This window comes from Kitasatospora sp. NEAU-CNBT7 (genome assembly GCF_057220535.1).
Map to the genome: position 1 here is coordinate 32514 of NZ_JBXQQB010000016.1, position 113967 is coordinate 146480.

The 113967-nt window shown below is 75.0% G+C and carries 94 protein-coding genes and 1 pseudogene (1 of these 95 cut by a window edge); 49 read left to right on the plus strand and 46 right to left on the minus strand.

The window, feature by feature from the left end; all coding sequences use genetic code 11:
• Positions 1-291: 291 nt before the first annotated feature.
• The 5 genes from AC2TEW_RS21195 (at position 292) to AC2TEW_RS21215 (ending at position 4750) form a co-directional block, all read left to right on the plus strand.
• Positions 292-1881 (plus strand): MFS transporter, encoded by a 1590-nt coding sequence (locus tag AC2TEW_RS21195; protein ID WP_484624896.1) that lies wholly within the window; start codon positions 292-294, stop codon positions 1879-1881.
• Between the two features lie 150 nt (positions 1882-2031).
• Entirely contained in the window at positions 2032-2301 is a 270-nt protein-coding gene (locus tag AC2TEW_RS21200) for a GlsB/YeaQ/YmgE family stress response membrane protein (protein ID WP_484624897.1), read from the plus strand.
• Between the two features lie 195 nt (positions 2302-2496).
• Entirely contained in the window at positions 2497-3780 is a 1284-nt protein-coding gene (locus tag AC2TEW_RS21205; protein WP_484624898.1) for an APC family permease, read from the plus strand.
• 101 nt (positions 3781-3881) lie between these two features.
• Positions 3882-4316, plus strand: a complete 435-nt coding sequence (locus AC2TEW_RS21210) for a MarR family winged helix-turn-helix transcriptional regulator (protein WP_484624899.1) — start codon at positions 3882-3884, stop codon at positions 4314-4316.
• Positions 4313-4750 (plus strand): hypothetical protein, encoded by a 438-nt coding sequence (locus AC2TEW_RS21215; protein WP_484624900.1) that lies wholly within the window; start codon positions 4313-4315, stop codon positions 4748-4750. The genes AC2TEW_RS21210 and AC2TEW_RS21215 overlap by 4 nt, the downstream gene beginning before the upstream one ends.
• A 187-nt stretch (positions 4751-4937) precedes the next feature.
• Here AC2TEW_RS21215 and AC2TEW_RS21220 read toward each other — a convergent pair whose 3' ends face one another.
• Positions 4938-5567 carry a DUF309 domain-containing protein gene (locus tag AC2TEW_RS21220; RefSeq protein WP_484624901.1) on the minus strand — a complete coding sequence of 210 codons (630 nt, stop codon included), beginning with the start codon at positions 5565-5567 and terminating at the stop codon, positions 4938-4940.
• Positions 5560-5925 (minus strand): gamma-glutamylcyclotransferase family protein, encoded by a 366-nt coding sequence (locus AC2TEW_RS21225; protein ID WP_484624902.1) that lies wholly within the window; start codon positions 5923-5925, stop codon positions 5560-5562. Before AC2TEW_RS21225 ends, AC2TEW_RS21220 begins: the two co-directional genes overlap by 8 nt.
• A gap of 250 nt (positions 5926-6175) precedes the next feature.
• Here AC2TEW_RS21225 and AC2TEW_RS21230 point away from each other — a divergent pair, with 250 nt between their 5' ends.
• Positions 6176-6403 carry a DUF6924 domain-containing protein gene (locus AC2TEW_RS21230; RefSeq protein ID WP_484624903.1) on the plus strand — a complete coding sequence of 76 codons (228 nt, stop codon included), beginning with the start codon at positions 6176-6178 and terminating at the stop codon, positions 6401-6403.
• 224 nt (positions 6404-6627) lie between these two features.
• A protein-coding gene (locus tag AC2TEW_RS21235; protein WP_484624904.1) for an IS5 family transposase occupies positions 6628-7418 on the plus strand; the annotation gives its coding sequence in 2 pieces (ribosomal slippage) (positions 6628-6943 and positions 6943-7418; 792 coding nt in all).
• Between the two features lie 267 nt (positions 7419-7685).
• Here the strand turns inward: AC2TEW_RS21235 and AC2TEW_RS21240 are convergent.
• Both AC2TEW_RS21240 and AC2TEW_RS21245 read right to left on the minus strand, forming a co-directional pair.
• Positions 7686-8456 (minus strand): hypothetical protein, encoded by a 771-nt coding sequence (locus AC2TEW_RS21240; RefSeq protein WP_484624905.1) that lies wholly within the window; start codon positions 8454-8456, stop codon positions 7686-7688.
• A gap of 566 nt (positions 8457-9022) precedes the next feature.
• Entirely contained in the window at positions 9023-11350 is a 2328-nt protein-coding gene (locus AC2TEW_RS21245; RefSeq protein WP_484624906.1) for an FUSC family protein, read from the minus strand.
• Positions 11351-11581: 231 nt separating this feature from the next.
• Here AC2TEW_RS21245 and AC2TEW_RS21250 point away from each other — a divergent pair, with 231 nt between their 5' ends.
• Positions 11582-12439, plus strand: coding sequence for an MBL fold metallo-hydrolase (locus AC2TEW_RS21250; RefSeq protein ID WP_484624907.1), 858 nt, complete (start codon positions 11582-11584; stop codon positions 12437-12439).
• A 352-nt stretch (positions 12440-12791) separates the two neighbouring features.
• The gene (locus AC2TEW_RS21255; protein ID WP_484624908.1) at positions 12792-13712 is read left to right on the plus strand and encodes a LysR substrate-binding domain-containing protein; all 921 of its coding nucleotides are present in this window, start codon (positions 12792-12794) and stop codon (positions 13710-13712) included.
• Positions 13713-13828: 116 nt separating this feature from the next.
• Here AC2TEW_RS21255 and AC2TEW_RS21260 read toward each other — a convergent pair whose 3' ends face one another.
• On the minus strand, positions 13829-15364 hold the full coding sequence (locus tag AC2TEW_RS21260) for an aminotransferase class I/II-fold pyridoxal phosphate-dependent enzyme (RefSeq protein WP_484624909.1): 1536 nt from the start codon (positions 15362-15364) through the stop codon (positions 13829-13831).
• A gap of 225 nt (positions 15365-15589) precedes the next feature.
• Here AC2TEW_RS21260 and AC2TEW_RS21265 point away from each other — a divergent pair, with 225 nt between their 5' ends.
• Positions 15590-15784 carry a LapA family protein gene (locus tag AC2TEW_RS21265; RefSeq protein WP_484624910.1) on the plus strand — a complete coding sequence of 65 codons (195 nt, stop codon included), beginning with the start codon at positions 15590-15592 and terminating at the stop codon, positions 15782-15784.
• A gap of 144 nt (positions 15785-15928) precedes the next feature.
• Positions 15929-16867 carry a hypothetical protein gene (locus tag AC2TEW_RS21270; RefSeq protein ID WP_484624911.1) on the plus strand — a complete coding sequence of 313 codons (939 nt, stop codon included), beginning with the start codon at positions 15929-15931 and terminating at the stop codon, positions 16865-16867.
• On the opposite strand, the gene AC2TEW_RS21275 is transcribed toward AC2TEW_RS21270, so the two are convergent.
• Complete coding sequence (locus tag AC2TEW_RS21275; protein ID WP_484624912.1) at positions 16851-17462, minus strand: response regulator transcription factor; 612 nt, start codon at positions 17460-17462, stop codon at positions 16851-16853. The genes AC2TEW_RS21270 and AC2TEW_RS21275 overlap by 17 nt on opposite strands.
• Positions 17463-17888: 426 nt before the next feature.
• Between AC2TEW_RS21275 and AC2TEW_RS21280 the strand changes: the two genes are divergently transcribed.
• From AC2TEW_RS21280 to AC2TEW_RS21310, 7 genes are all read left to right on the plus strand, one after another.
• Complete coding sequence (locus AC2TEW_RS21280) at positions 17889-18950, plus strand: 3-oxoacyl-ACP synthase III family protein (RefSeq protein ID WP_484624913.1); 1062 nt, start codon at positions 17889-17891, stop codon at positions 18948-18950.
• A 3-nt stretch (positions 18951-18953) separates the two neighbouring features.
• The gene (locus AC2TEW_RS21285; RefSeq protein WP_484624914.1) at positions 18954-19892 is read left to right on the plus strand and encodes a hypothetical protein; all 939 of its coding nucleotides are present in this window, start codon (positions 18954-18956) and stop codon (positions 19890-19892) included.
• Positions 19889-21925 (plus strand): fatty acid CoA ligase family protein, encoded by a 2037-nt coding sequence (locus tag AC2TEW_RS21290; protein WP_484624915.1) that lies wholly within the window; start codon positions 19889-19891, stop codon positions 21923-21925. Before AC2TEW_RS21285 ends, AC2TEW_RS21290 begins: the two co-directional genes overlap by 4 nt.
• A complete protein-coding gene (locus AC2TEW_RS21295; RefSeq protein ID WP_484624916.1) occupies positions 21922-22965 on the plus strand; it encodes an NAD-dependent epimerase/dehydratase family protein in 1044 nt (347 codons plus the stop codon). Before AC2TEW_RS21290 ends, AC2TEW_RS21295 begins: the two co-directional genes overlap by 4 nt.
• An 83-nt stretch (positions 22966-23048) precedes the next feature.
• On the plus strand, positions 23049-26870 hold the full coding sequence (locus tag AC2TEW_RS21300; protein ID WP_484624917.1) for an amino acid adenylation domain-containing protein: 3822 nt from the start codon (positions 23049-23051) through the stop codon (positions 26868-26870).
• A complete protein-coding gene (locus tag AC2TEW_RS21305; protein WP_484624918.1) occupies positions 26867-27655 on the plus strand; it encodes a formyltransferase family protein in 789 nt (262 codons plus the stop codon). Before AC2TEW_RS21300 ends, AC2TEW_RS21305 begins: the two co-directional genes overlap by 4 nt.
• A gap of 22 nt (positions 27656-27677) precedes the next feature.
• A complete protein-coding gene (locus AC2TEW_RS21310; protein ID WP_484624919.1) occupies positions 27678-28511 on the plus strand; it encodes an alpha/beta fold hydrolase in 834 nt (277 codons plus the stop codon).
• A gap of 385 nt (positions 28512-28896) precedes the next feature.
• Here the strand turns inward: AC2TEW_RS21310 and AC2TEW_RS21315 are convergent, their stop codons facing one another.
• Together AC2TEW_RS21315 and AC2TEW_RS21320 are read right to left on the minus strand one after the other, a co-directional pair.
• Entirely contained in the window at positions 28897-30336 is a 1440-nt protein-coding gene (locus AC2TEW_RS21315) for an MFS transporter (RefSeq protein WP_484624920.1), read from the minus strand.
• The gene (locus AC2TEW_RS21320; RefSeq protein WP_484624921.1) at positions 30333-31019 is read right to left on the minus strand and encodes a TetR/AcrR family transcriptional regulator; all 687 of its coding nucleotides are present in this window, start codon (positions 31017-31019) and stop codon (positions 30333-30335) included. Before AC2TEW_RS21320 ends, AC2TEW_RS21315 begins: the two co-directional genes overlap by 4 nt.
• 69 nt (positions 31020-31088) lie before the next feature.
• Here AC2TEW_RS21320 and AC2TEW_RS21325 point away from each other — a divergent pair, with 69 nt between their 5' ends.
• Positions 31089-31493, plus strand: a complete 405-nt coding sequence (locus AC2TEW_RS21325) for a PPOX class F420-dependent oxidoreductase (RefSeq protein ID WP_484624922.1) — start codon at positions 31089-31091, stop codon at positions 31491-31493.
• 107 nt (positions 31494-31600) lie between these two features.
• Positions 31601-32359: a Mut7-C RNAse domain-containing protein gene (locus AC2TEW_RS21330; protein ID WP_484624923.1), complete on the plus strand. Its 759-nt coding sequence runs from the start codon at positions 31601-31603 to the stop codon at positions 32357-32359.
• Between the two features lie 140 nt (positions 32360-32499).
• Here the strand turns inward: AC2TEW_RS21330 and AC2TEW_RS21335 are convergent, their stop codons facing one another.
• Positions 32500-33507, minus strand: a complete 1008-nt coding sequence (locus AC2TEW_RS21335) for an NADP-dependent oxidoreductase (protein WP_484624924.1) — start codon at positions 33505-33507, stop codon at positions 32500-32502.
• Between the two features lie 512 nt (positions 33508-34019).
• Between AC2TEW_RS21335 and AC2TEW_RS21340 the strand changes: the two genes are divergently transcribed.
• The 8 genes from AC2TEW_RS21340 to AC2TEW_RS21375 all read left to right on the plus strand — a co-directional run bounded on the left by AC2TEW_RS21340 (position 34020) and on the right by AC2TEW_RS21375 (position 45825).
• Positions 34020-35327, plus strand: coding sequence for a diacylglycerol/lipid kinase family protein (locus tag AC2TEW_RS21340; protein WP_484624925.1), 1308 nt, complete (start codon positions 34020-34022; stop codon positions 35325-35327).
• 153 nt (positions 35328-35480) lie between these two features.
• Positions 35481-35822 carry a hypothetical protein gene (locus AC2TEW_RS21345; protein WP_484624926.1) on the plus strand — a complete coding sequence of 114 codons (342 nt, stop codon included), beginning with the start codon at positions 35481-35483 and terminating at the stop codon, positions 35820-35822.
• A gap of 128 nt (positions 35823-35950) precedes the next feature.
• Positions 35951-37573 (plus strand): phytoene desaturase family protein, encoded by a 1623-nt coding sequence (locus tag AC2TEW_RS21350; protein ID WP_484624927.1) that lies wholly within the window; start codon positions 35951-35953, stop codon positions 37571-37573.
• A 120-nt stretch (positions 37574-37693) separates the two neighbouring features.
• Positions 37694-38884: an FAD-dependent oxidoreductase gene (locus AC2TEW_RS21355; protein ID WP_484624928.1), complete on the plus strand. Its 1191-nt coding sequence runs from the start codon at positions 37694-37696 to the stop codon at positions 38882-38884.
• A 539-nt stretch (positions 38885-39423) separates the two neighbouring features.
• Complete coding sequence (gene fusA / locus AC2TEW_RS21360) at positions 39424-41556, plus strand: elongation factor G (RefSeq protein WP_484624929.1); 2133 nt, start codon at positions 39424-39426, stop codon at positions 41554-41556.
• A gap of 263 nt (positions 41557-41819) precedes the next feature.
• Positions 41820-42491: an enoyl-CoA hydratase-related protein gene (locus AC2TEW_RS21365; protein WP_484624930.1), complete on the plus strand. Its 672-nt coding sequence runs from the start codon at positions 41820-41822 to the stop codon at positions 42489-42491.
• A gap of 308 nt (positions 42492-42799) precedes the next feature.
• The gene (locus AC2TEW_RS21370) at positions 42800-44416 is read left to right on the plus strand and encodes an ATP-binding SpoIIE family protein phosphatase (RefSeq protein ID WP_484624931.1); all 1617 of its coding nucleotides are present in this window, start codon (positions 42800-42802) and stop codon (positions 44414-44416) included.
• Between the two features lie 176 nt (positions 44417-44592).
• Positions 44593-45825: a cation:proton antiporter domain-containing protein gene (locus tag AC2TEW_RS21375; RefSeq protein WP_484624932.1), complete on the plus strand. Its 1233-nt coding sequence runs from the start codon at positions 44593-44595 to the stop codon at positions 45823-45825.
• Between the two features lie 7 nt (positions 45826-45832).
• On the opposite strand, the gene AC2TEW_RS21380 is transcribed toward AC2TEW_RS21375, so the two are convergent.
• Both AC2TEW_RS21380 and AC2TEW_RS21385 read right to left on the minus strand, forming a co-directional pair.
• Positions 45833-46513, minus strand: coding sequence for a response regulator (locus AC2TEW_RS21380; protein ID WP_484624933.1), 681 nt, complete (start codon positions 46511-46513; stop codon positions 45833-45835).
• Positions 46510-47736 (minus strand): sensor histidine kinase, encoded by a 1227-nt coding sequence (locus tag AC2TEW_RS21385; protein ID WP_484624934.1) that lies wholly within the window; start codon positions 47734-47736, stop codon positions 46510-46512. The genes AC2TEW_RS21380 and AC2TEW_RS21385 overlap by 4 nt, the downstream gene beginning before the upstream one ends.
• Before the next feature lie 269 nt (positions 47737-48005).
• Here AC2TEW_RS21385 and AC2TEW_RS21390 point away from each other — a divergent pair, with 269 nt between their 5' ends.
• The 3 genes and pseudogenes from AC2TEW_RS21390 to AC2TEW_RS21400 form a co-directional block, all read left to right on the plus strand.
• On the plus strand, positions 48006-48761 hold the full coding sequence (locus AC2TEW_RS21390; protein ID WP_484624935.1) for a DUF2306 domain-containing protein: 756 nt from the start codon (positions 48006-48008) through the stop codon (positions 48759-48761).
• A 198-nt stretch (positions 48762-48959) separates the two neighbouring features.
• A complete protein-coding gene (locus tag AC2TEW_RS21395; protein WP_484624936.1) occupies positions 48960-49331 on the plus strand; it encodes a hypothetical protein in 372 nt (123 codons plus the stop codon).
• Positions 49331-49672 (plus strand): annotated as a pseudogene (locus AC2TEW_RS21400) (ArsR/SmtB family transcription factor); the annotation flags it as partial. The gene AC2TEW_RS21395 and the pseudogene AC2TEW_RS21400, both read left to right, overlap by 1 nt.
• 248 nt (positions 49673-49920) lie before the next feature.
• Here AC2TEW_RS21400 and AC2TEW_RS21405 read toward each other — a convergent pair.
• Both AC2TEW_RS21405 and AC2TEW_RS21410 read right to left on the minus strand, forming a co-directional pair.
• Positions 49921-50250: a putative quinol monooxygenase gene (locus AC2TEW_RS21405; protein ID WP_484624937.1), complete on the minus strand. Its 330-nt coding sequence runs from the start codon at positions 50248-50250 to the stop codon at positions 49921-49923.
• A 67-nt stretch (positions 50251-50317) separates the two neighbouring features.
• On the minus strand, positions 50318-52141 hold the full coding sequence (locus tag AC2TEW_RS21410; RefSeq protein ID WP_484624938.1) for a glycoside hydrolase family 15 protein: 1824 nt from the start codon (positions 52139-52141) through the stop codon (positions 50318-50320).
• A 307-nt stretch (positions 52142-52448) separates the two neighbouring features.
• Between AC2TEW_RS21410 and AC2TEW_RS21415 the strand changes: the two genes are divergently transcribed.
• The gene (locus tag AC2TEW_RS21415) at positions 52449-52646 is read left to right on the plus strand and encodes a hypothetical protein (RefSeq protein WP_484624939.1); all 198 of its coding nucleotides are present in this window, start codon (positions 52449-52451) and stop codon (positions 52644-52646) included.
• A 40-nt stretch (positions 52647-52686) separates the two neighbouring features.
• On the opposite strand, the gene AC2TEW_RS21420 is transcribed toward AC2TEW_RS21415, so the two are convergent.
• The gene (locus tag AC2TEW_RS21420) at positions 52687-53106 is read right to left on the minus strand and encodes a MarR family winged helix-turn-helix transcriptional regulator (RefSeq protein WP_484624940.1); all 420 of its coding nucleotides are present in this window, start codon (positions 53104-53106) and stop codon (positions 52687-52689) included.
• 62 nt (positions 53107-53168) lie between these two features.
• Here AC2TEW_RS21420 and AC2TEW_RS21425 point away from each other — a divergent pair, with 62 nt between their 5' ends.
• The 3 genes from AC2TEW_RS21425 to AC2TEW_RS21435 all read left to right on the plus strand — a co-directional run bounded on the left by AC2TEW_RS21425 (position 53169) and on the right by AC2TEW_RS21435 (position 55978).
• Positions 53169-53969 carry an alpha/beta fold hydrolase gene (locus AC2TEW_RS21425; RefSeq protein WP_484624941.1) on the plus strand — a complete coding sequence of 267 codons (801 nt, stop codon included), beginning with the start codon at positions 53169-53171 and terminating at the stop codon, positions 53967-53969.
• Positions 53970-54173: 204 nt separating this feature from the next.
• Positions 54174-55433 carry an SLC13 family permease gene (locus AC2TEW_RS21430; RefSeq protein WP_484625019.1) on the plus strand — a complete coding sequence of 420 codons (1260 nt, stop codon included), beginning with the start codon at positions 54174-54176 and terminating at the stop codon, positions 55431-55433.
• Between the two features lie 2 nt (positions 55434-55435).
• A complete protein-coding gene (locus tag AC2TEW_RS21435) occupies positions 55436-55978 on the plus strand; it encodes a universal stress protein (protein WP_484624942.1) in 543 nt (180 codons plus the stop codon).
• A 46-nt stretch (positions 55979-56024) separates the two neighbouring features.
• On the opposite strand, the gene AC2TEW_RS21440 is transcribed toward AC2TEW_RS21435, so the two are convergent.
• Both AC2TEW_RS21440 and AC2TEW_RS21445 read right to left on the minus strand, forming a co-directional pair.
• A complete protein-coding gene (locus AC2TEW_RS21440; protein ID WP_484624943.1) occupies positions 56025-56741 on the minus strand; it encodes a hypothetical protein in 717 nt (238 codons plus the stop codon).
• A gap of 197 nt (positions 56742-56938) precedes the next feature.
• Positions 56939-58363 carry an NsdA family TPR-like regulatory protein gene (locus tag AC2TEW_RS21445; protein WP_484624944.1) on the minus strand — a complete coding sequence of 475 codons (1425 nt, stop codon included), beginning with the start codon at positions 58361-58363 and terminating at the stop codon, positions 56939-56941.
• A 343-nt stretch (positions 58364-58706) separates the two neighbouring features.
• On the opposite strand from AC2TEW_RS21445, the gene AC2TEW_RS21450 reads away from it, so the two are divergent.
• On the plus strand, positions 58707-61907 hold the full coding sequence (locus tag AC2TEW_RS21450) for a M28 family peptidase (RefSeq protein ID WP_484624945.1): 3201 nt from the start codon (positions 58707-58709) through the stop codon (positions 61905-61907).
• Between the two features lie 101 nt (positions 61908-62008).
• On the opposite strand, the gene AC2TEW_RS21455 is transcribed toward AC2TEW_RS21450, so the two are convergent.
• Positions 62009-63469, minus strand: a complete 1461-nt coding sequence (locus tag AC2TEW_RS21455; protein ID WP_484624946.1) for an NAD(P)/FAD-dependent oxidoreductase — start codon at positions 63467-63469, stop codon at positions 62009-62011.
• 142 nt (positions 63470-63611) lie between these two features.
• On the opposite strand from AC2TEW_RS21455, the gene AC2TEW_RS21460 reads away from it, so the two are divergent.
• Positions 63612-64856 carry an MFS transporter gene (locus tag AC2TEW_RS21460; protein WP_484624947.1) on the plus strand — a complete coding sequence of 415 codons (1245 nt, stop codon included), beginning with the start codon at positions 63612-63614 and terminating at the stop codon, positions 64854-64856.
• A gap of 132 nt (positions 64857-64988) precedes the next feature.
• On the opposite strand, the gene AC2TEW_RS21465 is transcribed toward AC2TEW_RS21460, so the two are convergent.
• Positions 64989-66818 carry a glycoside hydrolase family 15 protein gene (locus AC2TEW_RS21465; protein WP_484624948.1) on the minus strand — a complete coding sequence of 610 codons (1830 nt, stop codon included), beginning with the start codon at positions 66816-66818 and terminating at the stop codon, positions 64989-64991.
• Between the two features lie 186 nt (positions 66819-67004).
• Between AC2TEW_RS21465 and AC2TEW_RS21470 the strand changes: the two genes are divergently transcribed.
• A complete protein-coding gene (locus tag AC2TEW_RS21470; RefSeq protein WP_484624949.1) occupies positions 67005-68810 on the plus strand; it encodes a ricin-type beta-trefoil lectin domain protein in 1806 nt (601 codons plus the stop codon).
• A gap of 78 nt (positions 68811-68888) precedes the next feature.
• On the opposite strand, the gene AC2TEW_RS21475 is transcribed toward AC2TEW_RS21470, so the two are convergent.
• The 4 genes from AC2TEW_RS21475 to AC2TEW_RS21490 all read right to left on the minus strand — a co-directional run bounded on the left by AC2TEW_RS21475 (position 68889) and on the right by AC2TEW_RS21490 (position 74338).
• On the minus strand, positions 68889-71339 hold the full coding sequence (locus AC2TEW_RS21475) for an RICIN domain-containing protein (protein ID WP_484624950.1): 2451 nt from the start codon (positions 71337-71339) through the stop codon (positions 68889-68891).
• Between the two features lie 266 nt (positions 71340-71605).
• A complete protein-coding gene (locus AC2TEW_RS21480) occupies positions 71606-72745 on the minus strand; it encodes an FAD-dependent oxidoreductase (RefSeq protein ID WP_484624951.1) in 1140 nt (379 codons plus the stop codon).
• A 63-nt stretch (positions 72746-72808) separates the two neighbouring features.
• Positions 72809-73513, minus strand: coding sequence for a TetR/AcrR family transcriptional regulator (locus tag AC2TEW_RS21485; RefSeq protein WP_484624952.1), 705 nt, complete (start codon positions 73511-73513; stop codon positions 72809-72811).
• A 126-nt stretch (positions 73514-73639) separates the two neighbouring features.
• Entirely contained in the window at positions 73640-74338 is a 699-nt protein-coding gene (locus AC2TEW_RS21490) for a ribonuclease H family protein (protein ID WP_484624953.1), read from the minus strand.
• 109 nt (positions 74339-74447) lie between these two features.
• On the opposite strand from AC2TEW_RS21490, the gene AC2TEW_RS21495 reads away from it, so the two are divergent.
• Positions 74448-75506 (plus strand): protein kinase family protein, encoded by a 1059-nt coding sequence (locus AC2TEW_RS21495; RefSeq protein WP_484624954.1) that lies wholly within the window; start codon positions 74448-74450, stop codon positions 75504-75506.
• Positions 75507-75665: 159 nt separating this feature from the next.
• Here the strand turns inward: AC2TEW_RS21495 and map are convergent, their stop codons facing one another.
• Positions 75666-76433, minus strand: coding sequence for a type I methionyl aminopeptidase (gene map, locus AC2TEW_RS21500; RefSeq protein WP_484624955.1), 768 nt, complete (start codon positions 76431-76433; stop codon positions 75666-75668).
• 62 nt (positions 76434-76495) lie between these two features.
• Between map and AC2TEW_RS21505 the strand changes: the two genes are divergently transcribed.
• Positions 76496-76780, plus strand: a complete 285-nt coding sequence (locus AC2TEW_RS21505; RefSeq protein ID WP_484624956.1) for a helix-turn-helix domain-containing protein — start codon at positions 76496-76498, stop codon at positions 76778-76780.
• A 33-nt stretch (positions 76781-76813) separates the two neighbouring features.
• Here AC2TEW_RS21505 and AC2TEW_RS21510 read toward each other — a convergent pair whose 3' ends face one another.
• The 4 genes from AC2TEW_RS21510 to AC2TEW_RS21525 form a co-directional block, all read right to left on the minus strand.
• Positions 76814-78109, minus strand: a complete 1296-nt coding sequence (locus AC2TEW_RS21510) for a type III PLP-dependent enzyme domain-containing protein (RefSeq protein ID WP_484624957.1) — start codon at positions 78107-78109, stop codon at positions 76814-76816.
• A gap of 187 nt (positions 78110-78296) precedes the next feature.
• Entirely contained in the window at positions 78297-79742 is a 1446-nt protein-coding gene (locus tag AC2TEW_RS21515) for a glyceraldehyde-3-phosphate dehydrogenase (RefSeq protein ID WP_484624958.1), read from the minus strand.
• Between the two features lie 194 nt (positions 79743-79936).
• Positions 79937-81136: an agmatine deiminase family protein gene (locus AC2TEW_RS21520; RefSeq protein WP_484624959.1), complete on the minus strand. Its 1200-nt coding sequence runs from the start codon at positions 81134-81136 to the stop codon at positions 79937-79939.
• Positions 81137-81383: 247 nt separating this feature from the next.
• On the minus strand, positions 81384-82637 hold the full coding sequence (locus AC2TEW_RS21525; RefSeq protein ID WP_484624960.1) for an agmatine deiminase family protein: 1254 nt from the start codon (positions 82635-82637) through the stop codon (positions 81384-81386).
• Positions 82638-82987: 350 nt separating this feature from the next.
• On the opposite strand from AC2TEW_RS21525, the gene AC2TEW_RS21530 reads away from it, so the two are divergent.
• Entirely contained in the window at positions 82988-83632 is a 645-nt protein-coding gene (locus AC2TEW_RS21530; RefSeq protein ID WP_484624961.1) for a TetR/AcrR family transcriptional regulator, read from the plus strand.
• Between the two features lie 19 nt (positions 83633-83651).
• On the opposite strand, the gene AC2TEW_RS21535 is transcribed toward AC2TEW_RS21530, so the two are convergent.
• The 8 genes from AC2TEW_RS21535 to AC2TEW_RS21570 all read right to left on the minus strand — a co-directional run bounded on the left by AC2TEW_RS21535 (position 83652) and on the right by AC2TEW_RS21570 (position 92654).
• The gene (locus AC2TEW_RS21535) at positions 83652-84830 is read right to left on the minus strand and encodes an agmatine deiminase family protein (RefSeq protein ID WP_484624962.1); all 1179 of its coding nucleotides are present in this window, start codon (positions 84828-84830) and stop codon (positions 83652-83654) included.
• A gap of 114 nt (positions 84831-84944) precedes the next feature.
• Positions 84945-85742, minus strand: a complete 798-nt coding sequence (locus AC2TEW_RS21540) for an ABC transporter ATP-binding protein (RefSeq protein WP_484624963.1) — start codon at positions 85740-85742, stop codon at positions 84945-84947.
• A 49-nt stretch (positions 85743-85791) separates the two neighbouring features.
• Positions 85792-86772, minus strand: coding sequence for an ABC transporter ATP-binding protein (locus AC2TEW_RS21545; protein ID WP_484624964.1), 981 nt, complete (start codon positions 86770-86772; stop codon positions 85792-85794).
• Entirely contained in the window at positions 86769-87623 is an 855-nt protein-coding gene (locus AC2TEW_RS21550; RefSeq protein ID WP_484624965.1) for an ABC transporter permease, read from the minus strand. The genes AC2TEW_RS21545 and AC2TEW_RS21550 overlap by 4 nt, the downstream gene beginning before the upstream one ends.
• The gene (locus tag AC2TEW_RS21555) at positions 87620-88579 is read right to left on the minus strand and encodes an ABC transporter permease (protein WP_484624966.1); all 960 of its coding nucleotides are present in this window, start codon (positions 88577-88579) and stop codon (positions 87620-87622) included. Before AC2TEW_RS21555 ends, AC2TEW_RS21550 begins: the two co-directional genes overlap by 4 nt.
• Entirely contained in the window at positions 88576-90267 is a 1692-nt protein-coding gene (locus AC2TEW_RS21560; RefSeq protein WP_484624967.1) for an ABC transporter substrate-binding protein, read from the minus strand. Before AC2TEW_RS21560 ends, AC2TEW_RS21555 begins: the two co-directional genes overlap by 4 nt.
• A 114-nt stretch (positions 90268-90381) precedes the next feature.
• Positions 90382-91392, minus strand: a complete 1011-nt coding sequence (locus AC2TEW_RS21565; RefSeq protein WP_484624968.1) for an agmatine deiminase family protein — start codon at positions 91390-91392, stop codon at positions 90382-90384.
• A 98-nt stretch (positions 91393-91490) separates the two neighbouring features.
• Positions 91491-92654, minus strand: coding sequence for an agmatine deiminase family protein (locus tag AC2TEW_RS21570; protein ID WP_484624969.1), 1164 nt, complete (start codon positions 92652-92654; stop codon positions 91491-91493).
• A gap of 260 nt (positions 92655-92914) precedes the next feature.
• Between AC2TEW_RS21570 and AC2TEW_RS21575 the strand changes: the two genes are divergently transcribed.
• The 3 genes from AC2TEW_RS21575 (at position 92915) to tatA (ending at position 94521) form a co-directional block, all read left to right on the plus strand.
• The gene (locus AC2TEW_RS21575) at positions 92915-93487 is read left to right on the plus strand and encodes a TetR/AcrR family transcriptional regulator (protein WP_359892180.1); all 573 of its coding nucleotides are present in this window, start codon (positions 92915-92917) and stop codon (positions 93485-93487) included.
• Between the two features lie 320 nt (positions 93488-93807).
• On the plus strand, positions 93808-94215 hold the full coding sequence (locus AC2TEW_RS21580) for an ATP-binding protein (RefSeq protein ID WP_484624970.1): 408 nt from the start codon (positions 93808-93810) through the stop codon (positions 94213-94215).
• A 60-nt stretch (positions 94216-94275) separates the two neighbouring features.
• Complete coding sequence (tatA, locus tag AC2TEW_RS21585) at positions 94276-94521, plus strand: Sec-independent protein translocase subunit TatA (protein ID WP_484624971.1); 246 nt, start codon at positions 94276-94278, stop codon at positions 94519-94521.
• Between the two features lie 134 nt (positions 94522-94655).
• Here the strand turns inward: tatA and AC2TEW_RS21590 are convergent, their stop codons facing one another.
• The 3 genes from AC2TEW_RS21590 to AC2TEW_RS21600 all read right to left on the minus strand — a co-directional run bounded on the left by AC2TEW_RS21590 (position 94656) and on the right by AC2TEW_RS21600 (position 97945).
• Entirely contained in the window at positions 94656-95819 is a 1164-nt protein-coding gene (locus AC2TEW_RS21590) for an agmatine deiminase family protein (RefSeq protein ID WP_484624972.1), read from the minus strand.
• A gap of 201 nt (positions 95820-96020) precedes the next feature.
• The gene (locus AC2TEW_RS21595; RefSeq protein WP_484624973.1) at positions 96021-97181 is read right to left on the minus strand and encodes an agmatine deiminase family protein; all 1161 of its coding nucleotides are present in this window, start codon (positions 97179-97181) and stop codon (positions 96021-96023) included.
• 209 nt (positions 97182-97390) lie between these two features.
• The gene (locus AC2TEW_RS21600) at positions 97391-97945 is read right to left on the minus strand and encodes a TetR/AcrR family transcriptional regulator (protein ID WP_484625020.1); all 555 of its coding nucleotides are present in this window, start codon (positions 97943-97945) and stop codon (positions 97391-97393) included.
• 211 nt (positions 97946-98156) lie between these two features.
• Here AC2TEW_RS21600 and AC2TEW_RS21605 point away from each other — a divergent pair, with 211 nt between their 5' ends.
• Positions 98157-99923, plus strand: a complete 1767-nt coding sequence (locus AC2TEW_RS21605) for a serine/threonine-protein kinase (protein WP_484624974.1) — start codon at positions 98157-98159, stop codon at positions 99921-99923.
• Here AC2TEW_RS21605 and AC2TEW_RS21610 read toward each other — a convergent pair.
• Both AC2TEW_RS21610 and AC2TEW_RS21615 read right to left on the minus strand, forming a co-directional pair.
• Positions 99905-100591: a DUF4240 domain-containing protein gene (locus AC2TEW_RS21610; protein WP_484624975.1), complete on the minus strand. Its 687-nt coding sequence runs from the start codon at positions 100589-100591 to the stop codon at positions 99905-99907. The genes AC2TEW_RS21605 and AC2TEW_RS21610 overlap by 19 nt on opposite strands.
• Positions 100592-100713: 122 nt before the next feature.
• The gene (locus tag AC2TEW_RS21615; RefSeq protein WP_484624976.1) at positions 100714-102153 is read right to left on the minus strand and encodes a cytochrome P450; all 1440 of its coding nucleotides are present in this window, start codon (positions 102151-102153) and stop codon (positions 100714-100716) included.
• Between the two features lie 505 nt (positions 102154-102658).
• On the opposite strand from AC2TEW_RS21615, the gene AC2TEW_RS21620 reads away from it, so the two are divergent.
• Positions 102659-104308 (plus strand): MFS transporter, encoded by a 1650-nt coding sequence (locus AC2TEW_RS21620; RefSeq protein ID WP_484624977.1) that lies wholly within the window; start codon positions 102659-102661, stop codon positions 104306-104308.
• A gap of 156 nt (positions 104309-104464) precedes the next feature.
• Here AC2TEW_RS21620 and AC2TEW_RS21625 read toward each other — a convergent pair whose 3' ends face one another.
• Positions 104465-105094 carry a three-helix bundle dimerization domain-containing protein gene (locus tag AC2TEW_RS21625; RefSeq protein ID WP_484624978.1) on the minus strand — a complete coding sequence of 210 codons (630 nt, stop codon included), beginning with the start codon at positions 105092-105094 and terminating at the stop codon, positions 104465-104467.
• A 422-nt stretch (positions 105095-105516) separates the two neighbouring features.
• Between AC2TEW_RS21625 and AC2TEW_RS21630 the strand changes: the two genes are divergently transcribed.
• The 3 genes from AC2TEW_RS21630 (at position 105517) to AC2TEW_RS21640 (ending at position 109536) form a co-directional block, all read left to right on the plus strand.
• The gene (locus AC2TEW_RS21630) at positions 105517-107580 is read left to right on the plus strand and encodes a phosphocholine-specific phospholipase C (protein WP_484624979.1); all 2064 of its coding nucleotides are present in this window, start codon (positions 105517-105519) and stop codon (positions 107578-107580) included.
• A gap of 123 nt (positions 107581-107703) precedes the next feature.
• Positions 107704-107952: an amphi-Trp domain-containing protein gene (locus tag AC2TEW_RS21635; RefSeq protein WP_484624980.1), complete on the plus strand. Its 249-nt coding sequence runs from the start codon at positions 107704-107706 to the stop codon at positions 107950-107952.
• 162 nt (positions 107953-108114) lie between these two features.
• Positions 108115-109536: a DUF2252 domain-containing protein gene (locus tag AC2TEW_RS21640; protein WP_484624981.1), complete on the plus strand. Its 1422-nt coding sequence runs from the start codon at positions 108115-108117 to the stop codon at positions 109534-109536.
• A gap of 49 nt (positions 109537-109585) precedes the next feature.
• Here the strand turns inward: AC2TEW_RS21640 and AC2TEW_RS21645 are convergent, their stop codons facing one another.
• From AC2TEW_RS21645 to AC2TEW_RS21665, 5 genes are all read right to left on the minus strand, one after another.
• Complete coding sequence (locus AC2TEW_RS21645) at positions 109586-110470, minus strand: YhjD/YihY/BrkB family envelope integrity protein (protein WP_484624982.1); 885 nt, start codon at positions 110468-110470, stop codon at positions 109586-109588.
• Between the two features lie 217 nt (positions 110471-110687).
• Entirely contained in the window at positions 110688-111908 is a 1221-nt protein-coding gene (locus AC2TEW_RS21650; protein ID WP_484624983.1) for an ATP-binding protein, read from the minus strand.
• Positions 111905-112573 carry a response regulator gene (locus tag AC2TEW_RS21655; RefSeq protein ID WP_484625021.1) on the minus strand — a complete coding sequence of 223 codons (669 nt, stop codon included), beginning with the start codon at positions 112571-112573 and terminating at the stop codon, positions 111905-111907. The genes AC2TEW_RS21650 and AC2TEW_RS21655 overlap by 4 nt, the downstream gene beginning before the upstream one ends.
• A 122-nt stretch (positions 112574-112695) precedes the next feature.
• A complete protein-coding gene (locus AC2TEW_RS21660) occupies positions 112696-113493 on the minus strand; it encodes a hypothetical protein (RefSeq protein WP_484624984.1) in 798 nt (265 codons plus the stop codon).
• Between the two features lie 150 nt (positions 113494-113643).
• A protein-coding gene (locus AC2TEW_RS21665; RefSeq protein ID WP_484624985.1) for a class F sortase crosses the window boundary here: on the minus strand, positions 113644-113967 show its 3' portion. Its footprint extends 261 nt past the window's final position; the window shows 324 of its 585 coding nt (coding positions 262-585); its start codon lies beyond the right edge, outside the window; its stop codon occupies positions 113644-113646.

The window sequence follows — 113967 nt, forward strand, 5'->3', positions numbered from 1 at the left end:
CCCCCTCGTGGGGGGGGTGGCTGGGGGTGGGGGGTCCGCTTTTCCCCTGTTGCCCCCCCCACGACCAGAGAACCACCGCCTCCCGGTGCCCGGTACCTGACACCTGTCAGGGTCGTGCCGGGTCTCCCTGACGCTCCGTCGGCCGCCGGCCGGCCCCGGGGCGCGGCCGCGGAGTCCGCCGGGGTGACCGCCATCCGCATGACATCGACGCGCCGGTCGGGTACGCCGCCGCCGGGGCGGGCAGGCTCGGACCGGGCCGCGGCGCACGGTCGGCGGACGGACGGAAGGCGGATGCGAGACGTGAGTTCCCGGAGCGGGGTGTCCGGCAGGGCCGGGACGAGTCAGCCGCTGGCGCTGGCGGGGATGCTGTTCGCGGTGTCGATGACGTTCATCGACCAGACGATCGTGTCCATCGCGGCGCCCAGCATCATCCGGGAACTCGGCCTGTCCTCCTCGGGGATGCAGTGGGTGGTCAACTCCTACCTGCTCTCGCTGGCGGCGTTCTTCGCACTCGGCGGCCGGGTCGCCGATGTCCTCGGCCACCGGCGGATGATGCTGGTGGGCACGGTGGTGTTCGTGGTGTCGTCGGCGCTGTGCGGTGCCGTCCCCGAGGGCGGCGCCGCGCTGGCCTGGCTGGTGGTCTTCCGGGCGGTGCAGGGGCTCGGCGCGGCACTGATGTTCCCGGCCGCGCTGGCGGTGGTGGTCGAGGTGTTCCCGGTCGAACGCCGGGGCCGGGCGCTGGCCCTGTTCTTCGGCGTCTCGGGCGGGCTGACCGCGCTCGGCCCGATCCTCGGCGGCATTCTGACCAGCTGGACCTGGCGGGCGATCTTCTGGGTCAACGTGCCGGTGGCGGTGGTCGCGGTCGTGCTGACCCTGCTCGCCCGGATCCGCAACACGCCGCGGCCAGAACCGATCGACTGGCGGGGCGCCGCGCTGGTCGCGGTCGGCATGGGCCTGAGCGTGCTGGGCCTCCAGCAGGCGCAGACCTGGGGCTGGGACTCCGCGCTGACCTGGCTGTGCATCATCGGCGGCCTGGCCGTGCTGGCCCTGCTGGTGGTCGTCGAACTGCGCACCGACCATCCGTTGATCAGCATGCAGATCTTCCGGGACCGGGCGTTCTCGGTCGACAACGCCGTGCTCTTCTTCGCCATGATGGCGTTCGTCCCGGTGTTCTTCTTCGCCTCGGTCTACGCGCAGGTCTCGCTCGGCTACTCCCCCAACGAGGCCGGGCTCTACCTGCTGCTGTTCTTCGCCGGGTTCGGGCCCGCCTCGCAGATCGGCGGCCGGATGCTCGACCGGCGCGGCGCCCGGCCGCCGATGCTGCTGGGCACCCTGGTCGGGGCGGTCGGCTTCGCCCTCTGGGCGGTGAAGATCACCGACCTGTCGCTGGGCGCCCAGTGGCCGTACATCGTGCTGGCCGGCGCCGGGATCGGCCTGCTGCTCACCCCCGCCTCCACCGACGCCGTGAACCGGGCCATCGGCCGCTCGTACGGCGAGGTCACCGGTATCACCCAGACCGTCCGCAACTACTCCGCCAGCGTCAGCCTGGCGGTGCTCGGCACCGTCCTGCTGCACACCCTCACCGACCGGGTCCAGGAGACCCTGGAGGCCCAGGGCCTGGCCGCCGGACCCGCCCGGTCGGCCGCCGACCGGATCGCCCAGAGCATCACCGGCCACGGCGGCGGGGCCGGCGCCCCCGCGGGGGTGGACAGCTCGGTGCTGCGGCAGATCCAGGTCGACTTCGCCGAGGCCAACCGCCCGGTGCTGATCGGGATGGCCGCCGCCCTGGTGGTCGCCTACCTCTGCGCCAGGCTCCACCCTGGCACCCGGGTGACCGCCGCCTCCGAGGTGCCCGAATCGGTCCCGCACCCGGCGCCGTAGCCACGGTGCCGACCTGGCCCGGCCCTGATCGCCCCGCTCCCCCTGGTGGCCCGGGCCGGGTCCGGACGTGCCGAATCCCGCCGCCCGCGCGATGCTGATCATGACACTCCGCTGAGCAGCGGCGGCGCGGACGACTGACCGGAGGCCATCGTGTTCCAACTGCTGTGGATTCTGCTGATCGGCTTCGTCCTCGGCCTGCTGGCCAAGCTGCTCCTGCGCGGCCCCCAGTCCATCCCGTGGTGGCTGACCATGCTCCTGGGCGCGGCCGGCGCCCTGCTCGGGAACGCCGTCTCCGGCTGGATCGGGGTCCGGCACACCGGCGGCATCGACTGGATCCGGCACCTGCTGCAGATCGGCTTCGCCGTACTGCTGGTGGGCCTGGTGGCACCGGCCTGGGGACGCCGGAGCGCCGGCCGCTGACCTGGCGGGCGACCCGGCCGCCGATCCGCACGCCGATCCGGCCGCCGGCTCTGCCGCCCGCCCGGGAAGGCCGGACGGCCCGCCGCGCACCCCGCGCGGCGGGCCTCGGCGTACCCCCCGGCACCCGGGCCGCACCGAAGGGACACCTCGCTCCGCTACCCTGCGGCGCGGACCACCGCCGGGGAGGGAACAGCGATGACGACACAGCCGGGTACCGGCACGACCGGGCTGACCAGGCGGCTGGGCCTCGCCGACGCGGTGGTGATCGGTCTCGGGTCGATGATCGGGGCGGGCGTGTTCGCGGCGCTGGGTCCCGCCGCCGGTGCGGCCGGCGCCGGGCTGCTGCCGGCGCTGGCGGTCGCGGCGGTGGTCGCGTACTGCAACGCCACCTCCTCCGCCCGGCTGGCCGCGCGCTACCCGGCCTCCGGCGGGACGTACGTCTACGGCCGTGAGCGGCTGGGCCCGTTCTGGGGGCACCTGGCCGGCTGGGCCTTCGTGGTCGGCAAGACCGCCTCCTGCGCGGCGATGGCCCTGACCGTCGGCTCGTACCTGTGGCCCGGACAGGCGCACGCCGTGGCGGTGGCCGCGGTGGTGGCGCTGACCGCGGTGAACTACGCGGGCGTGCAGAAGTCCGCCCGGCTGACCCGGGTGATCGTGGCGGTGGTGCTCGCCGTGCTGGCCGCGGTGGTCACCGCCTGCCTGGTTGGCGGTACCGCCGACGCCGCCAACCTCGGCCTCGGCCACCTCGACGGCTCCGGGGACCCCGGCGGCGCGGGCGGTGTGCTGCGCGCCGCCGGGCTGCTGTTCTTCGCGTTCGCCGGGTACGCCCGGATCGCCACCCTCGGCGAGGAGGTCCGCGACCCGGCCCGCACCATCCCGCGGGCGATCCCGCTCGCCCTGGGCATCACGCTGCTGGTGTACACGGCCGTGGCGGTCGCCGTCCTGGCCGTGCTCGGGCCGCAGCGGCTGGCGGGCGCCGCGGCGCCGCTGGCCGACGCGGTCCGGGCGGCGGGCGCGGCCGGTCTCGTCCCGGTGGTGCGGGCCGGTGCCGTGATCGCGGCGACGGGCTCGCTGCTGGCGCTGATCCTCGGGGTCTCCCGGACCACCCTGGCGATGGCCCGCGACGGGCACCTGCCACGAACGCTGGCCGCCGTCCACCCGCGCCACGGCGTCCCGTACCGGGCCGAACTCGCGGTCGGCGCGGTGGTCGCCCTCCTCGCGGGCACGGCCGACCTGCGCGGCGCGATCGGCTTCTCCTCGTTCGGCGTGCTCGCGTACTACGCCGTCGCCAACGCCGTCGCCTGGACCCTCTCCCCCGCCGAACGCCGGCCACCCGCGGCGGTCCCGGTGATCGGGATGCTGGGCTGCCTGACGCTCGCCTTCACGCTGCCGACCGCTTCGGTGCTGGCCGGCGCGGCAGTGCTGGCGGCGGGGGCGGCGGTGTACGGGCTGCGCGCGGCCGCGGCGGACCGCAGCTGACGGCTGCCGGTCCGGGGCCGCGGGCGGGTGGGGCCGGGGGCCGCACCCGCAGGCGGGCTCCGACTTGCTCCAGGTACTACGAAATCGTATGGTCCATTTTCATGAAGTACGAATCCGTACCACCGGAGTGGTCGCCCCTGCTCGCACTGCAACGGGCCACCCACGCCACCCTGCACGTGCTCGCCGCGGAACTCGTCGACCTGGACCTGACCCCCTCCGAGATCAACGCGCTGGCAAATCTCGCCGACGGCCGGGGCCGGACGGTCTCCGAACTCGGCGCGGCCGCGGGCACCCGCCCCACCACGCTGACCAGCGTGCTGGACCGTCTGGAACGCCGCGGCCACATCACCCGCGGCACCCGCCCGGGGGACCGCCGCGCGGTACTCATCGAACTCACGCCCTCCGGCCGCATGGCCGCCGCCACGATCCGCCAGACCGTCACCGACCTCGAGCAGCGCGCGCTCCGCGGTCTGCCGACCGAGGCGATCGCCGGCCTGCGCGTCGCGCTGCAAGCCCTCACCGAGGTGTCCGGATGACCGGCCGGTCCGCCGACTTCGACGCGCTGATGGCCGAAGCGACCGCGGCCTCGGGGAAGTTCGGCCACCGCGAGCACGTACATCTGACCTGGCTGGCCGTGCGACGGTTCGGCGTGCCCGCAGCGGTCGGTCTGGTCAGCGACGGCATCCGGCGCACCGCCCGCTACGCGGGTGCGCCCCAGAAGTACCACGCGACCGTCAGCCGGGCCTGGGTCGAACTGGTGGGCCACCACGCGGCCGGTCGCACCGACGACGACTTCACCGCGTTCGCCGACCACCACCCCGCCCTGCTCGACAAGCGCCTGCTGAGCCGGTTCTACCGTCCGGCGACGCTGGCCGGCGCACCGGCCAGGACCGGCTGGGTCGAGCCCGACCTCGCCCCGTTCCCCTGGGACGAGACCGAGCGGCGGCAGTCCGGGGAGGAACCTCGGTGAGGTGCGCGCCGCAGCCGGGCCAGGCGGCCGCCGGCTCCCCGCGGTAGCGGCCCGTCCGGGCGGGACCGATCGGCCCGACGCTGCCCGGATCCGCGGCGCGGGGCTCCAGGGCGCCCGGGACGGCCGCGCCGCCGCAGTCACCCTCGCCGCCTCCGTCCTGCTCCGGATCGTGCTCCGGATCCGTGCGCTAGTGACCGGAGGGCACCAGGGGTGGGACCGGCGGCAGGGTGAGAACGTCGGCGGCGGCGGACCGGTGCCGGGCCCACCCGGCGAGGGTGGCCAGGTCGGTGCCGTACGGCGGGTCGGCCGCGAAGGGGGCCAAGCCCTCGGCCGCGCGGGACAGCAGGGCGCGGGCTCCGGCTTCGTTGCCGCGGGCGGCGTGGGTCAGGCCGACCGCGAACTGCGCGAGGGCCCGCCACAGCGGCCGCTCCGGTTCCGGGGCGGACTTCCAGCGGTCCTCCAGCACCTCGTGGGCGTGGAACGGCCGGCCGGCGTCGATCAGCCGCTGCGCCTCGGCCAGGGTCCGTTCGGCCGAACGGATGACGCCCTCCGGCTGCCGCATCACGCCCTGCTCCCCGTACGGCAGCGGGCGCCCGAGCCCGTCGCGGGGCCGGCCGTTGCGGGCCCGGCCGGCGGCGTCGCGGTCACGGCCGGGCCGGGCGCCCGGGGCGCGGGAGGCGGGCCCGGCGGCCGTCGCGGGGGCGGCGCCGCAGCCGGTGCAGACGGCGTCCGGGCTCGCCCGCAGGCGGCCGCACCGATCACAGACCCGGTTCAGCAGACAGGCCGGGTCGCCACCCTCGGGGGACGTCTCACTCATGACCCGATTGTCGCGCGTCCAGGTAGGCCCAGGCCCGGGTGCCCGAGCACAGCGCCACCTCCGCCCGGACGTAGTCGTCCACCTCGTAGTCGTCGGCGGCCGCGAGTTCCGCGTCGGTGATGGCGAAGACACTGCCGTCGACGGCGTCCGCCGGGTCCGGCGAGACCACCACGAGGGGGTGCAGGTCGCTGCCGCTGGCGGCGATCACCTCGGGGTCGGTGATCCGGACGTGGTCCAGGCGGTGGCCCGGCAGGGCGTCGGGGCGGCCGTCGAGCAGGCGGCCGAAGCGGGCGAGCTGGACCTCGCCCTGCTGCAGCGTGCCGTAGGAGAACAGCAGGTGGGTCGCCTCTTCGGCCATGCGTGCCAGCTCCTTCGCGAACGGCTCACCGGGACGGCGCAGTTGCCGGTCAGCCTACGCGGGCGCGGAGTCCGGCCGGGCAGCGGGCCTGGTGCAGATGTCCGGGCAGGGGAAAGATTGCCCGCATTCCTCTGACCGAAGCCGACGATCTGACGTCGCTCGCCCTGCGGACGGACACCGCTGCCGACATGGAGTTCGACGGGTCAGACATTCAAGCCCTCATCGCGGCGAACGCCTCCGGTTGGTGGCCATGACCGACTCCACAAACTTGTTCGTCGCAGACACGGCCATCATGGCGGGGACGGAGCAACTCCTCCTGGCCGTCGACACGTACGAGCAACATGACTGGACGTTAGGGGTCCCGCCTCGCTGGCATTCGGTTGTCTCCGCCAATCTGACGATCGCCAACAGGCCCTTCTCCTACTTCGCCGCCTCACTGGATGCATCGGGTGCCTTCCGGAGCTTCGCGGCCGGGTGACCCGCTGCCACCTCGACGACTGATCGCTCGCAGGCTCCGCCGGCACGGACGGGGAGCTTCTTCCGCCGCGGCGGCACGCGAGAAGGGCACGCCGCTGGCGCCATCCCTCTCCTCTGCGTTCATCCACTCACTTAGAGCTCGTAACACGATCTCGTGGATGTGAGCTGGTGGGCCGTGTCCGGTGTGACGATTCGTCCGTTGGTGGTGGCGTGAGTGCACCGTGGATGGTCGATGACGAGTTGTGGGCGCTGATCGAGCCGGTGCTCCCGCCATGGCCGGAGTGCTCCCCGGGGCCTCGGCCGGTGGACGACCGGCTGTGCCTCCAGGGAGTGCTGTTCGTCCTGTTCACCGGCATCACCTGGCAGCAGCTCCCGCCGGAGCTGGGGTTCGGCTCCGGGCAGGCGTGCCGGCGGCGGCTGTGCCGGTGGACCGAGGCCGGAGTCTTCGACCAGGTCCACCGGATACTGCCGGCGGAGCTGAATGCGGCCCGGCGGATCGACTGGACACGCGCGTGCGTGGACGCCTCCCATGTGCGCGCGAAAAGGGGGGCGCCGGGGTTGGCCCGTCGCCGGTCGATCGCGGCAAGTCGGGCAGCAAGCACCACCTGATCTGCGATGGCAACGGAACACCGCTGAAGGTCATCACCACCGGCGGGAACGTCCCCGACATCACCCAGGCTCTCGCGCTGGTCGACGCGGTCCCGCCCGTGGCCGGCCTGCCGGGGCGCCCCCGCAAGCGGCCCAGGTCCATGCTCGGCGACAAGGGCTACGACAGCGGGCACGTCAGGCGGGAGCTGGTCAGGCTCCGGATCGTGCCCGTCATCTCCCGGCGCGGCGAACCAGACATCCGTGGCCTCGGGAAGCTCCGCTACGTGGTGGAGCAGACCTTCGCCCTGCTCCACCAGTTCAAGCGCCTCGCCGTCCGCTGGGAACGCCGCCTTGAACTGCATGACTCGCTCATCTCGCTCGCGTGTGCGCTGATCTGCTGGAGAAGGCTCAACAAGCCAGCGGCGTGATCGTGTTACGAGCTCTTACATAAATTAGTTGACGTCGGCAACGGCTACGCAATCCGTCTTCGCCAGCTCTGCCCAGGCCGACGGGCAGACCAGCCTGCCCGTCGCCGTGGTCGCTCTCGACTGCCACTACGACAGTAGGTTGGGGCCTAGGGAAAACTGGCGGCAATTGAATACAAGAGCACGCCAGCAACAATCCTGCTCCCGCAGAACGAACGGACCGGCCGGCGCACCCATGGTCAGCGGCAGCAGCTCGGCCAGGTTGCTCGATCAGTTCTTGCGGCGCCGACGCTGCCCATACGGTCCACGCCGGTCGTGGGGCCGCCACTCGTCATCGTCGTCCCGCCCCTGCGGCGTATCAGGAGGCAACGGAACACTTCCGCCCCCGCGCAGCTTCGCTTCCATGGCCACAGCGGGATCGGGAACCGGGTCTTCGTAGCGCTCGCGGTCCAGTTCGGGAAGTGCCTGGGCCCTCCAAGCGCTCTGCGCCGGAATTGCGGACGGCACGCTCCTCCGCGCGCGGTCGGGGCGCGGGGCGGCTGGCCGCAGCTCAATGCCGTTGCGGCGCAGCTCTTCGGCGAACATCGCCGCCTGCTCGGCATCCATGCGGGCGGCGTGTCTCTTCATGAGCATGTACGAGTAGGTGCCGGGATGGATCGCCTGGACAGGTCTCTGGTTCGGCTTCCTGGCTGGCTTTCGAATGTACTGGACACGGGCCTTGTGCTCGGCCTGCTGCTTTTCCCTCGCGGCCCTGGCCTTCTTCTTCTCAGCAGCCTTCCTGGCCGCCTTCTCCTGTCTGGCCTGCTCGTCAGCGAGGGCCCTTGCGACCGCCCTGGCGGCCTTGGCAGCTTCTTCCCGCTTCCTTGCAGCCTTCGCCTGAAGTGCGGCGACGGTGTCCGCGCTGGCCTGTGAGGTCTGCTTCCTGCGCCGTTCCTCGTCCTTGGCACGCCGACGACGCTCGCCTTCCTTGCGTTTCTGCGCCTCGACCCACTGCTTGGCGGCCGACTCCTTCGCCGTCATGGGTGTCGCCTCGTTGGTCATGGTCCCCTCTCCGGCCTGTAGAAAGCGCCAAGGTGACTGTGTGTCAATTTTTGTGGGGCCGACAGTCTGGATCCAGACCCAATAGGAGATGTCAGCGCCAGCGTCATTAACCTCACTACCAAAACTCGCAGCGCCGGACGCCAGAAACGACCGATTGGACCACGCGGCTGCTGCACCCCCCTTCGCACCGGGCACCTTGATCAACGACCTCGGCAGGCCCACCACCTGCGGTCAGGCGACGGCGTCCCGCCGACACATCCTGGAGATGCCCGCATCCGTCGTCGCAGATGTCCTTGGCCACCACCGGCAAGCTCGCCACTCGCGCCAGCGGCCGCCTGAAGGCCGGCACACTGCAAACAGTCACCCACGGTCACCATCTGCTGAATACCGCAGCGAGGTTACGACACTCGCGTGGGCGGGTTCACCAGGAGTCGGACCATGGCAGCTCACTCGGGCGGCCGCTGGGCAGACACCGGGGTGCGACGGTGGGCGCGACGAGGCGGTCGCTAGGTTACGGACGCAACCATGCGCAGGCAGGAGTCGGGGTCGTGGGCGAAGGCGGGCGGTCAGCCCGGGGCCGGGTGGTCGGGGTCGTGGGCGAAGGCGGGGGTGATGCGGGAGAGGTCGGCGGCCAGGCCGTGGAGCCAGGCGTCGGTGTCGAACAGGACGGGGAGGGCGGCGGGCGGGGTCGAGCGGCCGGAGGTGTGCCCGGGGGGTCGCGGGGGGCCGGGGTCCGGTGGGGGTGGGGGTGCGGTGGCGCGGGTGGGGCCGACGCCGAGTTGTTCGCCGGCCGTCCGGAAGCGGTGGGCCAGCCCGTCCGCCCGGCGGGTGAGCCAGGCGCGGGCCTCCGGTCCCGGGGCCGCGCCCTCGGGCAGCTCGGCCGGGCCGAGCAGCCGTCGGGCGCCGCGCAGCGCATGGTGCCCGGCGATCAGGGCGGCCTGCCAGTCCATGCCGGAGGCGGTGGCGGGCTGCGGTTCGCTCCGGTACTGGACGTAGGTCGACTCCGCCATGATCAGGACGTGCTGCAGGCCCTTGTCGACCGGCCCGGGGTCGCGGTGTCCGGCGGCGACCGCCGCGGTGGTCGTGGCGACCGTGCGGCCGATCGCGTGCAACAGCAGCCCGACGTCCCGGCGCAGCTCGTCCCGGGCGCCGCGCGGCCAGGCGAGCAGCCCGATGCCCAGTCCGATCAGGCTGCCGACCAGGACGTCGAGCACCCGGGCCTCGGCCAGCCGCCAGCCGGCCGGGGCCAGTTGGGCGAACACCAGGGAGACCACCACGGTGAACATGCCCTGCGCCCAGCCGAGCCCGAGCACCGGGCCGAAGCTGAAGGTGGCGAGCATGACGAGCGGCAGCGCGGCGGCGTACACCTCGGTGCGGTGCCCGACCGTGACCAGGAGCGCGGCGGCGACCGCGGCGCCGAGCAGGGTTCCGGTGAGCGCGCGCCGGACGCCGTTGCGGGTCTCGACGGCGGTGGTCCGGGTCAGGGTGAGGGCGGCGAGCAGCGCCCAGAAGCCGTGCGGGAGGCCGACCAGGCCGGCCACCGCGCGGGCGGCGGCGAGGCCGACGCTGAGCCGGACGGCGTTCTGGAAGTAGACCGAGCGCGGGCTGAGGTGGGCGGACAGCCGCCGCCACCAGAGCCGCACGACCGGCTGGTGGGAGTACCAGAACGGTCCGTCCGGCGCCCCGGTCGGCGCGTGCCGGCCCAGGACCGCGACGTCGACGGCGCGCAGCAGGAACAGCGCCGCGTCGGCGGCCTCCAGCAGGTCCGCCTGCCGGCTCATGGCCGCCGCGAGGCCGGCACCGGACGTGGGCAGGCCGCCGATCCGGGCCGCCCGGCCGGCCCGGAAGTGCTTCATGGCCCGTTCGAGGTCCTGGGGCCGGGCGGGAGGGCCGCCGCGCAGCGCGGCGGCGGCCCGGTCGGTCGCGGCGCCCACCGCGGCGAGCAGTTCGACACCGGCGTCGGCGGTGGTGTCGGCTCCGGCGGCGGCATCGGTCGCGGTACCGGCGTCGGAGTCGGCGTCGGCGGTGCCGTCGGGGCGGACCGGGTCGCGGGGCGGGGTCAGTGGGGTCAGCGGGGTCAGCGGGGGCATTTCGAGGAGGCGGGCGAGCAGGACCCGGGCCGCGCACCCGGCGTCCGCGAGGGCACGGGCCCGGACGCCCGGTGAGGCGGGGCGTTCGGCCTCCGGGGTGCGGGACGGGCGCAGGGCCTGGCCGGCCGAGGCGGCCGCCGCGCGGGTGTCGGCGGAGAGGGCGCAGGGCGCGGCGGTGAGTTCGCCGGTGCAGCGCCGGGCCAGGTCGGCGGCGTCGGCGATCAGCGCGGGGTAGGTGGGGCCGGCCGGGTCGGGCAGCAGCAGGGTCTCGGCGGCGATCAGCAGCAGCAGGCCGAGGGTGGCGCCGCCGAGGCGGTCGCCGAGGGTGTGCGGCTCGTACGGCGGGAAGCACGGGAGGATGTAGAGCAGTTGGAGGCCGGGGGCGGCGCCGGCCGGGCGGGGGCCGGCGGCCGCCGCGAACGCCAGGACGAAGCCGATCACCAGCATGCCGAGGACCGCGGCCCAGGTGCGGACCGCGAGCAGCGTGCCGAGGCTGATCAGCAGCCAACTGGCGGGCAGGATCCGCCAGATGACCGAGGCGCGTTGCCGGCCGGTGCCCGGGATCCGGGACAGGCCGGCCAGCGCGACCGCGGCGAACAGCGCGTACGTGGCCGCCACCGGCAGGTCCAGCCCGTACAGGCACCCGTAGAACCCGGCGCAGGCGGCGGCGGTCACCCGTACGGCCCGCCGGGCCGCGGCCGGGAGCGGCGCGGTGCCGTGCCGCAGCTCCGCGGCGGCGGCCCGTAGGCGGCGGCGTGCGGGTGTCCGGCCGGGCGGTGCGGGGCGCTCGGGGGCGGTGTCCATCTGCCCAGGGTCGGGGAGCGGCGGGCCGGCGGCCGTGAGGGGCGGGCGTACGGCGGCGAGTTCGCCCGTTCGGGCGCGGGGCGGGCCGGACCGGGCGGGAGGGGTGCCGGGCGGGGGCTGCGCGGTGCGGGGGCTGCGCGGTGCGGCCCGGTACTGGACGGGACGGGTGGTGAGCCGGGACAGTGGGCCCCTGCTCGACGGTGGGCGTCGAAGCACCTGACGGAGGCGGCATTGACCATCCATCACCTCGACTGCGCCGGGATGTGCCCGGCGGGCGGCCGGGCGCTGCTCGGCAGCGGCGGCGCACTGACCGCCCGGATCGTCGGCCACTGCCTGCTGGTCGAGACCGGGGACGGGCTGCTGCTGGTCGACACCGGCTTCGGCACCGGCGACGTCGCGGACCCGGCCCGGCTGGGCCTCGCCTTCCGGGCGGCGATGCGGCCGCGCCTCTCGCCCGCCCGGACCGCCGTGCACCAGGTGCGCGCCCTCGGGTACGACCCGCAGGACGTCCGGCACATCGTGGTCACCCACCTCGACCTCGACCACGCGGGCGGACTGGGCGACTTCCCGCAGGCCGAGGTCCATGTGCTGGCCGAGGAACTGCGGGCGGCCCGGGTCAGGGCCACCCGGGGCGAGCGGGACCGCTACCGCCCAGCCCAGTGGGCGCACGGCCCGCGCTGGGTGGAGCACCGCGCGGACGGCGAGGCCTGGTACGGCTTCGCCGCGGCCCGGCCGCTGGCGGCGGCGGTCCCCGAGGTGGTGCTGGTCCCGCTGCCCGGGCACAGCCGGGGCCACTGCGGCGTGGCGGTCCGCCGCCCCGGCGGGGGGTGGCTGCTGCACTGCGGCGACGCCTACTTCTCGCACCGCGAGGTCTCCCCCACCGCCCCCGGCTGCCCACCGGGCCTGGCCGCCTTCCAGCGCCTGGTGGCGACCGACCACCGGGCCCGGCTCGCCAACCGGGACCGGCTGCGCGAACTCGCGCGCGGCCACGGTACGGAGATCGACCTGTTCGCGGCGCACGACCCGTACGACTTCGACCGCCTGCGCGGCGCCCACGACACGACGGCCGGCGCCCGGCAGCCACGCTGAGGCCGGCCCCGCCGGCGCCCGGGCCGCGCGACAGCGGAACGGCGGCGGCGCACCGGTCCGACCGCCGGCCTTCGCCGCGCGCGGCGCCCGCGGCACACCGTCCGGCGATCCATACCGCCGCCCGGCCCGCCCCTGACGGCGCGGCGCAGGCACGACGACGTCGACCTGCACCCGGGGGCGCCACCCCGTCGGGCGTCCGCGGGGGCGCGGCCGTGCGGCCGCGGCGGTGCGGCGTGTCCGCGGGCCGGGCGGGCGGTGCGCTGCCCTAAGCTGCCGGAATCCTGCCCGCCCGGGGCGACGGCCGGGCGCCCGGCCGGTCCTCCGGCGTCAGCACCCCACAGCAAGGCCCGCCGTGCTCGAACTGCGCCACTTCCACGTCCTGCGGGCCATCGCCCGGGAGGGGTCGCTCGCCGCGGCCGCCAGGTCGCTGCGGCACAGCCAGCCCACCGTGACGCACCACCTCGCCACCCTCGAGGCGCATTTCCGCACCCGCCTGGTCGACCGCGGCCCGCGCGGCGCCACCCTGACCGAGGCCGGCGAGGCGCTGCTGCCGCACGCCGAGGCCGTCCTCGCCCGGGTGGGACAGGCCGAACAGGAGCTGCGCGGTCTCGTCGACCTGGGTTCGGTCACCCTGCGGGTCGGCACCTTCCCGACCGCCGGTGCGCTGCTGCTGCCGCCCGCCGTACGGCAGGTCCACGGCCACGGCGTGCGGATCTCGCTCACCGAGGGCGAACTCCCGGCGCTGCTCTCCGCGCTCCGCAACCGCGAACTCCACCTGTCGCTGGTGTTCTCCCAACCCGGCGACCGGCTCGGCCTGGACGAGGACTTCGCCGTCCACCGGCTGCTGGACGATCCGCTGTTGCTGATCCTCCCCGCCGGCCATCCGCAGGCCGCCGCCGAGCGCGTACCGCTGACCGCCCTGCGCGACGAGGGCTGGATCGTCGGCACCACCGACGCCGACCCGTGCGACCGGCTGCTCAGCCGGGCCTGCGCCCGCGAGGGGTTCGAGCCGCTGCACGCGCTGCGCACCGACGACTACGGGGTGATGCAGGGGTTCGTCGCGGCCGGTCTCGGGGTGGCGCTGGTCCCGCGGCTCGGGCTCGGCCGGCCGCGGGAGGACATCGTGGTCCGCGAGTTGGACGGTCTGGCGCTCACCCGCCAGATCGGCGTCGCGATACCGCGGTCCGGGGTGCTGGAGGCCGCCCGGACGCTGCTCGCCGCCCTTCAGGCGCAAGCTGCCGTCCTGGACGGCGGGGCCGCACCGGACCGCTGAGCCCGGAACGCCGGACCCGGAACGCCGAACCCGGAACGCCGGGCCGGGGTCCGCCGTCCGGCACGGCCCGGGGGGGGGGGTCAGCGGCCCGGGAGTGGTTAGCGGCCCAGGCGCGGTCAACTGCGCGGAGCGGGGTCCTCGGCGACGACCCGCACCGTGGTGACGCCGGGGTCGGCGGCGCCGCGGACGTGGCCGCCGGGGGTGGTGGCGGTGTGCCGGAGGAAGTCGACCAGTTCGCGGGTGATCACCTCGCCGGGCAGTACGTTCGGGATGCCCGGCGGGTACGCGGCCAGGGTGTCGGCACTGACCCGGCCGACCGCCCGGTGGGCGGCCACCGTGACGCTCGGCGCGAGGAACGCCTCCCTGGCCGTCAGCCGGACCGGCCCGGGCGCGGGCAGCCGGATCCCGGACGCCGCCCCCGCGCCGGGCGAAGGCGCCGAGGGGCCGGCCGGCGGCGCCGCGGGTACGGGCGGCAGCCCCGGCAGTGCGTGCAGGGCGGCCAGGAAGCGGTCCGGGTCGGGGGCGGAGCCGGCTCCCAGGACCGCGACGATCGCCGAGTCGGTGGCGACCTCGACCATGATCCGGTGCTCGCTCAGCAGCAGGCTGCGGGCGTGGTGGCCGGATATCCCGCCGCTGCGGGTGTCGATCGGCACCCGCAGCGGGTCGGCGGCCACGATGTCGGGGAAGGCGCCGAATCCGTCGCTCACCACGGCGAACCGGCCGCCCGCCCGGACGCCGGCCCGGATCCGGTCGGCCGCGTCGACGGACTCGCCGATGGCCGGCCCGCCGGTCGCCAGGGCCCGCCGGGCGAGGTCGAGCGAGGCCAGCAGCAGGGCGCTCGCGCTGGTGGACTGGGTGAGGTGGAAGATCCGTTCCAGCTGCGGCTCCAGCCGGTCGGCGAACGGCCCCTCGCCGAGGTGCAGCATCGCGGACTGGGTCAGGCTGCCGCCCAGCTTGTGGGTGCTGGAGACGACCAGGTCGGCGCCGTGTGCGAGGGCGCCGGCGGGCAGCGCCGGGTGGAAGCCGAAGTGTGATCCCCAGGCCTCGTCGACGATCAGCGGGACGCCGGCCCGGTGTGCGGTCGCGGCCAGTGCCTCGACATCGGCGACGGCGCCGAAGTAGCTGGGGGTCACCACGTACGCGGCGGCGGCGTCCGGGTGGGCGGCGAGCGCCTCGGCGAGGTCGGCGGCGGTGACGCCGTGCGCGATGCCCAGCGCCGGGTCGACCGAGGGGTGGACGAAGGCGGCCCGTAGCCCGGAGAGCACCAGTCCGTCGACCACGCTGGAGTGGACGCTGCGCTGCACCACCAGGGTGTCGCCGAGCGAGCGGGCCGCCAGGACGGCGATCCGGTTGCCCTGCGAGGCGCCGTTGGTGAGGAACCAGCTGCGGCGTGCTCCCCACGCCTCGGCCGCCAGGCTGCGGGCCCGGTCCAGCGGGCTGTCCGGGCCCAGGTCGATGCCGGCGACCAGTGGCGGTACGTCCAGGCGTAGCGGCGCCTCGCCGAACAGGGCGGCGAGGCCGGTGGCGCGGCCGGCGTCGGCGCCGTGGCCGGGGACGTTGAGGCGCTGCCAGTCGGCGCCGGTGACGGCGAGCAGGGCGTCCGCGTAGGGGGCGGTGTGCTGGGAGGGGCTGGTGGTGCCGGAGTGAGTCACGAGGTCGAGGCTGGCAGCCGCCGGGGTGCGCCGGAACCTGGGAGTTCTCTGCAGAGGTCCAGGTTTTCTCTATAGCTCGGGGGGACGGGCGGCGATGGTGCCCGCCGATTCCCGGTCCCGGGCCGTGGCCGGGACCGATGGGACGAATCGGCTCATACTGGGAGCATGGCGCGGAAAACCTCTGAGTCGCACCCCCCGTCGACGCTGTCGGTCAAGGGTCGGGAAATGCGGCTCCGCACGATCGGTATCGGCGTTCTCACGGTGCTCGCCGTCTGGTTCATCGCGGTCAACACCGAGTCGGTGTCGATCCGGCTGTGGGTGCCGACCGTCACCCTCCCGCTCTGGGTGGTCCTGACCGTCACCCTGCTGACCGGGCTGGTGATCGGCTGGTTCCTGGCCCGCCGGCGGGCGAGACGCTGAACCGGGGCGGCCGGCTCCCACGCACCGCGGACCCGTCCACCCACGGACCGGTCCACCCACGGACCCGCTCACCGCAGACCCGTCGTCCACCGCCGGACGGCCGGCGGCCGCGTGCCGCCGTCGCGTCCGGGTAGAGGCACAGGCATGGGACTTCTCCGCAGGCGCTCCGGACCGCCCGATCCTGACCCGGCCGGCTCCTCCGAGGCCGGCTCCTCCCCGGCCGCTTCCTCCCCCGCCGGCCCGTCCGGCCCGCCACCCGCGGATGCCGTGGGCCCGCAGGCCGCGGCGGGCGAACTCGCCGCCCTCTCCACGGAGCTGGAGGAGGAGTCGGCCACCGCCCGCAAGCGCGGCGTACGGCGCACCGCCGACCTGGTGGCGAGCACGGCCCGGGCCCTGGGGCGCGGCGGGACGTCCGCCGCCAAGGGCGCGGGGTACGGCAGCCGGGCGCTGGCGGACCGGTTGCTGGTGCAGGCGCCGCGGATCCCGGTCCGCGACCTGGCGACGATGCGGGCGCAGCACCCCGGGGCGGACGGGCCGGAGGCGCTGGCCGACCTGCTGGTGACCGGTGCGCTGCGGGCCTCGGGTGCGGTGGGGGCGAGCATCGGGGCGGCCGCGATGCTGCCGGTGCCGCCCGCGATGCCGGTGGAGATCGCGGCGGAGACGCTGGTGGTGGCGGCGGTCGAGATCAAGCTGATCGCCGAACTGCACCAGGTGTACGGGGTCCCGGCCACCGGGACGGCCTCGCAGCGGACGGTCGCCTATGTGACCGCCTGGGCCGACCGGCGCGGGATCGACTCCTCCGCCCTGTCGCACCCGTCGGGGGCGGTGGCGCTGGCGGGCCTGGCGGTCGGTGCGGAGGTCCGCCAGAAGGTGCGCAAGCGGCTGACCCGCAGCACGCTGCGCAAGCTGCCGTCGATGATCCCGATGCTGGTGGGTGCGGGGATCGGGGCGATGCTGAACCGGCGGGACACCGGCAGGCTGGCCACCCGGGTGCGGGCGGACCTGCGGGCCCGGACGACGGCGGATCCGGGTTACTGGGCGGCGGCCGCGCCGGGGCGGGGTACGGTCAGCGGCCCGGGATGATGTCGTTGGCGATGGCGAACCGGGTGAGGTCGGCCCGGCGCCGGGAGCCGATCTTGTCGCGCAGCCGGTCGAGGTGCGAGTGCACGGTGTGTTCGCTGATGCCGAGGCGTTCGGCGATGCCGTGGTCGGTCTCGCCGTTGGCGAGCAGTTCGAGGATCTGCCGTTCACGTTCCGTCACCCGGCACACGGCCTGTGACCAGGGGCGGACCGCGAGCACGGCCGAGACGTATTCGCAGCCGGCGGCCACCAGCCGTACGGCGGCGAGGAGTTCGGGTTCGCCGGCCTGCCGGCTGAGGCAGCCGCGGGCGCCGGCCTGCATCGACGGCCCGATGGCGCCCTGTTCGTCGGAGCAGAGCACCAGGACGGCCGCGCCGCGTTCGGCGAGCCGGTGGACGACGGCCGCCAGGTAGGAGGGCCGGAGCTGGAGGTCCAGCAGCACCACGTCGCCGGGTTTCAGGTGGTCCTCGGCCTCCTCGGCGCCGCGTGCGTCGACGGCGAGTTCCAGGTCCGCGGCGGAGTCGATCACCCCGGTCAGGCCGCACCGGTAGAGCGGGCAGTCGCCGACGACGGCGACCCGGATCGGTTCAGCACTCATGGGTGGGACCTCGGGACGGGCGGGCCGCGCCGTACCGGTCCGCCACGGGGGCCGGCCGCCCTCGCACCTCCCAGTCTTCACCCGGCGCCCGGCCGCGGCACCCGGAGCGCCCGGCCCTCCGCCGGGCGCCCGCGCCGCCCGCGCCGCTGCGGGAGGTGCCGGCGGGTGCGGGCGTGCCCGGGCATGTGCTTCTGTCATATCTGAGTGACAGTCATCACTGAATCACTTCCGGTTACCCGTCGGCAACATACCGTCAGGTAACGTTCCGTTGTGACCAGATGACCGGCCGCAGGGCCCGTCCGCCGTCGGCGTCGCCTTTCGACCCGACCCCGGGGCCCGCCCGGGCTGCGGACGCCTGCCCGGCGCCGCCGACGGGTCCGGTCCGAGCGGGGTTCCGCCGACCGTCGAGCAGATGAAAGAGGAAAGATGACCTCCGACGCACGGGGCAGTCGCTTCGAGGCCCTTGGCGCGCACATGCCATCCACGGTCCGGTCCACCGGGGAGCTGCTCGCCTCCGTGACCGCGATGCCGGACGTGGACCTGGAACGGATCACCGGCGTCGCCGAGCGCCGGGTCTACGACCCGCGGCCCGAGGCCGGTGAGGACTCGTTCGGGCTCGCCCTGAAGGCCGCCCGCGACGCACTCGCCCACTCCCGCTACGACCCCGCCGACCTGGACGTGGTGGTCTCGGCCTCCATCACCCGGTTCAAGGACGGCGACGACTTCTACTTCGAACCCTCCTTCGCCGGGATGCTGGCCAAGGAGCTCGGGGCGCGCCGCGCGGTCCACTTCGACGTCTCCAACGCCTGCGCCGGGATGATGACCGGCGTCCACCTGCTCGACCGGATGATCCGGTCCGGCGCCGTCCGTACCGGCCTGGTGGTCAGCGGCGAGCAGGCCACCAAGGTGGCCGAGACGGCCGCCCGGGAGATCGCCGACTCCTACGACCCGCAGTTCGCCTCCCTGTCGGTCGGCGACTCGGCGGCGGCCGTGGTGCTGGACCGCGCGGTCGACGACGCGGACCGGATCCACTCCATCGACCTGATGACCTGCGCCGAGTACGCGCACCTGTGCCTCGGCATGCCCAGCGACCGCACCGAGGGCATCGCGCTCTACACGGACAACCGGCAGATGCACAAGCAGGACCGGCTGCGCATGTGGCCCGCCTTCCACCGGGACCAACTCGCCAAGCTCGGACGGACGTTCGCGGACGAGGAGTTCGACTACATCATCCAGCACCAGGTCGGCACCCGGTTCGTGGAGTACGCCAACCGCACCGGCGAGGCCGAGTTCGGCACCCCGATGCCGCAATCCCTGTCGGTGGTCGAGGAGTTCGGCAACACCGCGACGACCTCCCACTTCCTGGCACTGCAGCGGCACCTGAAGGCCGGCACCGCCCGCCGCGGCGCCCGCTACCTGCTGGTCCCGGCCGCCTCCGGGCTGGTCACCGGCGCCCTGTCCGCGACCATCACCCATCTGGGGGTCTGAACGATGGCCATCGTCATCACCGCCGCCGCGGTCGTCGCCCCGCCGCGCGCCTCGGCCGCCCGCGCCGTCCAGCTCGCCGGCGAGGCCTCCCGGGCCTGCCTGGCCGAAGCCAGGCTGTCGCCGGACGCCGTCGGGGTCCTGATCAACGTCGGCGTGTACCGCGAGCACAACACCTTCGAACCCGCCGTCGGCGCCCTGGTCCAGAAGGAGGCCGGGATCAACCTCGACTACCTGGCTCACCCGGTGCCGGGCGCCGCGTTCTCCTTCGACCTGATGAACGGCGCCTGCGGGGTGCTCAACGCCGTCCAGGTCGCCGAGTCCATGCTGGTCGCCGGGGGCGCCGAGCGGGTCCTGGTGACCGCCGCCGACGTCCACCCCGGCGGGCGCGGCGCACCGGACGCCGAACACCCCGACGACGACTACCCGTACGCCGACCTCGGCGCGGCCCTGCTGCTGGAGCGCTCGGCCACCGCCGACGGCTTCGGCCCGGTCCGCACGGCCGGGTCCGACGAGCCCTCGGCGACCGCCGGATACCTGCCGACCGCCGGGATGCGCGCCGACGGCCGCAACCGGATCACCGTCCGGCGCGACCCCGGCTTCGCCACCCAGCTCCTCGACCTGGCCGCCGACACCGCCCTGGCCCACGTCCGCGACGAGGGGCTCGACCTGCGGCGCACCCTGGTGATCGGGTCCCGGCCGACCGGCGACTTCGGGCTGCGGCTGGCCGGGCGGCTCGGCCTGCCCGAGGACCGGGTGCTCACCCCCGACCCGCCGGGCGGCGGGACCGGGCTCCCGCACACCGCCGCGCCGATCCTCGGCTACCTGCGGGCCGTCACCGCGGGCCTGCCCGAGGACGTGGACCAGCTGCTGTTCGTCGCCGTCGGCGCCGGCCCGAGCGCCGCCTGCGTCTCCTACCGTCCCCAGGACCGGTGGACCCGATGACCACCGTGCACCCGAACGCCGCCGCGGACACCGCGCCGGGGCCGCAGCTGCTCACCGGCGCCCACGGACTCGCCGGGCAACTGGCGCACAACGCCCGCACGTTCCCCGGGAAGACCGCGATCGTCCACCCGGACGGCCGGAACGCCGACGGATCGGTCCGCTACCGCGAACTGACCTACGGGCAGCTGCAGGAACAGGTCGACGCGCTGGCCGACGGCTTCGCCGGGATCGGGATCGGCCACGGCACCCGGACCGTGCTGATGGCCGCCCCCGGACCGGACCTCTTCGTGCTGCTGTTCGCGCTGCTGCGGCGCGGCGCGGTACCGGTCGTGGTCGACCCGGGCATGGGGGTGCGGCGGATGCTGCACTGCTACCGCGCGGTCGGCGCCGAGGCGTTCGTCGGACCGCCCCTCGCCCACGCGGTACGGGTGCTGGGCCGGCGCGCGTTCGCCGGGGTCCGGGTGACGGTCACCCTCGGCCGCCGCTGGGGCTGGGGCGGGCACACCCTCGCGGCACTGCGCACCGGCGGCCCCGGCGGCCCGCCGGCCGAGCCGGCCGAGCCAGCCGAGGTCGGCGGCGAGGACCTGATGATGATCGGGTTCACCACCGGCTCCACCGGTCCCGCGAAGGGCGTGGAGTACACCCACCGGATGGGAGCCGCGATGGCGGCCGCCGTCCGGGCCGCGCACGACCGCGACCGCGACGAGGTGTCGCTGGTCACCCTGCCGCTCTACGGCGTGTTCGACCTGCTGTTCGGCTCCACGCTGGTGCTGGCGCCGCTCGCCCCCGCGAAGGTCGGCCGGGCCGACCCCGGGCCGCTGGTGGCGGCGATGGTCCGGTACCGCGTCTCGACCATGTTCGCCTCGCCCGCGCTGCTGCGCCGCCTCGCCGACCACCTGGCCGCGCACGGCACCGAACTGCCGGACCTGCGCTGCGTGGTGTCCGGCGGCGCACCCGTCCCCGCCGAGGTGGTGGGTACCCTCCGGCGCGTCCTGGACCCCGGGGCCGCGGTCCACGTCAGCTACGGCGCCACCGAGGCACTGCCGATCACCTCGATCGAGTCCGCGGAGATCCTGGCCCGGACCGCCGCCATGGGCCCGCTCGGCGCCGGCACCTGCGTCGGCCGCCCGGGGCCGGGCACCCGGGTCCGGATCATCGAGATCTCGGACGGCCCGCAGCCGTCCTGGTACGAGGGCCTGGAGGTGGCGGAGGGCACCGTCGGCGAGATCGTGGTGAGCGGCGGTCAGGTCAGCGCCCGCTACCACGCCGCACCCGCGGCCGACGCCGAGCACAAGATCCACGAGGAGGCCGACGGCACCCGCTGGCACCGCACCGGCGACCTCGGCCGGCTCGACGCGCAGGGCCGGCTGTGGTTCGCCGGGCGCCGTACCCAGCGGGTCCGGACGGCCGGCGGCGACCTGTACACCGTGGCCTGCGAGGGCGTGTTCAACGCCCATCCGCTGGTCCGGCGCACAGCCCTGGTCGGGGTCGGGGCCGCCGGCGCCCAGCGTCCGGTGGTGTGCGTGGAGACCGATCCCGGACTGACCGGCCGTCAGTGGCAGGAACTGACAGCACAGTTGCGGGATCTCGGGGCAGCCCGGCCGCAGACCGCGGGACTGGACCTCTTCCTGCGGCACCCCGGGTTCCCGGTCGATGTCCGGCACAACGCCAAGATCGGACGGGAGCAGCTCGCCCGCTGGGCCGCCGGACGCCTCGACGGATCCGGCGGGTGGCGCGGCCGGGCGCTGCGCGCGGTGCCGCTGGCCGGCTGGGCCTACCTGGCGGCCGGGCTGCTGCACCCCGTCGACCAGCCCGTCCTGGCCGCGCTGTGGTGGATCGACGCCTTCCTGAGCGTCGTGGTGCACGCCGGGCAGATCCCCGCGGCGCTCCCCCGCGGCCGGGCGGCCGGGTACGGCCCGGCCGCGACCGCGGCGCTCACCATGCTGTACGGCGCCACCTGGTGGCGGAGGCTGCCCGCTGCCGCCCGCCCGGTGACGCCCCTGGCGCCGGCCGACGCGCGGGAGGCCCGGTGAAGGTCCTGGTCACCGGCGCGTCCGGCTTCCTCGGCGGGCACCTGGTGGACGGCGCGCTGCGCGCCGGGCACGAGGTCCGCGCGCTGGTGCGGCCCACCAGCGACCTGAGCAGGCTGCGGACCGTCCCCGGCCTGGAACTGGCCCACGGCGACCTCGGGGACCCGGAGTCGCTGCGCCGGGCCGTCGAGGGCGTGGAGGTGGTGCACCACAGCGCCGCCCGGGTCGCCGACTTCGGCACCCGGGCGCAGTTCACGGAAGAGAACGTCACGGGAACCGAGCGGCTGCTGGGCGCCGCCCGGGAGGCGGGCGCCCGCCGGTTCGTCTTCATCAGCAGCCCCAGCGCGCTGATGGGGCCGGACGACGGCGACCGCCTCGGCATCGACGAGAGCGCCGGGTACCCGCAACGCTGGCTCAACCTGTACTCGGAGACCAAGGCCGCCGCCGAACGGCTGGTCCTCGCCGCCGACCGGCCAGGGTTCACCACCGTCGCGCTGCGCCCGCGCGGCATCTGGGGTCCGCGGGACCGTACCGGGTTCCTGCCGAAGCTGCTCGCCGGGATGCTGGCCGGACGGCTGCCCGACCTGTCCGGCGGACGCCGGGTCCTGGTCTCGCTGTGCCACAGCGACAACGCGGTGCTGGCCGCGCTGCTGGCCGCCGGGGCCCCGGCCGAACGCGTCGGCGGCCGGGCGTACTTCGTCGCCGACCGGGAGCAGACCGACCTGTGGGCCTTCCTCGCCAGGGTGGCCGCGCTGTTCGGCGGCACCCCGCCGACCCGGCGGATCCCGGCGCCGCTCCGCGACGCGCTGGTGTCCGCGGTCGAACTGCTCTGGCGGGTACCGGCGTTGGCCGCCCGCCGGGAGCCGCCGGTGAGCCGCTACTCGGTCGCCCTGCTCACCCGGTCGACCACCTACTCCACGGCGTCCGCCAAACGGGACCTCGGGTACCGGGCGGTGACCGACCAGGAGACCGGCCTGCGACGGCTGCAGGAGTGGGTCGAATCGATCGGCGGGGCCGAGGAGTTCGTTCGCGCCGTCCGCTGACCGGCCGCGCGGGCCACCCGGGCCCTCGCCGGCCGCCGACATCCCGACCGCTCCGCCGAGCGACACGTCCAGAAAGCACCGCGATGACTCTGCACGACACCACGGCCGTCGACCGGGCGGCCGGGTCGGCCTTCCGCCGGCCGGTCTCCCCCACCGAGTGGCTGTACCTCGGCGCCCACCGCCTCGGCAGCGCGATGGCGCTCCAGCTGGTGGTCGAGGGCACCGGCACCCTGGACCCCGCCCGGCTCGCCGCCGCCGTGGCGGCCGCCGCCGAGTCCTGCCCGGGCTCCCGGCTGGTGCGCCGAGGCCGCGAGTGGATCGACTCCGGACGCCCACCGCAGCTGCGGGTCGCACCACCGGGCAGCGTGCCCGACCCCGAGCTGCGACAGGGCTCGGCACTGCTCGAGGAACCGCTGGACCTCGTCCGCGGCCCCGGGTGCGAGGTGCTGCTGCTGCCCGGCGCGGCGGGCACCACCACCCTCGTGCTGCGGGCCTTCCACGGCGTGATGGACGGGCACGGCGCGCAGCTCTGGGCAGCAGAGGTGTTCCGGGCGCTGCGCGGCGAAGCCCCACGGCCGGCCCGCTCCCCGCTCACCGACGCCGCCCTGCTGGCCCGGACCGGGGCCACCGGCCGCCGCCCCGCGCTCATGCTCGACCGGCCCTCACCGCTGGCACCACCCGCCGGTACCGGCGGTACTGCCGGTACTGCCGGTACCGCCGGGAAGGCCGCGGGTGGCGGCCGCGGCGGACCGGCCCGGACGCTGTGGCGCCGCCGTACCCTGCCGGACCGGTACACCGCGCTCACCGCCAGGCTGGCACAGGCGGTGGCGGACGCGACCGGAGCGCCGCACGCCCGGCTGATGGTCCCCGCCGACCTGCGGCGCCACCACGACGGGCCGCCGGCCACCGGCAATCTGACGCTGCCGCTCTTCCTCGACCTCGGCGCGGGCGAGCCGTGGCAGGACGCCCAGTCGGAGCTGCTGCGGGCCCTGGCCGGGCACCGGGAACTCGCCGACGGCTTCGAATCGGCGCTGGCCGGGCTGCCGCTGCCGGTCGTGGCCGCGCTGCTGCGTACCGGCCAGGCCGTCGCCCGGCGCCGGGACCGGCACCTGGCCTCGGCGGTCGTCTCGCACCTGGGCCGGATCGACCCGGCCGACTGGTCGGGCGGCGGTTTCACCGCGCGCACGGTGTACGCGCTGCCGGTGCACGCGCCGCTGGTGCCGGTGTCGTGCGTGGCGGTGGAACTGCCCGACCGCACCGAGCTGACCGTCGGCTTCCAGGGCGGCCCACGGCTGGCCGAACAGGCGGACGGGCTGATGGACCGGCTGGTGGCAGCCCTCACGGGAACCGGGACCACCGCCCCCGCCGGCAACGGGCCCGGCGCCGGAACCGGCCACGCGCCCACCCTCGGCGCTCAGGACAGCGACCGCCCCGCCGCGGGCCCGGTCCCCGCCGTGGACGTCCCCCGGCCCGACGGCGGTACCGCCGCCCCGGCGGGCGACCCGGCCACCCCCGGGGGCGAGACGGAAGGCGAACCCGATGCCCGCGCCGACGGCCCGGCCGACGCGGCGGAGCGGGTGACCGGGCACACGGCCGACCACGAGGACGGACGTGCGGCCGCGGCCGCGGCCGGGGGCGAAACGCTGCGCGGCGGAGCCCGTACGACAGCCGGCGACCCGGCCGACGCGGCCGAGCGGGTAACCGGGCACACGGCCGACCACGAGGACGGACACACGGCCGCGGCCGGGCGCGAAACGCTGGACGGCGGAGCCCGCACGGCAGCCGGCGACCCGGCCGACGCGACCGAGCGGGTGACCGGGCACGGGTCCGCCGACGAGGCCTTCCGGGCACCCGGCACCGCCGGGCACGGTACCGCCACCGGACTCGGCGTTCGCCGGGCCGGGACCGGAACGGTCGTCCGGGCCGGGACGCCATCCGCTGCCTGCGCCGGGGCACCGGCGGATTCCGGCCTGGTGGACGGGCGCGAGCCCGCCACCGTGGTGGAGCTGCTCCGCCGACAGGCGGCCCGGACCCCGGATGCCGTCGCGCTGGACGGGCCGGCCGGGGCCGTCGGCTACGCCGCACTCGACCGGCGTTCGGACGCCGTCGCGGCGGAGCTGGTACGGCGGGGCGTGGGCCGCGAGGCGGTGGTGGGGCTGTTGGTGGGGCGTACACCGGCCGGGGTGGCCGGGCTGTGGGGTGTGCTCAAGGCCGGGGCCGCCTACCTGCCGCTCGATCCGCAGCAGCCGGACGCCCGGATCGCCCAGCTGCTGCGGGAGTCGGGTGCGGCCGCCTGTGTGACGGAGCGCCGGCTGCTCGGCCGGGTGCCGCGGGGCATCGCCCCGGACCTGGTGCTGACGCTCGACGACGCGCCCGACGCGCCCGACGCGCCCGGTGCGGCCGACGCGCCCGGTGCGGCCGACGCGGCCGCTGCGGCGGGGGGCCAGGATCCGCTCGCCGCCGTCCGGCTGCCCGGGCCCGAGCCGGACGGGCTCGCCTATGTCATCCACACCTCCGGTTCGACCGGCCGGCCCAAGGGCGTCCAGATCGAGCACCGCAGCCTGCTGGCCTTCGTCCGGTGGGCGGGCGCGCTGTGCGGGGTGGACGGGCGGACCAGGTTCGCCCTCCTGTCCTCGCTCTCCTTCGACATCTCCTGCTTTCCGCTGTTCGTACCGCTGTTGGCGGGTGGCACGGCGGTGCTGGTACCGGGCGAGCCGACCGGTCCGGCGCTGCGGGAGGCGCTGGAGCTGCACCGGGCGGACACCTTCGCGGTGACGCCGACCCACCTGGACCTGTTCGACCGCTACGGCCTCGACCTGTCGGGGCTGCGGACGCTGCTGGTCGGCGGCGAGCGGTTCACCCGGGCGGCGGCCGTGCGGGCGGCCCGGCGGACGGGGCCCGCGACGCGGATCATCAACGGGTACGGTCCGACCGAGGCCGCCGTGGGCTGTCTGGCGCACGTGCTGGACGGCACCGAGAGCGGGCCGGTGATCCCGATCGGGCGTCCGGCGCCGTCCGTCCGGGCCGAACTGGCCGGTCCCGACGGTGAACCGGTCACCGCGCCCGAGGCCGGGACGGTCGGCGAGATCCTGCTCTCCGGCGTCCAGTTGGCGCGCGGCTACCTGGGCCGGCCCGACCTGACGGCGGCGGGTTTCCCGGTCGGCGCGGACGGCGTCCGCCGCTACCGCACCGGTGACCTCGGCCGGCTGCTCCCGGACGGCTCGTTGGAGTTCGCCGGGCGGTGCGACGAGCAGGTGAAGATCGCCGGCCACCGGGTCGAGCCGGCCGAGGTGCAGGCCGCCCTGACCGGCCATCCGGCGGTGCTCGCCGCTGCGGTGACGGTCCGGGAGCGCCCGGGCGGAGGCAGTCCGGCGCTCTGCGCGTACGTACTGGCCGCCGACGGCCTCGGGGGCGCCCCCGGCCTCGGGGCGGAGCTGCGCGGCCACCTCGCCGAGCGGCTGCCCGCCCACCTGGTCCCCGCGGTCGTGGTCCCGGTGGCCGACTTCCCCCGGACGGTGAGCGGCAAGACGGACCTGGCGGCGCTGCCCGACCCCTGGGTGGCCTCCGGCGCCGCCCCGGCGGCCGGGCCGGTGCCGGGCCCGGCGCCGGAGCCCGACGATGTCGAGCAGCGGGTGGCCGCGCTCTGGGCGGACGTGCTCGGCGTCGACCGTGCCCTGATCGACCGCCGGTCCGGCTTCCAGCAGCTCGGCGGGGACTCGTTGGCGGTGCTGGAGATGCTCTCGGCGGTCGGCGACGAACTGCTGCGGCCCGGCGAGGCGGACCGCCTGCTGGACGGGATCGGCGACTCGCTGGGCGAGTTGACCCTGGGCCAGGTGGTCGCGGCCGTCCATCGGACCCGCTCGGTCCCGGCCCGCTCGCTCCCGGCCGGGGAGGCGGTGGCGTGATCTTCGTCGGGCGCGGCGCCCTGCTCCGCCGGGCCGTCACCCATGCCCTGGCCACCGGCCACCGGGTCGACCTGGTGGTCTCCGAGGACCCCGGCGACCGCCCGCACGACCGGGCCGCCGACGGCCGCGCGGTGCCGTTCACGGCCACCTCGGACGTCAACGCCGTGGCGGACCGGCTGCTCGGCCACGCCACCGACGGCGTGGTCTGGTCGGTCAACAACCGGCTGATCTTCCGGGAGCCGCTGCTCGGCCGGGGCCTGCGGATCCACAACATCCACAACGGCCTGCTGCCGCAGCACCGCGGCCTGCCGTCCGCCGCCGTCGCGTACGCGCTGCTGAACGGCGACCGCGAGTACGGCGCGACGCTGCACGAGGTCGACGCGGGCGTGGACACCGGCCCGGTGCTCGCCGAACTCCCCTTCCCGCTCGCCTCCGACGCCCGCTTCCACCGGGTGCTGCTGCGCGGGATCCAGGCCTGCCACCAGCTCTTCGAGCGGTCGCTGGACGCGGTGGCGGCCGGGCGTCCCCTCGCTCCGCCCGCCGCCCGGGAGCACCGTCCGGCGGGCTACTACGGCCTGCGGGCGCTGCGCGAACTGCCCTCGCACGCCGGGCATCCGGCCTTCCGGCGGGCCACGGACGTGGGGGTGGCGGCGCCGTTCGTACCGGAGTTGGTGGAGGTGCTGCGGGCGGCGGCGACCAGCGCGGAACCGGGTGGCGGGGGTGGTCCCCGGACGGTCGGGCGGACTATTGACGGAAGTTCTCACAATGGGGTGACCGGTGGGTAACATCGGTCCTATCCTCGTCGCCATGGACCTTGTACACGAGCGCCGGGGCGACGGCCCGCCACTGCTTCTGCTGCACGGCATCGGGCACCGCTGGCAGGGCTGGAAGCCCGTACTGGACCTGCTCGCCCGCGAGCGCGAGGTGATCGCCGTCGACCTGCCGGGCTTCGGCGCCTCGCCGCCGCTGCCCGCCGGGATGCCGTACACCATCGCCAGCGCGGTGACGGTGCTCGGCGACTTCCTCCGGTCCATCGGCGTCGAACGGCCGCACGTGGCGGGCAACTCGCTCGGCGGCCTGTTCGCCCTGCACGCCGCCCGGCAGGGTCTGGTGTCCTCGGCGACCGCGCTGTCACCGGCCGGGTTCTACCGCGGGGCCGGATACCGCTACGCGTCCGGCGTGCTCAACCTGCACCGCTTCGCCGCCCGCACCCCCGAGGCGGTCCGGGCCCGGCTCGCCGAATCCGCGCAGGGGCGCAAGCTGATGTTCGGCATGATCTACGGCCGTCCCGAGCGGCTGGACCCGCACGAACTGCTGCTCGACACCCGGGCGTTGCTCGACGCCCCGGGCTTCCGGCAGACCCTGCTGGCCGGCCGGGCCGAACAGGCCACCCGCTTCCCCGCCGACCTCCCCCCGGACGTCCCGGTCACCATTGCCTGGGGCACCCGCGACCGGCTGCTGCCGAACGTCCAGGGCCGCCGCGCCCGCCGGCTCCTGCCGGGCGCCCGCTTCATCCCGCTGGTCGACTGCGGCCACGTGCCGATGGGCGACAACCCGGAGTTGGTCGCCCGGATCCTGCTGGAGGGCAGCAACTCCCCGGTGCTCGGCCGCGGTTCCGCGGAGCGGGAAGCGAGGACCTGACCGCCCCGGGGCAGGGGAACCCGCCCCGGGGCGGGTCGGGCCTTCGGGTGAGCGGCCGCAGGGCGGACCGGATCGGCGCCGACGGTTCGCGGGCCGTGGTGGTGCCGCGCGCGCCCTGCCCGGCCCGGGCTCCGCCACCGTGCCGGTCACCGCCACCGCCACCATGCTCGGCGGGCTACGGGCAGACGGCCCGTGACCATCGGCCCGGCAGGGTCCGGCACCCCGGACGGCCGGGGCGCGGCGGCGGCGCCCCCGACGACGTCCGGAGCCCGCCCGGCGTCCCGACCGAGAGCGGCGCCGAGCTGGGCCCGCGCCGGGTGGCCGTCGCTGACGACGGCGGCCCGGCGCGGGCCGGTGCACCCTGCCCCCCGTTCCCGGCGGGCCGTCAGCGGGCGGCCGGTGCCCAGTCCGTGCGGTCGGCGGAGGGGCCGTCGGCGTGGCGGCCGGGAGGCCCGGCCGTGGCCGGGGCGGACGGGCGGCGGGGCAGCAGCAGGGCAGGCAGCAGGCCGGTGGCGGCCAGCGCGGCGAGGGCCAGGAAGGTGGGGGCCGTGGCCGCCGGGGTGGCGGTACTCACGGGTGTGGTGGTGACGGCGGCGGCGATGCCGAGGGTCGGGCCGATGTTCATGGCCGTCTGCTTCAGTCCGCCGACCACCCCGGCGTAGCCGGGTGGCGCGTCGCCGACCACCGTGCCGGTGGCGGTGACCATCACGGTGGCGAAGCCCGCACCGAGCAGGGCGCAGGCGACGCCGACCACGGTCCACGGGCCGTCAGCACCGAGCCGGGCCAGGCCCGCCACGCCGAGCACCACCAGGACGGATCCGGTGGCGGCCGTGCCGCGCGGGCCGAACCGGCGCAGCGCGGCGCCCGCCACGGGCGCACCGAGCACCATCAGGACGGTCAGCGGCAGCATCCGCAGCGCACTGGCGAGCGGGTCGAGGCCGCGGACCTGCTGCAGGACGAAGGTGGCCGTGAACAGCGCGCCGAACAGGCCCGCGCCGGTGACCAGCAGGAGCGCCATCGAGGCCGTGACCGGCACGGACCGGGCGACCGCGGGCGGCACCACCGGCTGTGCGGTGCGGCGTTCGTGGCGGGCCAGCAGGGTGGCGGCGGCGAGGGTGGCACCCGCGCCGAGCAGGGTCTGCGGTGCGCCCCAGCCGTGGACGGGGACCCCGACCAGGGTGTGGACCAGCAGCGCGAGGGTTGCGGCGAGCAGGGCGGAGCCGGTGAGGCCGGGCCGCTGCCGGGGTCCGGTGGCGGCCGCCGGCCCGGGGGCCCGGACGACGAGGGTGAGCGCGGCGACGGCCAGGGTGACCGGGACGTTGAGCACGAACACCGCTCGCCAGCCGAGGTGGGCGACCAGGACGCCCCCGATCAGCGGCCCGGCCGCCGCGGCCACGCCGATCGCGCTGGTCCGGACGGCGACCGCCCGGCCGATCCGGTCGGCGGGGTGGGTGAGGCGCAGCAGGGCGAGGGTGGCGGGCTGGAGGAGCGCACCGAACACGCCCTGGACGGTGCGCAGGGCGATCACCCAGCCGATCGAGGGTGCGAGCGCGATCCCGGCCGAGGCCGCGCCGAAGCCCAGCAGGCCCGCGGTGAGCAGCCGGGCGTGGCCGTGGTGGTCGCCGAGGCGTCCGGCGACCACCAGCAGGGCGGCGACCGCCAGCAGGTAGCCGGTGCTGGTCCACTGGACCTGGGCGACGCTCGCGCCGAGGTCGCTGCGCAGGCTGGGCTGGGCCATCGTCAGGACGGTGCCGTCGAGTGCGACGATCATCGCTGCGGCGGTGCTGACCAGCAGGGCGAGCTGCGGCCGTACGGTGCCGCTCATGCGTCCGCCGGGCCGAGGTGGGCGTCGAGGGCGGCGTCGAGCAGCCGGTCGAGCAGGGTGGACGGGTCGTCCGGCGCGGGGGCGCGGCCGGGCGGCGGAGTGGTGTCGAGGACCAGTTGCAGGCTGCCCCAGGTCCAGAGTTGGGCGATGCCGTGCAGGTTGGTCCACAGGGCGGCGGCGGCCAGGGCCGGGTCGGGCGCGCCGGCGCGGGCGGGCTCCCGTGCGGTGGCGGCCAGGTGCTCGGCGACGAGGCCGGTGAGCAGGGCGAACAGCGGGCGGGTGGACTCCCGCAGCGGCCGGTGGCCGTCGGCCGGGCCGGTGCCCGGCACGTCACCTTCGCGAAGCCCGCTGTCGAGCAGGTCATGACGGAACATCAGCTCGAACATGCCGCGGTTGGCGAGCGCGTACCCGACGTAGGCCCGTCCGGCCGCACGCAGGCGGGCACGCGGGGTGGCCGGGCCGTCGAGGGCGGTCGTGAACCGGGCGCCGAGTTCGGTGAAGCCCCGGCGGGCGATGGCGGACAGCAGTGCGTGGTGGGTGGGGAAGTACCGGCGCGGGGCGCCGTGCGACACCCCGGCCCGGCGGGCGATCTCGCGCAGGCCGAGCGAGCCGGCGCCCTCGGTCGTCACCAGGTCGACGCCGACGTCGATCAGCCGCTCGCGCAGGGAGCTCTCGGGTTCCATGGCGGTTGTTTCTAGCAGAGCCGCGTAGACACTGTCTACGCACCGTGGCCAGGGCCTAGACTTCGCGCCATGGACGCCACCCCGAACGACCGCCTGGAACGCCTGGTCCGCCTCGCCACCGGCAGCTACCTGCTCGTCACCACCTTCCGCAAGGACGGCACACCGGTGCCCACCCCGGTCTGGGTGGTACGGGACGGCGACGCGCTCGGGATCTGGACGGTCACCGGCTCCTGGAAGGTCAAGCGGATCCGCAACCGGGCCGACGTACTGGTCGGCCCGTGCGACGCCCGCGGCAACCCGACCGGCGAGCAGTACCCGGCGACCGCGGAGATCTGCACCCCGCAGCGCACGGCCGCCTACCGCACCCTGCTGCGCCAGAAGTACGGCCTGCTCGGCGTGGTGACCCTGCTGGGCAGCCGGCTGCGGCGCGGCGAGGACGGCACCACCGGCATCCGGATCACCCTGACGGACTGACCGACGGGCCGACGGGCCGACGGGCCGACGGGCCGACGGAGCGTCGCTCGGCCCCGGCGCCGGGAATGCGCTGGCGGCGCCGTTCGGCGCGCTGGCATGCTGAGCCCGTGGAGAAACCGGAGATCTGGCTCGAATTCGCCCCTGAGCTGCACGTGTTCGTCGCACCCCGGCACCGGGCGGGACGCGCCGCGGTGCGCACCGACGGCGCGTCGACGCTCGGCCACCTGGTGGAGTCCCTCGGGGTACCGCTCACCGAGGTGGGCCGGTTCGTCCTGGACGCGGGCCCGGCGCAGCGCCGCGAGGTGCCCGCCGGGCACCTCCCCGGGCCCGGCGAGGAGATCTCCGTCCACCCGGTGACCAGGCCTCAGCCGCTGCCGGGCCCGGCGCGCTTCCTGCTCGACGTCCATCTCGGCACGCTGGCGCGCCGGCTGCGGCTGCTCGGGGTGGACGCCGCGTACGAGAGTGTCGACATCGGCGACCCGGCGCTCGCCGCCCGCTCCGCCGCCGAGCAACGGGTGATGCTCTCGCGCGACCGGGGGCTGCTGCGCCGCCGCGAGCTGTGGGCCGGGGCCCACGTCCACAGCCACCGCCCGGCCGAGCAACTGCGGGACGTGCTGTCGCGGTTCGCGCCGCCACTGGCGCCGTGGACCAGGTGCACGGCCTGCAACGGGCTGCTGCGCAGCGCCTCGAAGGAGGCGGTGCACGAGCACCTGGAGGACGGCACGGAGCGGTCCTTCGACGTCTTCGCGCAGTGCGGCGAGTGCGCGAAGGTGTACTGGCGGGGTGCTCACCACGCCAGCCTGAACGCGATCGTCGAGGAGGCGGTGGCCGAGTTCGGCCAGGCCGGCGACCGCACCCCGCACTGAGCGACTGACAACTGACGGGTGACGGCCGGCGGGTAACGGCTGACGACCGGCGGGTAACGGCTGACGACCGGCGGGTAACGGCTGACGACCGGCGGCCGGGTCCGGCACGGATCACCGCGGCGGACCCGGCCGGGCGCGGGTCAGGAGAGTTCCAGCACCAGCTTTCCGGTGTTCTCCCCGCGGAACAGCATCTGCAGGGTGGCCGGGAAGTCGTCCAGGGTGCCTGTCACCAGGTGCTCCTTCACCTTGATCCGGCCGTCACCGATCCAGCCGGCCAGCTCCCGGGCGGCCTCCCCGTAGCGCTTCGCGTAGTCGAACACCACGAAGCCCTCCATCCTGGCCCGCCGCACCAGCAGCGACAGGTAGTTGGACGGGCCCTGCACGGCCGTCTCGTTGTTGTACTGGCTGATCGCGCCGCAGATCACCACCCGGGCGTGCATCGCCAGGCGGGTCAGCGCGGCGTCCAGGATCTCGCCGCCGACGTTGTCGAAGTACACGTCGATGCCGTCGGGCGCGTGGGTGCGCAGCGCCTTGCGGACGTCCTCGGCGCGGTAGTCGACGGCCGCGTCGAAGCCGAGCTCCTCGGTCAGCAGGGCGCACTTGTCGGGGCCGCCCGCGATGCCGATCACCCGGCAGCCCTTGGCCTTGGCGATCTGACCGGCGACGCTGCCGACGGCGCCGGCCGCGCCGGACACCACGACCGTCTCGCCCTCCTTGAGCGCGCCGACGTCCAGCAGCCCGAAGTAGGCCGTCAGGCCGGGCATTCCGAGCGCACCGAGGTAGGTCGGGAGCGGGGCGAGCGCCGGGTCGACCTTCAGCGTGCCCTTGCCGTCGGAGACCACGTACTCCTGGACGCCGAAGGTGCCGACCACGAAGTCGCCGGGCCGGTAGCCGGGGTGGTCGGACTCGGTCACCTCGATCACCGAACCGGCCCGCATCACCTCGCCGATGCCGACCGGCGGCAGGTAGGAGGGGCGGTCGTCGAGCCAGCCGCGCATCGCCGGGTCCAGCGAGATGAAGCGGGTCCGCCCGGCGAACATGCCCGGACCGGGGGCGGCGGCCGGCTCGGTGACGTGCTCCCAGTCCTCGGGCACGACCGCGCCCACCGGGCGGCGGGCGAGGCGGATCTGGCGGTTGGTTCCCGGCATGACGGCTCCTGGGGCTGACATCCGGCCGGCCGGTTCGGCCGGCGTCCGGCGACGTTCGATTCGCTGCATTCTAAGCAAGCGCTTAGTCATCTGGCCAGGGGCCCGCGCGGCGGCCGGTCCGTTGTCCCGCCCGACACGGCCCCGCCTGCTCGCCCCCGCGCCGCCCGTTCGCGGATGCTGGAGACCGTTCGCGGATGCGGAGACCGGTCGCGACAGCCCTGGGAGACGCCCGTGCCCGACGGACTCGCCCCGCGGGCCGACGCGCACCGGCCACGTCGGCCGCCCCGGCGCGCCGCCCGGCCCGCCGCAGGTGCCCCGCCGGGGCCGGGACCGGCCGGACCCTGCCCGGTGGTAGCGAACCGGCTGGTCGGGGTACCCGAGGCCCGAGACGTCCTCCTGAGGGCGGTCGGCCGGCCGCCGGTGGGCCGGAACCCGCCCGGGGCGGGCGGGCGTCGCGCTACCGTCCTCGGGCATGATCGATACGGAGGGCGGGGACAGTGAGGGAGCCGAGGATGAGCGGGCCGAAGGAAGCGGCGGGCCGGGCCCGGGTGCTGGCGCGGACCGCGCTGGGCTGCGGGCTGCTGGCGGTCCTCCTGCTGCTGGCGCTGGTGGTCGTGCGCGGGCCGGGCCTGGTCCTCGCGGCAGCCGCCGGGCTGACCGCGGCGGCGGCCGGCGCCTGGTGGACGCTGGCGCACCGGGGACTGGTCCGGGTGCTGGGCGCGGTGCTGGTGCTGCTGGCGCTCGGGGCGCTGATGGCGTTCTTCGTCGGTACCGGCCTGTGGGCGCCCGCCGTGGCCGCGCTGGCGCTCTGGGTGGCCGCGCTCACCTGCGCGGACCGCGCGCTGCGGCTCACCCGGCCGGTGGCCGACCTGCTCGCGCACGTCAGCCCGGCGCCCCGCCGGGCCGTACTGATCATGAATCCGCGCTCGGGCGGCGGCAAGGTCGAGCGCTTCGGCCTGGTGGCCCGCGCGGAGTCGCTGGGCGCCCGGGTCGTCCTGCTCGACACCTCGGTGCCCCAGGACGTCGCCGCCATCGCCCGGCAGGCGGTCGCCGACGGCGCCGACCTGCTCGGGGTCGCGGGCGGCGACGGCACCCAGGCCCTGGTCGCGGAGGTCGCCGCCGAACACGACCTGCCGTTCCTGGTGGTCTCCGCCGGGACCCGCAACCACTTCGCGATGGACCTCGGCCTCGACCGCACCGACCCCACCCGGTGCCTGGACGCCCTGCTCCAGGGCGTGGAACTGCGCGTGGACCTCGGCACGGTGGCCGGGCGGGCGTTCGTCAACACGGTCTCCTTCGGCGCGTACGCCGAGATCGTGCAGAGCCCCGCCTACCGCGACGCCAAGGCCGGCACCGCCCTGGAAGCACTGCCCGAGCTGCTCGCCGGCCAGGCCGGCGCCCGGCTCACCGCCGACGCGGACGGCGTGCAGCTGACCCACCCCCAGGCGCTGCTGGTCAGCAACAACCCGTACGACACCCGGGACCGGCTCGGCGGCGGACGGCGGCCCCGGCTGGACACCGGGCGGCTCGGCGTGCTCGGCCTGCGGGTCGAGGGCGCGGCGCAGGCCGCCGCGGTGGCGCTCGGCGCCCAGTCGGCCGGGGTCACCGAGCTGACCGCGACCGAGGTGGTGGTCACCGCCGACACCCCGGAGATCCCGGTCGCGGTCGACGGCGAGTCGCTGATGCTGCCGGTGCCGGTGCGCTGCACGCTCCGCCCCGGGGCGCTCCGGGTCCGGGTGCCCAGGGACCGGCCCGGGAACCCGCGGACCGGCCTGCTGCGCAACTGGCACCGGCTGCGCGCCCTCGCCCTGCACCACTGAGCCCTGCACCACGGACCCCCGCACGCCGCCGACCCCTGCACCACCGGCCCTGTACCCGCCCGGACGGCTGGGCGGGTGGCCGGCCGCCCGGGCAGCCGCAGCGATCACCCGTACGCGCAGCATCCGGGAGGCGTCCGGGTCGTTGCTCTGGTCATGAGCCATAGGAACCCGCTCCGCGCCCTGCACGCCGCACCCGCCTCACCCCCGACCCCGGCGCCGGGCTCGTCGCCGGACCTGGCGCAGCAGTCCTGGGTCACCAGCGCCGCCGAGCAGGCGTCCGACGCGCTCACCGCGCTGCGGACGGTGGAGGTCCCGGTCGGCGCGCTGCGGGCCGCGCTGCTGATCCTGGCCGACCTGGTGGTCAGGCCCGGCGAGAGCGAGGAGATGCGGACCGCGGCGGGCGAGGTCTGCGCGGTGTTCGCCGCGCTCACCGACCTGCCGGTGGCACCGGCGGCCACCCGGGTGCCGCACGGGCCGCTGATGACGGTGCACTGAGCGCACCGGGCCCGCCGCTGCCCGTCCACCGAGCGTGCCGGGGCGTGGAGGGCGCCGGGGCCGTCGAAAGTGCCGGGCGGGCAGCGCGCACCCTGGTCAACCCGGGGCGGTCCTGATAGGACGGCTGGATGCAGCCCGATTCCCCGGCCGGAGTCCCGGCCCGCTCCTCGTACGACGTCGTGGTGGTCGGCGGCGGCCACAACGGTCTGGTCGCCGCCGCCTACCTGGCCCGCGCCGGGCGCAGCGTGCTGCTGCTGGAGCGGCTCGGCAGAACCGGCGGCGCCGCGGTGTCGACCGAGGCGTTCGAGGGTGTCCCGGCCCGGCTGTCGCAGTACTCGTACCTGGTGAGCCTGCTGCCGCCGAAGATCGTCGCGGAGCTCGGTCTGAGCTTCGCGGTGCGCCGGCGGCGGATCTCCTCGTACACCCCGACCGTCCGCGACGGGCGGCCGACCGGGCTGCTGGTGGATGTCGCGGACCGGGCCAGGACCGCCCGCGCCTTCCGCGAACTGACCGGATCCGACCGGGAGTTCGAGGCGTGGCAGGAGTTCTACGGGATGACCGGCCGGGTCGCGCAGCGGGTCTTCCCGACGCTCACCGAGCCGCTGCCGACCCGCGCGGAGCTGCGTCGGCAGGTGGCCGAACCCGAGGCCTGGGAGGCCCTGTTCGAGCGTCCGATCGGTGAGAGCGTCGAACGGCACTTCGCCGACGACCTGGTGCGCGGGGTGGTGCTGACCGACGCGCTGGTCGGTACGTTCACCCACGCCCATGACCCCTCGCTGCGGCAGAACCGCTGTTTCCTGTACCACGTGATCGGCGGCGGCACCGGCGACTGGGACGTGCCCGTCGGCGGCATGGGCGCCTTCACCACCGCGCTGGCCGGGGCGGCGCGCGCGGCCGGCGCCGAACTGCGCACCGGGTGCGAGGTGACGGCGGTGGCGACGGACGGCGCCACCGCCGAGGTGACGTTCCATACCGGCGACGGGGAGCACACCGTGGGCGCCCGCCAGGTGCTGTGCGGCGCCGCCCCCGCGGTCCTGGACCGCCTGCTGGGCGAGCCCGCGGCGGACCCCGCACCCGAGGGCGCACAGCTGAAGGTCAACATGCTGCTGCGGCGCCTGCCCCGGCTGCGCGACACCGCGGTGGACCCGCGCGAGGCCTTCGCCGGGACCTTCCACATCGCCGAGTCCTACCGCGAGTTGGAGGCCGCCTACCGGCAGGCCGCCGCGGGCGCACTGCCGGCCGCCGCGCCGTCGGAGATCTACTGCCACTCGCTCACCGACCCGTCGATCCTCGGTCCGGAGCTGGCCGGGCAGGGCTACCACACGCTCACCCTGTTCGGTCTGCAGCTTCCGGCCCGGCTGTTCGCGGGCGACCGTCCCGGGCCGGGGGACGCCGACGCGCTCCGGGAGGCGGCGCTGCGGGCGGTACTCGGACCGCTGGAGGCCCACCTCGCCGAACCGCTCGCCGACTGCCTGGCCGTGGACGGGCAGGGGCAGCCGTGCATCGAGGCGAAGACGCCGCCCGACCTGGAGCGCGAACTCGGCCTGCCGGGCGGCAACATCTTCCACCGGGAGCTGCAGTTCCCGTTCGGCGACCCCGCCGATGCCCTCGACCCCGGTTCCCCCGCCGCCCGCTGGGGTGTCGCCACCCGCCACCGCAACGTGCTGCTCTGCGGGGCCGGCGCCGTCCGGGGCGGCGGGGTCAGCGGCATCCCGGGCCACAACGCGGCGATGGCCGCGCTCGGGCAGTAGGCGCCGGCGGCACGGCGCGGCACGGCCGGGCCCGGTTCGCCGGTGCCGCCGGGCAGTTGGCGTTAGGGTCGGAGCCGGACGTACTGGGACGCGGACGAACCGGACGGCGAGGGGGCCGAGTTGACGAAGATCGTGGTCATCGGTGGGGGGATCGCCGGTGCGGCGGCCGCGTTGGGCCTGCACCGGGCCGGCTTCGAGGTGGAGGTGTACGAGGCGCACCCCGACACCGGGGCGGACATCGGCGCCTTCCTCACCCTGGCGAGCAACGGCATGCGCGCGCTCGCCCAGCTCGACGCGGCCGCCGCGGTGGCCGAACTCGGCTTCCCGCTCACAACGATGGACGTCCTCGACGGTTCCGGCGAGGAGCTCGCCGCGATGCCGCTCGGCGAGAGCGGGCACCCGCTGACCCGCTACCGGTGCCTGCGCCGCGCGGACCTCGCCGCGACGCTGCGCCGGGAGGTGCTGCGCCGGGGCGTGCCGATCCGGCACTCGGCCCGGCTGGTGACCGTCACCGAGGACCGGGACGGCGTCACCGCGGCCTTCGCCGACGGGAGTTCGGCCCGCGCCGACCTGCTGGTCGGGGCGGACGGGCTGCACTCGGCGGTCCGCGGCCAGCTGGACGCCGCCGCGCCGCGGCCCGACTACGCGGGCCAGCAGGTCTTCTACGGCTACACCACCGCCTACACCGGCGAGGCCGTCCCGCCCTCGCAGGCCCGGTCGGAGCGGATCACCATGATCCGCGGAAGCGGCGCCGCGTTCGGCTACGCGCTGTCGCCCGCCGGGGAGACCTTCTGGTTCGCCCGGGTCCCCGGACCGCCCGCGGACGCCGAGGAGTTGGCGGGTACCGGCGCCGACGGGTGGCGCGAGCGGCTGCTGCCGCTGCTGCGGCCGGACCGTACGGCGGCGGCGGAGATCGTCGCGGCGACGGCCGACCGGCTGATGGTCACCAACGCGCTGCACCTGGGTCCCGGCACCCGCTGGCGCGGCGAGCGGACGGTACTGATCGGGGACGCCGCGCATGCCGCCTCCCCCGCCACCGGGCAGGGCGCGTCGATGGCGTTGGAGGACGCCGTGGTGCTGGCCAAGGCCCTGCGCGAGGGCGGCCCCGGCACCGCGGCGCTGGCGCGCTACGAACGGCTGCGCCGCCCCAGGACGGAGCTGAACGCCGCGGTCAGCGCCAGGCTGACCGCGGGCGGCCCCGGCCCCCGCACCCCGGTGGTGGCCGCCGACCGGCCGACCGGCACCACGGCGGTGGACGAGGAACTGCTCCGGCTGCTCGACTGGGACACCCCGCTGCCGACCGACGGCTGACGCACCGCCTGCCCCTGACGCACTGTCGGCGACGGGCCCACCCCTGGCAGCAGACCCGCCACCGACCCGCCGCCGGCCACCGACCCACCGCCGACCGCCTCGCCCCGCCCGGATGCCGGGCGGCCCCTGTCGCCGGGTGGCGGGAAAACCGGGTGCTCCGCGGCGCCCGGTCTCCCTACACTCGGCGACGAACCACCCGCTGCGGGGAACGACCCGGCGGGTTCCGTGCCGAGTCGAGGGGAGAGTGGCCATGCGTCCGCGCGTCGCCGTCCTTCTCCCCCGCTCCCGGTACGAGGTGATCCTGGTGTCCTCGTCCGCCCGGTGCCCGCTGCGCGGCGGGTACCGGCTGTCCGTGACGAAGGCCTGAGACCCCGTCGGTCCTGAGCCGCGAGGCGTCCGCCGTGCCACTGCGCGGCCCGCTGCCGCGCGCGGTCCACCGGGCACCGTACGCCCTGCACCGTGCACGCGCCCGTCGCTGCCACCGTTCGTCCGGGAAATCGCGCCGCCCCCAACAGGATCACCCTGAAAGGCCACCGGCCATGCGCACCGCGGTCCCCAGCACGACCGTCCCCGCCACCGTCGGCACCCTCCCCACCCACGTCCGCAACCTGGGCATCCTCGCCCACGTGGACGCCGGCAAGACCACCGTCACCGAGCGGATCCTGTACCTGACCGGCAACACCCACAAGCAGGGCGAGGTCCACCAGGGCACCACCGTCACCGACTTCGACCCGCAGGAGCGCGACCGCGGCATCACCATCTTCGCGGCGGCGGTCAGCTGCGCCTGGGACGGCCACCGGATCACTCTGATCGACACGCCCGGCCACGTCGACTTCGCCGACGAGGTGGAGCGCTCGCTGCGGGTGCTGGACGGGGCGGTCGCGGTGTTCGACGCCGTCGCGGGCGTGGAGCCGCAGAGCGAGTCGGTGTGGCGGCAGGCCGACCGGCACGGGGTCCCGCGGATCGCCTTCGTCAACAAGCTCGACCGGGCCGGAGCCGACCTGGACACCGCGGTCGCGTCGATCCGGGCGCGGCTGCACCCGCGCCCGCTGGTGGTCCAGCTGCCGATCGGCCGCGAGGGCGGCTTCACCGGCGTCGTCGACCTGGTCCGGATGCGGGCACTGCACTGGCCGGACGGGCCGGACGGACCGGACGCGGCGGGCCGGCCGGGCCGGTACCGGGCCGGTGAGGTGCCGCCGGATCTGCGGGCCGAGGCCGGGCGGCGGCGCCGGCTGCTGGAGGAGTCGGTGGCGGAGCTCCACCCGGCGGCGCTGGAGGAGTTCTGCGCGGCCTCCGCGCTGTCCGACGCCACCCTGGCCGCGGCGCTGCGCGAGCTGACCCGCACCGGCGAGGGCGTCGTGGTGCTGTGCGGTTCGGCGTACCGCAACCGCGGGATCGAGCCGCTGCTGGACGCCGTGGTGGCCTACCTGCCGGCGCCGCCGGACGTACCGGCGGTGCGCGGCACCCTCGACGGCCGGCCGGACGGTCCGGTGCAGGAGCGGGCCGCCGACCCGGCGGAACCGTTCGCGGGGCTGGTGTTCAAGGTGAACGCCGCCGGCACCGGGCGGCTGACCCATCTGCGGGTGTACTCGGGCACGATCGGGAAGGGGGACGCGGTGCTGGACGCGGGCGCGGGGCGCGGCGAGCGGATCGGCCGGATCCTGCGGGTGCAGGCGGACCGGCACGAGGAGCTGGAGCGGGCGGTGGCCGGGGACATCGTGGCGGTGATCGGGCTGAAGGCGGCCCGCGCCGGGGCGACCCTGTGCGCGCCGTCGGCGCCGCTGGTGCTGGAGCCGCCCACGGCGGCCGAGCCGGTGGTCTCGGTCGCGGTGGAGGCCCGCCGGGGTACCGACACCGGCCGGCTGGCGTCGGCGCTGGCCCGGCTGGTGGAGGAGGACCCGTCGCTGGCGGTGCGCACCGACGCCGAGTCCGGGCAGACCGTGCTGTCCGGGATGGGCGAGCTGCACCTGGAGGTCGCGGTGGAGAAGATCCGTCTGGCCCACGGGCTGGAGGTGACCGTCGGGCGGCCGCAGGTTGCCTACCGGGAGACGGTGTCCGGCGGGGTGTCGGGTCTGGTCCACCGGCACGTCAAGCAGGACGGCGGCGCGGGGCAGTTCGCGCACATCGTGCTCGACGTGGAGCCGTTTGCGGCGGCCGGCGGCGAGGGCGGTGCGGCGCAGTTCGAGTTCCGGTCGGCGGTGGTCGGCGGCCGGGTGCCGCGGGAGTGGGTGCAGGCCGTGGAGGCGGGCTGCCGGGACGCGCTGGCCGAGGGCCCGCTCGGTGGTCATCCCGTCACCGGGCTGCGGGTGACGCTGACCGACGGCGCCACCCACGTCAAGGACTCCTCGGAGCAGGCGTTCCGGACCGCGGGGCGCCAGGGTCTGCGGGCGGCGCTGCGGGCCTGTGCGATGACGCTGCGGGAGCCGGTGGCGGAGGTCACCGCGACGGTGCCGCCGGAGGCCGTGGGCGGGGTGCTCGGTGATCTGGCGGCCCGCCGCGGCCGGGTCACCGGGTCGGCCGCCCGGGGCGGTTCGGCACAGGTCACCGCGGTCGTGCCGCTGGCCGAGCTGTTCGGCTACGCGACCCGGCTGCGCAGCCGCACCCAGGGCCGCGGCAGCTTCACCACCCGGGCCGCCGGTTACGCCCCGGCGCCGGACGGTCAGACCCGCTGAGGCCGGGCGCCGGGCCCGTCCGGTCCGGTCCGGGACGCCGTCCGCGGGACTCCGTTCCCGGGAACGGCGTCCCGGGAGTCCGTTACCGGGCGGGGCCCGGCGCCGCCGGTCGGGGTGGGCGCTGCGCGGGTCCGTACCCGCGGGTGGCAGACAGGTCGGCCGCCCGCGGGTACGATGCGAGCCACCATAGTTACTCGCCGGTAACGTGCCTGTCCGCGCCGCTTCCGGCGGTCTCCTGCGCCCGACCCCGTGAAGGAGCAACGATGCCCACCCTCGACCGCCAGGACAGCGTCTTCGTCCTCGACATCGGCGACACCGAGAACCGCTTCCACCCCGACTGGATCGCCGCCGTCAACGCGCTGCTGGACGAGGTGGAACAGGCCGAGGGCCCGCGCGCGCTGGTCACCGCGGCGAGCGGCAAGTTCTTCTCCAACGGCCTCGACCTGGACTGGCTGTTCGCCCACACCGACCGGGCCGCCGAGTACGTCACCTCGGTCCAGGAGCTGCTCGCGCGGCTGCTCACCCTGCCGATGGTCACCGTGGCGGCGCTGCAGGGGCACACCTTCGCCGCGGGCGCGATGCTCTCGCTGGCCCACGACTTCCGGGTGATGCGCGGCGACCGCGGCTTCTGGTGCCTCCCGGAGGCCGAGATCAACATCCCGTTCACGGCCGGCATGTCCGCACTGATCCAGGCCCGGCTCGCCCCGCAGACCGCCCACGAGGCGATGACCACGGCCCGCCGCTTCGGCGGTCACGACGCCCTCGCCGCCGCGGTGGTCGACCGCACCGCGGACGAGGACGCGGTGCGCTCCACGGCCGTCGCCCTGGCCGCCGGACACGCCGCCAAGGCGGGTCCGACGCTCGGCACCATCAAGGCCCGGATGTACGCCGGCGCCCTGGAGGCGCTGCGCGAGAAGGACATCCCGCTCGGCTGACCCCGCCCGCCGGCCCGCGCCCGAACCGCTCCGGCCGCTTCGGCTGCGCGGGCCACGCGGGCGCGCGGGCGCGCGGGCGCGCGGGCGCGCGGGCCGGCACTCCGGCGGACGGCCGCGTCGCCGATCCGCGATCCGCGATCCGGCAGCCGGGAGTCCACTTCTCGCCGCGCGGGTGACATGGCGGCACGGCCAACGGATCGGTTCCGGCCAAATCCGGCCGATTGCCGACATCGGCCGACCTGTCCCGGCCCCACGCGCTCGAATATCCCCTTCGATCGTCTCGAACGGCGACCCGACCAGGGGTGGACATGGCTGTAATCGACGGACACGCACGGCCCGGGGCTCCGGCCGCGCCGCTCGGAGCCCACTGCCCGCGCTGCGGCGCGGCCGACGGCCCGGAGCTGCGCCCGGGCGGCGCCGAGGAGCGCTTCCGGGGGCTGCTGGAGGCCGCGCCGGACGCCATGGTGATCGTGGACGACGGCGGCATCATCCGGCTGGTCAACGCCCAGACCGAGGCGCTGTTCGGTTACGCCCGTACGGAGTTGCTCGGCCGGCCGGTCGAGGTGCTGGTGCCCGGGCGGTTCCGTACCGGCCACGCGGCGCACCGGGCGGGCTACACCGCCAACCGCCAGGTCCGGCCGATGGGGGCCGGGCTGGAGCTGCACGGCGTGCGCCGCGACGGCACCGAGTTCCCGGTCGAGATCAGCCTCAGCCCGCTGGAGACCGCCGACGGCCTGCTGATCTCCGCGGCCGTCCGGGACGTCAGCGAACGCAAGGCCGCCGAGGCCGAGTTGACCGCCCTGTACGAACAGCAGCGGCACGCCGCCCTCACCCTGCAGCGCAGCCTGATGGGGACGCCGCCGGCCGTGCCGGGGCTGGCGACGGCCAGCCGCTACCTGCCCGCCACCCAGGGGCTCGGCGTCGGCGGGGACTGGTTCGACCTGGTGCCGCTGGGGGCTGGCCGGGTCGGCGTACTGGTGGGGGACGTGATGGGCCGCGGCCTGGAGGCGGCGGCGATCATGGGTCAGATCCGGTCGGCGGCGCACGCCCTGGCCAAGACCGGCATGCAGCCGCGCGAGCTGATGCGGGCGCTGGAGGCGGTGGTGGCCGACCTGGCCGGTCCCGACCAGTTGGTCACCTGCTGCTACCTGGTCATCGCACCGGACGTCGGCGAGGTCACCATCTGCTCGGCCGGACACCTGCCCGCCCTGCTCGCCGTACCCGGCCAGGGCGTCCAGGCGCTGTCGGCGCCGGTGAGCGTCCCGCTCGGGGTCGGCGACGTGCTGCACCGGCAGACCTCGATCGCGGTCCCGCCCGGCGCGACCCTGGTGCTCTACACCGACGGGCTGATCGAGACCCCGGTCAGCGACATCGAGGAACGGCTGGCCTTCCTGGTCGGGACGCTGGACGACGCCTTCGCCCGGGCCTCCGGCCTCGAGGAGGCCGCCGACCTGGTACTGGCGGCGCTGCTGCCCGACACCGGCGGGAACGACGACGTCACCCTGCTGCTCGCCCAGCTGCCCGCCGCCCCGCTGGACAGCGATGCGAGCGACTACCCGGCGACCGCGGCCACGGTGCCCGAGGGCCGGGCGTTCCTCACCAAGGCGCTGCTCTCCTGGGGACTCGCCGACCTGGTCGACAACGCCCAGCTGCTGGTCTCCGAGCTGCTCACCAACGCCGTCCGGCACAGCAGGGGGCCGGTCCGGCTGCAGATCCGCCGGACCACCCGGGAGGTCACCGTCGAGGTGGTCGACGACTGCCCGACCCTGCCGCAGCCCCGGATGGCGGCCGACGACGAGGAGTCGGGCCGCGGGCTGCTGCTGGTCGACTCGCTCGCCGACGACTGGGGTGTCCGGCCCACCGACGAGGGGAAGACCACCTGGTTCACGTTCGGCCTGCGGCCCGCCGGCGGCGCCGGGGCGTGAGGCGCCCGCGATACGGCCGACGACGGGGGGCGGCGGGGGTGCGGGCGGGCGGGGCACGGGCGGGCGGCGCTGCCGGACACGGGCCGCGCCTGCACGCCGCCGGGGTCCGGCGCCGCCTACCATCGTGAGCACTCGGACACCGTCCGGTCACGCACCGGGGGAAGACAGGTGCGCGCGTGATCGCGCTGGTCATCAGCATGGGGACGCTGTTCGCCTGGGCCCTGGTGGCCGGCCGGCTGGCCCGGTGGAGCATCACCGCACCGGTCGCCATGACCGCCGCGGGCGTGGTGCTGACGGTGGGTCCGCACCCGCTGGTGCAGATCGGGCTGACCACCTCGGACGCCGAACGCGCCGTGGAGATCATCCTCGCGGTGCTGCTGTTCACGGACGCCACCCACGTGCCGCCCGGGGTGGTGCACGCACAACGCCGGCTGCTGGTCCGGCTGCTGCTGCTGGCGCTGCCGCTGACCTTCGCCGCCGGGGTGCTGACGGGCGGTCTGCTGTTCCCCGCGGGCCACTGGTGGCTGGTGGCGCTGTTCGCCGCGGTGACCGTGCCGATCGACCTCGCGCCGGCCGCCGAACTGATCGGCGACGCCCGGCTGCCGTCCTGGCTGCGCGGGGTGCTGACGGTCGAGAGCGGGCTCAACGACGGCCTGCTCGCACCGGTCTTCCTGCTCTGCCTCGCCGGGACCGAGGCGCACGGGCAGGGCCTGGCACCCGACGCCTCCTCGCTCGGGGACGCGGTCGCCGCGCTGCTGTGGGCGGTGGTCGCCGGGGCCGTGGTCGGAAAACCGGGCGGGGTGCTGCTGCGGCGCGCCTGGCTGGCGGGGTGGACCAGGCCCGCCGCCGTCCGGCTCGGGATCCTCGCGCTGCCGCTGATGGCGTACGCCCTGGCGATCGTGCTGGACGGCAACGGGTTCGTGGCGGCGTTCGTGGCCGGGCTGCTGTTCACCCCGGAGTCCCGGGCACTGCCCGCGCCCACCCTCCACCTGCTCGAGGACGCCGGGACACTGCTCTCACTGGCACTGTGGTTCGTCTTCGGCAAGCTCGTCACACAGGCGTTCGCGGGCGACTTCGACCCCCGGGTGGTCGCCTACGCGGCGCTGTCGCTGACGGTGGTGCGGATCGTCCCGGTGCTGATCTGCCTGGTGGGCAGCGGCCTGGACCGGGCCGACCGGCTGCTGCTGGCCTGGCTGGGGCCGCGCGGCCTGGCGTCCATCGTCTTCGGCCTGCTCGCCTTCATCTCGCTCGCCCCGGCCGACCCGCACGCGGCCGACCTGATCGGCCAGGTGATGACGATGACCGTCCTGATGAGCCTGGTCCTGCACGGACTGACGTACGGTCCGCTGGCCGAGCGCTACGCGCGGGCCCGCCGGCGGGCGGCCGGAGCCGGCGCCGGCGCGGACTGAACCTCCGTCAGGTGTGCTGCGGTGGGGGCGCCATCAGGCCGCCGCGGTAGGCGAGGGCGACCGCCTGGGAGCGGTCGCGGACGTCGAGCTTGGCGAGGATCCGTTTGACGTGCGTCTTGACGGTGGACTCGGCCAGCAGCAGCAACGCCGCGATGTCCGCGTTGGACCGGCCCTCGGCCGCGAGCCGGAGCACCTCGCGCTCGCGCTCGGTGAGCCGGGCCAGCCGCCCGTCGGGCGGGGCGGCGGGCCGCGGCGGCCGGCGGGCGACCAGGTGGCCCAGCAGGTCGCGGGTGACGGCCGGGTCCAGCACCGCGTCCCCGCCGGCCACCGCCCGCACCGCGTCGATCAGGCGCTCCGGCGAGGCCCGCTTGAGCAGGAACCCGGCGGCCCCGGCGCGCAGCGCCCCCCACACGTACTCGTCGTGGTGGAAGGTGGTCAGCACCAGGACCCGGGTGGGCAGCTGGGCGGCGACGATCCGCCGGGTCGCCTCGACCCCGTCGACGCCGGGCATCCGGACGTCCATCAGGACCACGTCGGGGGCCAGTTCGCGGCAGAGCGCGACGGCCTCCAGGCCGTCGGCGGCCTGCCCGGCCACCTCGATCCCGCTGCCGTCGGCCGTGGAGAGCACCAGGGCGAGACCGGCGCGCAACAGCGCGTCGTCGTCGGCGAGCACCACCCGGATCGTCATGGCAGCGGGAGCACCACGTGCAGTCGGAAGCCGCCCCGCTCGCCCGGGCCGTGCTCCACCCGGCCGGCCAGCGGCGCGACGCGTTCGGCGATGCCGAGCAGCCCCCGGCCGGGCGTGTACCCGGCGGCGGCGCCCCGCCCGTCGTCGCTGACCAGGACGGACAGCCCGGGTCCCTCGCGGCCGACCGTGACCTCGGCGGCGGTGGCCCTGGCGTGCTTGACGGTGTTGGTCAGGGCCTCCTGGACGATCCGGTATGCGCAGCGGTCGACGGCGTGCGGTACGTGCAGCGCAGCCGGGTCGAGGCTGGTGGTGACCCGGATCCCGGCCTGTTCCATCCGGGCGAGCAGCCGGGGCAGATCGGCGAGCCCGGGCTCGCCCGGCCCGGTGGGGACCTCCCCGGCGCCGGGGGCGTGGCGGCCGGGGGCGGGGGCCTGGCGATCGGGGACGGGGTGGCCGGGGGCGGCCGACCGGGTGTGGCGCAACAGGCCCAGCACACGGTCGAGTTCACCGAGCGCCTCGCGGCCGGTGTCCTCCAGTCCGTGCAGCAGCTCACGGGTGTGGTCCGGATCGCGGTCGAGCAGCCGCCGGGCGGCGCCGGCCTGGACCAGCATCAGGTTGAGGGTGTGGCCCAGCAGGTCGTGGACCTCGCGGGCGACCCGGGCGCGCTCCTCGGCGAGGGCGCACTCGCGGGCGGCCAGGCGCTCGCCCTCCCGCTCCTCCTGCCGACGGGCGGTGCCGTAGCCGAGAGCCCAGGCCGCCAGCCACAACCCGAGCACGCCGACCGGGATGACCGGGTAGGTGTGGGCGAGGCCGGAGAAGTAGGCGGCCATGCCGACCACCACGATCGGCGGCCCGCACAGGGCCCGCCCCCGGGTCGCGTACAGGCCGAGGGCGTGCAGCCCGACCAGGTTGGCGTACGGGGACACCACCCCGGGCTGGACGAACAGCGCCTCCGCCGCCAGGGCGGCCGTGCCCACGAGGTATCCGGACAGCGGTGCTCGACGGCGGACGGCCAGCGCCGCCGCGACCACCAGTCCGAGCGCGACCGCGGCCGGCATCCGGTCACCGATCTCGGCCGCCGTGCGGGCGCGTTCGAGCAACATCGCGGCGAGGAAGCCGAGCGCGAGCAGCCCGTCGAGCAGCAGCGCGCGCCGCGACAGCCGGGCGGGACGGGAGGTGGACCTGGACGGCCGGCGGCTCAGGAGCGAACGGGCGTGCGGCACCGGACGGCCTCCCTCCGACGGTCGCCGCGCCCCGGGCGGCGGCGGCTCCCTGGAGGGTAGCGAGCGGGCCCGGGTGCGCGCATCGCCCCTCGGGGGTACGCCCGGCGTACCCCTGCTGGGGTAGCCGCAGGATGTCCTCCCGGTGGGGTGGCCCCGGCGACCCCCCGGAGGGGACGCGTGGCCGGCGGTCCGCTTCCTACCGTGCTCGCCATGGAACTCCACATGCTCACCACCACCCCCTGCGGGCCCGCCGTCAGGACCGCTCGCCGATGACCACGACCACCACGACGACACCCACGACGCCCACGACACCGGCGACGACGCTGTGGCGCCGGGTCGGCTGGGGCACGGTCACCGTCCTGGCGACCGGCATCGCGCTGCTCTCCGCCCGCTACCTCACCCTGGACCCCGACACCTTCCTCCAGGAACAACGCGCCACCTACCTGGCCCATCTGACGCCGCTGGTCCTGCACGTGGCCGGCGGCATCGTCGCCCTGGTGCTCGGCCCGTGGCAGTTCCTGCCGCGGCTGCGGGCCCGCCGACCGGCCGTCCACCGATGGGTGGGCCGGCTGTACCTGACCGCGGTGGCGGCGACCAGTGCCGGCGGCCTGCTGCTGGCACCGCACGGGTTGTTCGCCCCCGCCGCGCCGCTGGGCTTCACGGTCCTGGCCGTCCTGCTGCTGGCGACCTCGACGGCGGCCCTGGTGACGATCCGCCGGGGTGCGGTGGAGCGGCACCGCCGCTGGATGGTCAGGTCCTACGCCCTGATCTTCACGGGCGTCACCTTCCGGCTGTGGCTGATCGTGATGGGCACGGTGGGAGTGCCGTTCGAGCAGGCCTACGTGAGTGGCGCCTGGGGTGCCCTCCTGCTCGATCTGGCGGTGGCGGAGCGGATCCTCGCCGGTGCGGGCCACCCGGACAGCGCCGCGGGCCGCACCGGCCGGCCCGGCCGTCCCGGCGCGCAACCCAGTCCGACGGGTACATGTCACGCGGGGTCACACCACCCGGGGCCGAGCACCCACTGACCGTCAACCCCCGACCGCGGAAGCCCTGGTGGGCCGGGGTGTCGGGCCGCCACGACACCCCGCGCCACCCATCACCCACCGTGACCAGGACGTCGCGGACGATGACGAAGGGCGTAATCTACCGCACCCGGACGGTGCAGTTGCAGAATTCTTCAATTCCTGAGTCGCAGCTACCCGGAGGTGCCTAACGTCGCATTCATGGCAACCACTGATGTCGCATTGAAGGAAGCAATGATGATCGAGGGCGCGCTCGGCGTCGCCCTGGTCGACTACGGCAGCGGGATGGCCCTGGGCACCCTCGGCGGCGGGCCGGAGCTGGACCTCTCGGTCGCCGCCGCGGGCAACACCGACCTGGTCCGGGCGAAGATGCGGACGATGGAGATGCTGGGTCTGACCGGCGCCATCGAGGACATCCTGGTCACCCTCACCAGCCAGTACCACGTCATCCGCCCGCTGACCTCGCGCAGCGGAAAGGGACTGTTCCTGTACCTCGCGCTGGACCGCAAGCGCGCCAACCTGGCGATGGCCAGGCGCCGGCTGGAGCAGGTGGAGAACGAGCTGGAGCTCTGATGCACCTTCCGCTCTACCAGGTGAAGGCCGAGTTCTTCCGGATGCTCGGCCACCCCGTACGGATCCGGGTGCTGGAGCTGCTCCAGGGCGGTCCGTTGCCGGTGCGCGACCTGCTGGCCGACATCGGCATCGAGCCCTCCAGCCTGTCCCAGCAACTCGCGGTGCTCAAACGCTCGGGCATCGTGGTCTCCACCCGCGAGTCGGGCAACGTGCTCTACGCGCTGGCCGGCGCCGACGTCTCCGACCTGCTCAGATCGGCGCGCCGGATCCTGACCGTGCTGCTGACCGACCGGGAGGCCGTCCTCGAGCAGCTCCGCCGCGCGGACGACCCCGCCGACGACCTCCCGCTGCCGCTCCCCCGGAACATCCCGGATCCCCCGGCGGACCCGGACGCCGAGTCGGACCCGGACGCCGACGCGGACCAGGACACGGGCGCCGACGCCGACGCCGTTGCCGACCTGCACGACGCGGCGCCCTTCCCGCGCTGAGCCGCGCCGGGGCTGCCCTGGGGAGCAGCCGCCCCGCGACGACGGCGGCGGGCGCACCCCGGCCCGGGTGCGCCCGCCGTCCCGTTCCGGACCGGGGCCGGTCAGCCCTCGGTGGGGGTGAGTTCGGCCATCTCGGACCAGCCGTCCACCGGCGCGTCCACGTAGATGATCTGCGGCTTGGTGGCGATCCGGGCCGGGAGTTCGGCCATCGCGGCCTTGAAGTGCTCGGAGTTCACGTGCTCCGCGCCGGCCTCGGCCGACTCGAAGGCCTCCAGCAGGACGTACTGGTCCGGGTTGTCGACGCTGCGGGACCACTCGAAGAAGATGTTGCCGGGCTCCGCCCGGGTGGCCAGGGTGAAGTCCTCGACCAGCGACACCCATCGGTCGCTGAACTCGGGCCTGGCGGTGAACTTGACGTTGATCAGGATCATGTTTGCTCCTCGGAGGACGACGACCGTGCCCAGCCTGCCCGAACCGCGCCGGTCCCCCAAACCGGGCTCACTCCCGGCTGCGCTTGCGGTTGATGGCCTCGTCCAGGGTGGAGGCCGCCATGATCAGCGACAGGTGGGTGAACGCCTGTGGGAAGTTGCCGAGTTGCTCGCCGCTGGGGCCGATCTCCTCGGCGAACAGGCCGACGTGGTTGGCGTAGGTGTGCATCTTCTCGAAGGTGTAGCGGGCGGGCCGGATGCGTCCGGCCCGCGCCAGCGCATCGACGTAGAGGTAGGTGCAGAGGCTGAAGGTGCCCTCCGAGCCGCGCAGCCCGTCGGGGGACGCGGCCGGGTCGTACCGGTACACGAGGCTGTCCGAGACCAGTCGGCGTTCCACCGCGTCCAGCGTCGACAGCCAGCTCGGGCTCCTCGCGGGCAGGAAGCGGACGCGGGGGATCAGCAGCAGTGAGGCGTCCAGCACGTCACCGCCGTAGTGCTGCACCAGTGCCTGTTCGCTCCGGCTCCAGCCCTGCTCCATCACTTGGTCGAGGATGCTGTCGCGGGCCTGGCGCCAGCGCGGGATGTCCCCGGGCCGGCTGAGCTCGGTGGCCAGCCGCATGCCCCGGTCGAACGCGACCCAGCACATCACCCGGCTGAAGGTGAAGTCCTTGCGGCCGCCGCGCGTCTCCCACACGCCCTCGTCCGGCCGGTCCCAGTTGTCGGCCAGCCAGTCCAGCGTCCGGGCCAGGCCCTTCCAACCGTGGTAGCCCAGTTCCACCCCGACGTCCATGCCCTCGGCCATCGCATAGAGGGCCTCGCCGTAGATGTCGAGCTGCAGTTGGCCGGCGGCGGCGTTGCCGGCCCGTACCGGCCGCGAGCCCCGGTAGCCCTCCCAGTGGTCGAGGATCTCCTCCGGGAGGTGCGGGTCGCCGTCGACCCGGTACATGATCTGCAGCCGCTCGCCGGGCAGGTCGGCCCGGTCGTGCATGCGGTCCCCGAGCCACCGGGTGAAGGCCGACGCCTCCTCCGCGAACCCCAGGTCGAGCAGTGCCCGGACCGACAGCGCGCCGTCCCGCACCCAGGAGTAGCGGTAGTCCCAGTTGCGTTCGCCGCCGACCTGTTCCGGCAGGCCCATGGTGGCGGCGGCGACCGGCGCGCCGGTGGGGTGGTAGGTGAGGAGCTTGATGGTGATGGCGGAGCGGTTGACCATCTCTCCCCAGCGGCCGCGGTAGTGCGACGTGTGCAGCCACTTCTGCCAGAAGTCGACCTCCTCCCACAGCTTCGCCGTCACCTCGTCGACCGTCCGGGCAGGCGGCGCCTCGCCGCCGGCGGCGCAGGTGGTGAACACCGCGACGGCGGACTCCCCGACTCCCAGGGTGACGGTGCCCCGTACGTCGCGTCCGTCCCGCTCCAGCGGGAAGCTGGCCTGCAGGTGGCCGGTGGTGCCGGGGCCGTGGAAGGCGGCCCGCCCGGGCTCGAGGACGACGTCGTGCTCGGCCCGGCCGTAGTCGAACCGGGGCCGGCACTCCAGGGCGAACCGGACCGTGCCGCGCACCGCCCGGACCACCCGCATCAGGCTGTGCCGGTCGGTCGCGGCGTGGCCGGTGTTGGCGGGCATCCAGTCGATCACCTCGCCGACGCCCTCCGGCGACATGAACCTGGTGACCAGCACCGCGGTGTCCGGGTAGTACAGCTGTCGGCACGTCACGTCGGAGTGGACCGGGGCCAGCCGGAAGTATCCGCCGCGGTCGTGGTCGAGCAGTGAGCCGAAGACGCTCGGCGAGTCGAACCTCGGCGCGCAGAACCAGTTGACGACGCCCTGGGACGACACCAGGGCGGCGGTCTGCAGGTCGCCCACCAGCCCGTGGTCGGCGATCGGGGGATAGCGGTCCATCGGCGTCCAATCGCAGTGCGTCCCCCGCGTCCCACTATCCGTCACGTGGTGGGACGGCCCGGGATCAACTCGCCGGGGCCGCCGCCACCGACGCCCGCCGTGGCGAAACGGGAGAGCGCCGCTCACGGCCACCGTCCGGGCCGGTCCGCCCGGCTCGCCGCTCTCTCCGGCCTGCGGGTGGGCGGGCCAGGGTGAGCGGGCCGGGGAGGGCGGGCTACCCACCGGCGGTTGAGTACGGGCACTCAGGCGGGGTCCGGCCGGCGTTCCCGATCATGGTGGCAGCAGTCGATCGAAGGGGACGGGACGCATGAGTCAGATGTGGGCGGAGCAGTGGGAGCGGCCGCGGCCGCGGAGCGTGGCCAAGGGCCGGCGGCCCCGGATGTCCCTCGGGGCGAGGTTCGGGGTCGCCGCGCTGGCCGTGGTGGGGATCGCCCTGGTGCTCCTCGCCGCCTGGGCGGGTGTGCTGGGCGTCAGCCTGTTGCACCTGGCGAACGACCCACAGTGAGGTCCGGGACGGCCCCGGCGTCCGCGGCGGCCCGGCGCACTCAGGTGTCGTCGTCGGCGACCAGGCGCCGGAGCAGTCCGAGCAGGGTGGCGCGGTCGTCGGCGGAGAGGGCGGCGAAGCAGTCGGCGAGCACCTCGTCGGCGACCCGGTGGCCGGCCTCCAGGGTCCGTTCGCCCTCGGCGGTGAGGTGGTGCTCGATCCGGCGGCCGTGGCCGGGCCGGCGGTCGACCAGGCCCTGGGCGACCAGGCGGCCGGCCAGCGTGCCGAAGGCCTGTTCGCTCTGGAAGGTCGCGGCGGCGAGGTGCCGGGCGGACGCGCCGGGCATCCGGCCGATCGCGCGCAGGGCGTCCCATTGGGCCAGCGTGGTGCCCACGGCCGCCAGGCCGGTCTCCATCGCCCGGTGCTGACGGTACTGGGCCTGCTTGACCGCTCTTCCGAGGACTTGCAGCTCTCCTTGCACGGACCGAAGTCTATGCCATGACCAAACTAGCTTAACTAAGCATCTTTAGTTATGGTGGAGTCATGTTCACCGACCACACCGTCGCCCTGTCCGACGACCTCTCCGTCACCCTCTCCGAAGCCGGCACCGGCCGGCCCGTCCTCGTCCTGCACGGCGGCGGCGGCCGCGCCACCGTCGCGCCGCTGGTCGCGCACCTGGCCGGGACGGCCCGCACCCTCACCCCGGTCCACCCCGGCTGGGACGGCACCCACCGCCCGGACCGGCTGGCGGATGTCGGCGCCCTCGCCGAGGCCTACCTGCACCTGCTGCGGGTGCGCGGCCTCACCGACGTCCTCCTCGTCGGCTCCTCGCTCGGGGGCTGGGTCGCCGCCGAGATGGCCGTCCGGGACACCGGCGGCGCCGTCGGCGGCCTGGTGCTGATCGACGCCGTGGGCGTCCGGGTCGAGGGCGAGCCGATCCGCGACTTCTTCGCCCTCGACGCCCGCGGCATCGCCGAGTACGCCTGGCACGACCCGGACCGCGGGTACCTCGACCCGGCGACCCTCCCGGCCGACCGGCTCGCCGCCCGCCAGGCCGACCTGCGCACCCTGCGGGTCCTCGCGGGCGACACCGGCATGCAGGACCCCGGGCTGCTCGCCCGACTGGCGCGGGTCGGCCGGCCCGCCCTGCTGATCTGGGGCGCGAGCGACCGCATCGTCACCCCGGCCTACGGCGCCGCGTACGCCGCGGCCTTCGCCGACGGGCACCTGGTGGTGATCCCCGAGGCGGGCCACCTGCCGCAGCTCGAGCAGCCCGCGGCCACCTTCGCCGCGCTCGACGCCTTCCTCGCGCGCACCGGCCACGGGACCGCTCCCGCCGCCTGACCGGCGACCGGGAACGGCGTGTGGCGGCCGGGGTGCAGCGACCGGCGGCGGGAACGGCGGCCGGAGACGGCGTCAGGGCCTGCGGGCGGGCCGAGCCGGACGGCGGTGTCGGCCGGGGGTCCCGCACTGCGGCAGGATACCGGGGGCGGTGACTCCGGTTCGGGCGCCGCCGTCGTCGTGTGAACTGCCCGGAAGGAGCCTGTCCTGAGCGCGGGGTCTGCGGAAGCGTTGTCGGCCGTCCTGCTGGTCGTCGTCCTGGTGTGCGCGGTGGCCCGGCCGTGGGGCCTGCCGGAGGCGGTGGCGGCGGTCCCGGCCGCCGGGATCCTGCTGGCCACCGGCGCGATCGGGCCCGATGCCGCCCGCGCGGAGGCCGAGCGGCTGGGCCCGGTGATCGGCTTCCTGGCGGCCGTCCTGGTACTGGCCCAACTCTGCGCCGACGAGGGGCTGTTCACCTGGTGCGGGGCCTGGATGGCGCGGCGCTCGCGCGGGCGCCCGCGGCGGCTGCTGGCCCAGGTGTTCGCCGTGGCGTCCGTGATCACGGCCGTGCTGAGCCTGGACGCGACGGTGGTGCTGCTGACCCCGGTGGTGTTCGCCACCGCGGCCCGGCTCGGGGCCCGGCCCAAACCGCACGTCTACGCCTGCACCCACCTCTCCAACACCGCCTCCCTGCTGCTGCCGGTCTCCAACCTGACCAACCTGCTGGCATTCGCGGCCGCCGGGGTCGGCTTCGTGCACTTCGCCGGGCTGATGGTGCTGCCCTGGCTGGCCGCGATCGGCGTCGAGTACGTGGTGCTGCGCCGCTTCTTCGCCGCCGACCTGGACGCCGGCGCGGGTCCCGCGCAGACCGGGCCGGTGCCGCCGCTGCCGCGGTTCGCGCTGGTCACCGTCGCGGCGACGCTGGGCGGGTTCGTGCTCACCTCCGCGCTGGGCGTGGACCCGGCCTGGGCGGCGGCGGCCGGCGCGCTCGCCCTCGCCGTCCGGGCGCTGCTGCGGCGCACCGCGACCCCGGTGGCGGTGGTCCGCTCGGCCGCGCTGCCGTTCCTGGCGTTCGTCCTGGCACTGGGCGTGGTGGTGCGCGCGGTGGTCGACAACGGCCTCGGCTCCGCGCTCGCCCGCCTGGTGCCCGGCGGCAGCGGGCTGCCGGCACTGCTCGGGGTGGCCGCGCTCGCCGCGGTGCTGGCCAACGTGATCAACAACCTGCCGGCCGTCCTGGTCATGCTGCCGCTGGCGGCGCCGGGCGGGACCGGCCCGGTGCTGGCCGTCCTGCTGGGCGTCAACATCGGCCCCAACCTGACCTACGCCGGCTCCCTGGCCACCCTGCTGTGGCGGCGCATCGTGCGCGAGCACGACAGCGATGTCGGACTGGGCGAGTTCACCCGGCTCGGGCTGCTCACGGTGCCCGCCGCGCTGGTGCTGTCCGTGGTAGCACTGTGGGTGTCGCTCACTGTGCTCCCGGGAGGCTGACCGTGCGAGTCCTGGTCTGGATCACCGAAGGAACCTGGCCCGCCACGGTGGACGCCGCCCGCGCCCACACCCCGGACCGCGCCGCGGCCACGCTGCTGCACGTCACCGGCACCGAGGTTTCCGCCACCGCGCACGGAGCCTTCGCCGGCCTGCTCGGCCGGGCCCACCCGAGCGGCCGCCGGGCCGCCGAGAGCCGGACCACCGAGGGGCCGGACGCCCACGGCTGGGGCAGCGACCCGGCTGCGGCCGTCGACCGGGTGGCCGCCGCCACCGCGCAGGAACTCCTCGCCGCGGCGGCCGAGCGGCTGGCCCGGCCGTGCACGGCCGTGGAGCGGACCGGGCGCGTCGAACGCGAAGTGGTGGCCGCCGCCGACGGCTTCGACCTGCTGGTGCTCGCCCGCGACGGCGACCGCTCCCGGCTCGGCCCGCACAGCCTCGGCCCGGCCACCCGCTTCGTCGTCGACCACGCCCCGTGCCCGGTCCTGCTGGTCTGGCCGGGCCCGCCACCCCCCACCGCGACCATCCCGCCACCTCCCGGCGGCTGAGCACCCGTCTGCCACCGCGCCGCATCCGGCGCCGACGCCGCGGCGGTCAGGTCGCGGGGGGAAGGTGGCGCCCTGCCGCGAGTCCGGCCGCGGTTCGGAGCCGCCCGAAATACGACGCGCAGTACGCCGAGTTGATCCGGGGCACGGTCGTGTCGAGCTCGGCGATGCAAGCCCAGAGAGCGGCGACGCCCTCGCTGTCGAGCCCGCCGTTCAGCTCCCGCTGGACGAGCCCGGCGACATCGGCGTCGAGGAGGACCAGATCCACACCCCCGATGTCCACCCCGCGGAAGCTGTCGGGGTACGGGGCGCGCCGGTGGTCCTCCCACAGCCGGGCGAGCCGGTCGGCGGACGATGCGTCCGGGTCGACGACGTCCGCAACCGGCGGGCGAAGGAGGAGGGAGACGGCGTCGAAGACGGCCCCCACCATGGCGATGGCGCGTTCCGGGCCGACGGCGGCACTGGACACGGTGCCCTGGGCGAGCCCGTCGCGCAGCAGTCGGCCGCGGTCGAGTTCGGCGGCGGTTCCGGCCGGGAGGAGTCCTTCTCGGGCGGCGCGCTCGAGGAGGTCCCGGAGGTCTCCGTCGGCGGCCCGGCGTCCGGCCAGGACGTGCTCCAGGGCGACCAGGGAGTGCGTGACCGCGACGGTGGCGAACTCGTACCGGTAGAAGGAGTACCGGATGAGTTCACGGGCCGTCTCCAGCGCGCTCATGACGTACATCGACGCCTCGCCGGGCACGATCAGGCCGGCCACCAGGGCGTCCATGTCCGCAGGGTCGAGAACGACATGGCCGGCTCGCGGATCGGGTTCCGGGGGCGGGGGCGGGCCGGGCGGCAGTGGCGGGGTGTTCACCGGTGCAGTCTTGTCATCCGGAGGCGGCGGTGCCAGCGGATTTGCTCGGGGGGGTCGGCGGCCCGTTGCCGCGCCGCGCGACGGGCCCCTCGCAGCCGGGGCCGCCGCGTTCAGCCCGGTGGGGTGTGGCGGGCGAGGGCGGCGGTGAGGCGGGCGGCGGCGGCCAGTTGCGGGCTGGGCCGGCGTTGTGCGGCCAGGCGGGTGGCCAGGCCCCGGAGTTCGTGGCGGACCAGTGCCGGTACCTCGCCGTCGACGCCCTCCAGTGCGGGTCCGAGCAGCGCGAGGGCGCTGTCCGGGTCGTGCGCGCACAGCTGGCAGTCGGCGATCCGCAGGGTGAACAGCAGGCGGGTGGCGGGGAGTTGCTGCGGGCCGAGCAGTCGTAGCGCGGTGCGGGCGGCGTCCGCCGCACGCAGTGCGAGCCGGCGGTCGCCGAGGGTGGCGGCGGCGTCCCGCAGTGCGGCGGCGGCCGCGGACTCCACCCGGAGCTGCATCGACGCCTCCGACAGCCACGGCACGTCCGCCTCCTCGCCCGCGCCGAGATGGTCGAGGTGCAGCCGGGCCCGGCCGATGTGCCGTACGGTCTCGCGGAGGTCGCCGCCGAGCGCGTGCGCCCGGGCCTGGTAGACCTGTGCGATGGCGCCGGCCCAGTGGCGGTCGGGGGCGGCCCGGCCGATCTCCCGGGCGTAGCCGAGCGCGGAGGCGGCGTCGCCCTCCAGCCGGGCGAGGGTGCTCATGTCGCCGAGGGCGGCGACCTGGGTGACCGGGTCGGCGGCCAGTTCGGACCAGGCCAGCGCCCGGTCGAAGCAGGCCATCGCGGTGGCGCTGCGGCCGTGCTGGAGGCGGAGGCCGCCGGCCGCGTGGGCGTACTCCGCGGCCAGCCGGGCGAGCGGGCGGCCGGTGCGGCCCGGGGTGAGGGCCAGGTGCCGGGCGAGGGCGCGCAGGGTGTGCTCGACGGCGGCGGCGGTGCCGGGGTGGCGGTGCTCCTCGCCGGTGCGCAGGTGGACGGCGAGCAGTCCGGCGAGGGCGTGCAGGGTGTCCTCGGCCACCGCCTGCGGGCTGCCGGGTTCGGCGGCGCAGAACGCGGCGTGCAGGGCGGCGGTCTCCGCGGCCGGGGGGACGTCGCAGCCGGCGGCGCCGTGCAGCGGGCAGAGCAGGCCGTGGGCGGGCAGCCGGGCGGGCAGGCCGTCGGGGGGTGGCGGCTGCGGTGGTCGGCCGGGGGTGGGGACGGCGGCGGGCAGGGGTGCGCGGACCGAGCCGGGTGGTGGTGGCGGACCGCCGAGGTCCCAGTCCTCGGCGGCGCGGCAGGCGGCGAGCAGGTCCCCGCCGGCCGCGAGCAGGCCGTCGAGCCGGTGCGCGAGGTGGAGGGTGGCCCGGCGGGTGCCGTTCTCCAGCCGGCTGATGGCGGTGTGGTCGTAGCCGACCTCGGCGCCGAGGCGGGCCTGGGTGAGCCCGGCCCGTCGGCGCCACTGGCGCAGCCGGGCGCCGAAGGCCCGCCAGGGATCGGCGCAGCGGCCGTCGGTGCGGTGCGGGTTCACGGGCGGCCCTCCCCCGGGTGCCGGCGCCCGGCGGACGCTCGGTCGGACGCTTCGGCGGACACCGGCCACCGCCACCGAGGGGTCGGACGCCGGCCGCCGTCCGAGACGGTACTCGACGGCGGCCCCGCCGTACATGAGGTGGTCTCAACCACTGTGGCGGGGCGGGCTGTTGACGTCGACTTTGACAGAACTTGCCGAAGCTTTGTCGGACAGGACCAGACCATTGACCGTGGCATGACGTCATGTGAGGGTTCCGGCACCCGAATGCGGAGACCCCCGGACCGGCCACTCCTGCCCGGCGATCCCGTCCGCGTTCGAGGACCCCCACCTCCGAGGAGCCTCGATGCCACATCCATCCAGCAAGGGACGCCTGTTGACGGCCGGGACCGTCCTGGCCGTCCTGCTCGGCCTGACCGGCGCGACCGCCGGTACGGCGGGCGCCGCCCCGGCCGGACCCGCCCCCACCCCGCCGCCGGGCGCGCTGGCCGCCGCCGTGTCGGCGGCCGACCAGGCGGCCGCGGCCGGCCTGGACGCACTCGCCAAGGGCCCGGACGAGACCTACGAGCGGCACGCGGTGACCCCGTGGGTCGACGGCATGTACTCGGTGGCCTACGAACGCACCTACCGCGGCCTGCCGGTGGTCGGGGGCGACGCCGTGGTCATCGCCGACGGGCAGGGCCGGATCCGCGGCCTGCAGTCCGCGGCCACCGGACCGGTCGGCGTCCCGACCACCGCCCGGGTGACCGCCGCCCGGGCCGAGGCGGCGGCCCGCGCCCGGCTGGCGACCGTCACCGGCGTGGACCCGCAGCGCCTGGTGGTCCGGGTCAAGGACGACACCTCCCGGCTGGCCTGGGAGACCGTACTGACCGGCCGGACCGCCACCGCCCCCAGCCACCTGCACGTCTTCGTCGACGCCAACTCCGGTGAGGTGATCGACAGCTACGACGACGTCGAGGCCGGCACCGCCAACAGCAAATGGAACGGCCCCGCCCCGGTGACCATCAGCACCACCGGCTCCGGCGGCTCGTACTCGCTGCGCGACCCCGCCCGGCCCGGCCTGAGCTGCGCCGACTACAGCACCGGCCAGGTGTTCTCCAAGTCCTCGGACTCCTGGGGCACCGGCAACCCGACGGCCAAGGAGACCGGCTGCGCCGACGTGATGTTCGCGGCGCAGAAGGAGTGGGACATGCTCCGCGACTGGCTGGGCCGCAACGGCCACAACGGCACCGGCGGCAGCTGGCCGGTCAAGGTCGGCCTGAGCGACGTCAACGCCTACTGGGACGGCAGTTCCGTCTCCATCGGCCACAACAACGCCAACGAGTGGATCGCCGCGATCGACGTGGTCGGCCACGAGTTCGGCCACGGCATCGACCAGTACACCCCGGGCGGCGCCAACAACGAGAACGGCCTCGGCGAGGGCACCGGCGACATCTTCGGCGCGCTCACCGAGGCGTACGCCAACGAGCCGGCCCCGTACGACAGCCCGGACTACACGGTCGGCGAGATGATCAACCTGGTCGGCAGCGGGCCGATCCGCAACATGTACAACCCCTCACTGGTCGGCAACAACCCCAACTGCTACTCCTCCTCGATCCCGAGCACCGAGGTGCACGCCGCGGCGGGCCCGCTGAACCACTGGTTCTACCTGCTCGCCGAGGGCTCGAACCCGGGCGGCGGCAAGCCCGCCAGCCCGACCTGCAACAGTTCCACGGTCACCGGTGTGGGCATCAAGGACGCCGGACGGATCTTCTACGGCGGGATGCTGCTCAAGACCAGCGGCATGACCTACAAGAAGTACCGGGTCACCACCCTGACCGCCGCCAAGAGCCTGGACACCAGCTGCACCTTCTTCAACCGCACGAAGGCGGCCTGGGACGCGGTCAGCATGCCCGCCCAGAGCGGTGAGCCCACCTGCACGCCCTCCGGCAGCAACGACTACTCGCTGGCGCTCTCCCCGGCCGCCGGATCCGTCCAGCCCGGCGCCGCCACCAGCGCCACGGTGACCACCGCGGTCACCTCCGGCACCGCCCAGACCGTCGGCCTGGCCGTGACCGGCACCCCGGCCGGCGTCACCGCCTCGGTCAGCCCGTCCTCCGTCCAGGCCGGATCCACCGCGGCGCTGAACGTCTCCGCCTCCGCCACCGCCGCACCCGGCAGCTACGTCCTGACCGTCACCGGCACCGGCCCCGCCACCCACACCGCGCAGTACACCCTGACGGTCGGCGGCGGCAACCCCGGCGGCGGCGCGCCCGACATCAGCGTCGCCAACGTCCAGGCCCACCTGACCCAGCTGAACACCATCGCCACCCAGAACGGCGGCAACCGGCGGGCCGGCAGCGCCGGGCACACCCAGTCCGTCGCCTACCTCAAGTCCAAGCTCCAGGCCGCCGGGTACACCGTCAGCGAGCAGGCCTGCACCTCCTGCACCTACGCCTCCAACAACCTGATCGCCGACTGGCCGGGCGGCCCCGCCGACCAGGTCACCATGTTCGGCGCCCACCTGGACAGCGTCGCCGCCGGGCCCGGCATCAACGACAACGGCTCCGGCTCGGCCGTCCTGCTGGAGAACGCGCTCACCCTGGCCCAGCAGAACCCGACCCTGACCCGGCACGTCCGGTTCGCCTGGTGGACCGGTGAGGAACAGGGCCTCCAGGGCTCCAACTCCTACGTCGGACAGCTCACTTCGGCGCAGCGCAGCGCCGTCAAGGCGTACTACAACTTCGACATGGTCGGCTCGCCCAACGCCGGGTACTTCATCAACAACCTCAACTCGGCGGCCTCGGCGCCGATGAAGGCGTACTGGGACTCGCTGAACCTGCAGCCGGAGGAGAACGTCGAGGGCCAGGGCCGGTCCGACGACTACTCGTTCCAGCAGGCCGGCATCCCGACCTCCGGCTACGCGGCGGGCGCCAGTGCGGTCAAGTCCTCGGCCCAGGCGGCGAAGTGGGGCGGCACGGCCAACCGGGCGTACGACTCCTGCTACCACCAGTCCTGCGACACCACGGCCAACATCGGCACCACCGCGCTGGACCGCAGCGCCGACGGCGTCGCGTACACGCTGTGGAAGACCTCGGTCGGCGGGACCGCGCCCGCCGACGACTTCTCGCTCGCGGTGAACCCGGCGACCGGGACCGCCGCGCCGGGCGCCTCGGTCTCCGCGACGGTGTCCACCGCCGTCACCTCGGGCGCCGCGCAGGGCGTCGCGCTGAGCGCCTCCGGTCAGCCGGCCGGCGTCACGGTGTCGTTCGACCCGGCCTCGGTGCAGTCCGGTTCGTCCTCGGCGATGACCGTCGCGGTGGGCGCCTCGACCGCGCCCGGGACCTACACCATCACCGTGACCGGCGCCGGCAGCGCCACCCACAGCACCACCTTCTCGCTGGTGGTCGGCGGCGGTGGCGGCGGGACCAGTTGGGCGGCGGGCACCGTGTACCAGGCCGGGGACATCGTCACCTACAACGGGGTGCGCTACCGCTGCTGGCAGGGCCACCAGGCCCAGGTCGGCTGGGAGCCGCCGAACGTGCCGGCCCTGTGGCAGGTGATCTGACGGCCGCCTGAGCAGCCGAGCACCCGAGTACCGCGGTCCGGTCGCGGCACGGCCAGGGAAGGGCCGCGACCGGGCCGCCCGGCGGCGGCGGTCTCCTGGGGTCAGGAGGCCGCCGTCGTCCTCGGCCGGTCGCCGGCGGCGGGGTCTGCCGCCGGCGCCGGCGCTGCGGTCCGCGCCCGCGCCACCTCCCCGGCCGGGCGCGGCCGCAGCAGGCCGCGCACCGCACCGCCGCGTACCGTGCCGCCCCGCGCCACGCCCGCCAGCACATCCCGGGCGAACAGCCGCTGCGGCGGCTCCTGCAGGTGGGCGACGGCGAGGAAGGCCCGCCCGACCACCGGGTCCACCGCCGCGGCCCGGTGCAGCCGCGCGACGTACCGGTTGAGCGCCCGCACCCGCGGGGTGCGGCGGCCCGCGACGGCCGGGAACCGTAGGTCGCCGCCGACCGACAGGTCCCACGGGACGTCGGTGATCCGCGCGGCGCGGCGGAAGAACCGCCCGGCGAGGCCCTCGCCCGCGTCCTCGGCCAGGCAGTCGCGCAGCGCCGCCGCCTCGCCGGCCGCGACCGTCATGCCCTGCCCGTACGAGGGGTTGAACTGGCAGAGCGCGTCGCCGGTCACCAGGTAGCCCTCCGGGAAGCGGGTCAGCCGCTCGTAGTGGCGGCGGACCGCGACCGGGATGCGCAGCGCCCGCGGCGGGCCCAGCGGCTCCAGCCGCTCCAGCAGCCGGTGCAGATCGGGCACCGGCAGCCGCGCGGCGAACCGGTGGTAGCCGTCCGGGTCGACCGGCGGGCGGTCGGCGCCCATGCCGAACAGGGTGACCAGCCAGCGGTCGCCCTCGGCGCTCAGCGCCACCCCGCCGCGCGGCGCGGACGCCGAGGCGCCGACCACGTACGCGTCGGCCGGCGCGTCGTCCGGGCGGCGCCGGTACTCGCGGGAGACGTACACCAGCCCGGGGTCCACCCGCTCCTGCGGCGCGCTGCCGTAGCCCAGCGCGCGCAGCCAGGTGACCCCGCGGTTGCCGCGCCCGGTGGCGTCCACGAACAGGTCCGAATCCAGCAGCCGCGGCTCGGAGTTGACCCGCAGGACCCGGACGCCGGTGATCCGCCCGCCGGTGTGGTCCGCGACGGGTTCCAGGACCTCGCAGCGGTCGTGGAGCTCCACGCCGGGCAGCGCGGCGACCCGGGAGCGCAGGTACCGTTCGAGGCCCGGGCGGCTGACCAGCAGACAGGGCAGCTCCCCCGCGGCGGGCTTGAGCAGGTGGCCGTCGTTGAACCAGCGCACGTCGGCCTGGGCGTCGCGGACCAGGGCGCCCTCGGCCACCAGGTCCTGCGTGAGCCCGGGGAACAGCTCCTCCAGCAGCTCGAACCCCTTCGCCAGCAGCCCGTGCGCGTGGTGGCCCTGCGGCACCCCGCGCCGCGGCCCGGCGCCCGTCGGCAGCGCGTCCCGTTCGACCACCGTGACCCGCGCGTACGGGCCGGCCAGCACCCTGGCGGCCAGCAGCCCGGCGATACCCGCGCCGGCGATCACCGCGTGACCCGTTCCTGCGGTTCTGTCGTTCCCCATGGTGCCTCTCCTCGTCCCGGGACGAGTGTGCACCGGGCGGCTTGACGTTCGATTGTCGTCGGCTTGTCGGCTCCGGTCGGCCCGTCGGGGTGCCGCGTACGGTTTGCCCTCGACCAGGTCGAGGGCCCTACGGTCGGCCGTCATGTCCTCCCCCTCCGCCTCCCGCACCCTGGCGTCGCCGACGGCCCGCTCCCGTCCGCCGCTGCCCCGCGGCTACCTGTACTGGCTGGCCGGCGCCCAGGTCTCCGTCCTCGGCGACGCCGTCCTGTCGTTCGCGCTCGGCTGGGCCGCCGCCGCGCACGGCGGGCGGACGGCGGCGCTGGTGCTGACCGCCGTGACCGTGCCCCGGACCCTGCTGCTCCTGCCGGGCGGCGCCGTCGCCGACCGGTTCGGCGCCCGCCGGGTGCTGATCGCCGGTGACGCGGTGCTGCTGGCGGCCACCCTGGCACTCGCCGCGACCCTGGACCGGCCGGCCGCCGCCCCCTGGCTCCTGGTCCTGATCGCCGCCGTGACCGGGACGGTCGACGCGTTCCACCTGCCCGCCGCCGGATCGATGCCGCGCCGCCTGGTCGGCGGCGACCAGCTCCCCCGGGCACTGGCGGTACGGCAGGCGGCCGGCCAGGCCGCCGCGCTGCTCGGCGCACCGCTGGGCGCGGTCCTGGTCACCGCCTCCGGGCTGCGCGGCGCGGCGCTCGCCGACGCGGCGACCTTCGCGCTGGTGCTGGCCGTGCTGGTGCGGATCCGCCCGGCCCCGGCGGCCGTCTCCACCGCACCCGGCGCAGGTCCGCGCGGCGGGACCGCCGGCACGGTACGGCACGCCCTGGCGGACCCGGTGCTCAGGCCCGCGCTGCTGCTCACGGCGGCCGCGGCCGGCGGCCTGCTGCCGGTGGTGTCGCTGCTCGGCCCGCTGCTGGCCCGTCAGCAGGGCTGGGGTCCGGCCGTCGCGGGCGCGATCGCCGGCGGGCAGAGCCTCGGGGTGGTCGCGGTGGCCCTGCTGGTGGCCCGCCGGGGGCCGCTGCGGCGGATCGGCGTGGGCGCCGCCCTCGGCCTGGTCGCGGCGGCGCCCGGCATCGCGCTGCTCGCGGTGGCCCCGGTCGCGCCGGTGGCGGTGGGCGGCGCGGTGGCGGTCGGCGCGGGGTCCGGGATGTTCGCGTGCCACCTGGGCCCGCTGGTCCTGAACGGCGCCCCGGAGACCCATCTGTCCAGGATCCAGGCCCTGTTGACGCTCGTGCAGAGCCTCGCCCTGGTGCTGGCGAACGCCCTTCTCGGCCCGCTCGCGGACGGCGCGGGGGCCGCCACCGCGACCGCCGTGTGCGCGGCGGCCGTCCTGGCCGCGGGAGCGTCCGGGCTGGCCTCGGCCTCGCTGCGGGGCACCCGGAGCGGCTGAGGGGCGGCGCCGGTCACCGGCCCGGTCCGCCGCGGCTCCGGGACCGGCGGCTACGGCGGTGCCGGGTGTCCTCGTTCCACCAGCGGGCGCGGGTGGCCTCGGTGACCGTCGCGGCCGTCACCACCGCGGCGGTCACCACTGCGGGCGCCCCGCGTGGCCGGCCTCCGCCTCTGCGATCAGCCAGGCCGCGTTGACCAGGCCGATGTGGCTGAAGGCCTGCGGGAAGTTGCCCAGGACCTCGCCGGTGTCCGGGTCGATCTCCTCGGCGAGCAGGCCGACGTCGTTGACCGCGCCGGCCGCCCGTTCGAAGTAGCTCCGGGCGGCCTCGGTCTCGCCCGCCAGGGCCAGGGCCTGCGCCAGCCAGAAGGTGCACAGCAGGAAGGTGCCCTCGTCGCCGGGGAGGCCGTCGTCGGTGGTGAGGTAGCGGAAGACCAGGCCGGCCGGGCTGGTGAGCCGTTCGCGGACGGCGTCGATGGTGGCCCGCATCCGGGGCGATCCCGCGGGGGTGAAGCCGACCACGGGCATCACCAGCACCGAGGCGTCGAGCTGGTCCGAGCCGAAGGCCTGGGTGTAGGCGCCCACCCGTTCGTTCCAGCCCTGCTGCTCGATGGCGGCCCGGATCTCCGCCCGGGCGGTGGCCCAGGCCGGGATCCGGTCGGTGGCCTCCAGGTCGGGTGCCAGGTCGATCGCCCGGTCCAGCGCCACCCAGCACATCAGCTTGGAGTAGACGAAGTGCTGCGGCCCGCTGCGGACCTCCCAGATGCCCTGGTCGGGTTCGGCCCACCGGTCGGCGGCGGCGTCGGCCAGGCCCGCGAGGAACTGCTTGGTGGGCCGGTCCAGGCCGCCGAGCTGGTCGCGGAGCCGGTGCGCGGCGCCCAGCAGTTCGCCGTAGACGTCGAGTTGGCGCTGCTGCCAGGCGGCGTTGCCGACCCGTACCGGGCGGCTGCCGCGCCAGCCGGAGAGGTGGTCCAGTTCGCGTTCGGTCAGCTCGCGTTCGCCGCGGATGCCGAACATGATCTGCAGGTCCTGGCCGTGCCCGGGGGCGTTGGCGGCGGCCTGCGCCATCCAGCCGAAGAACGCCTGCGCCTCGTCCGGGCAGGCCGCCACCCAGAGCGCGTCCAGGGTGAAGGAGGCGTCGCGCACCCAGGTGAAGCGGTAGTCCCAGTTGCGGACGCCGCCGACCGCCTCGGGCAGCGAGGTGGTCGGGGCCGCGACGATCGCCCCGGTCGGCTGGAAGGTGAGGGCCTGCAGCACCCGCCCGCTGTGGTGGACCAGGTCCCGCCAGGGGCCCTGGTAGGCCTGGTGCAGGTCGGACCAGGAGCGCCAGGCGGTGACGGTGTCGTCGAGGTGCGCCTCGATCCCGTTCTGCGGCCACAGGTGTGGTTCGCCGCCGGCATGGGCGTGCTGGAGGGCGAAGGCCGCCCGTTCGCCGCCGCGCAGCAGCAGCCGGGTGCGGGCGCCGTCGGCGAGCTCGAACGGTACCGGCGAGGAGAGCCCGAGCGTGTCCGGGCCGCCGTGGCAGCGCAGCCCGCCGTCGACCGGGATCAGCAGCGGCCGGATCCGGCCGTACTCGGGTCTCGGGGCGAACTCCACGGCCACCTCGACCGTGCCTTCGGTGCACTCCGCGACCCTGAGCAGCAGGTGCGGGGCGTCCTTGCCGAGGTCGTGCCCGCGCCGGTCGAGGCCGAGGGCGAGCGCGTCGGTGAGTACCAGGGTGCCGGTGGGCGTGCGGAACTCGGTGCGCAGCACCATCGTGCGGTCCAGGTACCGCCGGGTGGTGGTGGCGTCGCCGGCCGGGCGGATCGACCAGTGGCCGGCCTGCGGGTCGAGCAGGCGCCCGAGCACCGACCGGTCGTCGAAGGACGGCAGGCACAGCCAGTCGACCGAGCCGCCGGAGCTGACCAGCGCGGCGGTCCGGCAGTCGGACAGCAGCGCGTAGTCCGAGATCGGTGAGTCGCTCACACCGGGCACCTCCGACCGGACCGCGGGCCCCTCTCGATTGTGCGCCGCCCGCCCCGGCTCCGCAGGGCCTATTCGGTGGCGACCCCTTGACTGCGGGCACGGCGACTGCGAGCGTTTGCTCGAAATTGCTCGAAGCAACCCCCCAATGAGCAGTTCGAGTCATCTCCTCCCACATCGGAGCACCCCATGAGATGGAACCAGCGGCTGGCCGGACTCGGGTCCGCGGCCGTCATCGCCGCCGCCGCGCTGGCGGCCACGGCACCCACCGCGGCCGTCGCGGACACCGTCGCCGCGAACACCGACACCCCGATCGGCGACCGGCCGATGATGGGCTTCAACAACTGGGCGCGCTTCACCTGCGCCGCCCAGGCCCGCCTCGACGGCACCCGCGACGGCTACTCCTTCCAGCAGTTCATGCAGGACCAGGCCAAGGCGATGAAGGACACCGGCCTGGTCGCGGCGGGCTACACCAACCTCACGGTCGACGACTGCTGGATGCAGCGCACCGGCGCCGGGTACCTGCACGGCGCGGCCGGCTGGGGCGGCAGCAGCCAGCCCGGCTTCGACTGGGAGCTGACCGACTACGCCGCATACGTCCACGCCCAGGGCATGCAGGTCGGCCTCTACAGCACCTCCGGCGTCAACACCTGCCAGGGCGTGCCGGGCGGGGTGATGGGCCACGAGCAGGCCGACGCCACCTCGCTCGCGTACTGGGGTGCGGACTCGCTCAAGCTGGACAACTGCGGTACCGACTGGACCAACCGCCGGTCGGAGTTCACCACCACGGCGGCCGCCCTGAAGGCGGCGACCGCCTCGAACCCGCGCAAGATCCTGTTCAACGAGTCCGCGCCGGCCGGAGCCGGCCCCGCCTCCGCCACCAAGTACCAGGCGATGGACTGGGTCCGCACCCTGGGCCAGATGTGGCGGGTCAGCCCCGACATCAGCGTCTGGCACAACACCACCCCGGTCGCCTCCGCCTGGGACTCCCCGCACGGCGCCGACTGGTACGAGGGCGGGGTGCTGCAGAACTTCGCCGACACCGTCGCGCTGGCCCGCTACAACGGCTCCGGCAACCACAACGACGCCGACATGCTGCTGATCGGCGACAACAACCAGCTCACCCCGGCCGAGCAGCGCAGCCAGTTCGCCCTGTGGTCGGCGATGGGCTCACCCCTGATGGTGAGCACCGACGTCCGGAAGATGGCCGCCGACCCGGCCGGCTACGCGTCCCAGCTGAGCATCCTCAAGAACGCCGACATCATCGCCGTCGACCAGGACACCACCGCCGGCGGCTACCTCGCCTCCCGCCAGGGCGCCGCCAACTCCTCCGGCGTCGACGTGGTCGTCAAGCCGCTCGCCGACGGCTCGCGCGCGGTCGTCGTCCTCAACAAGAACGCCTCGGCGACCAGTTACACCCTGGACCTGGCCCGGGTGGGCTTCGGCAACCTCGGCTGCACCCGCACGGCCAAGGACCTGTGGAGCCACACCACCACCGCGGTGACCGGATCGATCACCGCCACCGTCGGCGCCCACGACAACGCGATGTACACCATCGCCCCCGGCAGTTGCGGCGGCGCCGTGCCGGTCGGCCAGATCCAGGCCGCCCAGTCCGGGTTCCAGGCCTTCGCGTACTGCCTGGACGCCTACGGGGGCGCCACCGCCGGTGCGACCGTCGGCCTCTACACCTGCACCGGCAACGGCAACCAGCAGTGGCAGCGCCGCTCCGACGGCCTGATCTCCTCGCTCGCCGCACCGGGCCTGTGCGTCTCCGGTGAGACCACCGGCCTCAGGCTGCGCACCTGCAGCGGCACCGACCCCAGGCAGATCTGGACCTACACCCGGGCCGGGCAGCTCAAGGCGGACGGCAGGTGCGCCGACATCGCGGGCGGGTCGCTCACCGACATGAACGCCGCGGTCGCCACCTACGCCTGCGGCAGCTACCAGCCCAACCAGACCTGGAGCGCGCCCTTCGCCGTCCCGCCGGCGCCGTAGTACCCACCCCCGGGAGCGCGACGCCCGGTACCGCGGCCCGGGGGGCCGGGGTACCGGGCGTCGTGCCTGAGCGGACCGTCAGCCGACCGTCCAGCGCTGCAGCGCGGAGCCGGTGTCGGCCTGCTGGGTCACCACGGCGCCGTCGGTGGCGGACGCGGTGGTGAGCAGCAGGCCGCTGCGCTGCGAGGTGATCTTGTAGCCGCCGGTGGTGGCGGTGACCAGCCAGCGCTGGTTGGTTCCCCCGGTGCAGGTCCACTGGATGACCTGGCCGCCGGGGGCGGTGGAGCCGCCGCTGACGTCCATGCACAGGTGGGAGAGGCCGTTGGTGATCTGGTAGCTGCCGTCGGCCTGCGCGGTGAAGACCCAGTTCTGGTTGGTGCCCCCGTTGGGGGTCCAGGTGATGAGCTGGGTGCCGGCGCCGGTCGAGTGGTCGGGGTCGTCGAGCGCCTTGCCGGCGGCCGTCAGGGTGTGGGTGCCGCTGAGCACGGGGTTGACGGCCCAGGTGAAGGTCGTCGTGCCGGTGGCGGTGCCCGAGGAGGCGGTGACCGTGACGGTGGAGCTGCCGGCGGTGGTGGGGGTGCCGGAGATCAGGCCGGCGGCGCTGATCGCCAGGCCGGCGGGAAGGCCGGTGGCGGAGTAGGTGAGCGGCTTGCCCGCCGAGTCTGCGGCGGCGATCTGGAGCGAGACCGCGACGTTCACCTTGCCGGAGCGGTTGCCGGGGTCGGTGACGGTGACGGTCTCCGGGGCCGCGCCGACGGGGGTCAGGGTGAGGGTCTGCTCGGCGGCGGTGCGCGCGCCGCCTACGGCGTTGCCGGTCGTGTCGGTCCAGCTGCGGGCGGGGGTGGTCTCGGCGGGCCGGGCGGAGTCCGCGGACAGGCCGATCACCAGACCGCTGTAGCGGTTGACCAGCCGGTTGCCGCCCCCGCCGGGGATCACGAACCACTGCTGGCCGACGCTCGGGCCGCCCGTCCCGGCGGCGGTGACGGTGGGCTTGGCGCCCCAGGCGCGGCCCGCGGTGGTGGTGGCGTCGACCCCGAGCAGCCGGCCGGTGGCGGAGTTGACGATCCGGTAGGAGCCGTCGCCGTTGGCGGCGAACACCCAGGACTCCAGGGCGGATCCGGTGGCGGCCGGCACCGAGGTGGTGGCGGAGCCGCCGGAGACCTGGGCGAGGACGCGGCCGCCGCCGGAGATCCGGTAGGCCTTGGTCTGGTCGACCGGCGGCGCGGCCGGGGCGGCGGAGGTGACGGTGAGGTCGACGTATTCGCCGGAGGCGCCGTTCGAGCAGCCGAACGAGCAGTAGGAGCGGAAGGACTTGCCGACGATGGCGGAGCTGGTCCGGTTGGCGCTGTCGAGGAACCAGCGGTACCAGGAGGCGGTGTGGTAGCCGCCGGTGTCGCCGATCGGGTACCACTTCTGGGTGTTGAGGTCGTCGGTGGCGTAGAGGTGCTGGGGTTCGTTCCCGCTCTGGTTCACGGCCTGGGGTTCGCCGATGTACAGCCCGAGGTAGGCGTTGTAGGTGATGTCCATGACGAACAGCGGCGAGGTCGCGGGCATCGTGCCCGCCGCGATCTGCTGGGCGGCGGTGCCGGTGTTGGCCGGGTTGTACTCGCCGGCCACCGGCGTGTAGCCGGTGGTGCTGCCCGCGTCGACCGGCACCATGTTGCTCTCCAGGCCGCCCGTCCCTGGCTGGCTCCAGGCGCCGTTGTACCACTTCTGCCAGGAGCCGGGCGCCATCTTCGCGGACATCGGCGCGCGGGCCACGTGCTCGTAGAAGGCCTTCCAGCCACCGCTCTTGTCGACGATCCGCGAGCCGTAGTAGACGTAGAAGTACCCGGACGCGGTGTCCGCGTACAGCCGCTGGTCGCCGTCGCCGTAGGAGTACGTCTGGTTCGGGAACGCGGCGGTGTCACCGCGCGCGGTGCTGTACGGCGACGTGATGACGTGGTTCCTGATGGTCCAGGTCCGGCCCTGGTCGGTGGAGACGGCGTAGTCGATCGCGTCGAAGTGCAGGCCGTCCCCGAAGGGTTGCGGGGTGAACTCGTTGTGCACCAGCCCGTACCAGTCGCCGGTGTCCGGGTCGACCCAGACCCCGGCGAGGTCGCAGAAGTTCTTCTGGGAGTAGCCGGATCCGGCCGGGGCGGCGGTCGCCCCCAGGCCGGTGGGGCTGTTGTTGCACCGCCAGGTGGTGTCGTTGTTCCTGTCCGCGGGGTTGGCGGGGTTCACCGCGTTGCTGATCGCACTCGACCGGGTGGCGCTGTCGAAGTCCGTCCCCGTGAAGAAGTCCCAGTACCGGGGTTCGGTCGAGCCGTACAGGGCGGCGGACTGCTGGAAGTAGAACGTCCCGTCCTTGTCGAGGTACGGGGTCGCCTGGGTGTCGGTCGGGTGCGGGTACGGGACCGGCGACCCGACGGTGACGGTGTATCCGCCGGTGGGCGGCGTCGCGGAGGCCGGCGCGGCCACCGGGCCGGCCAGGGTCAGGACGGCCGCCGCGAGGGCTGCGGCGAACGCTCTACGCGGAGGAGAGGACACGGGGACTCCTTCTGGGGCAACGCGCCGTGGTGGGGGGCGGCGTGGGCGAGGGAGGGGGCGTACGCGCACGCCGTGGGGCTTGATGTTTCAAGCTGCTCGATTTTGTGTGAACGTGAGCAACTTTGAGCACACGTTGGCAGCAGTCACCGGCGGAGTCAAGACATCGTTCGCCTCGGGTTCGCCCGGCCCCGCCGGGAGACAGCACAACAGGGGCGCCGGGGACGCCCCCGGCGCCCCTGTCGGGTGGCGCGTTCCGCAGGCCGGGCTCAGCCCGGCCGGTGGGCGGCGAACTGCTCGAGCAGCCCCAGGGGGGCGTCGGCGGCGAAGACGACCTCGAGGCTCGCGGCCGACTCGGCGGCGGCGGACTCGCTGCGCGGGAAGAGCAGGTCCTCGTAGGCGGCGAGGGCGGCCTCGGGGTCGCCGGGGTGGGCGGCGAGGGCCCGGCCGAGTTCGGCGCCGTCGAGCATGGCGAGGTTGGCGCCCTCCCCGGCGAACGGCGACATCAGGTGCGCGGCGTCACCGAGCAGGGTGACCCCGGGCACCCGCTCCCAGCGGTGGCCGACCGGCAGGGCGTGGATCGGACGCGGCACCAGCGGCCCGTCAGCGTCGGCGACCAGCGCCCGCAGGCTCGGGTGCCACCCGGTGAAGTGCTCCAGCACGGCCGCCTTGGCGGCGGCGGGGTCGGTGAAGTCCGTGCCGTCCGTCCAGGACTCGGCGATCCGCAGCGCGGTGTGGACGTGCAGGCTGCCGTCGGGCTCGCGGTGGGCGAGGAAGCCCCTGCCCGCGCCGAGCGCGAACAGCATGCCCCCGCCGACCACGGCCGCACCGGCGGGGTGGCGGAGATCGGCGTCCAGCAGGTCGGACTCCACGAAGGAGACACCGCTGTAGCGCGGGACGGCGTCGGAGAGCAGCGGGCGGATCCGCGACCACGCACCGTCCGCGCCGACCAGCAGGCCGGTGGTGAACACGCCGCCGTCGGCGAGGGTCACCTCGTGGCGGCCGCCGCCCAGCGGGCGCGCCCCGGCGGCCTTCGCCCCCCAGCGGACGGTACCCGCGGGCAGCGCCCCGAGCAGCAGGTCACGCAGCCGGCCGCGCTCCACCTCGGGGCGGCCGCCGGAGCCGTCGTCGGACTCCTCCATCCGGACCACGGCGTGCCGGTCGAGGATCCGCATGGCCTCGCCGCCCGGGTGGACCAGGGCCCGGAACTCCTCGTACAGGCCGGCGGCGTGCAGCGCGGCCTGGCCGGACTCCTCGTGGATGTCGAGCATGCCGCCCTGCGTGCGGGCGGCGGGCGAGGCGTCGAGGTCGAACACGGCGGCCTCGATGCCGTGGACGTGCAGGACCCGGGCGAGGGTGAGTCCGCCGAGGCCCGCGCCGATGACGGCGACGGGGTGGTGCACGGTCATGGGGGGTACCTCTTCCGTCGGTTCGGGGTGCGCGGGTGCCGGCGGGTGTCGGCGGGCGGGCGCTCAGGCCTGCGGCGGCCGGGGGGTGTCCAGTGCGCCGTTGATCAGGACGTGGAAGCCCCAGCGCAGCCGGTCCTCGGGGGTGCCGGAGAGCAGGTCGGCGCCGAGCCCGGCGAGGTGCGGGTGCCGGGTGCGGGAGGCGCCGTGGAGCGCGGCGGACAGGGCGTCCCAGGAGCGCCGGTCGGCCTCGGCCTCGGCGGCGCCGTCCCGGTCGGCGTGTTCGGCCGCGGTCGCGGTGGCGTGCTGGAGCAGCAGGTCGAGCGCCCAGGCGGCGCGGTCCGCCGGGACCCCGCCCTCGTCGAGCAGGGCGAGCAGCACCTCCATCAGGTCCAGGTGGTGCACCCCGGACGGGCGCGCCACCAGCGCGGACTTGGCCAGCCCGGGCTGTTGGAACAGCACGGTGGTGTACGAGACCAGGACCCGGACCAGGCGCTCGCGCCAGTCCCCGGCCCCCTCGGCGGCGCCCAGGTCGACCGTGCCGACCAGTTCGTCGAGGATCGCCGCGTGCAGTTCGGCGGTGTTGCGGACGTACACGTAGAGCGAGGCGGGGCCGGTGTCCAGCTCCTGCGCCAGGCGGCGCATGGTGACCCGCTGGAGCCCTTCGGCCCGGGTCAGGCGGACCGCGGTCGAGATGATCCCGTCCTGGGTGAGGGCGGGTTTGGCGGGCCGCTCGCGGCGGCTCGGCCGTCCTGAGGGGTGCGCTGTCATGGATCCACGGCAACGAACATGTTCGTTACGAACAAGTTCGTCGCAGGGTGCGGCCGAAGCGGCCGGTGGCGCCGACGGTGCCCGCACAGGGCGAGGGCGGGGCCGGGACGGTCCGTCCGGACCGGGTCAGGAGTGCGCGGCCGCGCACTCCGGGTGGCCCCAGCTGCCGCCGACCTTGGTGATCTTGTCGCCCTTGGCGTACGGGCGGGTGCACGGGCAGGTGCCGGGGAACCGCGCCGAGAGGGTCGGCGCACCGCCCGAGGACTTCCGCTTCGGCGCGGCGGCACCGGACCCGGACGCCGACGGACGGCCGCCACGGGACGCCGAGGCCGGGACCGGGTCGGGGACCGGCAGGTCGGCCGAGGTGCCGCCCGCGGCCTGCTGGGTACGGGCCGCGTCGCTGGCGGCCTTGTCGGCGATCGCGTTCAGCGGGTCACCGTTCACCTGGTGGGCGGGCACGTAGACGAAGGTGACCTCGCGGCCGTCGAGCAGGGCGTCGATGCGCTGGATCAGCTCCCGGTTGGCCACCGGCTTCCCGGCCGCGGTCTTCCAGCCGTTGCGCTTCCACGCGGCGAGCCACTTGGTGGCCGCGTCCCGGGTGTAGGTGCTGTCGAGGCGGACCTCCAGCGGCACGGCGGCGTCCGTCGCGGTCAGCACCTGCTCCAGCGCCGTCAGTTCACCCACGTTGTTGGTGCTGTGCCCGAGCGGGCCGGCCTGCCAGCGCTGCGGGACCCCGGCGCTGTCCGCGACCACGTAGGCCCAGGCGGCTGGGCCCGGGTTGCCTTTGGCTGCTCCGTCACAGGCTGCGATGACTCGTTCGACCATGCATCGATCATGCCAGGCCGGAAGGGTCTCCCGGGACCACCGCCGGCGGATAGGGTCGGGCCTTCCGCCGGACCGCCGCACCCCGCCCCGGGGCACCGAGGAGCAGCCGATGACCACGCCCGACACCCGCCGACCGCAGTCCCGGTACGCCGGGCGCCGCGCCGCCTACGGGAGCGTCGCCACCCGGCTGTCCCTGCTCGGCGACCGGCGGCTCGGCGAGCTGGTGGCCGCCGCCGAACCGCTCGGCTCGGGCGTCGGCGGCCGCTGGGCACGGCTGGAGGTCGCCGGGGCGCCGGTCTTCGTCAAGCGGGTGCCGCTGACGGACCTGGAGCTGCGCCCGGAGAACGTCCGCTCGACGGCCAACCTCTTCGGGCTGCCGACGTTCTACCAGTACGGCCTGGGCTCCTCGGGCTTCGGCGCCTGGCGCGAGCTCGCCGTCCACACGATGACCACCCACTGGGTGCTCACCGAGGAGTACGAGGGCTTCCCGCTGATGTACCACTGGCGGGTGCTGCCCGACGTCCCCCCGACCGGCTTCGCCGACGTGCACGGCGGGATCGACGGGGCGGTGCGGCACTGGGAGGGTTCGGCGGCGGTGCGCGGGCGGCTGGAGGCGATCGGCCGGGCCTCCTCGAGCCTGGTGCTCTTCCTGGAGCACGTACCCCAGACCCTCGCCGCCTTCCTGGACGGACGGCGGGACGCGGCGCCGCTGCCGTGGGTGGAGGAGTCCCTGGCGCGCGGCACGGCCTTCCTGCGCTCGCGCGGGCTGGTCCACTTCGACGCCCACTTCCACAACGTCCTCACCGACGGGCAACTGCTCTACTTCGCGGACTTCGGGCTCGCCCTCAGCGCGGACTTCGAACTCTCCCCGGCCGAGGCCGGGTTCCTCGCCGGCCACCTCGCCTACGACCGCGGCCACACCTCCCGGCACCTGCTCCGCCACCACCTGCTCGCCGTCCCGGACGCCGCGGCCGGGTACGAGGAGTTCCTGCACCGCTGGCTGGCCGGCGTGCGGCCGCAGGACGTGCGGCCCGAACTCGCCGCCCTGCTCGACCGGCACGCCCCGGCCGCAGCCGTCATGAACGGGTTCCGCCGCCGGATGCTCACCGGGACGAAGCTGACGCCCTTCCCGGCCGCCGAGCTCGAACGCGCCCTGACCCCTGCGTAGTTGCCGGGCCGGGGCCCCGCGACCGCCACCGCCGTGGTGCAGCGCCCGGTCACCGCGGCCGCGCTCGGGGGGGCCACCACCGTCGACCCGCCCGCGTCGGTCCCCGAGCGTCCGGGCTGCAGCTCAGGGCCCGGGTCCGGGCCCGACTCGCGGTCCGGCTCAGGGCAGCGTGAGGATGCGGGGGCCGTCCTCGGTGATGGCGATGGTGTGCTCGATGTGGGCGGCCCGGCTGCCGTCGGCGGTGCGCAGGGTCCAGCCGTCGGGGTCGGTGCGGTACTCGTCGCGCCCTCCGGCCATCAGCATCGGTTCGACCGCGAGGGTGAGACCGTGGCGCAGCGGGAAGCCGCGGCCGGGCCGGCCGCGGTTGGGCACGTGCGGGTCCTCGTGCATCCGCCGCCCGATGCCGTGGCCGCCGAAGTCGGCCGGCATCCCGCAGCCGGCCTCGCGGGCGACCGCGCCGATGGCGTGGGAGATGTCGCCGATCCGGCGGCCGACGGTGGCGGCGGCGATGCCGGCGTCCAGCGCCCGCCGGGTGGCGGCGATCAGGGCCAGGTCGGCGGGGCGGGGGGTGCCGACGGTGAAGCTGATCGCGGCGTCGCCGGTCCAGCCGTCGAGTTCGGCTCCGCAGTCGACGCTGACCAGGTCGCCGTCGCGCAGCCGGTAGTCGCCGGGGATGCCGTGCACGAGGGCGTCGTTCACCGAGGCGCAGATCACGGCCGGGAACGGGCTCGGCGCGAAGGCGGGCCGGTAGCCGAGGAACGGGGAGCGCGCCCCGGCCCCGGCGAGGACGTCGCGGGCCGCCGCGTCGAGTTCGCGCAGGCCGACCCCGACGGCCGCCGCGGCGCGGGCGGCGGCCAGTGCCCGGGCCACGACGCGTCCGGCTTCCCGCATCGCCTCCAATGCCGTGTCGGTCTTGATCTCCACCATCTGCCGTGACTCCTCGCGAGGCGATGTGACCCAATACTTATACCGGTATTAGTATCACGGTCATGGTGAGAGTTCCGTTGAGTCCGCAGGAACGGCAGCGCGGGGAGCGCTTCGGGAGCCTGCTGCGCCGGGCCCGTGGCGAGCGCAGCATGGCCGACGTGGCGGCAGCCGCCGGGGTGTCCGCGGAGACGCTCCGCAAGATCGAGACCGGCCGGGCGCCGACCCCGGCGTTCTTCACCGTGGCCGCCCTCGCCCACGCGCTGCAGCTGTCCCTGGACGAACTGGCGGCGGCCTGCGCGGAGGCCGCCGACGGCGCCGAGGGGTGCGAGGAGGCGCTCTCGGCGTGACCGCCCGGCCGCTCGCCGCCGGACCGGTGCCGGTCAGGGCCGGACGATCAGGTCCTCGATCCGCTGGGCGGGCCGCAGCAGTTCGAACCGTACGGTGCCGTCGTCGGCGACGGTGGCGCCGTGGACCGCGGGCTCGGGCAGGCTGTTGTAGTGGTACGGGGTGGAGAAGCAGTAGGCCCCGGTGTCGAGCAGCGCCACCAGGTCGCCGGGTGCGAGCAGGGGCAGCGGGCGGGCCCTGGCGATCAGGTCCCCGGCGAAGCAGCACGGCCCGGCGATGTCCTGGACGACCGGCGGACCGGTCCTGGCCGTGCCGGTGGGGTCGTGCGCGCTGATCCGCAGCGGCCAGGTGTCCGGCAGGAACACCGTCCGCGCGGCGACCTGCGCCCCGGCGTGGGTGATCGCGATGGGCCGGCCGCCGGCGGTCTTGGTGTACTCGACGTACGCGGCGGTGAAGCCGTTCTTGGCGAGCAGGGCCCGCCCGAACTCGGTGATCAGCCGGTACCCGCCGTCGAACAGGGCCGGGACGCGGGCCCGCAGACAGGCCACGTACTCGTCGAACCCGGGTGACGTCCGGTCGTCGTCGAAGTTGACCGGCAGTCCCCCGCCGAGGTCGAGGCCGGCCACCCGGTGCGGGCCGAGTTGGCGGTTGACCCGGTCGGCGAAGGCGGCGGCCCTGCCGATGCCGTCGGCGATGAGCTCCAGCGGGCAGCCCTGGGAGCCGACGTGCGCGTGCACCCAGGTGAGCCAGGGCCACTGCCGGAAGGCGTGCAGCAGCCGTTCGGCGTTCCCCTCGTCGTCCAGGGCGATGCCGAACTTGGCGGTGGCGGTCGCGGTGCTCGTCGCCGCGATGGACCCGGTGCCGACCTGCGGGTTGACCCGGACGCCGATCCGGGAGCGGGTGGGCAGGGTGGTGAGGATCGCGGCGATCCGGTCCAGTTCCTGGAAGCCGTCCGCGTTGACGGCGACGCCCAGCGCCAGCGCCCGGCGGAGCTCGGGGCGGGTCTTGGCCGGGGAGTCGAGGACGATCCGTTCGGGCGCGAACCCGGCCGCGAGCGCCTGGGCGAGTTCGCCGGGGCCGGCCACCTCGCAGCCCATGCCGAGGCGGCGCAGCCGTGCCAGCACGGGGACCAGGCAGTTCGCCTTGGCGGCGAAGGTGTGGGTGACGGCGGCCGGGTCCGGGAAGGCGCGGTGCAGGGCGGCGACGCTCGCCGCGACGCCGTCCAGGTCGACGAAGGCCGCCAGTACCGCGTCCTCGGGGTGCAGCAGTCCCCGGCGGACGGCCGCGCGCAGGACCAGTTCACGCCGTTCGGCCGCCTGGAAGCCGGTCATGGGTGCCACTCCGCTGGTCGTCGGACGGCGCCGGGAGCCCGTCCCGGGCCGTACCACCAGCCTGCCAGCGACCGGACCGCCCCGCCGCCGACACCGCGGCCCGCCCGGTACGGAACGCCCGGAACGCCGGCGACCCGGCACCCACGCGGGGTGCCGGGTCGCCGGTCGGGCGCGGGGGTCCGGGTGATCAGACCGCCGGGGCCGGGTAGGTCGGGTACTCGACGCCGGAGACGTACTGCACGACCCGGATGACCTGGCACGAGTAGCCGAACTCGTTGTCGTACCACAGGTAGAGGATCGCGTTGTCGCCGTCGACCTTGGTCGCGCCGGCGTCGACGATCGAGGCGTGCCGCGAGCCGATGAAGTCGCTGGAGACCGCGTCGGGGGCGGTGATGAAGTCGATCTGGCGCTTGAGCGGCGAGGTCAGCGAGACGTTGCGGAGGTGGTCGAGGACCTCCTCGCGGGTGGTCTCGCGGGCCAGCTGCAGGTTGAGGATGGCGATCGAGACGTCCGGCACCGGGACGCGGATCGAGCTGCCGGTGATGGTCGCCTTCAGGTCGGGCAGCGCCTTGGCGACGGCGGAGGCCGCGCCGGTCTCGGTGATGACCATGTTCAGCGCCGCCGACCGGCCGCGCCGGTCGGAGCTGTGGTAGTTGTCCAGCAGGTTCTGGTCGTTGGTGTACGAGTGGACGGTCTCCACGTGGCCGCGCAGGACGCCGTACTCGTCCGCCATCGCCTTCAGCGGCGGGACGATCGCGTTGGTGGTGCAGGACGCGCAGGAGAGGATCTGCTCGTCCGGCTTGATGGTGTCGTGGTTGACGCCGTGCACGATGTTGGGCACGTCGCCCTTGCCCGGGGCGGTCAGCACGACCTTGGCGATACCGGGGCGCAGGTGCTTGGACAGGCCCTCGCGGTCGCGCCAGCGGCCGGTGTTGTCGATGAGGATGGCGTCGTCGATGCCGTACGCCGTGTAGTCGACCGTGGTCGGGTCGTCCGAGTAGATCACGGTGATCTCGTGGCCGTTGGCGACGATCTTGTTGTTCGCCTCGTCGACGGTGATCGTGCCGTGGAACTGGCCGTGGATGGAGTCACGCCGCAGCAGCGAGGCGCGCTTCACCAGGTCCTCACCACCGCTGTTGCGCACCACGATGGCGCGCAGCCGCAGGCCGTTGCCGGAGCCGGCCTTCTCGATCAGCAGGCGGGCCAGCAGGCGGCCGATCCGGCCGAAGCCGTACAGCACGACGTCGCGCGAGTCGCGGCGCTCCAGCTTGTTGGCGGCGGTGGCACCGGCGACGGCGCCGGCGGTGAACTCCTCGACGCTCAGGCCGTGGTCGCCGGCCTTGTAGGTCGCGGCCAGCATGCCGATGTCGATCTGGGAAGGGCCGAGGTCCAGCGCGGTGAGCGCCTGGAGGAAGGGCATGGTCTCGGTGACCGAGAGCTCCTCGCCGGCGATCTGGCGGGCGAAGCGGTGGGTCTTGAGAATGCTGACGACCGACTTGTTGACCAAAGAACGGCTGTGCAGCAGGACGGTGACGTCCCTCTCCCGGTGCAGCCTGCCGATGATCGGAATCATCGACTCCGCGATCTCCTCGCGGTTCTTCCAGTCCGTGAACACGTCCTCATTGACAGTCACAAGTTCATCTTTCGAGTTAGGCGACGTTTACATATTAGCTTTCGGCCATCGCGCCCACTCGCCCGGACCCTCCTGAGCAGCGAGGTCTCCGCCACACCCGGGACCGGGCCGGTCCCGGGCCCGCGCCGCCCGGCCGGTTCGGGCCCGTCCGTACGGGCCCGAACCGCCGCGTCCCGCCGGACCGCCGCGTCCCGCTACGGGACCGGCTGCGGCTGGGTCACGCAGTGCACGCCTCCGCCGCCCGCGCCGAGGCTGTCGATGTTGAGCTGCTCGATCGCCCGGCCCGGGAAGAGCCCCGCCAGCGTCGCCCTGGCGGCGGTGTCGGCCCTGGTGTCGCCGAACTGGGCGCAGATGACCGCGCCGTTGCACAGGTAGTAGTTGGCGTAGGAGCCGACGAAGTTCGGGTCGGAGGAGCGGATCAGGTTGTAGTCGGGGCCCTGGATCCGGGAGACGGTGAGCGGGTGGCCCTGGGCGTCCGTCGAGGTGGACAGCGTCTGGTACTGCTGGCGCTCGTCGTTGGACCAGACGTCGGTGTCGGCCGGCAGCGGCGCCTGGACCACGGCGGTGGCGTCGGCGAGGAAGCGGGAGGTCGCGTCGACGTGGTCGCCGGTGATGTCCTGGCCGCTCACCCCGGGGAACCAGATGACCTTGGTCGCGCCGTAGGCGGTGCGCATCGCGGCCTCGATCTGGGCGAGCGTCTTGCTGCCGTTGCGGCGGGAGTCGAGCAGGCTGCTCCTGGTCGCCATCAGCAGGCCGTCGCCGTCGGTCTCGATGGCGCCGCCCTCCCCCACGAACCCGGCCGCGGTGAAGGGCACCCCGGCGTAGGCCGCCACCTTGGCCGCGACCAGCGCGTCCTTGGCGTGGGTCTGCCGGTTGCCCCAGCCGTTGAAGTTCAGGCCGACGGCGTCCAGTCCGCCGGCGCCGTTGGTCCGGAACACCGGGCCGGAGTCGCGCATCCAGCAGTCGTCCACCGGGATGGTCCCGATGACGGTGACGGCGGAACCGCACGCGGACCGCGCCTTGCTGACGCTGGCGGAGTTGGCGCACATGATGACCGGCTCGTACTTCGCGACGGCCCTGGCGATCAGCGCGATGTCGGCCTGGACGCCGGCGAGTTGGCGGCCCCAGATGGCCGAGCTGTCGGGCCAGGCCATCCAGGTCCTGGTGTGCGGGACGGTGTCGATCGGGACCGCGTAGCCGGCGGCCACCGCGGGCCCGGCGGGCGCGCCGGCCGGCTGCGGCCGGCGTTCGGCGGCGTGCGCGGGGGCGCCGCCGAGTGCGGCGGCGCCCGCGGCGCCCGCGAGGGTGAGCCCGGCGGCCGTGAGGAAGTTCCTGCGGCCGATGCCGTGCGTGGGCGTTCCGAGGGATGAGACGTGCTGGTCGTGCTCGTTCATGTCCGGCCTCCCGTCACCGGCCGGGTGGACCTGCCCACCCGGTCGAGGAGGAACGTATTCCTGACCGAGCGCTCGGTCAATATATCCGGCACCAACTCCCCTGGGTCCGCCCCACGGACGGTCAGGAACCGCCCGCAGCAAGCGAGTTCGGCCGGACCTGGGAGCCGGAGGGCGGGAGCGGACCAGGGGCGCGGGCCGGACCGGTGGGGGGAGCCGCGGGGCTCCGGCCCGGCCCGCGCCGTGCGGGCTACGGGACCGGCTGCGGCTGGGTGACGCAGTGGATCCCGCCGCCGCCGGCGCCGACGGAGTCGATGTTGAGCTGCTCGATCACCCGGCCCGGGAACAGGCTCTGCAGGGTGGCCTTGGCGGCGGCGTCCGCCTTGGCGTCGCCGAACTGGGCGGAGATGACCGCGCCGTTGCAGACGTAGTAGTTGGCGTAGGAGCCGACGAAGTTGGCGTTGGTCGAGCGGATCACGTTGTAGTCCGGGCCACCGATCTTGGTGACGGCGAACGCGTGGCCCGCGGCGTCGGTGGCCGCGGCCAGCACCTTGTACTGGTTGATCTCGTCGTTGTACCAGCCGTCCTTCACGTCCTTGGCGTTGGGCTGCTGGACCAGCCCCTTGCCGACCTCCAGGAAGCGGCTGGTGGCGTCCACGTGGTCACGGGTGATGTCGCCGGAGTCGATGTACCCGTCGAACCAGATCACCTTCGAGGCGCCGTAGGCCGCGCACATCGCGGCCTCGGCCTGGACCTGGGTCATGCTGCCGTTGCGGGCGGGGTCGAGGATGCTGCTGCGGGTGGCCATCAGGGTGCCGGCGCCGTCGGCCTCGATCGCGCCGCCCTCGGCGCAGAAGCCGGCCGCCGGGGTGAAGGTGACGCCGGCGTACTCGGCGACCAGCCTGGCGACCTGGGCGTCCTTGGCGTGGGTCTGCTTGTTGCCCCAGCCGTTGAAGTTCAGGCCGATGGCGTCCAGCCCGCCGGCGCCGTTGGTGCGGAACACCGGGCCGGAGTCGCGCATCCAGCAGTCGTCCACCGGGATGGAGCTGATCACCGTCACGTTGGCGGCGTTGCAGGCCTTCTTGGCGGCCGCGGCGCTGGCGGGGTTGGCGCACATGATGACCGGCTCGTACTTGGCGATGGTGTTGGCGATCAGCGCGATGTTGGCCTGGATCCCGGCGAGCGAGGTGCCGCCGCGGCCGCCGCCGCTGCCCCAGATCGCCGTCGAGTCGGGCCAGGCCATCCAGGTGCGGGTGTGCCGGACGGTGTCGATCGGGACCCGGAAGGTGCCGGTGCCGCCCGTGGGGGTGGGGGTCGGCGTGGGGGTCGGGGTGCCGCAGCCGGGGGTGTCGGCGCGGGCGACCTGGGAGGTGCCGCTGTTCGCCGCCCAGACCACGCCGACGGCGGTCAGTCCCGCCGCCGCCAGGACCCGGCGCCGGCCCAGCACCGGCATCCCGCCTCTGCCGGCCGGGGTCGAGGTCTCCGCTGCTACCTGCTCGTTCATCTGCTCAGCCTCCGCGTGGGGGAACCGGCGGAACCGACCGCCGATGGGTGGGAAAGCTATAACTGACCAAGCGCTCGGTCAATACTTTGCGCGAGGCCGTTGCCGGCCCGTTCCGGCGCCGCGCCCGCCGCCCGGCGCCGCGGCATCGTCCCTGCTCAGCCGTGGGCGGGTGGACCCCGCCGCCCCGGCGGGGGCGCCGGAGCGGCCGCCGCCGAAGGCTCGTCCGTACCCGACCGCCGGGCCGGTCCGCACCTGCCGGCGCGATCGGCGCGGACCCGGCGGCCCGGCCCGCGCGGCCGGTTTCTCCGTACGGGATCCACCGGGTCCGGCCGACTCGTTACAGTTCGCGGGTGGCTACAGGTACCAGTGACCCCCGATCCCTGCCCGTCCCGGCGGAGCGGCCGGCCGGCCGCACGCGCGCGTCCGCGAAGGGCGAGCAGACCCGGGCCCGCCTGATCGCGGCGGCCCGGACCCTGCTGGCGGGCGACGGCAGCGTCCCGTTCACCACCCGCAACGTGGCGGCCGCGGGCGGGGTCACCCACGGCATGTGCCATTACCACTTCCAGGACCGGACCGACCTAATCCTGGCCGTCATCGAGTCCATCCGGCCGGAGTGGATCACCCCCCTGGAGCGGGCGGTCGACGCCCCGGGCGGCTTCGCCGAACGGGCCGAGCGGGTGATCGGCCTGCTGACCCAGCCGGAGGGCGCCGACCTGTCGCGCCTGCACTCGGCGCTGCACTGGTTCGCGCTCAACGACGAGCGGGTGCGGGCCGGGCTGGCCGAGGAGTACCGCCGGTGGCGGGCCTGCTTCGTCGCCCTGTTCCAGGTGCTCGCGGACGAGCGCGGCGGCGGGATCGACCCGCGCCCGCTCGGCGAGGCGGCCGCCGCGGCCGTGGACGGGCTCGCCGCCATCGAGTCGCTGGACCCCGAGGTCGACGGCGCCGCGGCGGTGCGCGCGCTGGTGCACGGACTGGCCGCCACCGCCGGCGCGTGAGCCCGCACCCTGCGGGAGGTCAGGCCGCGGCGGCCACCGGCTGCTGCTGGGTCGAGCAGTGGATCCCGCCGCCGCCCGCGGCGATGGCGTCGATCGGGACCTGGACCACCTCCCGGTCCGGGTGCAGGTCGGCGAGGACCCCGGCGGCCCGGTCGTCGGCGGCCCGGTCGCCGAACTTCGGCATGATCACCCCGCCGTTGACCACGTAGTAGTTGAGGTAGGTCGCCAGGAAGTCGTCGCCGCGACCGGTGATCATCGTGAAGTCGGGCTCGGTCAGCTCGACGATCCGCAGCTTGCGGCCCTTCGCGTCGGTCGCGCCCTGCAGCACCTGGAGCGCCTGGTCGGACGCGGTGGACCAGATGTCCGGCGGGGTGTCCGGGCCGGGGCGGTGCAGGACCACCACGCCCGGCTCGGCGAACCGGGCCAGCGCGTCGATGTGGCAGTCGGTGATGTCCTTGCCCGCGACGCCCTGGAACCAGATCACCCGGCGGACGCCGAGCAGCGCCTCGAGGTCCGCCTCGATCTGCTCGCGGCTGCGGCCGGGGTTGCGGTTGGGGTTGACCAGCGAGCTCTCGGTGGCCATCAGGGTGCCCTCGCCGTCGACCTCCAGCGCCCCGCCCTCGGCGGTCAGCGGCGCCTGGATGCGCCGGATCCCGTACCGGTCGAGCAGTGTGCGGGCGACCTGGCCGTCGGCGTCGTGGGTCTGCTTGCCGCCCCAGCCGTTGAAGTTGAAGTCCACCCCGGCCAGGCCGGACGCGCCGGTGACGAAGGTCGGGCCGGTGTCGCGCGCCCACAGGTCGTCCACCTGGAGGTCGATCACCTCCACGCCCGAACCGGCCAGCTGCCGGGCCCCGGCGCTCTGGTCGGGGCGCGCCATCAGCACCACCGGCTCGAACCGGGCGACCGCCTGGGCGACCCGGGCGATGTCCTGCCGGACGGCGCCCAGCTGGTCGCCCCACACCTCCTCGAGGGCCGGCCAGGCCATGAAGGTCCGGGTGTGCGGCTGCCACTCCGCCGGCATGGCGAAGGCGGTGGCCGGGGCGGGCGAGGGGGTGTCGGTGGGCCCCGCCGGGCCCACCGACGGTCCTTCGGACGGCGCGGACGTGGTGGACGATCCGCAGCCGTCGAGCAGGGCCGCGGCCGCGAGGGCCGCGCCCGAGCGCAGCAGCGTCCTGCGGGTGAGGTCGAGCCGACTCATGCGGGCCCCCTGACGGTGCGCACACCTGGATGATTCGGGTGATTCCCGATGGTATGCGGCAGGTGGCCCGGGCGCCGGGCGGCCCGCACCCCGGTACGGGCCGCCCGGGGCGGGTCACAGCGCCCGGCGCGCGGCGGCGATGCTCCGCGGGTCCCAGCCGGGCCTGGGGACGGAGTCCAGCAGCAGCCGGGTGTACGCGTGGCGGGGCCGGGCCAGCACCTCGGCGGTCGGGCCGGACTCCACGATCTTCCCCTGGCGCATCACCACCACCTCGTCGGTGACGCAGCGCACCACGCCGAGGTCGTGGGTGATGAACAGGTAGCCGATCCCGGTCTCGGTCCGGATGTCGGAGAGCAGGTTGAGGATCTGCGCCTGCACCGACACGTCGAGCGCGGCGACCGCCTCGTCGAGGACGAGCACGGCCGGCTCCACCGCCAGCGCGCGGGCGATGGCGACCCGCTGGCGCTGCCCGCCGGACAGCTGCCGGGGCAGGGCGGCGGCCTCCCGGCTGCCGAGGCCGACCTGGTCGAGCAGTTCGGTGATCCGCCGCGCGTGGTCGGTGCCCGGGAAGTGCAGCCGCAGGGTCTCCCGCAGGACGGTGCCGACCGGCATCCGGGGGTCCAGCGAGAGGTAGGGGTCCTGGAAGACCATCTGCACCTCGCGGGCCCGGGCCAGGCGCTGGGCCCGGCCCCGGCCCCGCTCGGTGCGGTCCCGCCGGTGGACCAGGACCCGGCCGGAGTCGGCGCTCTCCAGGCCGACGATGATCCGCGCGGTGGTGGTCTTGCCCGAGCCGGACTCGCCGACGATGCCCAGCGACCTGCCCTCGGCGAGGGTGAAGGTCACGTCGTCCACCGCCCGGACGCTCCCGTACGAGCGGTGCAGGCCCAGCACCTCGAGGACGGTCTTCCTCATCGACGGCTCTCCCTCCGGCCGGGTCGCGGGGGTGCTCCCGGTGGCTGTGCTACGCATCGGCGCGGCTCCCCTCGGCGGTCCGGTCGCTGTGGTGGCAGGCCACCCGGCGGGCGGGCTCGCCCGGCACCGGCAGCAGGGCGGGGGCCTGCTGGCTGCACAGGTAGGTCGCCAGCGGGCAGCGGGCGGCGAACGGGCAGCCGGTCAGTTCCTCCCGCAGCCCCGGCGGGCGGCCCTCGATGGCGGCGAGCCGGCCCTGCGGGGCCTCCAGCCGCGGGGTCGAGTTCAGCAGGGCCGCCGTGTAGGGGTGGCGCGGGCGCTCGAAGAGGGCTCCGGCCGGGCCGGTCTCGGCGATCCGTCCGGCGTACATCACGTACACCCGGTCGCTGATCGCGGCGGCGAGGCCGAGGTCGTGGGTGACGAACAGCAGTCCGGTGCCGAACCGTTCCCGCAGGTCGCCGAGGAGGGCCACCACCTCCGCCTGGGTGGTGACGTCGAGGGCGGTGGTGGGTTCGTCGGCGAGGATCAGCGCCGGGTCGCCCATCAGGGCGGCCGCGATCATGACGCGCTGGAGCATGCCGCCGGACAGCTGGCCCGGGTGGCGCCGCAGCACGGAGCCGGTCAGGCCGACCGCCTCCAGCATCTCCACGGCCCGGTCGGTCGCCGCCTGCGCGCCGGTGCCGGTGTTCAGGCGCACGCTCTCGGTGAGGAAGTCCCCGATCCGGCGGAGCGGGTTGATGGCCGCCCGCGGGTCCTGGAAGATCATCGCCGCGGTGTTGGTGCGCAGCCGGCGCAGCTGCTCGGGGGTCATGGTGAGGACGTCCTCGCCGTTGACCCGGACGCTGCCCTCGGTGGCGGCGCCCTTCGGCAGCAGGCCGAGGACGCTGCGCGAGGTGAGGCTCTTGCCGGAGCCGGACTCGCCGACCAGGGCGACGGTCTCGCGGGCGTCGACGGTGAGGTCGACGCCGGCCAGCACGGGCCGGGCGGTGTCGGGCAGGCGCAGCCGGTACGCCTGGATGTCGAGGGTGGTCATCGGTCCCTCCTGGCGACCTGGTCGGCCCAGCGTTCGCCGACGACGTTGAAGGCGACGACGGTCAGCACGATGGCGGCGCAGGGCAGGACCGCGGAGAGCGGGTAGCCGAGCTGGATGGCGGACTGGCCGTCGAAGACCATCCGGCCCCAGTCGGGTGTCAGCGCGGGGACGCCGAGGCCGAGGAAGGAGAGGCCGGCCAGGTCGATCAGGGCGTAGCCGAAGTTGACGGTGGACTGGGCGAGCACGACGGGGGCGATGCCCGGGATCACGTGGCGCAGGCAGATCTGCAGGCCGGAGTGGCCCTGGACCTGGTACGCCTCGACGTAGGGGCGGCGGCGTTCGGCGAGCACCAGGGAGCGGGTGAGGCGGCTGACGTACGGCAGGTAGGCGATGGCGAGTGCGATGACGGGGGCGAGCAGGCCCTCGCCGTACACGGAGACGATCAGGATCGCCAGCAGCATGCCGGGGAAGGCGAAGACCAGCTCGGTGCTGCGGGAGAGCACGGAGTCCAGCCAGCCGCCGCGCCAGGCGGCCGCGACGCCGACGGCGACGCCGGCCAGGGTGGAGAAGGCGACCACGCCGAGCGGTCCGAGCAGGGAGGTGCGGGCGCCGATGAGCAGCCGGGAGAGGGTGTCGCGGCCGGAGGCGTCGACGCCGAGCAGGTGGTCGGCGGACGGCCCGGCGAGGGCGTTGCCGAGGTCCACGCTGTTGGGGTCGTACGGTGCGAGCCAGGGGGCGAGGAGGGCGGCCAGCACGACCAGGGCGACGAAGCCGAGGCAGAGCCGTTGCAGGGGTGCGCGGGTGGTGCGGATCCGGGCCAGGCCGGGTCTGCGCAGGACGGTGGTGCTCATGCGGGGGACCTCCTGGCCCCGAGGGTGACCGTGGGGTCGACCAGCGGGTGCAGCAGGTCGACGACCAGGTTCACCGTCATGAACAGCCCCACCATGATCAGGGAGATGGCCTGCACGGTCGGGAAGTCCTTGGTGGTGGTGGACAGTTCGAGGAGCTGGCCGATGCCGCCGACGCTGAACGCGGACTCCACCAGGACGGTGCAGACCAGCAGGGTGGAGACGATCAGGCCGCCGGTGGTGAGCACCGTGCCGAGCGCGTTGCGGAACACGTGCCGGCGGATCACCTGGTGCGGGGAGACGCCGCGGCTGCGGGCCACCGTGACGTGTTCCTGGCCGAGCACCTCCAGCATCGCGGCGCGGGTGACCCGGGCGAGCATGCCGATCAGGTACAGGGCCAGGGCGACGGCGGGCAGGGTCAGGTGCCACAGCAGGTCGCCGAGGCCCTCGCCGGTGCCGCCGGTGGGGAACCAGCCGAGCCTGACCGCGAACAGGCCCTGGAGCAGGACCGCCGCGACGAAGGACGGCGTGCCGAGCGCGAAGGTGGTGGTGACCAGGATGGTCGAGTCGGTGGCGCCGCCGCGGACGGCGCCGATCCAGCCGAGCAGCAGGCCGAGCGCGACCACCAGGACCAGGGCCATGGTGACCAGCAGCAGGGTGGCGGGCAGCCGGTCGGCGAGCAGCCGGGAGACGTCGGTGCGGTAGGTGATCGAGCGGCCGAAGTCGCCGTGCAGGATCTGGCCGGTCCAGCGCAGGTACTGGAGCAGGAACGGCTCGTCCAGGTGGTACTGGGCGTTGATCGCCTTCAGTGCCTCCGGGGAGGCGGAGCGGCCGGAGAGCAGGAAGCTGGCCGGGCTGCCCGGTGCCAGGTACATCGCACCGAAGATCACGAACGAGGCGCCGAACAGGGTGGCGGCCATCTCGGCCAGCCGGCGTGCGGCGAATCTCAGGAAGCTCACCGGGCCGCACCCACGTCCGCGGCCCACGGGTAGTACATGTAGGAGATCGTGGTGGGCGCGCCGGTGATCCGCTTGTTCAGGAAGACGGCGGTCGGCCACTCGGCGACCGGGATCCAGAGCAGCTGCCGGGAGGCGGTCTGCTGGAGCTTGGCCTCGACGGCGTACCGCTGGGCCGGGTCGGAGGCGTTGGTGGCCTGCTTGACCAGGTCGTCGTAGGCGGGGTCGCTGTAGGAGGCGAAGTTCTGGTAGGCGCCGGTCTTGAAGTTGGCCAGCAGGTCCAGCGGGTCGGTGATGGAGTCGTAGTAGGTCTCGGGGAACATGTCGATGCCCTGGCGGGCCTCGGCCGAGGTGAACAGCGAGGTGAAGGCGTTGGGCGCGATGGTCTTCAGCTGGACGTCGAGTCCGATGCTCGTCCCGGCGGCCTGGACGGCGGTGGCCAGCAGGGAGACGTCCTGGCCGATCGGGCTGGTGGCGACGGTGATGGTCTTGCCGGTGGCCCCGGCCTCCTTGATCAGGGCCTTGGCCCGGTCGAGGTCGGGGGTGGTGGGGGTGAGCCCTTCGAAGGCGCTCCGGCGGACGTCCTCGGGTGCGCCCGCCCAGGCGGCGCGGGTGGTGAGGGAGCCGGTGACGCTGCCGGCGCCGCCGAGGCCGGCCTTGACGAAGCCGGCGCGGTCGAGTGCCAGGGACAGCGCCTGGCGGACCCGGACGTCGCCGAGCACGCCCTGCATGTTGGTGACGTTGACGTTGACGGTGCTGAGGCCCTCGCCGAAGGAGAGGGTGCCGACGCCGCTGGTGCGCAGCCGGTCGTAGCTCTCGGTGGGGATCAGGTAGCCGCCGTCCGCCTCTCCGCTGATCATGGCGTTGACCCGGGCCGAGGGGTCGGTGAGGAAGCGGAACTCCGCCTTGGCGGACTTGGCCTTGGTGCCCCAGTAGCCGTCGAAGCGGCGCAGTTCGATGGACTGGCCCTTGTTCCAGGCGCCGAGCTCGAACGGGCCGGTGCAGTCCAGGCTGCCGCTGGTGCCGTAGTCCTTGCCCGCCGCCTCGACCCCGGCCTGCGAGGCCACCGCGCCGGCGGCGGTGGCCATGTACTGGTTGAACTGCGAGTCGGGCTGGGTGAGCTTGACGGTGACCTGCAGCGGGCCGGTCCTGGTGATGGTGCTGACGTTCTGGAACTGCTGGGCCCAGGCCGCGGCGTTGTCGGGGTTCATCTGCCGGCCGAGGCTGTAGACCACGTCGTCGGCGGTCATCACGCTGCCGTCGTGGAAGTGGACGCCGGGACGCAGGTCGTAGACCCAGGTGGTCGGGTCCGGGTTGGTGGCCTTCTCGGCCAGCCCCGGGGCGAGGGTCAGCTGCGGGGTCCACCGCATCAGGCTCTCGCAGACGTTGGAGAGGATGGTGTTCTGCGGGTAGTCGAACGCCGAGATGTAGTCGAGCGTGGGGGGCTCGGCGTACAGCGCCCAGGTGAAGGAGTCGATCGGGCCCTTGGCCGCCGGGGTGTCGGCGGACAGGGTGAACCCGGTGCCGTCGGCGCCGCCGCCGCTCTTCGGCGGTCCGGCGCAGGCCGCGACCAGGGTGAAGGCGGCGAGGGCGGCGGCGGGCAGGGCCAGCCGGCGGACGGTCGGCCGGTGGGCGGCCGGACGGCGGTGCGGGGCTCTGCGGGCTCTTGCCCCGTCCTGGGGGTCCGTCATCGGTGTTCTCTCTTCCGTGCTCACGGGGGTGGCGAGGAGGTGGTCAGCGTCCTGCGGGTCGGTGGGGGCGCAGGGGCGCGGGGGTGGTCCCGGACCGGGTGGCGGTGCGGAAGGTCACACCGCGGGTCGGGCGGCCGGCACCTGCTGGGTGATGCAGTGGACACCGCCGCCGCCGTAGGCGATCACCCGGGAACGGACACCGACGACCTTGCGGCCGGGCAGGGCGGCCGCGAGCACGGCCAGGGCTCCCTCGTCCTCGGGCACGTCGGCGACCGGGACGACGACGCCACCGTTGGCGATGTAGAAGTTGAGGTAGCCTACCTCGGTCTCCTTGCCGTTGACCTGCACGAACGCACTCTGCGGCAGCTCCAGGACCTCCAGCTTGCGGCCCTGGGCGTCGACGGCGGCCGCCAGCACCTCGCGGTTGGCCCGCATCCGCTCGAAGTCGGGGTGGGCGGGGTCGGAGGGCAGCTGGACGACGACCTTGCCGGGGGCGACGAAGGCGCAGACGCCGTCGACGTGGCCGTCGGTCTCGGTGTCCAGCAGGCCGCCGTACGGCAGCCAGATGACCGTGGTGACGCCGAGCTTGGCGATCAGCTCGGCCTCGATCTCGGCCTTGCTCATCCCGGGGTTGCGGTTGGGGTTGAGCAGGCACTGCTCGGTGGTGATCAGCGTGCCCTCGCCGTCGACGGTGATCGCGCCGCCCTCCAGGATCATCCGGGAGTCGATCCGTTCGACGCCGAGCCGCTCGAGCAGGGCGGCGGCGATCCTGTCGTCGGTGTCGAAGGGGTGGTGCTTCTGGCCCCAGGCGTTGAACCGGAAGTCGACGCCGGCGCGCTCGCCGTCCGGGCCGAGGACGAAGATCGGGCCGGAGTCGCGGAACCAGGAGTCGTCCAGCGGAAGCTCCACCACCTCGACGCCCTCGCCGCACAGGGCGCGGGCCTCCTCGCCCTGGCCGGGACGGGCGACCATGGTCACCGGCTCGAACTCCGAGATCGCCCGGGCGACCTGCGCGTACTCGCGCTTGATTTCCTCGAAGGTCTCGCCCCACAGCTCGACCCTGGTGGGCCAGGCCATCAGGCAGCCCTCGTGCTCGGTCCACTCGGCGGGCATGCGGAAGGTCATGGTGTTCTCCTGTGCGGGTGTGCGCGGGTTGCGCGTACGGGGGTGTGCGGGGCGGGCCGGCCGAAGGCGGCGCGGGGTTGGGTGGAGTCGGGCGCGGGTCAGCCGGCGGGCGGCACGGCGGGCTGCGACTGGGTGGCGCAGTGGATGCCACCGCCGCCGCCCGCGACCGCGTCGATGTCGAGCTGGACGATGTCGCGTCCGGGGTAGGCGGCCCGGAGCACCGCGGAGGCGGCGGCGTCGGCCTCGGGGTGGCCGAACTGCGGTACCAGGACGGCGCCGTTGGCGACGTAGAAGTTGGTGTAGCTGGCCAGGAACTCCTTGCCGCCGCCGCGGATCCGGCCCGGGTCGGGACAGGACAGCTCGGTGACGGTGAGGGAGCGGCCGCGGGCGTCGGTGGCGCCGCGCAGGACGTCCCTGGCCTGCTCGTAGACCGCCACCCACGCGGCGTCGGCGCCGGGGGCGGGCCGGTCGAGGATGACCTGGCCGGGAGCGGTGAAGCGGGCCAGGTAGTCGACGTGCGCGTCGGTGATGTCCTGGCCGGCCAGGCCCGGGATCCAGATCACCTTGTCGATCCCGAGCGAGGACCTGAGGGCCGCCTCGACCTGGTCCCGGGTGGCGCCCGGGTTGCGGTTGGCGTTGACCAGGGAGCTCTCGGTGGCCAGCAGGGTGCCCTGGCCGTCGGTCTCCAGTGCGCCGCCCTCGCCGGTGAACGGGGCGCGGATCCGGTCGATGCCGTACCGGTCCAGCAGCACCGCGGCGGCCTCGGCGTCGTTGGCGAACGGCTGGGCGTACCGGGTGCCGGTCTTGCCCCAGCCGTTGAAGTTGGTGTCCACGCCGGCGATGGCACCGGGGCCGACCACGAAGGTCGGACCGAAGTCGCGGATCCACAGGTCGTCGTTGGCGATCTCCAGCACGTCGATCGGGTGGTACGCGCCCGGGCCGCAGGCGTCGCGGGCGTCCGCGGCCTGGGCGGGGCGGGCCAGCAGCACGACCGGTTCGTAGCGCGAGATCGCGTGGGCGATGTTCGCGATGTCGCGCCGGACGGCGCCGAGCCGGTCGCGCCAGACGGAGGAGAGCGCCGGCCAGGCCATGAAGGTGCGGTCGTGCCGGTCGTGCTCGGCCGGCATCCGCAGGGCGGTGGCGGCCGGGCCGGCCGACTCGGCCCGCGCGGTCGCGGGCAGGCCCGCACCGAGCGCGATCAGGGGCGCAGCGGCGGCGCCGAGCCGGAGAACGGTTCGGCGGGACGGGGCTGGCGTGTTCATGGGACTCCCTGGAGGGTGCTGGGAGGTGTGGTGTGCCACGCATCCTGCCCCCAACTGAAAATTCAGTCAATACTCTCGCCCACCTGAACCGCCCCGCCCGGCACCAGGAGGGCCACACACCGCCGGGGGCACCATCGGACCGACCCGAACACCCGTCACTGAGCTGGGACATCACTGCGTACCCACCGCCGAAGCAGCCCTGAGAATTCGATCAGGAAATCTGCTCCACAGCGCCCTGCCAGCCGGTAGAGTGATCGCTCGTGTCGGACCGTCGAACAGAGATACTCAGAGCGGCCACCCGCGTCATCACGCGGCGTGGGGTGCGCGGGCTACGCGTGGGGGAACTGGCAGCCGAGGCGGGGGTGTCGACCTCGCTGATCTACTACCACTTCACCGACCGGGCCGGGATCCTGCGCCAGACGCTGGAGTTCATCAGCGACCGCGCGGACCGGTACACCGCGGAACGCGACCCCGCCGCACCGTCCGACAGCCCGCGGGCCGAACTCGAACAGGTCCTGCTGCTGGAGCTCCAGGACACCGCCGAGGTACGGGAGAACAGCACCGCCTGGGGTGAACTGAGGGCCAGCGCGGTCTTCGAACCGGACCTGCGCGAGGAGCTCGCCAAGGCCACCCACACCTGGGTCCACGAGATCGCCGAGCTGCTCGGCCGCGCCCACCCCGCCGGGACGGCACCGGCCCACGCAGCCTCGGCCGAACGCCTCACCTCCCTGCTCGAAGGCCTCAGCGTCCGCTGGCTCAGCGGCTCCCTCCCGCTCGACCACGCCCGCCGCCTGCTGCGCGACGCCATCGACGCCGAGCTGCGCCCGCTCTGACCCCACCCGCAGGGCCGACCCCGCCGGGGCCGGCCCTGCGGCCGTCCGGTCACGTCCGAGCTATTGACTGAATTTTCAGTCAATGCGACAGTGGTCGCCATACCCCCATGAACCCACCCTCCGACACCGCGCACCCCGTCGCACTCCGCCCGGCCCGGCCCACCGCATCACAGCAGGCCGAACCGCACCGTCACCCCGGGTCCATGGGCACCCCGCACGATCGCCCCGACGCGCGACGCCTCACCGCCGGACGCCTCGACGCGACGCCGGGGCCGGCCCTCCCCGCAGGGCGAAGTCCAGGAGACTGGGAGCACCTTCCGATGCTTGCACACCTGCTCGACCCGCCGGTCGAGGCTCCGCCCGGATTCCGGTTCGACATCCGCCCGGCGGCCACGCCCGCCGGGGTGGGCGCCGTGCGGCGGCTGCTGCGCGACGCCCTGGCCGCCGCCGGGGCCGACCCCGACACACCGTGCCTGCTGCTGTCGGAGCTGCTGACCAACGCCGTGCTGCACGGCGCGGCGGCCTCGGTGGTGATGGAGCTGCGCGACGGCCGGGTGCTGATCGTGGTCGCCGACCACTCCCCCGCCCCGGTCGAGCGGCTGCCCGAGAGCACCGTACGGACCGGCGGCCGTGGTCTGGCCCTGGTCGAGGCGCTGGCCGACGCCTGGGGGGTCGCGCCCTTCGGCGCCTGCGGCAAGGCCGTCTGGGCCTCCGTCACCGCCGCTTGACGCCCCCCGCCCCCACCCCCGCCCCCACCCGCACGACCTGAAAGGTCCGGTGACCCACCCATGCTCCGCAACGGATTCGAACCCTGGCACCTCCTCATCGTGGTGGCCGTGGTCGTCCTGCTGTTCGGTTCGAAGAAGCTGCCCGAGATGGCCCGCGGCCTCGGCCGGTCCCTGCGCATCCTGAAGGCCGAGACGGCCGCGCTGCGCGAGGACGGCCCCGAGCCGGAGCCCGGCGCCGCACCCGCGGCGTCCCCGGACCGGGTCACGCCGACGGTCGCACCTCCCCCGCCGTCCCGGGCCGACTGACCGCGACGCCGCCCGCGCGGCGGCCCGACAGCAGGAGGGGGCAGGCACCTCGGTGCCTGCCCCCTCCCTCGTGTCCCTCGTGCGCCCGTGGAGCGGCCCTTCCGCCGGGCCGGCTCCACGGGCGCGTCCCGCCCTCAGCCGGCCGCGGGGGTCCCGGGCTGGTCGTGGGTCGAGCAGTGGATGCCGCCGCCGCCCGACGCGATGTTGTCGATCTTGAGGGGGACGATGTCCCGCCCCGGGAAGTGCTCCCGCAGGATCCCCCGGGCCCGGTCGTCGGCCGCCGCGTCACCGAAGCGCGGCATGAACAGCGACTTGTTGGCGACGTAGAAGTTGATGTACGAGGAGACGAAGGCGTCCCCGCGCCCGGTGATCCGGTCCGGGTCCGGCTGGGGCAGCTCGATCACCTGCAGGGGCTTGCCGGCCGCGTCCGTGGCGTCCTTCAGCACCTCCTTGGCCTGCGCCGCGGACCGCGACCAGACGTCGTCGGGCGCCCCGGGGAACGGCTGGTCCAGCAGCACCACGCCGGGCGCCGCGAACCGCACCAGGCAGTCGACGTGGGCGTCCGTGATGTCCTGGTCCCTGACCCCGGCGAACCAGATCACCTTGGTCACGCCCAGCGCCGCCTTGAGCTCGGCCTCGATCTCGTCCCGCGACCGGCCGGGGTTGCGGCGCTCGTTGACCACCGAGCTCTCGGTGACCAGCAGCGTCCCCTGGCCGTCGGTCTCGAACGACCCGCCCTCGGCGACCAGCGGCGTGGTCACCCGCCCGAGGCCGTACCGGGCGAGCAGCGCACCGGCCAGCGCGGTGTCGTTGCCGTGCTCCTTCTGCTTGTTCCCCCAGCCGCTGAAGTTGAGGTCGACGCCCTTCAGGGTCCCCGAGTCCTCGACGAACACCGGTACGGTGTCCCGCGCCCACAGGTCGTCCACCGGCAGCGGGACGACCTCCACGCCGTCCCCGCAGGCCCGCTGCGCCGCGTCGGCCTGCGCGGGCCGCGCGAACATCACCACCGGCTCGTAGCCGGCGACGGCGCGGGCCAGACCGGCGATGTCCTGCCGGACGTCGGGAAGTTGGCTGTCCCAGATGCCGGCCGACGCCGGCCAGGACATGAAGGTCCGCGCGTGGCTCTCCCACTCCGCGCCGAACCGGCGGCCGGGCGTCGCCCCCTGACCCGCCGTCGGCGCCTCGGGCGCCGCGTCGTCCTCACCCGACGGCGAGCACGCGACACCCCCCAGGGTCAGCAGGCCGACGCCGGCGGCGGCGCGCAGCACGGTTCGGCGGGACGGGGAGAAAGCGGTCACGACACACTCCGGTGGGAAGGGGACAGCGGGCTCGTCAGGGGCGCCGGGCCGAAGGCCGTCGGCCCGAAGGCGGTCGGCCCGAAGGCGGTCGGCCCGAAGGCGGTCGGCCCGAAGGCGGTCGGCCCGAAGGCGGTCGGCCCGACGGCCCCGGGGCGCGGGCCGGGGGCGCGGCCCCGGGGCGTTCGGGTACGAGGAACGGTGCTACGGCAGCGGCTCGTGCATGGTCGAGCAGTGGATGCCGCCGCCGCCGGCCATCAGCCGGTCGACGTCGAGCTGGACGACCTCGCGGTCGGGGAACGCCGCGGCCAGCGCGCGGCGGGCCGCGGCGTCCTTGGCCTGGTCGCCGAACTGCGCGGTGATGACACCGCCGTTGACGAGGTGGAAGTTGAGGTACGAGTCGACGAACTTCGGGTCCTTGGACCGTACGGTGTCGGGGCCGTCGATCCGGATGACCTGGAGGCGGCGGCCCCGGGCGTCGGTGGCGCGCGAGAGGATGTCGAACTGCTGACGGGCGTCACGGGCCCAGACGTCGTTGCGGTCGGCCGGGGGCAGCTGCACCATGACCACGCCGGGCCGGACGAACCGGGAGGTGACGTCGATGTGGTCGTCGGTGATGTCCTCGCCCTTGATACCCGGCACCCAGATCATCCGGTCGGCGCCGTAGGCGTGCAGCACCGCGTCCTCGATCTCGTCGCGGCTCATGCCGCGGTTGCGGTTCTTGTTGACGAGGCTGCTCTCGGTGGCCATCACGGTGCCGTCGCCGTCCGTCTCGACGGCTCCGCCCTCGCCGACGAAGTCCGCCCTGGTGAAGCGGAGCCGGTTGCGGTCGGCGATGGTGCGGGCGACGTCGGCGTCGTAGGCGTGGGTCTGCTTGTTGCCCCAGCCGTTGAAGTTGAGGCCGACGGCGTCCAGGCCGCCGTAGCCGTCGCGCCGGAAGACCGGGGCGATGTCCCGCATCCACAGGTCGTCGGTGGCGACCGCCTCCGTCACGGTGACCCCGGGCCCGCACCAGGCCCGGGCGTCCGCGGCCGTGTCGGCGTCCGGGGCGCACAGCACCACCGGCTCGAACTGGGCGATCGTCCGGGCGATCAGCGCGATGTCCTGCTGGACACCGGCGAGCTGGCGGCCCCAGACGGACTTGCGGGACGGCCAGGACATCCAGGTCCGGGCGTGCGGTACGTCGTCCGCCGGGACCCACCAGCGCGGAAGCGGCGCGGCGGAGGCCGGTGCGCCCGACGCGACCGGCCCCAGGGCGAGGCCTGCCGCGCCCGCGCCCGCCGCGCCCAGGACGGAGCGCCGGGAGGGGCGGGCGCCGAAGAGGCGGTCGACGAAGGAGCTTCCTGCGGTGCGGTGGTCGTTCATGTGGGTCTCCAGATCAAGTATCGCGTCCGGCGGGCGGGACCTGCGCGTCGCCGTGCCCACACTGTCGCATTGACTGAAAATTCAGTCAAGAATGTGATCATCAGGCTCCCCCGCAGGATCCGCGGTCGGCGCCGACACACCACTGCCCCCGCCGGTCGGCCGGCGGGGGCAGGGAGAGGGCGGGCGGGAGCGCCGCGGCGGGCGCCGGTTCAGCCGGCGAGCCGCGCCAGTTCGCCGTCGATCGCGCCCGCCATCAGCTCGCGCGCGTGGGCGAGCGGGAGACTGCCGCTGAGCCAGCGCACGCTCAGCCCCTCCAGCAGCGCGGTCAGGCGCTCGGCGGAACCGGCGAGGGCGGCGGCGCCGCTCATCGGCCGCACCTGGCCCAGCAGTTCGGCGATCTCCTGGACCCAGACCAGGGTGGCCCTGGCCAGGTCCTCGCGCAGCTCGGGCTCGAACACCGCACTGGCCCGCAGCTCGCCCCAGGCCGTGCTGTTCTCCCGCACCTCGGGGGTGTCCTGGAACTCCAGCAGCAGGGTCTGCTCCAGCTCCCCCCTGGCGTCCAGCGGCGGACCGTCGGCCTGGCGCTCGGTGGTGTACCGCTCGGCGCGGTCGCTGATGAACTCCATGGTCGCCCGCAGGATGCCGGTGCGGTCCTTGAAGTGGTAGTAGATCAGCGCCGTGGAGACACCCGCCTCGGCGGCCAGCTCCTCCACGCGCAGCCCGCGGACTCCGCGCCGGGCGATGACCCGCGCGGCCGCTTCCATGATCGAGGTTCTCCGGTCAGCCACGAGGCACCACCCTACCCGGGGTCCCGGGCAGGACCGAACCCCATTCCTGACTGAAATTACAGTCGGGTAGGGTGCCGGGCAGGGCGGCCGCTTCCCGGGCCGGGCCCGCCCGTACGCCGGCCGCTCCCCCACGAGCCCGTTCACCGGTGCCGACCCCCACCCCGCCCCCGACCGCTGGAGAGCCATCGTGACCACCGGAGACCGCGGGTTCCCGCCTCCCCCGACCTTCCAGCCGCTGTCCGGGGACGATCCCCGGGAGGTCGGCGGCTACCGGTTGGTGGCACGGCTGGGCGTCGGCGGGATGGGGCGGGTCTACCTGTCGTACACCCGGGGCGGGCGGCCGGTGGCGCTCAAGGTGGTCCGGCCGGAGCTGGCGCAGGACGCGGAGTTCCGGCACCGGTTCGCCCAGGAGGTGGCCAGCGCCCGGCGCATCCACGGGCTGTTCACCGCCCAGGTGGTCGACTCCGGCGTCGACGACCCGCTGCCCTGGCTGGCCACCGCCTACGTGGCGGGCCCCTCGCTGCAGCAGGTGGTCCACCGGTTCGGTCCGCTCCCGGAGCGGACCGTGCTGCTGATCGTCGCCGGCATCGCCGAGGCCCTCCAGGCGGTCCACGCCACCGGTGTCGTCCACCGCGACCTCAAACCCGGCAACGTCCTGATCGCCGCCGACGGCCCGCGCGTCATCGACTTCGGCATCGCCCGGGCCGCCGACACCAGCGCGCTCACCTCGACCGGCCTGCGGATCGGCTCACCCGGCTTCATGGCACCCGAACAGGTGCTCGGCCGGCCCGCCACCCCGGCCACCGACGTCTTCGCCCTCGGCGCCCTCGCCGTCCACATCAGCGCGGGCGCGCCGCCGTTCGGCGACGGCCCGGAATCCGCCACCCTGTACCGGGCGGTCCACGAGGAACCGGACCTCTCCCGGGTGCCGGCCGCCCTGCGCGGGCTGCTGCTCGGCTGCCTGGCCAAGGACCCGGAGCAGCGGCCCGGCACCGACCGGATCATCGAGGCCGCCCGCGACCACCCCGCCGTCGGCGGCCACCTCCGGTTCACCGAGGACTGGCTGCCGCAGCAGGTCAGCACCGACCTCCTGCACCGCGCCGACCTGCCCACCACACCGGCCGGGCCCGCCACCACCCTCGACCCCCTCGGCGTCCTCGGCATCCTCGGCAGCGGCCGGCCCGACCCGGCGGAGGCGCGTACCGCGCTCGTGCCCCGCCCGCTCCCGGCCCCGGCACCGGCACCGGCCCCGGCCCCGACGGCGGTGCTGGCAGCCCACCCGGGCGACGCCCCCCTCCCCGGCGGCACGCCGCTGCCGTCCGACGGGCCGTCCGGCCGGGCCGGGCGGCGCGGGGGCGCCGGGCGCGGGCGGACGGCGCTGACCGTGACGGCCGCCCTGCTGGCCGGTGCCGCGGCGGCCGTCCTGCTGCTCCCCCCGCTGCTCGGCGACGACGAGGCGGACGCCGAAGCCGACGGCGGCCCGACCGCAGCCGGCTCGGCCCCGGCCACGGCGCCGCCCACCGCCTCCGCGGCACCGGTCCCCGGCCCCACGTCCACGCCCACCCCGGGCGCGGCCACCGGGTACACAGCCGTCTACACGGGCACCGAGCTGACCTCGCCCGACCCCTCCTACGAGTTCGACCTCAAGGCCGGCCGGGTCGCGCCGCAGGAGAACGCCACCTGGTACCTCGGCCGCAGCGCCACCGAGTTCTTCGTCCCCGAGGACAGCGACACCTACATCGCCGCCGACGGCCCGCTGACCCCCGACGACTGCGTCAAGGGCGTGGAGAGCCGGCCAGCCGCCGCGCTGCCGTTCAGCACCCTGCGCGGCGGCCGGGCCTTCTGCGTCCGGGCCCGGGCCGGCGGCGACATCGCCGTCGTACGGGTGCTCGACGCCTCCCCCGACGAAGGGCCGGTCCGGATCTCCCTCGGCCTCTACCGCCGGACCGGCTGACCGGCCGCCCCGTCGGGATCCGCGCCGGGGCCAACGTCCGGCCCCTCGAGGAAGAGCGCCGCGAGCCGGGGCAGGTGACGCCGCGCCGCCCGGTCGTCCTCGGGGTCCCAGCGGGGCCCGGTCGGCTCCACCGGGCGGGTCACACCGGTCGTACCAGTCACACCGGTCGCACCGGTCACGTCGTTTGCACCGGTCGCACCGCGCAGGGCGGCCGCCACCGCCGTACGCAGGGACTCCGACTCGCCCGCGGCCCTCCGGTAGGCCTGCGCCACCAGGTGGTCCAGTGGCTCGAAGCCGATCCAGCCGCCCTCGTCGCGGCTCATCCGGACCACCACGGGCAGGGCGGCCAGGGAGTCGGGGTCGGCCACGGCACGGGTGAAGGTCTCCCGGCCGAGCAGGATCAGTCCGTCCCGGAAGTCCGTGAAACCGTCGTCCCCGCAGCCGCCCTCGATCAGGTGGGCGGCGTTCCACAGCGGCCCCCGGTACGCCGAACCGGCCACCTCGGCCGCCCGCACCCGGAAGCCGACGATCTCCACCGGTGCCAGCCCGGCGAGCACCTCCACCAGCGCCGCGGGGAGCGGGTCGTCGGGCGGATCCCGGTCATCGGCACGGTCCCCGGCCAGGGCGCGGGCCCGCTCGATCAGGGCCCACCAGTCATCGCTCTCCATGGCCGCCGAGCCTAGGGCCGCACGGTGACAGGCCCCCGGAGCGACCGGGACGGATCGGAACGGGCCCCGGAGTCCCCGGCGCGGCGCCCGGGGAGCCCCGGTGCGACCGCGTCCCGCCCGGTTCAGCGCCGGAACCTGCCGGTCAGCACCTGCCACCAGCCGCGCCGCTGCCGCGGTACGGCGGCGGGCGGGGCGGCTGGGGCCGCCGTCTGCCGGACGTAGAGCGGCGGGGGCGGCGGTGTCGACGGGGTGAGGAGGTCGCCGGGCCCGGTCGCCGCCGGCCGTTCGGCCGTCCGGGGCGAGAACTGCACCGGCAGCTCGACCAGGTGGCGGGACAGCCAGGCCGAGGTCCAGGTCAACTCGTCCTTGTCGATGGCGAGTTGCAGGTCCGGCAGGCGGGTCAGCAGGATGTCGATCCCGGTGTCCGCGATGGCCCGGCCGATGTCCTGGCCGGGGCACTCGTGCGGTCCCCCGCCGAAGGCCAGGTGCGAGCGGTTGCCGTGGAGCGGCTTCGACAGGTCGGGGCGGACCGCCGGGTCGACGTTCCCGGCCGCGAGGCCGAGCAGCAGCATGTCGCCCGCCTTGATCTGCTGGCCGCCGAGTTCGGTGTCGCCGGTCGCCCACCGGCCCGCGACCAGCGACATCGGCGCCGAGTCCCACAGGACCTGGTCGAGCGCGTCGGGCAGCGTCATGTGGCCGCCGGACAGGTCGGCGCGGAACCGCCGGTCGGTGAGGACGAGCTTCAGGGTGTCCGCGATCAGGTTGACGGTGGTCTCGTTCGCGGCGAGCAGCACCACCCGCAGGTGTTCCAGCACCTCGTCATCGGTGAGCCCGGCACCGTGCTGCATCAGCCAGGACACCAGGTCGGGGCCGGGGGTGACGCGCTTGCGTTCGATGGTCCGGCGCAGGGTCGCCACCACGTAGTCGTTGCTCGCGATGGCGGTCTCGGTGCCCTTCATCAGGTCCCGGGCGGCGTCCACCAGCCGGGGCCCGTACTCGTCGGGCATCCCGACGACCTGCGTCATCACCAGCATCGGCAGGCACTCGGCGAACTGGGCCACCAGCTCGGCCCGGCCGGTCGGCCCGAACTCCTGGATCAGCTGGTCGGCGAAGCGGGTGACGTAGCGGCGGATCCCGCGCCGGTCGAAGCGGTTCAGGCTGTCGGTGACCGCCGCGCGCAGCCGCCGGTGCTCCTCGCCGTCCGCGAACACGCACAGCGGCTGCCAGGCGATCACCGGCATCAGCGGCGAGTCCGCCGTCACCAGGCCCTGCTGGAACGCCGTCCAGCGCCGGGAGTCCCGGGAGAATCGCGAGGGCGTGCGCATCGCGGTGAGGTTGGCGGTGTGCCCGAGGATCAGCCAGGCCGGCAGGTCGCCGTGGAGCAGGACCGGCGCCACCTCCCCGTGCTCGGCCCGCAGCTTCTCGTACAGGGCCGCGGGGTCGGCCTCGGCCTCCGGCCCGTACAGGCGCCGCAGCCCCTCGGCGGCCAGGCCGTGGGCGGGGCAGCCGGGCGGTGGTCCGGAAGGGCCGGTGGAGCCGTCGTCAGGGAAGGGGGTGGTCACGTCATCTCCGGGGTGGGCGCGAGGCGGTCGTGGTGGTCGGCACGGCTGGGCCCCGGAGGCGCACGGGTCCGCGCCCGGCGTACGGCGGGGAGGGGGTGGGCCGGGCCGGGTTCCGCGTGGCCGAGGTTCAGAGCACGCTCCTGATCGAACGTCAGATCATCTGCGGTGCGGCCGACTTGCCCGTCCGCACCGCCGGCGCCGTCGCGGCGCCCGGGCACCAGGGTTGCCCCATCCCGGCCTCCCGCACCCCGGTCCGCAACCGAGTTCGCCCATCAGGGGGGCGCGCGGGCAGAACCGCCCCCCGGCCCGGAGCCCCTGTGCTACCCGCGCAACCGGCTGCCCCACCCGCCCCGGCGGGCCGGCGCTCGCCGCCACTCAGCGGGGAGCCACTCCGATCGGGTCGCCACGCTGCAGGCCCGCCGCAGGTCCGCCCCGGGTCCGACAATCTGGGGGTGGCCCCGGCGGGTCGGGCGGCGGGGTGCGGGGGCTGTGGCAGGCTACGCCCATGGCAGGCGGAACCGGTGGGCCGAAGGCGGCGGGAGGCGCGACCCTCGTCCTGGCGACGCTGGCCGCCGGGCAGTTCCTGATGGCCCTGGACAGTTCCGTCATGAACGTCTCGATCGCCACCGTGGCCGAGGACGTGGGCACCACGGTGAGCGGGCTGCAGGGCGCGATCACGGCGTACACGCTGGTGATGGCGATGTTCATGATCACCGGCGGCAAGGTCGGTGCGCTGATCGGCCGCAAGCGGGCGTTCACGCTCGGCTGCGTGATCTACGGGGCCGGATCCGGCACCACGGCCCTCGCCCCGAACCTGCCGGTGCTGCTGGTCGGCTGGTCGCTGCTGGAGGGGATCGGCGCGGCGCTGATCCTGCCCGCGATCGTGGCGCTGGTGGCCGGCAACTTCACCGTGGAGCGCCGCCCGGCCGCGTACGGCCTGGTCACCGCCGCGGGTGCGGTCGCCGTCGCGCTCGGGCCGCTGATCGGGGGCGTGGCGACGACGTACTTCTCCTGGCGCTGGGTGTTCGCCGGCGAGGTCATCGTGGTGCTCGGCATCCTCGCGCTGGCGCGCCGGGTCTCGGACGCCCCACCGGCCCGGCGCCCGCACATCGACATCCCCGGCGCCCTGCTGTCCGCGGCCGGGATCGGGCTGTTCGTCCTCGGTGTGCTGCGCTCCAGCGAGTGGGGCTGGTTCGTGCCGAAGCCGGACGCGCCGTCCTGGCTCGGGGTCTCCGCGGTGGTCTGGCTGATGCTCGGCGGCCTGTTCCTGAGCTGGCTCTTCCTGCGCTGGGAGAACCGCCTCGCCGAGCGGGGCGCGGAGCCGCTGGTCGATCCGGCGCTGCTGCACAACCGCCAGCTGACCGGCGGTCTGACGATGTTCTTCTTCCAGTACCTGGTGCAGATGGGTGTCTTCTTCGTCGTCCCGCTCTACCTCTCGGTGGCGCTCGGCCTCTCCGCGCTGATGACCGGCGTGCGGATCCTGCCGCTGTCGCTCACCCTGCTGGCGGCCGCGGTCCTCATCCCGAAGCTGCTCCCCGACGTCTCGCCGCGGCGGGTGGTGCGCAGCGGGATCCTGGCGATGCTGGCCGGGGCGGTGGTGCTGCTGGCGGCGCTGGACGCGGACGCGGGTGCGGAGATCGTCACCCTTCCGCTGCTGCTGATCGGGTTCGGCATGGGGGCGCTCGCCTCCCAGCTCGGGTCGGTCACGGTGTCGGCGGTGCCGGACTCGCAGAGCGCGGAGGTCGGTGGTGTGCAGAACACGGTCACCAACCTCGGGGCCTCGATCGGTACCGCGCTGGCCGGTTCGATCATGATCGCGGCGCTGACCACGTCCTTCCTCACCACCGTCGAGGCGAGCCCGGCGATCCCGTCCGAGGTCAAGAGCCGGGCCGGGGTGGAGCTGTCGGGCGGCGCGCCGTTCCTGTCGGACGCCCAGCTCACGGCCGCGCTCGACGACGCGGGTGCCGACACCGCGGTGACGCAGGCGGTGCTCGACGCGAACGCGGACGCCCGGCTCGACGGTCTGCGGGCCGCACTCGGCGTCCTCGCGCTGGCCGGGCTGACGGCGCTGTTCTTCACCCAGCGCATCCCCGCCACCCAGCCGCGCTCGGCGATCCCGCCGCCCCGGACCGGCAGCGCGTCCGACGCCGCCTGAGCGCCCGGGGCGGGTCCCGCCAGTGGCGTCGGAGCGGCGCCCGGTGCCCGGTGGCCGGTGCCCGGTGCCCGGTGCCCGGTGCCCGGTGGCCGGTGCCCGGTGCCCGGTGCCCGGTGGCCTGTGCTCGGTGGCCTGTGCTCGGTGCCCGGTGCCCTGTTACGCGTCCGGCCGGGCCGCCGCCCGCAGGAGCGCCCTGACCCGGCGCTCCACGAGGACCGGGACGAAGGTCCTGATCCTGGCCGCGCGCAGTTCCTGGTAGGCGGTGGCGACGAGGGCGGCGACGGTGGCCGGGGCCACCGAGGGGTGGGCGGTGGTCAGGCGGCCGGCGAGCCGGTCCACTGCCTCCTGGTCCGCGGGGTGCAGACCGCCGGCGCGTAGCGGGCCCGCGCTCCCCCGGCCCGCCGGGTCCTGGGCGGGTGCGAGGACGGGTGCGGGTGCCGTCGGGGGTTCGTGGGCGGCGCCCGTGCGCGTCCGGTGGCCGGCCGTGGGGGCTGGCGCGGTAAGGGTCACCACGGCGACCCGTCCTTCGGGCCCGGTCGTGTCGTGGCAGGCCAGGACGAGCAGGCCGGCGTCGGCCAGGCTCCTCAGCGCCGTCTCCAGGGCGGCGGGGTCGGTCCGCAGGGCGGCGGCCGCGGCTCCGAGCGGGAAGGCGGCGCTCCGGGCGAGGTGCTGGTGCGGGTCGGCCACCAGGTCGACCAGCAGCCCCGCGGCGAGCCGCCCGCCCGGGAGCTCCCGGGCCTGCCGGGCCCACTCGACCGCCCAGTTCTCCAGCGCCAGCGACTGCACCGGCCCACGCCCTTCCCACTCGGTTCCGGCGGGGGCCGTCCGCGGGTCCCACGGCCGCGCGGCCCCCGGTTCCCAGCATTCTGCGGCAGCCGGGCGCCCGGCGCGTGAGCGACGCGCACGCCCGTTCGCGCGCCCCAGCCACTCGGCCGTCGGCCGGTCCCGCCGGCTCGGTGAGCGGGCGCGGCGGGGGCGGGGGTGATCCGTGGTGGCCGTCCGGACCGCGGTCGTCCGCCGGGCGGCCCCGGCCGGGCGGCAGCACCCCGCGGGCGGCCGGCGGCGGCCCGTTCCGGGTGGCCAACTCCCCGGGAAATCAAGGGCGTCGGCAACGCTTCACCCCATCGACATCCGGCCCACCGCCGGACGACACTTGACCACCCGATAGTCCCAGGGCCCTCAAAGTTGTCTGGCCATTTGGAGTCCCGGTGTCACCTCTCACCCGCCGTACCTTCCTCGGCTCCGCCGCCGCCCTCGGCGCGGCCATGGGTCTGGAGTCCCTGCCCGGCACCGCCGCCGACGCGGCGGCCGCCACCACGGGGACGATCATCGACGTCAAGCACGTCGTGGTCCTGATGCAGGAGAACCGCAGCTTCGACCACTACTTCGGCGCGATGAAGGGCGTGCGCGGCTTCGGGGACCGCACCGCCCTCCAGATCGCGGGCGGCACCAGCGTCTTCAACCAGCCGAACGGCAGCGGCCGGCAGTACCCGTGGCAGCTCAGCAAGACCAACACCTGGTGGTGGGGCGTCAGCGGCGAGCAGCTCGCCCAGTGCGACGGCTCGCTGGACCACTCCTGGTCGACCCAGCACCAGGCGTGGAACAACGGGAAGATGGACTCCTGGATCGCGGCCAAGGGCTCGGACCGCACCATGGGCTTCATGGCGCGCGAGGACATCCCGTTCCACTACGCGCTCGCCGACGCCTACACGATCTGCGACGCCTACCACTGCTCGATCCTGTCGGCGACCGGGCCCAACCGCACCTACCTGTGGTCCGGCACGATCGACCCGGGCGGGACGGCGGGCGGCCCGGCCTGGGACGGCGGCGACGAGAAGGGCCTGCGCTGGCAGACCTACGCCGAGGCCCTGCAGAACGCCGGAGTGAGCTGGAAGGTCTACCAGAACGCCTCCGACAACTACGGGGACAACGCGCTCGCCTACTTCGACCAGTTCACCGGCGCCCCGGGTTCCAGCCCGCTCGCGCAGCGCGGCATGGGGTCCGTGCCGAGCACCGGGTCGACCCCGGACGACATCGCGGCCGCGATCCGGGCCGACGCCGTGGCGGGCCGGCTGCCGCAGGTCTCCTGGGTGGTGTCCAACCAGCTGTTCTCCGAGCACCCCGACGGCCCGCCGGAGAACGGCGCGCACTTCGTGAACCTGGTCGTCCAGGCGCTGGCCGCCGACCCGGCCACCTTCAACTCCACCGTGCTGTTCCTCAACTACGACGAGAACGACGGCTTCTTCGACCACGTCCCGCCGCCCGCCGCGCCCGCCGGCACCGCCGGGGAGTTCTACAACGGCACCAACATCGGCCTGGGCTTCCGGGTCCCGATGATCATCGCCTCGCCGTGGACCCGCGGCGGCTGGGTGGACTCGCGGGTGTACGACCACACCAGCGTCATCCGCTTCCTGGAGACCTGGACCGCCGCCCTGGGCACCCCGGCGGTCTGCCCGAACATCAGCACCTGGCGCCGGCAGGTCTGCGGCGACCTCACCGGCGCCTTCGACTTCGCCAATCCGGTCTACGGCGTGCCGGCGCTGCCCGACACCAGTGCGACGATCAGCCAGGCCACCGCCAACACGATGATCAACCCCAGTCCCGGCACCAACGCGATGCCGGTCCAGGAGGCGGGCACCAAGCCCGCCCGGGCCCTGCCGTACCAGCCCAACGCCTGGGTGGACCGGATCGAGTACAACGCGAACAACCAGATCCTGCTCTGGCTCGACCTGGCCAACCAGGGTCCGCAGGCCACCGCCTGGGCCCACTACTCGGTCCACGCCAACGCGTACCGCAGCGGCGGCCCCTGGCAGTACACGGTGGCCCCGCACAGCGCCGCGACCGGCGCGGACGGCAGCACCAGCGACTTCTTCAACATCGGCGCCAACTACGGCAACGGGCAGTACGACCTGACCGTGCTCGGCCCCAACCGCTTCCTGCGCCGCTTCGCCGGCAACGCGACCACCGCCGGCAAGGCCGTCGAGGCCTCCACCTCCTACGCGCCCGCGCCGGACACCGGCAAGCAGGCGCTCTGGTTCAAGCTGACCAACACCGGGACCACCGCCGTCACCTTCACCGTCACCTCGAACAACTACCGCTCCGGGACCTGGACGTACCAGGTCGCGGCGGGCGCCACGGTGTCCGACTACTTCAACGCCGTCACCATCGCGCACGGCTGGTACGACTTCACCGTCACCGTCAGCAGCGACGCCGCCTGGAGCCGCCGGGCCACCGGCCACATCGAGACCGGTGCCCCCGGCGTCAGCGGCTGACCGGCCGGCCCGGCGCGCCCGTCGCCGCCTGCCGCAGGAGTGGCGGGCGGCGGCGGGCGTGGCAGGCTGGACTGCGGGGCGCGGCCCCGGCCGCGCCCGCTGCCGAGCACCACGGAGGCACCGGTGAAGGACCTGAAGTTCGAACAGAAGCAGTCGCTGTCGCGGACCGAGGCGGCCGACCAGCTCTCGGCCCTCGCCGACGCGCTGCGGCGCGGGGGCAATGCCGAGTTGGAGCTCGGCCCGGGGGTGCTGAGCTTCCGGATCCCCGACGACCTGCGCGGCGAGATCGAGGTGGAGGTCGGCGACGGGGAGGTCGAGCTGGAGATCGAGTTCAAGTGGTCGACCGCCCCGGCCGGCGGGAGCACGCCGTAGCGGCGGCCGGCGGCGGCCGGGCCGGGGACGGCCCGCACCGGCCGGCGCAACGCGCGGATCGGGCCCGCCGCGAGCAGCATGGAAGCGAAGCACGAAGCGGAGCTTCCCGGCCCGCGGCGGACGCGGGCCGGCCCTCGGGGACGAGCCCTGGAGGCCCCTGACATGTCGAGGAAGTCGGCAATCGCCGTACCCGGTCTGACCTGGCGCTCCCCGCGGGAGCGCGCCGACGACGGCCGGGCGGCCCGTGCGCGTACGCCCCGCTCCGGCCACGGCGACTACGACCCGGACCGACAGCGGACCGATCCGATCGCGATCATCGAGAAGCAGTCCGCCGTCCGGGTCCCCGAGCTGGTGCCGATCCGCTACGGGCGGATGTCGGAGTCGCCGTTCCGGTTCTACCGCGGCGCCGCCGCGATCATGGCGAGCGACCTGGCCGACACCCCGGCCTCCGGGATCCGCGCCCAGCTGTGCGGCGACGCGCACCTGCTCAACTTCCGCCTGCTGGCCTCCCCCGAACGCCGCCTGGTCTTCGACATCAACGACTTCGACGAGACCCTGCCCGGCCCCTGGGAGTGGGACGTCAAACGGCTGGCCACCAGCATGGTCATCGCCGCCCGCGAGAACGGCTTCTCGGACGAGGAGCGCGCGGCGATCGTCCGGGCGACGGTCCGCTCCTACCGGCAGCGGATGCGCCGCTTCGCCGGCATGGGCAACCTCCCGGTCTGGTACACCCAGGCCGACGCGGAGACCCTGGAGGCCGTGGCCTCGGGCCGGCTGCACCGGCGCGGCCGCAAGAAGCTGTCGCAGGCCCTGGCCAAGGCCCGCACCCGGGACACCATGCAGGCGTTCGAGAAGCTCACCGAGGTGGTCGGCGGGAAGCGGCGGATCGCCCCCCAGCCCCCCGTGGTCACCCGCCTCACCGATCTGCTGCCCCGGGTCGAGCGCCAGGTCCTGGAGGCGATGCTCCGCAACCTGATCGGCCGCTACGGCAGCACCCTCCAGTCGGACCGCCAGCACCTGCTCGGCGAGTACACCCTGGTCGACATCGCCCGCAAGGTGGTCGGTGTCGGCAGCGTCGGGACCCGCTGCTGGATCGTGCTGCTGCTCGGCCGCGACGGCGAGGATCCGCTGTTCCTCCAGGCCAAGGAGGCGGACGAGTCCGTGCTCGCCGCGCACGCCGGCCCCAGCACGTACGCCACCCAGGGCGAGCGGGTGGTCGCCGGGCAGCGGCTGATGCAGGCCACCAGCGACATCTTCCTCGGCTGGGAGCACGTGCTCGCCCCCGACGGCGTGGAGCGCGACTTCTACGTGCGCCAACTGCGCGACTGGAAGGGCATCGTCGACCCGTCGATGATGGTGCCGAGCGGACTCGAGCTGTTCGGCGAGCTGTGCGGCGCGACGCTCGCCCGGGCCCACGCCAGGTCGGGCGACCGGATCGGCATCGCCGCCTACCTGGGCAGCGGGGACGTGTTCGACCGGGCGCTGGTGCGGTTCGCCGAGAGCTACGCCGACCAGAACGAACGGGACCACCAGGCCCTGCTCGACGCCGTGAAGAGCGGCCGGGTGACCGCCGAGGAGGCCTGAACCAGAACCCGCCGCGCACCGGCCCGGCCCGGCCCGGCTGTGGGGAGTCTCAGCTCTCCGGCGGCCCGGCCGGGTCCGGGTGGCGGCGGTCGTGCGGCGGGAGCTGCCCGCGGGCGGACCGCCAGCGTGAGCGCAACTGCGCCAGCAGGGTGTCCCACTGGTGCCGCACCTCGTCGTCGGGCGGGCGCCGGCCGTGGCGGATCCGGTCGAGTTCGACGGCCACCTCGCGGCCGAGCGCGGCCGAGGCGACGAAGACGAACATCAGGCCGAACAGGGCCGAGAGCATCGCGAAGACCGCGCCCACCGAGCCGTAGCGGGTGGCGTAGGAGCTGAAGAGGTGCGGCAGGTAGACGGTCGTGCCGACCGAGTAGGCGGCCTCCAGGACCGCCACGATGACGCCGAAGGGCAGCAGGTCGCGCCGGCCGATCCGCCGGGCCGACAGCACCCGGCCGCTCCAGCCGAGGAACACCGCGGTCAGCGGCACCTCGCACAGCGAGGCGGCCAGCCCGAACGGCGTGCCGCCGAGCGCGACCCAGACCCAGCCGGTGACCGTCAGGTAGCCGGCCAGGCCCAGCACCCACCGCAGGCCGTTCGGTGTGTTGCGGACGCTCAGCGGCTTCAGCTCCCAGGCCTGCTCGAACAGCCGCTGGGTGGCACGGGTGAAGCTCAGCACCGAGAGCAGCAGGAACAGCAGCCCGAGGACGTCCAGCCCGGCGTCGGTGTCGACCGACGGCTCGAACAGCTGCCTGACCGCCGTGGCCCCGCCCCCGGTGAGGCCGTAGCGGTTGATGATCCGGCTCGCCACGTCCGGCGGGCCGAAGCGGGTCAGCACGGTGGCGCCGAGCACCGCGAGCGGGATCAGCGCCGTCAGCGCGCTGGAGGCCAGCGCCATCGAGCGGTCGAACCCGGCCACCCGCTGGAACCGGTTGACCACTCGCAGCGCGAACGCCGGACGCAGCCAGAACGTGAGGGTCCTGGTGAGGCGCTCCCGCCTGATGGGCCCCGGCCCCCTTCCTCGGACTGCGGACCGTGCTGTGACACCGCGAGCGTAGCGTCACCGCCGCGCCGGATCCGGTTGCGACGCGGCGCCTCGGCCCGGCCGGCTTCCGTACCGGAGCAGGCCGCCGGGAGTGGGCCGCCGGGGGCGGCGGTCAGCCGGTGGGCAGCCGGAGTTCGGCGACCGCGCCGCCAGTCGGGTCGTTGCGCAGGCGCAGGGTGATGCCGAGGGCCTCGGCGTGGCCCTGCGCGATGGTGAGGCCGAGGCCGTGGCCGTGGCCGCGTTCGCGGGCACCGGTGCGAAAGCGCCGCGGTCCCTCGCGCAGGATGTCGTCCGGGTAGCCGGCGCCGTGGTCACGGACGGTGAGGCAGGGCCCGTCGACCCGGACCTCGACCGGCGTGCGGCCGTGCCGGTGGGCGTTGGCGACCAGGTTGGAGACGATCCGGTCGAGCCTGCGGACGTCCGTGGTGACGACCGCGTCGGTCACGATCCGCAGGTCGGTCGGGGACCCGGCGGCCGCCACCATCCGGGTGACCAGCGGCCCGAGCGGGACGACGGCCAGGTCGGGGCGCTCGGCGCGGGCATCGAGCCGGGAGACCTCCAGCAGGTCCTCGGTCAGGCTGCACAGCACCCGGACCCGGCCCTGCACCAGTTCGGTGGGCCGGCCCGGCGGGAGCAGCTCGGCCGCGGTGAGCAGCCCGGTCAGCGGGGTGCGCAGCTCGTGCGCGACGTCGGCGGTGAAGCGCTGTTCGCTCGCCAGCCTGCTGCTCAGCACGGCGGACATCGAGTCGACGGCCGCGGCCAGCTCGGCGACCTCGTCCCGCGCGCGGCCGAGCGGGCCGATCCGGGCGGCCAGGTCGCCGCGGGCGATGGTGCGGGCCGTCCGGGCGGCGATCCGCAGCCGGCGGCTGATCCGGTCGGCGGCGAGGACGCCCGCCAGTACCGTGACCACCACGGCGAGGGCGGCCGACACCAGGATGGTCCGGTCGAGTTCGGCGATGGCCCGTTCGTCGTCCGCGTAGTCCACCCGGACCGACACCACCTGGACCGGTACGGTGCCGCCGCCGATCCCGGCGGCGCCCCACATCGCGGTGCCGTCGGGTCCGGGGCCGAGCATGGTCCCCTGCCGGCCGCGTTCGGCGAGGCGCCGCAGCTCGGACGGGAGCGCCGGGTCGTCGGGGACGGTGTTCCAGCCCACCAGCTCGCCGGTGCGGTCGTAGCCGGTGAGCAGCGAGTCGAGGGCGTTCTGCGCCGACTTCCTGGCCTGGCCGGTGTGCTGGTGCACGGAGGCCTGGTGGACCAGCAGGCCGAGAGTGAGGGCGACCAGGAAGGAGACCAGGGCGACGGTGGCGGCGATCTGGCGGCGCAGGGTCATCCGGCCCGCCGCAGCTTGTAGCCGAAGCCCCGGATGGTCTCGATCCGGCCCGCCCCGATCTTGGCGCGCAGCCGCTGGACGTGGACGTCGACCACCCGGCTGTCGGCACCCCAGGAGTAGTCCCAGACGCGTTCGAGCAGGACCTGGCGTTCCAGCACCACGCCGGGCGCGGCGGTGAACTCCAGCAGCAGCCGCAGTTCGGTCGGGGTGAGCGGGACCGGCCGCCCGTCCACCCGGACCTCCATGGCCTCGGTGTCCAGCTCCAGGCCGTCGATCACCCGGACGGCCCGCGGTGCGGCCGGGGCGGGGGCGGGGGCGGGTACGCCGGCGGGTGCCTCGGGGGCCGGCCGGGGTGCGAGGCCGGTGCGGCGCAGCACGGTTCGGATCCGGGCGACGAGGACGGCGCTCTCGAAGGGTTTGGTGATGTAGTCGTCGGCCCCGGCCTCCAGGCCGGAGATGACGTCGATCGGGTCGGTGCGGGCGGACATCATCAGGATCGGGAGCAGGCTCTCCTCGCGGATCCGGCGGCAGAGCCCGACGCCGTCGAGCAGCGGGAGCATCACGTCCAGCAGCAGGATGTCCGGGGGCTGGGCGCGGAAGCGCTCGAGGCCTTCCAGGCCGTCGCCGGCGGTCTCGACCGGGAAGCCGTACCGTTCGAGGGCCATCCTGGTGGCCTCGCGGATCACCTCGTCGTCCTCGACCAGCAGGATCCGGGGGGCGGTGGTGTTCGGGGCCTCGGCGGCCGGGGCCGCGGGGTGGTGGGGTGCCGGGTGGTGGGGTGCCGGGTTCACGAGCTGGGCCTCACGGGGGCGGCGGACGGTGCCGGGCGGCTGGGGACGGCGGAGACCGCGGGTTGGGGCGCGCCGTGCCGGGGGCCGCCGTCGTCCTCGGTCGGGTCGGCCGACGGCCGGGGTGCCGGGGCGGTGGGGGCGCAGAGGGTCGGGGTCGCGGTCGGGCCGGTGCCCTTGATCCGGCGGTCGGTCACCACCATCCGGTCGGACCGCCAGCCGTACCTGGTGTCGGTCTGGGAGTCCGGGCCGTTGGGCTCGTGCACCACGAGCTCCGTTCCGGCGGTGTCGGCGGTGAACCCGGCCAGGACGTTCTGGGCCAGCACCGGGAGGACCTGGCCGTCCCGGGCGGTGTAGACGTGCAGGTAGGCGTGGTGGGCGGGGGTGACCACGGCGGTGATCAGCTCCGGGTGGCCGTCGCCGCCGAGGTCGCGGTACTGCGCGGGGCGCACCTCGCAGCCCTGGCAGCCGGCCAGGGCGGCCCGCTCGTCGTCCGGCAGCCCGGGGTCGTGGGCGAGGACGGTGGCGGCGTCCAGGCCGTGGAGGTCGCCGCCGGGTGCGGTGACCCCCGGCAGCGCGGCGGGCGGCGGCTGGTCGGTGGGCGGTGCGGCGGCGGGTGAGGGGGTGACCGCGGCGGCCGGCCAGAGCAGTTGGGGGCTCGGGTGGACGGTGACCGGCCGGGTCGTACCGGCGTCGTGCAGCTGTCCGGCGTCCGAGCAGCCGGTCAGCGCGGCGACCGTGAGCGCCAGCAGGGCGGCGCCCCGCCCCAGGGCGGTGCGGCTGGGCCAGGTCCTCACGGGGGTGCGCCTTTCGGGAGCTGTGCCGACGCGCCGGGCGCCGGGTCGGTGGTCCAGTCTGCAACACCCGTCGGCGGGTGCCGTCCCGGGGGCCGGTGGTCGGGGCCGGTGGTCGGGGCGGTGGTCAGGGGCGGTGGTCAGGGGCGGTGGTCAGGGGGTCGCCAGGTCGGCGAGGACCACGATGTTGTCGGTGTAGTGGCCGTTGCTGCCGAGGGTGCCGCCGCAGGTGATCAGCCGGAGCTGGGCGTTCTCGGTGTTCCCGTACACCAGCTCGGTGGGGAACTCGGCCTTGGCGAACTGCCGCAGCTCGCGGACCCGGTAGGAGACCGAGCTGCCGTCCTGGCGGCGGATGTCGATCCGGTCACCGGGCCGCAGCTGGGGCAGCCGTCCGAAGACGGCGGGGCCCTTGTGCGTGTCGAGGTGGCCGAGCAGGACGGCGGGGCCGATCTGGCCGGGCGCGGGGCCGCCCCGGTA

Bases quoted from the DNA above. Each gene is read 5' to 3' on its own strand.
- AC2TEW_RS21510 (WP_484624957.1), bottom strand. From the start codon at position 78,109: ATGACCGGCTTCCAGGCGGCCGAACGGCGTGAACTGGTCCTGCGCGCG.
- AC2TEW_RS21265 (WP_484624910.1), top strand. From the start codon at position 15,590: ATGCGGCTCCGCACGATCGGTATCGGCGTTCTCACGGTGCTCGCCGTC.
- AC2TEW_RS21610 (WP_484624975.1), bottom strand. From the start codon at position 100,591: ATGGAGAGCGATGACTGGTGGGCCCTGATCGAGCGGGCCCGCGCCCTG.
- AC2TEW_RS21620 (WP_484624977.1), top strand. From the start codon at position 102,659: ATGGCAGGCGGAACCGGTGGGCCGAAGGCGGCGGGAGGCGCGACCCTC.
- AC2TEW_RS21460 (WP_484624947.1), top strand. From the start codon at position 63,612: ATGTCCTCCCCCTCCGCCTCCCGCACCCTGGCGTCGCCGACGGCCCGC.
- AC2TEW_RS21335 (WP_484624924.1), bottom strand. From the start codon at position 33,507: ATGCCGGGAACCAACCGCCAGATCCGCCTCGCCCGCCGCCCGGTGGGC.
- AC2TEW_RS21320 (WP_484624921.1), bottom strand. From the start codon at position 31,019: ATGGAACCCGAGAGCTCCCTGCGCGAGCGGCTGATCGACGTCGGCGTC.
- AC2TEW_RS21240 (WP_484624905.1), bottom strand. From the start codon at position 8,456: ATGACCAACGAGGCGACACCCATGACGGCGAAGGAGTCGGCCGCCAAG.
- AC2TEW_RS21315 (WP_484624920.1), bottom strand. From the start codon at position 30,336: ATGAGCGGCACCGTACGGCCGCAGCTCGCCCTGCTGGTCAGCACCGCC.
- AC2TEW_RS21525 (WP_484624960.1), bottom strand. From the start codon at position 82,637: ATGAACGAGCAGGTAGCAGCGGAGACCTCGACCCCGGCCGGCAGAGGC.
- AC2TEW_RS21310 (WP_484624919.1), top strand. From the start codon at position 27,678: ATGGACCTTGTACACGAGCGCCGGGGCGACGGCCCGCCACTGCTTCTG.
- AC2TEW_RS21565 (WP_484624968.1), bottom strand. From the start codon at position 91,392: ATGACCTTCCGCATGCCCGCCGAGTGGACCGAGCACGAGGGCTGCCTG.
- AC2TEW_RS21540 (WP_484624963.1), bottom strand. From the start codon at position 85,742: ATGAGGAAGACCGTCCTCGAGGTGCTGGGCCTGCACCGCTCGTACGGG.
- AC2TEW_RS21410 (WP_484624938.1), bottom strand. From the start codon at position 52,141: ATGGACCGCTATCCCCCGATCGCCGACCACGGGCTGGTGGGCGACCTG.
- AC2TEW_RS21195 (WP_484624896.1), top strand. From the start codon at position 292: ATGCGAGACGTGAGTTCCCGGAGCGGGGTGTCCGGCAGGGCCGGGACG.
- AC2TEW_RS21485 (WP_484624952.1), bottom strand. From the start codon at position 73,513: ATGACAGCGCACCCCTCAGGACGGCCGAGCCGCCGCGAGCGGCCCGCC.
- AC2TEW_RS21580 (WP_484624970.1), top strand. From the start codon at position 93,808: ATGCTTGCACACCTGCTCGACCCGCCGGTCGAGGCTCCGCCCGGATTC.
- AC2TEW_RS21450 (WP_484624945.1), top strand. From the start codon at position 58,707: ATGCCACATCCATCCAGCAAGGGACGCCTGTTGACGGCCGGGACCGTC.
- AC2TEW_RS21340 (WP_484624925.1), top strand. From the start codon at position 34,020: ATGAGCGGGCCGAAGGAAGCGGCGGGCCGGGCCCGGGTGCTGGCGCGG.
- AC2TEW_RS21220 (WP_484624901.1), bottom strand. From the start codon at position 5,567: ATGAGTGAGACGTCCCCCGAGGGTGGCGACCCGGCCTGTCTGCTGAAC.
- AC2TEW_RS21640 (WP_484624981.1), top strand. From the start codon at position 108,115: ATGTCGAGGAAGTCGGCAATCGCCGTACCCGGTCTGACCTGGCGCTCC.
- AC2TEW_RS21275 (WP_484624912.1), bottom strand. From the start codon at position 17,462: ATGAGTGCTGAACCGATCCGGGTCGCCGTCGTCGGCGACTGCCCGCTC.
- AC2TEW_RS21230 (WP_484624903.1), top strand. From the start codon at position 6,176: ATGACCGACTCCACAAACTTGTTCGTCGCAGACACGGCCATCATGGCG.
- AC2TEW_RS21655 (WP_484625021.1), bottom strand. From the start codon at position 112,573: ATGGCCCTCGAACGGTACGGCTTCCCGGTCGAGACCGCCGGCGACGGC.
- AC2TEW_RS21550 (WP_484624965.1), bottom strand. From the start codon at position 87,623: ATGAGCACCACCGTCCTGCGCAGACCCGGCCTGGCCCGGATCCGCACC.
- AC2TEW_RS21425 (WP_484624941.1), top strand. From the start codon at position 53,169: ATGTTCACCGACCACACCGTCGCCCTGTCCGACGACCTCTCCGTCACC.
- AC2TEW_RS21600 (WP_484625020.1), bottom strand. From the start codon at position 97,945: ATGGAAGCGGCCGCGCGGGTCATCGCCCGGCGCGGAGTCCGCGGGCTG.
- AC2TEW_RS21345 (WP_484624926.1), top strand. From the start codon at position 35,481: ATGAGCCATAGGAACCCGCTCCGCGCCCTGCACGCCGCACCCGCCTCA.
- AC2TEW_RS21290 (WP_484624915.1), top strand. From the start codon at position 19,889: ATGACCACCGTGCACCCGAACGCCGCCGCGGACACCGCGCCGGGGCCG.
- AC2TEW_RS21595 (WP_484624973.1), bottom strand. From the start codon at position 97,181: ATGAACGACCACCGCACCGCAGGAAGCTCCTTCGTCGACCGCCTCTTC.
- AC2TEW_RS21415 (WP_484624939.1), top strand. From the start codon at position 52,449: ATGAGTCAGATGTGGGCGGAGCAGTGGGAGCGGCCGCGGCCGCGGAGC.
- AC2TEW_RS21370 (WP_484624931.1), top strand. From the start codon at position 42,800: ATGGCTGTAATCGACGGACACGCACGGCCCGGGGCTCCGGCCGCGCCG.
- map (WP_484624955.1), bottom strand. From the start codon at position 76,433: ATGGTGGAGATCAAGACCGACACGGCATTGGAGGCGATGCGGGAAGCC.
- AC2TEW_RS21300 (WP_484624917.1), top strand. From the start codon at position 23,049: ATGACTCTGCACGACACCACGGCCGTCGACCGGGCGGCCGGGTCGGCC.
- AC2TEW_RS21520 (WP_484624959.1), bottom strand. From the start codon at position 81,136: ATGAACGAGCACGACCAGCACGTCTCATCCCTCGGAACGCCCACGCAC.
- AC2TEW_RS21480 (WP_484624951.1), bottom strand. From the start codon at position 72,745: ATGACCGTGCACCACCCCGTCGCCGTCATCGGCGCGGGCCTCGGCGGA.
- AC2TEW_RS21390 (WP_484624935.1), top strand. From the start codon at position 48,006: ATGACCACGACCACCACGACGACACCCACGACGCCCACGACACCGGCG.
- AC2TEW_RS21560 (WP_484624967.1), bottom strand. From the start codon at position 90,267: ATGACGGACCCCCAGGACGGGGCAAGAGCCCGCAGAGCCCCGCACCGC.
- AC2TEW_RS21380 (WP_484624933.1), bottom strand. From the start codon at position 46,513: ATGACGATCCGGGTGGTGCTCGCCGACGACGACGCGCTGTTGCGCGCC.
- AC2TEW_RS21280 (WP_484624913.1), top strand. From the start codon at position 17,889: ATGACCTCCGACGCACGGGGCAGTCGCTTCGAGGCCCTTGGCGCGCAC.
- tatA (WP_484624971.1), top strand. From the start codon at position 94,276: ATGCTCCGCAACGGATTCGAACCCTGGCACCTCCTCATCGTGGTGGCC.
- AC2TEW_RS21490 (WP_484624953.1), bottom strand. From the start codon at position 74,338: ATGGTCGAACGAGTCATCGCAGCCTGTGACGGAGCAGCCAAAGGCAAC.
- AC2TEW_RS21570 (WP_484624969.1), bottom strand. From the start codon at position 92,654: ATGAACACGCCAGCCCCGTCCCGCCGAACCGTTCTCCGGCTCGGCGCC.
- AC2TEW_RS21470 (WP_484624949.1), top strand. From the start codon at position 67,005: ATGAGATGGAACCAGCGGCTGGCCGGACTCGGGTCCGCGGCCGTCATC.
- AC2TEW_RS21455 (WP_484624946.1), bottom strand. From the start codon at position 63,469: ATGGGGAACGACAGAACCGCAGGAACGGGTCACGCGGTGATCGCCGGC.
- AC2TEW_RS21325 (WP_484624922.1), top strand. From the start codon at position 31,089: ATGGACGCCACCCCGAACGACCGCCTGGAACGCCTGGTCCGCCTCGCC.
- AC2TEW_RS21545 (WP_484624964.1), bottom strand. From the start codon at position 86,772: ATGACCACCCTCGACATCCAGGCGTACCGGCTGCGCCTGCCCGACACC.
- AC2TEW_RS21270 (WP_484624911.1), top strand. From the start codon at position 15,929: ATGGGACTTCTCCGCAGGCGCTCCGGACCGCCCGATCCTGACCCGGCC.
- AC2TEW_RS21350 (WP_484624927.1), top strand. From the start codon at position 35,951: ATGCAGCCCGATTCCCCGGCCGGAGTCCCGGCCCGCTCCTCGTACGAC.
- AC2TEW_RS21285 (WP_484624914.1), top strand. From the start codon at position 18,954: ATGGCCATCGTCATCACCGCCGCCGCGGTCGTCGCCCCGCCGCGCGCC.
- AC2TEW_RS21365 (WP_484624930.1), top strand. From the start codon at position 41,820: ATGCCCACCCTCGACCGCCAGGACAGCGTCTTCGTCCTCGACATCGGC.
- AC2TEW_RS21440 (WP_484624943.1), bottom strand. From the start codon at position 56,741: ATGGACGCCCTGGTGGCCGGCCTGATCGTGCCCGGCGAGGCGTCGATG.
- AC2TEW_RS21405 (WP_484624937.1), bottom strand. From the start codon at position 50,250: ATGATCCTGATCAACGTCAAGTTCACCGCCAGGCCCGAGTTCAGCGAC.
- AC2TEW_RS21395 (WP_484624936.1), top strand. From the start codon at position 48,960: ATGGCAACCACTGATGTCGCATTGAAGGAAGCAATGATGATCGAGGGC.
- AC2TEW_RS21210 (WP_484624899.1), top strand. From the start codon at position 3,882: ATGAAGTACGAATCCGTACCACCGGAGTGGTCGCCCCTGCTCGCACTG.
- AC2TEW_RS21245 (WP_484624906.1), bottom strand. From the start codon at position 11,350: ATGGACACCGCCCCCGAGCGCCCCGCACCGCCCGGCCGGACACCCGCA.
- AC2TEW_RS21535 (WP_484624962.1), bottom strand. From the start codon at position 84,830: ATGAGTCGGCTCGACCTCACCCGCAGGACGCTGCTGCGCTCGGGCGCG.
- AC2TEW_RS21495 (WP_484624954.1), top strand. From the start codon at position 74,448: ATGACCACGCCCGACACCCGCCGACCGCAGTCCCGGTACGCCGGGCGC.
- fusA (WP_484624929.1), top strand. From the start codon at position 39,424: ATGCGCACCGCGGTCCCCAGCACGACCGTCCCCGCCACCGTCGGCACC.
- AC2TEW_RS21205 (WP_484624898.1), top strand. From the start codon at position 2,497: ATGACGACACAGCCGGGTACCGGCACGACCGGGCTGACCAGGCGGCTG.
- AC2TEW_RS21505 (WP_484624956.1), top strand. From the start codon at position 76,496: ATGGTGAGAGTTCCGTTGAGTCCGCAGGAACGGCAGCGCGGGGAGCGC.
- AC2TEW_RS21650 (WP_484624983.1), bottom strand. From the start codon at position 111,908: ATGACCCTGCGCCGCCAGATCGCCGCCACCGTCGCCCTGGTCTCCTTC.
- AC2TEW_RS21215 (WP_484624900.1), top strand. From the start codon at position 4,313: ATGACCGGCCGGTCCGCCGACTTCGACGCGCTGATGGCCGAAGCGACC.
- AC2TEW_RS21225 (WP_484624902.1), bottom strand. From the start codon at position 5,925: ATGGCCGAAGAGGCGACCCACCTGCTGTTCTCCTACGGCACGCTGCAG.